This window comes from Pseudomonas sp. R3-52-08, assembly GCF_003851745.1.
In the GTDB taxonomy this organism is placed as follows: domain Bacteria; phylum Pseudomonadota; class Gammaproteobacteria; order Pseudomonadales; family Pseudomonadaceae; genus Aquipseudomonas.
In genome coordinates, this window is sequence record NZ_CP027730.1 from 3,476,483 (window position 1) to 3,590,856 (window position 114,374).

The 114,374-nt window shown below is 60.8% G+C and carries 107 protein-coding genes, 1 tRNA gene and 2 pseudogenes (2 of these 110 running past the window's edge); 50 read left to right on the plus strand and 60 right to left on the minus strand.

Features of this window, described 5'->3' with window-relative positions:
• Positions 1-555 carry the 3' portion of a cytosine permease gene (locus tag C4J91_RS15810; RefSeq protein ID WP_124363198.1) on the plus strand. Its footprint begins 861 nt before the window's first position, so only the last 555 of its 1,416 coding nucleotides appear in the window; its start codon lies beyond the left edge, outside the window; the stop codon is at positions 553-555.
• Positions 556-747: 192 nt separating this feature from the next.
• On the opposite strand, the gene C4J91_RS15815 is transcribed toward C4J91_RS15810, so the two are convergent.
• Entirely contained in the window at positions 748-1,947 is a 1,200-nt protein-coding gene (locus C4J91_RS15815) for a YgcG family protein (RefSeq protein WP_124363199.1), read from the minus strand.
• 131 nt (positions 1,948-2,078) lie between these two features.
• Here C4J91_RS15815 and C4J91_RS15820 point away from each other — a divergent pair, with 131 nt between their 5' ends.
• Positions 2,079-2,894, plus strand: a complete 816-nt coding sequence (locus C4J91_RS15820) for an alpha/beta fold hydrolase (RefSeq protein WP_124363200.1) — start codon at positions 2,079-2,081, stop codon at positions 2,892-2,894.
• Entirely contained in the window at positions 2,854-4,044 is a 1,191-nt protein-coding gene (locus C4J91_RS15825) for an ATP-binding protein (protein ID WP_372238290.1), read from the plus strand. The genes C4J91_RS15820 and C4J91_RS15825 overlap by 41 nt, the downstream gene beginning before the upstream one ends.
• On the opposite strand, the gene dapF is transcribed toward C4J91_RS15825, so the two are convergent.
• Entirely contained in the window at positions 4,004-4,819 is an 816-nt protein-coding gene (gene dapF / locus C4J91_RS15830) for a diaminopimelate epimerase (protein ID WP_124363201.1), read from the minus strand. The two genes, C4J91_RS15825 and dapF, sit on opposite strands and share 41 nt — an antisense overlap.
• 66 nt (positions 4,820-4,885) lie before the next feature.
• Here dapF and C4J91_RS15835 point away from each other — a divergent pair, with 66 nt between their 5' ends.
• The gene (locus tag C4J91_RS15835) at positions 4,886-5,494 is read left to right on the plus strand and encodes an AAA family ATPase (protein WP_124363202.1); all 609 of its coding nucleotides are present in this window, start codon (positions 4,886-4,888) and stop codon (positions 5,492-5,494) included.
• 13 nt (positions 5,495-5,507) lie between these two features.
• Here the strand turns inward: C4J91_RS15835 and C4J91_RS15840 are convergent, their stop codons facing one another.
• From C4J91_RS15840 to C4J91_RS15850, 3 genes are read right to left on the minus strand one after another with little or no spacing between them, the layout of a single operon-like run.
• Complete coding sequence (locus tag C4J91_RS15840; RefSeq protein WP_124363203.1) at positions 5,508-5,924, minus strand: SRPBCC family protein; 417 nt, start codon at positions 5,922-5,924, stop codon at positions 5,508-5,510.
• 26 nt (positions 5,925-5,950) lie between these two features.
• On the minus strand, positions 5,951-6,748 hold the full coding sequence (locus tag C4J91_RS15845; RefSeq protein WP_124363204.1) for an SDR family NAD(P)-dependent oxidoreductase: 798 nt from the start codon (positions 6,746-6,748) through the stop codon (positions 5,951-5,953).
• Positions 6,749-6,764: 16 nt separating this feature from the next.
• A complete protein-coding gene (locus tag C4J91_RS15850; RefSeq protein ID WP_124363205.1) occupies positions 6,765-7,769 on the minus strand; it encodes an aldo/keto reductase in 1,005 nt (334 codons plus the stop codon).
• A 112-nt stretch (positions 7,770-7,881) separates the two neighbouring features.
• Here C4J91_RS15850 and C4J91_RS15855 point away from each other — a divergent pair, with 112 nt between their 5' ends.
• Positions 7,882-8,775 carry a LysR substrate-binding domain-containing protein gene (locus C4J91_RS15855; protein WP_124363206.1) on the plus strand — a complete coding sequence of 298 codons (894 nt, stop codon included), beginning with the start codon at positions 7,882-7,884 and terminating at the stop codon, positions 8,773-8,775.
• Positions 8,776-8,966: 191 nt separating this feature from the next.
• Positions 8,967-11,129: a TonB-dependent siderophore receptor gene (locus C4J91_RS15860; RefSeq protein ID WP_124363207.1), complete on the plus strand. Its 2,163-nt coding sequence runs from the start codon at positions 8,967-8,969 to the stop codon at positions 11,127-11,129.
• Positions 11,130-11,132: 3 nt separating this feature from the next.
• Here C4J91_RS15860 and C4J91_RS15865 read toward each other — a convergent pair whose 3' ends face one another.
• The 4 genes from C4J91_RS15865 to C4J91_RS15880 form a co-directional block, all read right to left on the minus strand.
• Positions 11,133-11,570 (minus strand): carboxymuconolactone decarboxylase family protein, encoded by a 438-nt coding sequence (locus C4J91_RS15865; RefSeq protein WP_124363208.1) that lies wholly within the window; start codon positions 11,568-11,570, stop codon positions 11,133-11,135.
• A gap of 93 nt (positions 11,571-11,663) precedes the next feature.
• Positions 11,664-13,109 (minus strand): mechanosensitive ion channel family protein, encoded by a 1,446-nt coding sequence (locus C4J91_RS15870; protein WP_124363209.1) that lies wholly within the window; start codon positions 13,107-13,109, stop codon positions 11,664-11,666.
• Between the two features lie 104 nt (positions 13,110-13,213).
• Entirely contained in the window at positions 13,214-14,080 is an 867-nt protein-coding gene (locus C4J91_RS15875; protein ID WP_124363210.1) for a pirin family protein, read from the minus strand.
• Between the two features lie 76 nt (positions 14,081-14,156).
• Positions 14,157-15,362 (minus strand): multidrug effflux MFS transporter, encoded by a 1,206-nt coding sequence (locus C4J91_RS15880; protein WP_124363211.1) that lies wholly within the window; start codon positions 15,360-15,362, stop codon positions 14,157-14,159.
• A 100-nt stretch (positions 15,363-15,462) separates the two neighbouring features.
• Here C4J91_RS15880 and C4J91_RS15885 point away from each other — a divergent pair, with 100 nt between their 5' ends.
• The 6 genes from C4J91_RS15885 to C4J91_RS15925 all read left to right on the plus strand — a co-directional run bounded on the left by C4J91_RS15885 (position 15,463) and on the right by C4J91_RS15925 (position 27,413).
• Positions 15,463-16,569: an efflux RND transporter periplasmic adaptor subunit gene (locus C4J91_RS15885; RefSeq protein ID WP_124363212.1), complete on the plus strand. Its 1,107-nt coding sequence runs from the start codon at positions 15,463-15,465 to the stop codon at positions 16,567-16,569.
• Between the two features lie 2 nt (positions 16,570-16,571).
• Positions 16,572-19,646 (plus strand): efflux RND transporter permease subunit, encoded by a 3,075-nt coding sequence (locus C4J91_RS15890; protein WP_124363213.1) that lies wholly within the window; start codon positions 16,572-16,574, stop codon positions 19,644-19,646.
• A gap of 110 nt (positions 19,647-19,756) precedes the next feature.
• Complete coding sequence (locus C4J91_RS15895; RefSeq protein ID WP_124363214.1) at positions 19,757-24,547, plus strand: RHS repeat-associated core domain-containing protein; 4,791 nt, start codon at positions 19,757-19,759, stop codon at positions 24,545-24,547.
• A complete protein-coding gene (locus C4J91_RS15900; protein ID WP_124363215.1) occupies positions 24,544-24,951 on the plus strand; it encodes a hypothetical protein in 408 nt (135 codons plus the stop codon). Before C4J91_RS15895 ends, C4J91_RS15900 begins: the two co-directional genes overlap by 4 nt.
• A 1,350-nt stretch (positions 24,952-26,301) precedes the next feature.
• Complete coding sequence (locus tag C4J91_RS27830) at positions 26,302-26,715, plus strand: hypothetical protein (protein WP_256681592.1); 414 nt, start codon at positions 26,302-26,304, stop codon at positions 26,713-26,715.
• A 119-nt stretch (positions 26,716-26,834) separates the two neighbouring features.
• Positions 26,835-27,413, plus strand: a complete 579-nt coding sequence (locus C4J91_RS15925) for a hypothetical protein (protein ID WP_305955257.1) — start codon at positions 26,835-26,837, stop codon at positions 27,411-27,413.
• 67 nt (positions 27,414-27,480) lie between these two features.
• Here the strand turns inward: C4J91_RS15925 and C4J91_RS15930 are convergent, their stop codons facing one another.
• The 5 genes from C4J91_RS15930 to C4J91_RS15950 form a co-directional block, all read right to left on the minus strand.
• A complete protein-coding gene (locus C4J91_RS15930) occupies positions 27,481-28,710 on the minus strand; it encodes a M20/M25/M40 family metallo-hydrolase (RefSeq protein WP_124363218.1) in 1,230 nt (409 codons plus the stop codon).
• Positions 28,711-28,758: 48 nt separating this feature from the next.
• A complete protein-coding gene (locus tag C4J91_RS15935; RefSeq protein WP_124363219.1) occupies positions 28,759-29,817 on the minus strand; it encodes a diguanylate cyclase in 1,059 nt (352 codons plus the stop codon).
• 81 nt (positions 29,818-29,898) lie between these two features.
• The gene (locus tag C4J91_RS15940) at positions 29,899-30,531 is read right to left on the minus strand and encodes a LysE family translocator (RefSeq protein WP_124363220.1); all 633 of its coding nucleotides are present in this window, start codon (positions 30,529-30,531) and stop codon (positions 29,899-29,901) included.
• A gap of 53 nt (positions 30,532-30,584) precedes the next feature.
• Positions 30,585-31,454: a sugar phosphate isomerase/epimerase gene (locus C4J91_RS15945; RefSeq protein WP_124363221.1), complete on the minus strand. Its 870-nt coding sequence runs from the start codon at positions 31,452-31,454 to the stop codon at positions 30,585-30,587.
• Between the two features lie 27 nt (positions 31,455-31,481).
• Positions 31,482-31,664: a rubredoxin gene (locus C4J91_RS15950; protein WP_124363222.1), complete on the minus strand. Its 183-nt coding sequence runs from the start codon at positions 31,662-31,664 to the stop codon at positions 31,482-31,484.
• Between the two features lie 158 nt (positions 31,665-31,822).
• Here C4J91_RS15950 and C4J91_RS15955 point away from each other — a divergent pair, with 158 nt between their 5' ends.
• Positions 31,823-33,235, plus strand: a complete 1,413-nt coding sequence (locus C4J91_RS15955) for a PLP-dependent aminotransferase family protein (protein ID WP_124363223.1) — start codon at positions 31,823-31,825, stop codon at positions 33,233-33,235.
• Positions 33,236-33,247: 12 nt separating this feature from the next.
• Here the strand turns inward: C4J91_RS15955 and C4J91_RS15960 are convergent, their stop codons facing one another.
• On the minus strand, positions 33,248-33,718 hold the full coding sequence (locus C4J91_RS15960; RefSeq protein WP_124363224.1) for an Lrp/AsnC family transcriptional regulator: 471 nt from the start codon (positions 33,716-33,718) through the stop codon (positions 33,248-33,250).
• Between the two features lie 123 nt (positions 33,719-33,841).
• Here C4J91_RS15960 and C4J91_RS15965 point away from each other — a divergent pair, with 123 nt between their 5' ends.
• Positions 33,842-35,083, plus strand: coding sequence for a methionine gamma-lyase (locus C4J91_RS15965; RefSeq protein ID WP_124363225.1), 1,242 nt, complete (start codon positions 33,842-33,844; stop codon positions 35,081-35,083).
• Positions 35,084-35,672: 589 nt separating this feature from the next.
• Positions 35,673-36,617, plus strand: a complete 945-nt coding sequence (locus C4J91_RS15970) for an aliphatic sulfonate ABC transporter substrate-binding protein (protein WP_124363226.1) — start codon at positions 35,673-35,675, stop codon at positions 36,615-36,617.
• 46 nt (positions 36,618-36,663) lie between these two features.
• Here C4J91_RS15970 and aqpZ read toward each other — a convergent pair whose 3' ends face one another.
• The 3 genes from aqpZ to C4J91_RS15985 form a co-directional block, all read right to left on the minus strand.
• Positions 36,664-37,368: an aquaporin Z gene (gene aqpZ / locus C4J91_RS15975; RefSeq protein ID WP_124363227.1), complete on the minus strand. Its 705-nt coding sequence runs from the start codon at positions 37,366-37,368 to the stop codon at positions 36,664-36,666.
• Positions 37,369-37,661: 293 nt separating this feature from the next.
• The gene (locus C4J91_RS15980; protein WP_124363228.1) at positions 37,662-38,846 is read right to left on the minus strand and encodes a sugar transporter; all 1,185 of its coding nucleotides are present in this window, start codon (positions 38,844-38,846) and stop codon (positions 37,662-37,664) included.
• A 143-nt stretch (positions 38,847-38,989) separates the two neighbouring features.
• Positions 38,990-39,988, minus strand: coding sequence for a bile acid:sodium symporter family protein (locus C4J91_RS15985; RefSeq protein ID WP_124363229.1), 999 nt, complete (start codon positions 39,986-39,988; stop codon positions 38,990-38,992).
• 85 nt (positions 39,989-40,073) lie between these two features.
• Here C4J91_RS15985 and C4J91_RS15990 point away from each other — a divergent pair, with 85 nt between their 5' ends.
• Complete coding sequence (locus C4J91_RS15990) at positions 40,074-40,862, plus strand: helix-turn-helix domain-containing protein (RefSeq protein ID WP_124363230.1); 789 nt, start codon at positions 40,074-40,076, stop codon at positions 40,860-40,862.
• A gap of 109 nt (positions 40,863-40,971) precedes the next feature.
• Complete coding sequence (locus C4J91_RS15995; RefSeq protein WP_124363231.1) at positions 40,972-41,403, plus strand: hypothetical protein; 432 nt, start codon at positions 40,972-40,974, stop codon at positions 41,401-41,403.
• 120 nt (positions 41,404-41,523) lie between these two features.
• Here C4J91_RS15995 and C4J91_RS16000 read toward each other — a convergent pair whose 3' ends face one another.
• The 10 genes from C4J91_RS16000 to C4J91_RS16045 form a co-directional block, all read right to left on the minus strand.
• Positions 41,524-42,768 (minus strand): zinc-dependent alcohol dehydrogenase, encoded by a 1,245-nt coding sequence (locus tag C4J91_RS16000; protein ID WP_124363232.1) that lies wholly within the window; start codon positions 42,766-42,768, stop codon positions 41,524-41,526.
• A 60-nt stretch (positions 42,769-42,828) separates the two neighbouring features.
• A complete protein-coding gene (locus C4J91_RS16005) occupies positions 42,829-43,968 on the minus strand; it encodes a carboxylate-amine ligase (protein ID WP_124363233.1) in 1,140 nt (379 codons plus the stop codon).
• 6 nt (positions 43,969-43,974) lie between these two features.
• Entirely contained in the window at positions 43,975-44,919 is a 945-nt protein-coding gene (locus tag C4J91_RS16010) for a class I SAM-dependent methyltransferase (RefSeq protein WP_124363234.1), read from the minus strand.
• A gap of 9 nt (positions 44,920-44,928) precedes the next feature.
• Entirely contained in the window at positions 44,929-46,308 is a 1,380-nt protein-coding gene (locus C4J91_RS16015) for an iron-containing redox enzyme family protein (protein WP_124363235.1), read from the minus strand.
• Between the two features lie 302 nt (positions 46,309-46,610).
• Positions 46,611-48,353, minus strand: a complete 1,743-nt coding sequence (locus C4J91_RS16020; protein ID WP_124363236.1) for an ABC transporter substrate-binding protein — start codon at positions 48,351-48,353, stop codon at positions 46,611-46,613.
• 161 nt (positions 48,354-48,514) lie between these two features.
• Entirely contained in the window at positions 48,515-48,787 is a 273-nt protein-coding gene (locus C4J91_RS16025; protein WP_124363237.1) for a DUF2160 domain-containing protein, read from the minus strand.
• An 11-nt stretch (positions 48,788-48,798) separates the two neighbouring features.
• Positions 48,799-49,599 (minus strand): carbohydrate ABC transporter permease, encoded by an 801-nt coding sequence (locus C4J91_RS16030; protein WP_003232361.1) that lies wholly within the window; start codon positions 49,597-49,599, stop codon positions 48,799-48,801.
• Positions 49,600-49,609: 10 nt separating this feature from the next.
• The gene (locus C4J91_RS16035) at positions 49,610-50,476 is read right to left on the minus strand and encodes a carbohydrate ABC transporter permease (RefSeq protein ID WP_124363238.1); all 867 of its coding nucleotides are present in this window, start codon (positions 50,474-50,476) and stop codon (positions 49,610-49,612) included.
• Positions 50,473-51,570, minus strand: coding sequence for an ABC transporter ATP-binding protein (locus tag C4J91_RS16040; protein WP_124363239.1), 1,098 nt, complete (start codon positions 51,568-51,570; stop codon positions 50,473-50,475). The genes C4J91_RS16035 and C4J91_RS16040 overlap by 4 nt, the downstream gene beginning before the upstream one ends.
• Positions 51,570-52,664 carry an ABC transporter ATP-binding protein gene (locus tag C4J91_RS16045; RefSeq protein ID WP_124363240.1) on the minus strand — a complete coding sequence of 365 codons (1,095 nt, stop codon included), beginning with the start codon at positions 52,662-52,664 and terminating at the stop codon, positions 51,570-51,572. Before C4J91_RS16045 ends, C4J91_RS16040 begins: the two co-directional genes overlap by 1 nt.
• Positions 52,665-53,017: 353 nt before the next feature.
• On the opposite strand from C4J91_RS16045, the gene C4J91_RS16050 reads away from it, so the two are divergent.
• Positions 53,018-54,835 (plus strand): sigma-54-dependent Fis family transcriptional regulator, encoded by a 1,818-nt coding sequence (locus C4J91_RS16050; protein WP_124363241.1) that lies wholly within the window; start codon positions 53,018-53,020, stop codon positions 54,833-54,835.
• Between the two features lie 29 nt (positions 54,836-54,864).
• Here the strand turns inward: C4J91_RS16050 and C4J91_RS16055 are convergent, their stop codons facing one another.
• Entirely contained in the window at positions 54,865-56,982 is a 2,118-nt protein-coding gene (locus C4J91_RS16055; RefSeq protein WP_124363242.1) for a TonB-dependent receptor domain-containing protein, read from the minus strand.
• Between the two features lie 207 nt (positions 56,983-57,189).
• Between C4J91_RS16055 and C4J91_RS27585 the strand changes: the two genes are divergently transcribed.
• From C4J91_RS27585 to C4J91_RS28190, 3 genes are read left to right on the plus strand one after another with little or no spacing between them, the layout of a single operon-like run.
• On the plus strand, positions 57,190-57,348 hold the full coding sequence (locus tag C4J91_RS27585) for a hypothetical protein (protein WP_164484546.1): 159 nt from the start codon (positions 57,190-57,192) through the stop codon (positions 57,346-57,348).
• 5 nt (positions 57,349-57,353) lie between these two features.
• Positions 57,354-57,980, plus strand: coding sequence for a helix-turn-helix domain-containing protein (locus tag C4J91_RS16060; RefSeq protein ID WP_124363243.1), 627 nt, complete (start codon positions 57,354-57,356; stop codon positions 57,978-57,980).
• Between the two features lie 55 nt (positions 57,981-58,035).
• Positions 58,036-58,530 (plus strand): hypothetical protein, encoded by a 495-nt coding sequence (locus tag C4J91_RS28190; RefSeq protein ID WP_372238291.1) that lies wholly within the window; start codon positions 58,036-58,038, stop codon positions 58,528-58,530.
• 258 nt (positions 58,531-58,788) lie between these two features.
• On the opposite strand, the gene C4J91_RS16070 is transcribed toward C4J91_RS28190, so the two are convergent.
• Both C4J91_RS16070 and C4J91_RS16075 read right to left on the minus strand, forming a co-directional pair.
• Entirely contained in the window at positions 58,789-59,070 is a 282-nt protein-coding gene (locus C4J91_RS16070; protein ID WP_124363244.1) for a hypothetical protein, read from the minus strand.
• Positions 59,071-59,209: 139 nt separating this feature from the next.
• Entirely contained in the window at positions 59,210-59,950 is a 741-nt protein-coding gene (locus C4J91_RS16075) for a hypothetical protein (protein ID WP_124363245.1), read from the minus strand.
• A 513-nt stretch (positions 59,951-60,463) separates the two neighbouring features.
• Here C4J91_RS16075 and C4J91_RS16080 point away from each other — a divergent pair.
• Positions 60,464-61,078, plus strand: coding sequence for a LysE family translocator (locus C4J91_RS16080; RefSeq protein ID WP_124363246.1), 615 nt, complete (start codon positions 60,464-60,466; stop codon positions 61,076-61,078).
• A gap of 40 nt (positions 61,079-61,118) precedes the next feature.
• Here the strand turns inward: C4J91_RS16080 and C4J91_RS16085 are convergent, their stop codons facing one another.
• Positions 61,119-62,039: a LysR family transcriptional regulator gene (locus tag C4J91_RS16085; RefSeq protein WP_124363247.1), complete on the minus strand. Its 921-nt coding sequence runs from the start codon at positions 62,037-62,039 to the stop codon at positions 61,119-61,121.
• 83 nt (positions 62,040-62,122) lie between these two features.
• Between C4J91_RS16085 and C4J91_RS16090 the strand changes: the two genes are divergently transcribed.
• Positions 62,123-62,920, plus strand: coding sequence for an NAD(P)H-dependent oxidoreductase (locus C4J91_RS16090; RefSeq protein ID WP_124363248.1), 798 nt, complete (start codon positions 62,123-62,125; stop codon positions 62,918-62,920).
• On the opposite strand, the gene C4J91_RS16095 is transcribed toward C4J91_RS16090, so the two are convergent.
• From C4J91_RS16095 to C4J91_RS16110, 4 genes are all read right to left on the minus strand, one after another.
• Positions 62,917-63,864: a DMT family transporter gene (locus tag C4J91_RS16095; protein ID WP_124363249.1), complete on the minus strand. Its 948-nt coding sequence runs from the start codon at positions 63,862-63,864 to the stop codon at positions 62,917-62,919. The genes C4J91_RS16090 and C4J91_RS16095 overlap by 4 nt on opposite strands.
• Positions 63,865-63,943: 79 nt before the next feature.
• Positions 63,944-64,672, minus strand: a complete 729-nt coding sequence (locus C4J91_RS16100) for an AraC family transcriptional regulator (RefSeq protein WP_124363250.1) — start codon at positions 64,670-64,672, stop codon at positions 63,944-63,946.
• A gap of 123 nt (positions 64,673-64,795) precedes the next feature.
• Positions 64,796-65,314 (minus strand): DUF1993 family protein, encoded by a 519-nt coding sequence (locus C4J91_RS16105; protein WP_124363251.1) that lies wholly within the window; start codon positions 65,312-65,314, stop codon positions 64,796-64,798.
• A gap of 187 nt (positions 65,315-65,501) precedes the next feature.
• Positions 65,502-65,592, minus strand: a tRNA-Ser gene (locus C4J91_RS16110).
• A gap of 152 nt (positions 65,593-65,744) precedes the next feature.
• On the opposite strand from C4J91_RS16110, the gene C4J91_RS16115 reads away from it, so the two are divergent.
• Positions 65,745-66,416, plus strand: coding sequence for a Bax inhibitor-1/YccA family protein (locus tag C4J91_RS16115; RefSeq protein ID WP_053256786.1), 672 nt, complete (start codon positions 65,745-65,747; stop codon positions 66,414-66,416).
• 69 nt (positions 66,417-66,485) lie between these two features.
• On the opposite strand, the gene murB is transcribed toward C4J91_RS16115, so the two are convergent.
• The 8 genes from murB to C4J91_RS16155 all read right to left on the minus strand — a co-directional run bounded on the left by murB (position 66,486) and on the right by C4J91_RS16155 (position 73,341).
• On the minus strand, positions 66,486-67,505 hold the full coding sequence (murB, locus tag C4J91_RS16120; protein ID WP_124363252.1) for a UDP-N-acetylmuramate dehydrogenase: 1,020 nt from the start codon (positions 67,503-67,505) through the stop codon (positions 66,486-66,488).
• On the minus strand, positions 67,502-67,966 hold the full coding sequence (locus C4J91_RS16125) for a low molecular weight protein-tyrosine-phosphatase (protein ID WP_124363253.1): 465 nt from the start codon (positions 67,964-67,966) through the stop codon (positions 67,502-67,504). Before C4J91_RS16125 ends, murB begins: the two co-directional genes overlap by 4 nt.
• On the minus strand, positions 67,966-68,730 hold the full coding sequence (gene kdsB / locus C4J91_RS16130) for a 3-deoxy-manno-octulosonate cytidylyltransferase (RefSeq protein ID WP_124363254.1): 765 nt from the start codon (positions 68,728-68,730) through the stop codon (positions 67,966-67,968). Before kdsB ends, C4J91_RS16125 begins: the two co-directional genes overlap by 1 nt.
• Positions 68,727-68,912 (minus strand): Trm112 family protein, encoded by a 186-nt coding sequence (locus tag C4J91_RS16135; protein WP_003174668.1) that lies wholly within the window; start codon positions 68,910-68,912, stop codon positions 68,727-68,729. The genes kdsB and C4J91_RS16135 overlap by 4 nt, the downstream gene beginning before the upstream one ends.
• A 23-nt stretch (positions 68,913-68,935) precedes the next feature.
• Complete coding sequence (gene lpxK, locus C4J91_RS16140) at positions 68,936-69,946, minus strand: tetraacyldisaccharide 4'-kinase (protein WP_124363255.1); 1,011 nt, start codon at positions 69,944-69,946, stop codon at positions 68,936-68,938.
• The gene (locus tag C4J91_RS16145) at positions 69,946-70,374 is read right to left on the minus strand and encodes a biopolymer transporter ExbD (RefSeq protein ID WP_124363256.1); all 429 of its coding nucleotides are present in this window, start codon (positions 70,372-70,374) and stop codon (positions 69,946-69,948) included. The genes lpxK and C4J91_RS16145 overlap by 1 nt, the downstream gene beginning before the upstream one ends.
• Positions 70,371-71,006, minus strand: a complete 636-nt coding sequence (locus C4J91_RS16150; protein WP_122676958.1) for a MotA/TolQ/ExbB proton channel family protein — start codon at positions 71,004-71,006, stop codon at positions 70,371-70,373. Before C4J91_RS16150 ends, C4J91_RS16145 begins: the two co-directional genes overlap by 4 nt.
• 109 nt (positions 71,007-71,115) lie before the next feature.
• Positions 71,116-73,341 carry a DNA internalization-related competence protein ComEC/Rec2 gene (locus C4J91_RS16155; protein WP_124363257.1) on the minus strand — a complete coding sequence of 742 codons (2,226 nt, stop codon included), beginning with the start codon at positions 73,339-73,341 and terminating at the stop codon, positions 71,116-71,118.
• A 135-nt stretch (positions 73,342-73,476) separates the two neighbouring features.
• On the opposite strand from C4J91_RS16155, the gene C4J91_RS16160 reads away from it, so the two are divergent.
• The gene (locus tag C4J91_RS16160) at positions 73,477-73,992 is read left to right on the plus strand and encodes a DUF2062 domain-containing protein (RefSeq protein WP_124363258.1); all 516 of its coding nucleotides are present in this window, start codon (positions 73,477-73,479) and stop codon (positions 73,990-73,992) included.
• A gap of 3 nt (positions 73,993-73,995) precedes the next feature.
• Here the strand turns inward: C4J91_RS16160 and C4J91_RS16165 are convergent.
• Positions 73,996-75,210: pseudogene (locus C4J91_RS16165) on the minus strand (histidine kinase sensor domain-containing protein); the annotation flags it as partial.
• Positions 75,211-75,212: 2 nt separating this feature from the next.
• Positions 75,213-75,455: pseudogene (locus C4J91_RS16170) on the minus strand (response regulator); the annotation flags it as partial.
• A gap of 205 nt (positions 75,456-75,660) precedes the next feature.
• On the opposite strand from C4J91_RS16170, the gene C4J91_RS16175 reads away from it, so the two are divergent.
• The 4 genes from C4J91_RS16175 to C4J91_RS16190 all read left to right on the plus strand — a co-directional run bounded on the left by C4J91_RS16175 (position 75,661) and on the right by C4J91_RS16190 (position 80,478).
• On the plus strand, positions 75,661-78,414 hold the full coding sequence (locus tag C4J91_RS16175) for a response regulator (RefSeq protein ID WP_124363260.1): 2,754 nt from the start codon (positions 75,661-75,663) through the stop codon (positions 78,412-78,414).
• A gap of 161 nt (positions 78,415-78,575) precedes the next feature.
• Positions 78,576-79,565, plus strand: a complete 990-nt coding sequence (locus C4J91_RS16180; protein WP_124363261.1) for a 2-hydroxyacid dehydrogenase — start codon at positions 78,576-78,578, stop codon at positions 79,563-79,565.
• A 71-nt stretch (positions 79,566-79,636) separates the two neighbouring features.
• Entirely contained in the window at positions 79,637-80,077 is a 441-nt protein-coding gene (locus C4J91_RS16185) for a hypothetical protein (protein ID WP_124363262.1), read from the plus strand.
• Complete coding sequence (locus C4J91_RS16190; RefSeq protein WP_124363263.1) at positions 80,074-80,478, plus strand: META domain-containing protein; 405 nt, start codon at positions 80,074-80,076, stop codon at positions 80,476-80,478. Before C4J91_RS16185 ends, C4J91_RS16190 begins: the two co-directional genes overlap by 4 nt.
• 141 nt (positions 80,479-80,619) lie before the next feature.
• On the opposite strand, the gene C4J91_RS16195 is transcribed toward C4J91_RS16190, so the two are convergent.
• Positions 80,620-81,081 carry a TlpA disulfide reductase family protein gene (locus C4J91_RS16195; protein WP_124363264.1) on the minus strand — a complete coding sequence of 154 codons (462 nt, stop codon included), beginning with the start codon at positions 81,079-81,081 and terminating at the stop codon, positions 80,620-80,622.
• Between the two features lie 115 nt (positions 81,082-81,196).
• On the opposite strand from C4J91_RS16195, the gene arsC reads away from it, so the two are divergent.
• The 3 genes from arsC to C4J91_RS16210 are packed head-to-tail and all read left to right on the plus strand — an operon-like array spanning position 81,197 to position 82,552.
• Complete coding sequence (gene arsC, locus C4J91_RS16200; RefSeq protein WP_124363265.1) at positions 81,197-81,550, plus strand: arsenate reductase (glutaredoxin); 354 nt, start codon at positions 81,197-81,199, stop codon at positions 81,548-81,550.
• Positions 81,547-82,161, plus strand: a complete 615-nt coding sequence (gene wrbA, locus C4J91_RS16205; RefSeq protein WP_124363266.1) for an NAD(P)H:quinone oxidoreductase — start codon at positions 81,547-81,549, stop codon at positions 82,159-82,161. Before arsC ends, wrbA begins: the two co-directional genes overlap by 4 nt.
• Entirely contained in the window at positions 82,145-82,552 is a 408-nt protein-coding gene (locus C4J91_RS16210; RefSeq protein ID WP_124363267.1) for a DUF2069 domain-containing protein, read from the plus strand. Before wrbA ends, C4J91_RS16210 begins: the two co-directional genes overlap by 17 nt.
• A 62-nt stretch (positions 82,553-82,614) precedes the next feature.
• Here the strand turns inward: C4J91_RS16210 and C4J91_RS16215 are convergent, their stop codons facing one another.
• Positions 82,615-83,286 carry a DNA-3-methyladenine glycosylase I gene (locus C4J91_RS16215; protein ID WP_124363268.1) on the minus strand — a complete coding sequence of 224 codons (672 nt, stop codon included), beginning with the start codon at positions 83,284-83,286 and terminating at the stop codon, positions 82,615-82,617.
• A gap of 67 nt (positions 83,287-83,353) precedes the next feature.
• Positions 83,354-84,178: a tRNA 2-thiocytidine(32) synthetase TtcA gene (ttcA, locus tag C4J91_RS16220; protein WP_124363269.1), complete on the minus strand. Its 825-nt coding sequence runs from the start codon at positions 84,176-84,178 to the stop codon at positions 83,354-83,356.
• Positions 84,179-84,472: 294 nt separating this feature from the next.
• On the opposite strand from ttcA, the gene C4J91_RS16225 reads away from it, so the two are divergent.
• Positions 84,473-85,075 carry a Yip1 family protein gene (locus C4J91_RS16225; protein WP_124363270.1) on the plus strand — a complete coding sequence of 201 codons (603 nt, stop codon included), beginning with the start codon at positions 84,473-84,475 and terminating at the stop codon, positions 85,073-85,075.
• A gap of 128 nt (positions 85,076-85,203) precedes the next feature.
• Positions 85,204-85,698 carry a SprT family zinc-dependent metalloprotease gene (locus tag C4J91_RS16230; protein ID WP_124363271.1) on the plus strand — a complete coding sequence of 165 codons (495 nt, stop codon included), beginning with the start codon at positions 85,204-85,206 and terminating at the stop codon, positions 85,696-85,698.
• 93 nt (positions 85,699-85,791) lie between these two features.
• Here the strand turns inward: C4J91_RS16230 and C4J91_RS16235 are convergent, their stop codons facing one another.
• Positions 85,792-86,967 carry a CaiB/BaiF CoA-transferase family protein gene (locus C4J91_RS16235; RefSeq protein ID WP_124363272.1) on the minus strand — a complete coding sequence of 392 codons (1,176 nt, stop codon included), beginning with the start codon at positions 86,965-86,967 and terminating at the stop codon, positions 85,792-85,794.
• Between the two features lie 159 nt (positions 86,968-87,126).
• Between C4J91_RS16235 and tusD the strand changes: the two genes are divergently transcribed.
• The 6 genes from tusD to C4J91_RS16265 all read left to right on the plus strand — a co-directional run bounded on the left by tusD (position 87,127) and on the right by C4J91_RS16265 (position 90,563).
• Positions 87,127-87,519 carry a sulfurtransferase complex subunit TusD gene (gene tusD, locus C4J91_RS16240; RefSeq protein ID WP_124363273.1) on the plus strand — a complete coding sequence of 131 codons (393 nt, stop codon included), beginning with the start codon at positions 87,127-87,129 and terminating at the stop codon, positions 87,517-87,519.
• Between the two features lies 1 nt (position 87,520).
• The gene (gene tusC, locus C4J91_RS16245) at positions 87,521-87,871 is read left to right on the plus strand and encodes a sulfurtransferase complex subunit TusC (RefSeq protein WP_124363274.1); all 351 of its coding nucleotides are present in this window, start codon (positions 87,521-87,523) and stop codon (positions 87,869-87,871) included.
• Positions 87,871-88,149: a sulfurtransferase complex subunit TusB gene (gene tusB, locus C4J91_RS16250; RefSeq protein WP_124363275.1), complete on the plus strand. Its 279-nt coding sequence runs from the start codon at positions 87,871-87,873 to the stop codon at positions 88,147-88,149. Before tusC ends, tusB begins: the two co-directional genes overlap by 1 nt.
• Positions 88,146-88,481 carry a TusE/DsrC/DsvC family sulfur relay protein gene (locus C4J91_RS16255; RefSeq protein WP_124363276.1) on the plus strand — a complete coding sequence of 112 codons (336 nt, stop codon included), beginning with the start codon at positions 88,146-88,148 and terminating at the stop codon, positions 88,479-88,481. Before tusB ends, C4J91_RS16255 begins: the two co-directional genes overlap by 4 nt.
• The gene (locus C4J91_RS16260) at positions 88,478-89,479 is read left to right on the plus strand and encodes a glycosyl transferase family protein (RefSeq protein ID WP_124363277.1); all 1,002 of its coding nucleotides are present in this window, start codon (positions 88,478-88,480) and stop codon (positions 89,477-89,479) included. The genes C4J91_RS16255 and C4J91_RS16260 overlap by 4 nt, the downstream gene beginning before the upstream one ends.
• Positions 89,480-89,567: 88 nt before the next feature.
• Positions 89,568-90,563, plus strand: coding sequence for a glutathione S-transferase family protein (locus C4J91_RS16265; RefSeq protein ID WP_124363278.1), 996 nt, complete (start codon positions 89,568-89,570; stop codon positions 90,561-90,563).
• A gap of 174 nt (positions 90,564-90,737) precedes the next feature.
• On the opposite strand, the gene cysG is transcribed toward C4J91_RS16265, so the two are convergent.
• From cysG to C4J91_RS16295, 6 genes are read right to left on the minus strand one after another with little or no spacing between them, the layout of a single operon-like run.
• Positions 90,738-92,132, minus strand: coding sequence for a siroheme synthase CysG (gene cysG, locus C4J91_RS16270; protein WP_124363279.1), 1,395 nt, complete (start codon positions 92,130-92,132; stop codon positions 90,738-90,740).
• Complete coding sequence (gene serS, locus C4J91_RS16275; RefSeq protein ID WP_124363280.1) at positions 92,133-93,413, minus strand: serine--tRNA ligase; 1,281 nt, start codon at positions 93,411-93,413, stop codon at positions 92,133-92,135.
• 16 nt (positions 93,414-93,429) lie between these two features.
• Entirely contained in the window at positions 93,430-93,804 is a 375-nt protein-coding gene (crcB, locus tag C4J91_RS16280; protein ID WP_124363281.1) for a fluoride efflux transporter CrcB, read from the minus strand.
• The gene (locus C4J91_RS16285) at positions 93,801-95,126 is read right to left on the minus strand and encodes a replication-associated recombination protein A (protein WP_124363282.1); all 1,326 of its coding nucleotides are present in this window, start codon (positions 95,124-95,126) and stop codon (positions 93,801-93,803) included. Before C4J91_RS16285 ends, crcB begins: the two co-directional genes overlap by 4 nt.
• A gap of 27 nt (positions 95,127-95,153) precedes the next feature.
• Positions 95,154-95,777, minus strand: coding sequence for an outer membrane lipoprotein chaperone LolA (gene lolA, locus C4J91_RS16290; RefSeq protein ID WP_124363283.1), 624 nt, complete (start codon positions 95,775-95,777; stop codon positions 95,154-95,156).
• 54 nt (positions 95,778-95,831) lie between these two features.
• A complete protein-coding gene (locus C4J91_RS16295; protein WP_124363284.1) occupies positions 95,832-98,240 on the minus strand; it encodes a DNA translocase FtsK in 2,409 nt (802 codons plus the stop codon).
• A 500-nt stretch (positions 98,241-98,740) separates the two neighbouring features.
• Between C4J91_RS16295 and aat the strand changes: the two genes are divergently transcribed.
• The 3 genes from aat (at position 98,741) to infA (ending at position 100,504) form a co-directional block, all read left to right on the plus strand.
• Positions 98,741-99,421: a leucyl/phenylalanyl-tRNA--protein transferase gene (gene aat / locus C4J91_RS16300; protein WP_124363285.1), complete on the plus strand. Its 681-nt coding sequence runs from the start codon at positions 98,741-98,743 to the stop codon at positions 99,419-99,421.
• Positions 99,422-99,477: 56 nt separating this feature from the next.
• A complete protein-coding gene (locus C4J91_RS16305; RefSeq protein ID WP_124363286.1) occupies positions 99,478-100,185 on the plus strand; it encodes an arginyltransferase in 708 nt (235 codons plus the stop codon).
• A gap of 100 nt (positions 100,186-100,285) precedes the next feature.
• A complete protein-coding gene (gene infA / locus C4J91_RS16310) occupies positions 100,286-100,504 on the plus strand; it encodes a translation initiation factor IF-1 (protein WP_002553999.1) in 219 nt (72 codons plus the stop codon).
• Positions 100,505-100,544: 40 nt separating this feature from the next.
• Here infA and C4J91_RS16315 read toward each other — a convergent pair whose 3' ends face one another.
• From C4J91_RS16315 to clpS, 3 genes are all read right to left on the minus strand, one after another.
• Complete coding sequence (locus C4J91_RS16315; RefSeq protein ID WP_372238292.1) at positions 100,545-101,876, minus strand: IS4 family transposase; 1,332 nt, start codon at positions 101,874-101,876, stop codon at positions 100,545-100,547.
• Between the two features lie 304 nt (positions 101,877-102,180).
• Positions 102,181-104,451 carry an ATP-dependent Clp protease ATP-binding subunit ClpA gene (clpA, locus tag C4J91_RS16320; RefSeq protein ID WP_124363287.1) on the minus strand — a complete coding sequence of 757 codons (2,271 nt, stop codon included), beginning with the start codon at positions 104,449-104,451 and terminating at the stop codon, positions 102,181-102,183.
• Positions 104,452-104,480: 29 nt separating this feature from the next.
• Positions 104,481-104,849 (minus strand): ATP-dependent Clp protease adapter ClpS, encoded by a 369-nt coding sequence (gene clpS / locus C4J91_RS16325; protein ID WP_124363288.1) that lies wholly within the window; start codon positions 104,847-104,849, stop codon positions 104,481-104,483.
• Between the two features lie 224 nt (positions 104,850-105,073).
• On the opposite strand from clpS, the gene cspD reads away from it, so the two are divergent.
• Entirely contained in the window at positions 105,074-105,340 is a 267-nt protein-coding gene (cspD, locus tag C4J91_RS16330) for a cold shock domain-containing protein CspD (RefSeq protein WP_124363289.1), read from the plus strand.
• 74 nt (positions 105,341-105,414) lie between these two features.
• Here the strand turns inward: cspD and icd are convergent, their stop codons facing one another.
• Positions 105,415-106,671: an NADP-dependent isocitrate dehydrogenase gene (gene icd, locus C4J91_RS16335; protein WP_124363290.1), complete on the minus strand. Its 1,257-nt coding sequence runs from the start codon at positions 106,669-106,671 to the stop codon at positions 105,415-105,417.
• A 494-nt stretch (positions 106,672-107,165) separates the two neighbouring features.
• On the opposite strand from icd, the gene C4J91_RS16340 reads away from it, so the two are divergent.
• The 6 genes from C4J91_RS16340 to C4J91_RS16365 form a co-directional block, all read left to right on the plus strand.
• Positions 107,166-109,391, plus strand: a complete 2,226-nt coding sequence (locus C4J91_RS16340) for an NADP-dependent isocitrate dehydrogenase (protein WP_124363291.1) — start codon at positions 107,166-107,168, stop codon at positions 109,389-109,391.
• A gap of 223 nt (positions 109,392-109,614) precedes the next feature.
• Entirely contained in the window at positions 109,615-110,061 is a 447-nt protein-coding gene (locus tag C4J91_RS16345; RefSeq protein ID WP_124363292.1) for an NUDIX hydrolase, read from the plus strand.
• 59 nt (positions 110,062-110,120) lie between these two features.
• Positions 110,121-111,245 (plus strand): tRNA 2-thiouridine(34) synthase MnmA, encoded by a 1,125-nt coding sequence (mnmA, locus tag C4J91_RS16350; RefSeq protein WP_124363293.1) that lies wholly within the window; start codon positions 110,121-110,123, stop codon positions 111,243-111,245.
• Entirely contained in the window at positions 111,242-111,865 is a 624-nt protein-coding gene (gene hflD / locus C4J91_RS16355) for a high frequency lysogenization protein HflD (protein ID WP_017137510.1), read from the plus strand. Before mnmA ends, hflD begins: the two co-directional genes overlap by 4 nt.
• Before the next feature lie 125 nt (positions 111,866-111,990).
• Positions 111,991-113,361, plus strand: a complete 1,371-nt coding sequence (gene purB / locus C4J91_RS16360; protein ID WP_124363294.1) for an adenylosuccinate lyase — start codon at positions 111,991-111,993, stop codon at positions 113,359-113,361.
• 84 nt (positions 113,362-113,445) lie between these two features.
• Positions 113,446-114,374: the 5' portion of a cupin domain-containing protein gene (locus C4J91_RS16365; protein WP_124363295.1), read on the plus strand. It continues 238 nt past the right edge of the window; the window shows 929 of its 1,167 coding nt (coding positions 1-929); its start codon is at positions 113,446-113,448; its stop codon lies off the right edge, out of view.

Consider the following 114,374-nt stretch of genomic DNA (forward strand, 5'->3'; position numbering starts at 1 on the left):
CTGTTCCTGCTCAGCGTGATCAGCCACAACGCCCTCAACCTGTACGGCGCGGTGCTGTCGATCATCACCCTGGTGCAGACCTTCGCCTACCGCTGGATCCCTACGGCGAAAAGCCGCGCGGTGATCTCGGTGGTGGTGCTGGCCGCCTGCGCGATTGCGGCGGTATTCGCCTCCAAGGACTTCATCGGCCACTTCGTCGACATGGTGCTGGTGCTGCTGGTGGTACTTGTGCCGTGGACGGCGATCAACCTGATCGACTTCTACGCGATCCACAAAGGCCAATATGACATCGCCTCGATCTTTCGCGTGGATGGCGGGATCTACGGCAAGTACAACCCACAGGCGCTGCTGGCGTATGCGGTGGGGATTGCGGTGCAGATTCCGTTCATGAATACGCCGCTGTACGTCGGGCCGATTTCCGAACACATCAACGGCGCGGATCTGTCCTGGGTGGTGGGGTTGGTGGTGACGTCGCCGTTGTACTTCTGGTTGGCGAGTCGGGACAGTGCGTATAAGCGCCGGATGGAGGGGGGCAAGTTGGCGGCTGGGGTCTGATACAAACGCCTGGTTGCGCCTGGGATAAGGCCTGTATGGCGCACTCGATCAAAACTGTGGGAGGGGGCTTGCTCCCGATAGTGGCAGATCAGTCACTGATGGAGTGAATGACCTACCGCTATCGGGAGCAAGCCCCCTCCCACATTAAATCTTCATACATCAGGCAGACCTGGCAGCCACCTCAGCGGCGTACTACCAACTCCCCGACGCCCCACCGCCGCCACTGGAACCCCCACCACCGGACGAGCTGCTCCTGGAACTGGAACTTGAACCGCTGGAACTCGAACCCGACCCACCGCCAGACCCCGATCCCTCGCCGACCTTGCCGAAAATAATCAGCGCCACGAACGAAGCAATAGGAAACGCCAGCAGCCAACCGTCGCGGCCGTCATCCAGCATCCACCCGGCCACCCCATAGACGGCGACCGCTGCCAGCAGCCGCACGACAAAGCCTGTGCGGCTGGTCCTCCAGGTGTGCCTCATGATCATCAACAGCAGCAGATACAGCCCCAACACCACCAACACAGCCAGCGGCCACGCCAGCCAATGGATAAAACTGACGTTCACATACTGATCCGCCACCCCCAACGCGGCGCTGTAGACCAGCAGCCCGACCACGCCGTAAAACAGCGGCCGTAGCTGCCACAACGCGCCGAAAGTGGCTCCGCCAATCAACAGGGTCAGCGGTATTACAAACAGAAACATCGGCCATTCTCGACCACCGCCCAGCAGCGCCAGCAATAACGTGGCCGCCACGGCGACGATCAAGGCCTTGCGCCAATGCACCTTGCCGGCGGCGAGCAGCGCCCCAACGAGGCCGCCCAGGACAAACGCCGCCAGTACCGCGATGATTTGTGGATTGATCCCAGGCCCGGCCACTTTGGGCAGGTCGCCGCCGTCCACCAGCACGATCAAGGCATCCACACCCTGTTGAACGCCGCCGGCAAAGTCGCCCTGACGAAACGCCGGGGTGATGCGTTCTTCGATGATGCGATGGGCCAGCAGGTCGGTGACCGTACCTTCCAGGCCATAGCCCACTTCAATGCGCACGGTGCGGTCAGCCTTGGCCACTACCAGCAGGATGCCGTCATCGACGTCCTTGCGCCCCAGCTTCCAGGCGCGGAACAGTTGGTTGGCATAGTCTTCGATGCCGGTGTCGCCGGTGCTGGGCACCAGCAATACGGCAACCTGTGCGCCCTTGCGCTGCTCAAGGTCGGCCAGTTGCTGCTTGAGGCGCAGGACGCTGCCCGCGTCGAGGGTATTGGTCAGGTCTATGACCCGTTGATCGAGCGCAACGCCAATGGGCGATGTGTCGGCTTGGGCGGTCATCAACAAACTGACAAACATCAGGACCAGCACGCTCATGACGGATTGCCGCAGAATCAGCATCATCTATTGTTACCTGAAGTTTCTTCCTGAAGGCGCCGACTTTACCTTATCTACGCGCAAACGCGTGACCCAGGCCCTGCGACTCTCTAAACTGCCGCCACGCTGTATAGCAACAAGCCATCTACGAGAACGCCATGGATCTACGTCACCGCAACAACGTCAATGTGATGGGCCGCGGCGCTGCGACCCTGGTGTTTTCCCACGGCTTCGGCTGCAACCAGGCGATGTGGAATTACCTGGCACCGCATTTTCTAGAACGCTTTCGCGTAGTGCTGTACGACTTGGTCGGCGCCGGCCTGTCGGACCTTGGCGCCTTCGACAAAGCCAAGTACGGCACTCTGGAAGGTTACGCCCGCGACCTCGACGAGTTGATCGACGCCTACGCCGAAGGCCCGGTGATTCTGGTGGGGCACTCGGTCAGCGCCATGATCGGCACCCTCGCTGACCGTCTCGCGCCGGGGCGGGTCGCGGCGCACATGATGATTGGCCCATCGCCGCGCTATATCGACGCCGAGGGTTATGTCGGCGGTTTCAAGCGCGACGACATCGAAGACCTGCTCGACACCCTCGACAGCAACTACCTCGGCTGGTCCAGCAGCATGGCCCCGGTGATCATGGGTGCCCCTGGGCAACCCGAGCTGAGCACCACACTGACCGAGAGTTTCTGCCGCACCGAACCCGACATCGCCAAGCAATTTGCCCGGGTGACCTTTCTCTCGGACAATCGCGACGATGTGATCGGTCTGACCACGCCGGTACTGATCCTGCAGTCGAGCGACGACTTGATCGCCCCCGTGGCCGTCGGCGAATACCTGCATGCCGTGCTGCCCAACAGCACCTATCACCTGGTAGACAACATCGGCCATTGCCCGCACATGAGTGCGCCCCAGGCGTGCGCGGCGGCGATGGATGAGTTCCTGGCGCCGTGGGCCAGCGTCAGTGCCGGCTGAGTCGCTATTCGACAGCGCCGCCTGCGCCCTGGCGGTGACCCAGCAAGACGGCACGATTCTGCACGCCAACCAGCGCTTGGGTGAGTGGCTCGGGCTCAGCGCGCCCCAGCTGCTCGGCCAACGTTTCCAAGACCTGCTGACCATGGGCGGGCGGATTTTCTACCAGACCCACCTGGCGCCGATGCTGCGCATGCATGGCAGCGTCAACGAGGTGAAGCTCGACATTCGCCATCGTGACGGGCACAAAGTCACCGTGCTGCTCAATGCCAGCCAACGCCAGCAGGCCGAGGGCGTGGTGTATGACCTGGCGCTGTTCGGCACCACCGACCGCGACAAGTACGAGCGCGAGCTGCTCAACGCACGCAAGCTGGCCGAAGCGCTGCTTCAGGAAAAAACCGCCGCCGAACAGGCACTGCACCAGGCCCAGGCCGAATTGAGCGAAGCCTATGCCATTGCCCAGCAACGTGCGTTGTTTGCCGAGCAGATGGTGGCGATTGTCAGCCACGACTTGAAAAACCCCCTCGCCGCGATCCGCATGGCGTCGGACTTTCTTCGACGCGGCGAGCGCACCCCCAAGGAGCACCAGTTGCTCGGGCATATCGACCAATCGTCCGAACGCGCCCAGCGCATGATCGCCGACCTGCTGGACTTCACCCAGGCCCGGGTCGGCCAGGGCATCACTATCAGGGCCCGGCCACTGGATTTGCACCGGGTGATTCATCACGCCGTGGACGAACTGCGGGTGGCCTTCCCCAGGGCCACGCTGGTGCATCAGGCCGAGGGCCATGGCGACGCTTGCCTGGATGCCGACCGTGTGCAGCAGATGGTCGGCAACCTCGTCGCCAACAGCGTGGCCTATGGTGACCTGCAACAGCCGATCACCGTCACCTCGCGCCTGGGCGCCGGGGGCGTTGAGGTTGCGGTACACAACTACGGCGCGGCGATTCCCGAAGCGTTGCTGGCCGGGCTGTTCGAACCCATGACCCGAGGCACTCACCAGGGCAGCGATGTGCGCAGCGTGGGCTTGGGCCTGTACATCGTGCGCGAACTGGCCAGGGTGCACGGCGGCGATGTGGCGGTGAACTCCTGCGCGACGCGCGGCACCACCTTCAGCGTGACGTTCCAGGCAGGTACGCCGCACCCTGCATGATCGGCTCGACGCTGCCCGTCAACACCACCCCACCCTGCCCGTCCCATTGCACCGTCAGGGTTCCGCCATCGCATTCGACCTCCACTTTGTCATCCAGCAGCCCGCGTCGAACGCCATTAACCACCGCCGCGCAGCAACAGGACCCGGAACCCAGCGGCACGCCGCCGCCACGTTCCCAGATCCGCAGGCGGATACGGTTACGCTCGAGCACCTGCACAAAATGCACATTGGTCCTGGCCGGAAACAGCGGGTGATATTCCAGGGCCGGGCCCACCGCTTCGACATCCACTGCAGCGATGTCTTCCACGAAGAACGTACAGTGCGGATTGCCCATGCCGCAGGCGGCCGGTTCACCGTCGATGGGCAGCACGCGGGTGTCCATCGCCCGCGCCAGCGGCACCGCTTCCCACGCCAACGATGGCTCGCCCATGTCCACCGACACCCGCTGCCCGTCCACGCGTACGCAGGTGAGCAGTCCACGGTCGGTACGCAGCACCACGGCATGGGTGCCGGCCTCATGCATCAAGCGGTCGGCCACGCCTCGTGTGGCGCTGCCACAGGTTTGCAGCGGCGTGCCGTCGCAGTTCCAGAACTGAATGCGGGCGGCGGCGTCGTCACAGTCGAGCATGACCGCGAGTTGATTGAAACCAATGCCGGTGTGCCGGTCGCCCAGGCGTCGGGCGATCTGCGCCGTGATAGGGTTATCCTGGCCACGGCGGTCGATGATGATGAAGTCGTCGCCGTGGGCGTGCATCTTGACGAAGGGCAAGGTCATGAACGGTCCTGTAGTCGAACGAAACAGCCCCACTCTAACACCCCCGTAGCAGCGAGGAGATCAACCATGCTTATCGTATTCAGCGGCCTGCCCGGCACCGGCAAGACCACGATTGCCAGGGAGCTGGCCCGGCAGATGGGCGCGGTTTACCTGCGCATCGACGTGATCGAACAAGCGCTGCGCGAGTCTGGCGCGCTGGCGGGCGATGTGGGTGCCAGCGGGTATGGCGTGGCGAATGCGTTGGCACTGAGTAATGTGCGCCTGGGGCAACGAGTGATCGCTGACTGTGTGAACCCGGTGAGGGAGAGCCGCGAGGCCTGGCGAGGCGTGGCGCGGGCGGCGGGCGTTGAGCTGGTCGATATCCAGGTAATTTGTTCTGATCAGCAGGAGCATCGGCGCAGGGTCGAGAGCCGTGAAAGCGATATTCCAGGGTTGCTGCCGCCGACTTGGCAGTCGGTGTTGGCACATGAATACGAAGCCTGGGATGAGCCGCCGTACCTGCTCGATACGGCGCGGCTCACACCCGCACAGGCCATCGCGTCGGCCCACGCACTGCTTGATCGTCCCCACGCTCCGCGTGGGCATGCAGCCCGTGACGCTCTGCGTCACCTGCGCAACGGGGCGCGGAGCTTCCCAGCAGGCATTCCCACGCGGGAGCATGGGAACGAGCCCTGACAGAGGGTTGGCGTTAGCCGGGGAAGTTGGCGCGCAACGCCTCCAGGCCATCGTTGTACACGCCGGCAAACAGCTCCTCCACCGCTGCATCCGTGGTGCCCTCAGCCGGCGTGAACACACCGGACCAGGTTACTTTGGCAGACGATTCGGTCAGCGCTTCAACCTGCACGGTCGCCAAGTAGGCGCTCACCGGAAACGGCGACTGCTCAATGGTGTAGCTGTAGGTGCGCGCCACGTTGTCGAAGGTCTGCAACCGCTCGACAATCTGGCCGCCATCGGCAGTATGCAGGTGACGCACGCGGCCACCGTCGCTCGGCTCGCTTTTGGCGATGAAGGGCAGCCAGTCAGGCAGGCTGTTGAAGCCACCGATGAGTTTCCAGACCTGGTCAGCCGACGCAGGGATTTCAATCACAGAAGACGCTGTTGCCACGATAAATACTCCAGACCGTTAAAAAATCAGATCGCCATGCTGTCGACCACACCACCGTCGACCCGCAACGCGGCGCCGGTAGTGGCAGACGACAGCGGTGAAGCAATGTACGCCACCAGGTTGGCCACTTCATCCACATTCGCCGCGCGCTGAATGATCGACGTCGGCCGCGCGTTGCGCACGAACACATCGGCCTCGTCCCGCGCGGTGCGCCCGGATTGTTGCGTGGCGTCCTTGAGCATGTGCTCCAGGCCATCGGTGAACGTCGGCCCCGGCAGGATCGCGTTGACCGTCACGCCGGTACCTGCCAGGCGCTTGGCCAGGCCATGGGACACCGCCAGATTGGCGCTTTTGGTCACGCCATAATTGATCATGTCTGCCGGGGTCGCCACGCCGGATTCAGACGACACAAAGATCACCCGCCCCCAGCCCTGCTCGACCATGCCCGGTACGTAATGCCGCGCCAGTCGCACGCCGGAGATCACGTTGACTTCATAGAAGCGCGTCCATTCACTGTCCGGTGCCTCGAAGAAATCCACATCATTGAAGATGCCCAGGTTATTGACCAGGATATCGGCGCGGGGTTCGGCGGCGAACAGTGTCTCGGCGCCTTCGACCGTGCCCAGGTCGGCCACGCACCCGCGCAGATCGGCGCCTGGCACCGCCTGGCGGATGCTCGCCAGTGCAGCGTCGACTTTGCTGCTGTCACGCCCGATCACCACCACGGTGGCACCGGATTGCGCCAGGGCCTGGCTGATGCCCAGGCCGATCCCGGCCGTGCTGCCGCTGACGATGGCTACTTTGCCGCTCACATCGATTTTCATGGTTGAACTCCTGAAGTTAAAGCGGCAGAGGCGCGCGAGGCGAGATCAACTGCGCATCGCGCAACGCCTGCCAGAAGGCTGCTGGAATCTGCTCTGACAACGCCGCCACGTCTTCGGCAATGCGCCCCGGACGACTGGCACCGGGAATCACCGCGGCCACGGCCGGGTGGGCCAGGGAAAACTGTAGCGCAGCGGCCTTGACGCTGACGCCAAACGCTTGGGCAATCGCCTTGATCTGCTCGACTTTGCCGATGATCGCCGGGCTGGCCTGCTGGTATTCAAAGTGCGCGCCGCCGGCAAGGATGCCGGAGCTGTAGGGGCCACCGACCACGATCTCAACGTGCTGTGCGAGGGCCGCGTCCATCAGGCGCTGCAAGGCTCGGTCGTGGTCGAGCAGGGTGTAGCGACCAGCCAGCAGAAAGCCGTCGGGTTGGGCTTCGGCCAGGTCCAGCGTCAGCTCGCACGGTTCGACGCGGTTCACACCCAGGCCCCAGGCCTTGATTACGCCTTCTTCGCGCAAGCGCGTCAGCACCTTGAACGCGCCGGTACGCGCCTGGTTGAAGTACTCCAGCCACTGGTCGCCGTAGAAATCCTGGGCAATGTCGTGAATCCACACGATGTCCAGGCGGTCGGTGCGCAGGCGCTCAAGGCTGTCTTCGATCGAGCGCAAGGTGGCGTCGGCGCTGTAGTCATTGAGCATTTTGTTCGGACGGCCGTGCTCGAACACGCCGCTTTTCTCGCCCAGGTCACGGGCGCTGTCTTCGACTTCGTCGAGAATCACCCGGCCGACCTTGGTGCTGAGCACGTAGTCGTCGCGGTTGTAATGGGACAAGGCCTGGCCCAGGCGGATTTCCGACAACCCCGAACCGTAGAACGGCGCGGTATCGAAATAACGCACGCCGTGATTCCAGGCGGCCTCGACGGTGGCCTGGGCTTCGTCTTCAGGAATGGCGCGGAACATATTGCCCAGCGGTGCGGTGCCAAAGCCCAGGACGCCGGGCAGTTTGTCTTTCAAGCTCATGGTGGTTCCTCAATCGGTTCAGGGTCGCAATGACCGTTGAGCAGATCCTAGATTGCCTGTATCGGACCGTCCAAGACATACTACGACCAACTTGAGTCCCGATAGGTCTTACATGATTGATCTACGCCAACTGCGCTACTTCGAAGTGGTCGCCGAAGAACAACACGTCGGCCGCGCCGCCGAGCGCCTGCACATCTCCCAGTCACCGTTGAGCCGGCAGATCGCCCAGCTTGAAGAGCGCCTGGGCCTGACGCTGTTCGAGCGCAGCCAGCAACGTATCCGCCTGACCCGCGACGGCCAGACCTTCCTCGCCGAAACCAGAGCGCTGCTGACCCACGCCAACCGCCTGGAGTCCCTGGGCAAGCGCCTGGGCCGGGGTGAAGAAGGCGGTTTGTGCATCGGCTATATCGAGAACGCCATGCACGCCGGGGTATTGCCCACTGCCTTGCGCGTGCTGCGCGATGACCGGCCTAACGTGCATATCAAGCTGTATAACCTGCCCTCCCTTGAACAGTTGGAAGGCCTGCGCCAGCGCAGCCTGGACATTGCCCTGGTGGGCGAACCACCAGCAGCCGACGACCCGGACCTGACTGCCCGCCAGGTGCTCGATGAACCCATGCTGCTGGCCTTGCCCGAACATCACCCGCTGACGCAGCAACACGAGCTGTTGCCCGAGCACCTGGCCGACCAACAATGGATCGGCGTACAGCGCAAACCCGGCGCCAGCCCGGCTGATGACTTCGTCGCCGCGTGCATCCGTGCCGGTTTCACCCCACAGATTCCCATGGAAGCCAGCGAGCCCTTCACCGCCTTGGGCCTGGTGGCCTCCGGACTGGGCGTGGCCATGGTCCAAAAAGGCCTGAGCCGCAACGCACCGCCCGGCGTGGTGTTGCGCGAGCTGCCCTGGCTGAGCTACACCACCCCGCTGTGGGCGGCCTGGCATCGGATCAACCTGCGGCCGTTGGTGGAGACGTTTCGCAAGGTGCTGACCGACCCCCAAGGCTGACGCGATCCAAACTGTGGGAGGGGGCTTGCTCCCGATAGCGGTGGGTCAGTCAGCTCATCTATGGCTGATATACCGCAATCGGGAGCAAGCCCCCTCCCACAGTTTGACCGAGTCCATACTGGCATCTTGTAAAGTCCCGCACTTCACCCTAGCTTATGCGCCCCCCGCCCAGCGCTTTAAGGCCTTGCCCCATGGTTTTGCGTTTTCGTCCCGTCGTCACTTCACGTTTCGCCCTTGGCCTGTTGTTCAGTGGAGGCATCGGTCACAGCCTGGCGGCGCAGGTTGAACTGCCGGCGGTGCAGATCCAGGGCCAGGATGAGGCCGGCTATCGCTCGCAAACCGCCGCGGTCGGTGGCTTCGATGAGGCGCCCCTGCTCGATACGCCCGCCTCGATCAGCGTAATCAACGCCACGCTGATCAAGGACCAGCAAGCCCGCCTGCTCAGTGAGGTGCTGCGCAACGACGCGTCGGTGGGCGACAGCTACGCGCCGATCGGCTATTACGAAAACTTCGTGGTGCGCGGCTTCTCGCTGAATGCAGCGAGCAGCTACAAGATCAATGGACGCACCATCACCGGCGAGCAGAACGTCGCCCTGGAAAACAAGCAACAGGTGGAAGTGCTCAAGGGCCTGGCCGGGTTGCAAAGCGGGATTTCCGAGCCCAGCGGGGTGATCAATTACGTGACCAAGCGCCCAGAGGACGTGCGTTCGGTGACGGTTTCCAGCGATGATCGCGGCAGCGGTTATGTGGCCACCGATGTCGGCGGCTGGTTCGGCAGTGAGCAGCAGTTCGGCCTGCGCGCCAACGTCGCCCACGAGGATCTGAATTCGTACGTGGAGCATGCCAACGGCCAGCGTGATTTTGTGTCCCTGGCCTTCGACTGGAATATCAGCCCCGATGCCGTGCTGCAACTGGATGCCGAATACCAGAACAAACAGCAGCGCTCGGTGCCGGGTTATCAATTGTTGGGCGGTACCGAGGTACCCCACGACGCCTCGCCGAAAAAGCTGCTTGGCCACCAGACCGGCTCCAGACAAGTGGGCATCGACTCGCTGAACCTCAACGGCAAATTCGAATACCGTTTCAGCGATCAGTGGAAAGGCAACATCAGCGCGGCGCGCAGCAAGGTGGTGATTGACGATTACAGCTCCTTTGCGTGGGGCTGCTACGGCTCGGCCAGCTGCAGCTCGGCAAGCGTGCCGAACTACTTCAGCCCCGAAGGCAACTACGACGTCTACGACTACCGCAGCCCTGACGACACTCGGCGTGACGACGAAGTCCAGGCCGCCATGACCGGCCTGTTCGACACCGCAGGCATAGGCCATGAGCTGACCTTCGGCACCAGCGCGTTTCGCCGGGTGATCGACAAGCGCAAGTCGGTCAATGAGCTCATTGGCACCGCCAATATCGACGCAGATGCGCCGAGCTTCCCGCCGACTGACAAACCGTTGAACGACAGCCACCGCAACCTCGACAGCCGCCAATACGGCCTGTTCGTCACCGACCGCATCCGCTTCAACGAGCAATGGCAAACCATCCTCGGCGGCCGCGAAGTACGCCTGGACGAAACAGCCTTCGACGGCGTCACCGGCAACCAGGCCCGCCACACCCAACAGTATGTGTTCCTGCCGCAGGCTTCGTTGATCTACAAACCGATTGAAAACATCTCGCTGTACACCAGCTATAGCAAAGGGCTGTCCCTGGGCGGCACCGCGCCGTGGTTTGCGAACAACGCCGATGAAACCCTGGCGCCTACCACCTCGCGGCAGATCGAAGCCGGGGTGAAATACGACTGGCGCCGCATCAGCTTCGCCGCCGCTGTGTTCCAGACACGCCAGGCCTATCAGTACGCGAAGCCCGAAGACGGTGGGTTCACCTACGTGCAACAAGGCGAGCAGAAAAACACCGGGATCGAAGTGTCGGCCAACGGCTGGGCCACCGAGCGCCTGCAGGTTTCCACCAGCGTCGCGGCGATCCGGGCGCGGGTGAACGGCAGCGGTACGCCGGAATACGAAGAGCACCAGGCGATCAACGTGCCCAAACTGCGCGCCAGTGTATATGCCGACTATGCGCTGCCGTGGGTCAATGGCCTGGCGGTGCTTGGTGGTGTGCAATACAGCGCCAAGAAGTACGCCAACCGCACCGGCAATGTGGAGGTGGGGGATTACGCGGTGGTCAATATCGGCAGCCGCTATACCACCAGGGTCGATGGCTATGAAACGGTGTTGCGCCTGAGCGTCGACAACCTGTTCGACAAGCGCTACTGGCGCGACGCGGGCGAATACATGGGCGATGACTACCTGTTCCAGGGCGCGCCGTTGACGGCGCGCCTGAGTGCTTCGGTGAATTTCTAAGGGTTACTTGGGCATCTTGCGAAAGCCAACGGCCAGGCGATTCCAGCTGTTGATGGTGGCGATCGCCACGCTCAGGTCAACCTGTTCCTGCGGGCTGAACTCAGCGGCCAGTGCGTTGAAGTCTGCGTCCGGGGCGTGGGTCTGGCTGAGCAGGGTCAGGCTTTCGGCCCAGGCCAGGGCGGCGCGTTCACGCGGGGTAAAGAACGGGGTTTCACGCCAGGCCGACAGGGTGTACAGGCGGCGCTCGGTTTCGCCGCCCTTGCGTGCATCGGCAGTGTGCATGTCGAGGCAGAATGCGCAGCCGTTGATCTGCGAGACGCGCAGGCGCACCAGTTCCAGCAGCGGCAGTTCGATGGACAGTTTGCCGACCGCCGCCTCGAGGGCAAGCATGGCTTTCATGGCGTCGGGGGAAGCGGTGTAGAAATCGGTACGGGTTTGCATGGTGGAACTCCAGAACGGTGGGATTGGTGAGCAGGTTAGTCACCTGGGCGTTCTGGAGAAATAGCCAATCCGGGCGAAGAACAGGTGACCAATCTACAGCCCACGGTTCTTCAACCACTGCAGGAAACCCTTCTTCACCGGCACCACCGGCGCGTCCTCGGTCAGCGCCTGGGCGGCATGCACGCGGAAATCCAACAGCGCCTTCATGGCTTCGCCGATGTCATGCCGTGCATCCAGGCAGGGCTTGAGGTATTCGTTTTCGATGCGGTACAGGGTGCAATAAGTCTTGGCGGTGAAGTCCGCCAGCGCGGCCTGGTCGGACAGGATGCCGGACTCGCCAATCACCTCCCCCGGCCCCATGCGCCCGGCTTCGAACTTATGGCCACCCTTGAGCAACATCACCGAAACCACGCCGGATTCAATGATGAACAAATGGTCGCTGACCTCCCCCGCCGGCAGGATCATATCGCCGGCGCGGTAGGTGTGCAGGGTCATGTTCTGGCTGAAGGTGTCCTTTTCTTCCTGGCGCAACGTGGAAAAGATCGACGAACGCTCAAGCAAGGCCCGCGCGCCGGAGACCGTGGCGGGCGTGCTACCTTCGGTGGCAGACAACAGGCCCACGCCCGCCGCCTGCAGGTGCCGGAATGCCAGGTCGTAAAGCTGGTTGCGCACTTCGCGCTTGAGGCCCATGGCCGGCACGAAGCCACTGATTTCATACTCCACGCCGCCACTGCTCGACACCTTGAACGCCACGCTGGGTGCCGGCTTGGCCAACAACGCCCGGCAGCCCTGCATCGCCCGCTCGAGGGCCTCGATCACCGTTTGTGGGCGCGCATGGGGGCTCACTTGCAGGCTGACTGCCAGGCCGAACATATCCGCCGGGCGCGAGAAGTTGATGATCTTGGCCTTGGCCGCCAGCGAATTGGGGATGACCGCCAGGCTGCCCTGGGACGTCTGCAACCGCGTGGCACGCCAATCGATGTCGGTGACGCGGCCTTCGGTGCCGTCGATGGAGATCCAGTCGTCGATCTGGTAAGGCTTGGTGGTGTTGAGGACGATCCCGGAAAACACGTCGCTCAGGGTGCTTTGCAGCGCCAGGCCGACGATGATCGCCACGGCGCCCGAGGTGGCGAGCACGCCCTTGACCGGCAGGTCGAGCACGTAAGCCATGGCGGCGATGATCGCGATCAGGAAAATCACGGCGCCCATCAGGTCCTGCAACAACCGTCCGGTATGGCCGACCCGCTGCATCATCACCGCGCCGAGCAATACCGTGAGGGTGCGCGCGGCGAACAGCCACCAGCCGATCTGCAACGCGGTGGCCGCCAGGTGCAGGGTGGTGTCATCGGCGTAGGGCGCCGCTTGCATGGGGTTCATGCCGTCGTTGAACAACACCGCGCTGAACACCGCAAAGATGACCAGCCGCGCCGCAAGTTTCCAGTTGGCGAGCGTGGGCGAGATAAGGCGCCACACGGCAATGTCGATAAGGATCAGCGCCACGGCGCACAACATCGGGTGATCAGCGATAAATGAGGGCATCCAGGCGACTCCAGGGCGAATGCCGAGAAGATCGCATGAAATGGCGGTGCCGGGTATAGCGCAGAAAAAAATGTGGGAGGGGGCAAGCCCCCTTCCACGGGCTGTCAGGCCTGCATGCGCCCGAATTTTCCGGACTGGAAGTCGGCAAAGGCCTGGTGGATTTCCTGCTCGGTGTTCATCACGAACGGACCGTGGCCGACGATGGGCTCGTCGATCGGCTCGCCGCTGAGCAACAGCACCTTGGCGTCGTCATTGGACTCCAGGGTGAGCCGGTCACCGTCACGCTCGAACAGTGCCAGTTGCCCTTGGCGCGCGACTTCCTCGCCATTGATCAACACCGTTCCGCTCAGGATCACAAGCGCGGTGTTACGCCCGGCGTGCAGGTCCAGCGTAACGGCCTTACCGGCCTTCAAGCGCAAGTCCCACAGGTCAATCGGCGTGAAAGTACGCGCAGGCCCTTGAGTGCCGGCGAATTCACCGGCGATCAAGCGCAGTTGCCCCGCGTCGCCCGGCAGCGGCAACACTGGAATGTCGCCATCGACGATGGTCTGGTAACCGGCGTCGGCCATTTTGTCCTTGGCGGGCAGGTTGACCCACAGCTGCACCATCTCCAGCGGCCCGCCTTTGCGCGCGAAAGCTTCAGAATGAAATTCTTCATGGAGAATGCCTTTGGCGGCTGTCATCCATTGCACGTCACCCGGGCCGATTTTGCCGCCGGCACCGGTGGAGTCGCGGTGCTCGACTTCGCCATCGTAGACGATGGTCACCGTTTCAAAGCCGCGATGGGGGTGCTGGCCGACGCCGCGACGGGTTTCGGTAGGCGTGAAATCGGCCGGGCCGGCGTGGTCCAGCAGCAGAAATGGGCTGATGTGTTTGCCCAAGGTGTCGTAGGAAAACAGGGTGCGCACCGGAAAGCCGTCGCCGACCCAATGGGTGCGAGGGCTGGTGTAGATACCGATCAGTTTTTTCATGGTGTACCTCCAAAGTGCCTACACCATAAGTCTCCCAACCGTTGAGCACTAGCCGGCGAACGCGGCTTTGAGCGTTCTATGTATAGGACAATGCCTTGGACGTACGCTGACGCAACAGGTGGAACGCGACGAAGGCCGCGACGGCAAAAACGGCTTGAATAACGATCATCGGCGTCGCGCTGCCATCACGTAAATGGCTCAACAGCACGCCGCTGCAGGTGGCGCCGAGCATCTGCGCAAACCCCATCAACCCGGCCGCCAGCCCGGCGCGACGGGCGTTGGGCATCACCCCGCCCGTGACCGCACCGGGTAGCACCAGCCCGCCCCCGAGCGTGGCCAGGGCAATGGGCAGGTCCAGGCCGACCACCGAGAGCCCGAACAGCGCATAAATCACCAGTGCCAACACCCCGCCGGCGGCCACCAGCGTCACGCCCATCGTCACAATCCGCTGCGGTCCCAGGCGCAAAATGTTGCGCCGGGTATAGGTGGAACCGACGATCAGCATCGACACGATCAGGCCAAAATTGATGCCGTACTCCAGGCTACTCAACCCCAGCAGGTTAATGAACACCGCCGACGAACCGGCAATTACCGCAAACATCGCGCCGTAGGTACAGGCCAGGGCCACGGCATAGGCGCGGTACTGGCGGCCCTTAAGCAAATCCAGGTATTGCCCGCCGAGGGTGCGCCAATGCGCGGCCTTGGGATCGAGGTGAGGGTTGCTCTCGCGAAAGAACGCCACCGCCAGCAGCCACACCACGCTGCCGATGACCACAGCGAGCACGATGGGCGCGTGCCAACCGAACAGTTTGATCAGCAAGCCGCCCGCCATCGGCGCCACGACAATGGCATAGAGCATGCCGATCATGGTCAGCGCCAGGGCCGGGCCCGCCTCGGTTTTCCACACATCGCGTACCACCGTGCGTGCCAGCACCAACGCGGCGCATGCCCCCAGACCCTGCAGCACGCGGGCGGCGATAAATTGCTGAATGTCCGTCACCAGCAGCATCGACAGCGTCGCCAGCACGTATAGCGTCAGGCCGGCGATCAATACCGGGCGGCGACCGATACGGTCCGACAACGGCCCGAACAGCAACTGCCCCAGGCCGAACGCGGCCACAAATGCCGACAATGCCATCAACGCCGAGCCTGGCGGCGCCGCCAACGCCTGCTCGATGGCGCCCAGGCCCGGGATGATCAATTGCGTCGAGACTTCACCCAGCGCTGTCAGCGCAACCAGTAAGAACAACAAGCGGCGCGAAGGTGCCGGGGCGTTTGCCATGGGGAATGTCCGGGGGCTGGATTAATTTATATTTCGACCATAATATGAGCGAAAAATTATGTCCATAATTTTTTGTCCTATGGTCACCCTGGAGTCCGCCATGCCGCCCCTTTCTCTTCGCCTCTTAACGCCCCTGGCTCTGTTGATGGTCCTCAGTGGCTGCAACAGCAAGGCCGACAGCGACGCTCAAATCTCTCCGCCGCGTCCGGTACTCGCCGTCAAGGTCGAGGCTGGCGGCACCCAGCAAAGCGCGTACACCGGTGTGGTTGCCGCCCGTACCGAAAGTAACCTGGGCTTTCGAGTCAGCGGCAAGGTGATCGAACGCAAGGTCGATCCCGGCCAGCACGTCTCTCGGGGCGACACCCTGCTGGTGCTGGATATCGGTGATTTCGAACTGGCGTTGCGCTCGGCAAAAAACCGCGTCAACGCCGCCCAGGCGCAACTGCGCCAGCGCCGCGACGACGAAAACCGCTACCAGCGCCTGGCCAGTACCGGCGCGGTGTCGCGGCAGATTTTCGACCAGTCGGCGACCAACCTGCGCGTCGCCGAAGCGGAACTGGCGGCGGCGCAATCGGATGCCAGCCAGATCGAAAACCGGCGTACTTATTCGGTGCTCAAGGCCGATGGCGACGGCATCATCACCGACGTCCTGGCGGATCGCGGCCAGGTGGTGGCCGAAGGGCAGATCGTCGCGCGCCTGGCCCATGACGGTGCCCGCGAAGCCATCGTCAACCTGCCCGAACAGCAGCGCGCCCAGGCCGCGCAAAACGCCCTGGCCTTCCCCTTCGGCGCCGCGGACCAGGCCGTCACCGCCACCCTGCGCGAGCTGTCCGCCAGCGCCGACCCCACCACCCGCACCTACCGCGCGCGCTATGTGCTGCATGGCCCGCTCGAGCGTTTCGCCCTCGGCTCCACCATCACCGTGCGCCTGCAAGGCAACGGCCAGGCCCAACAAACCCGCGTGCCCATCGGTGCGTTGCAGGATGCGGGGCAAGGCACCGGCGTATGGCTGATCGGTGAAGACAACCGGATCAGCTTCGCCCCCGTGAAAGTCGCCAGCCTCGGCCAGGAAGAGGCCCTGCTCGACAGCGGCGTCACGCCCGGCCAAACCATCGTCGCCCTCGGCGCGCACCTGTTGCACAGCGGTGACAAAGTACGCCTGCTGCCCGCCCAGGCGCTGGCACTCAACCGCAAACAGGACCAATGAGCATGCGTGGAATCAACCTTTCGGAACTGGCGGTCAAGCACCGCGCCGTCACGCTGTTCCTGATCATTGCAATTATCGCTGCCGGGATCTTCTCGTTCGGCAAACTGGGGCGCGCCGAAGACCCCTCATTTACCGTCAAGGTCATGACCATCACCGCCGCCTGGCCCGGCGCCACTGCTGAAGAAATGCAGGAGCAAGTGGCCGACCGCCTGGAAAAGCGCCTGCAGGAACTGGACTACTACGACCGCGTCGAGACCATCGCCCAACCGGGTTTCGTCTCGATGCGCATGACCTTCCTTGAATCCACGCGCCCGAGCGAAATACAGGAGCTGTTCTACCAGACCCGTAAAAAACTCAGCGACGAAGCCGCGAAACTGCCCAAGGGCGTGATCGGGCCGTTTTTCAACGATGAGTATTCGGATGTCTACTTTGCGCTGTATGCCCTGGAGGCCGAACACCTGCCCCATCGCCAGCAGGTGCAAATGGCCGAAGCGCTGCGCCAGGGCCTGCTCAACCTGCCGGGAGTGAAGAAGGTCAATATCCTCGGCGAACAGGCCCAGCGCGTGTTTGTCGAGTTCTCCTATGAGCGCCTGGCGACCCTGGGTATCAAGCCCGAACAGATCTTCGCCGCCCTCGCCGCGCAAAACGCCGTGGCGCCCTCGGGCTTCGTCGAAACCGCCGGCGCCCGCGCCTACATCCGTATCGATGGCGCCTTCGACAGCCTGGCGCTGATCGAGAACGTGCCGGTGCAAGCCAATGGCCGCGTGCTGCGCATCGCCGATGTGGCCACCGTCAGGCGTGGCTATGAAGACCCGCCCAGCTACCGCATCCGCCATCAGGGCGACCCGGCGCTGATGCTCGGGGTCATCATGCAGAAGCATTGGAACGGCCTGGAACTGGACAAAAGCCTGCAGGCCCAGGAAGCCCGAATCCAGGCCGACCTGCCCTTGGGCGTAAATTTTGCCAAGGTGTCCGACCAGGCGAAAAACATCAGCCTGGCGGTAAACGAGTTCATGCTCAAGTTCTTCGTCGCCCTGGCGGTTGTGATGCTGATCAGCCTGTTGGCCCTGGGCTTTCGCGTGGGGTTGGTGGTGGCGGCGGCCGTGCCGCTGACGCTGTCGATCGTGTTCGTGATCATGCTCGTCACCGGCCGTGAATTCGACCGCGTCACCCTCGGCGCCCTGATCATTTCCCTGGGCCTGTTGGTGGACGACGCCATCATCGCCATCGAGATGATGGTGGTGAAACTCGAAGAAGGCTTTGACCGCATCCATGCGGCCACCTATGCCTGGAGCTCCACGGCAGCACCTATGCTGACCGGCACGCTGGTGACGATCATCGGCTTTTTACCCGTGGGGTTCGCGCGATCCGGTGCGGGCGAGTACGCCGGGAATATCTTCTGGATCGTAGGCTTTGCCTTGATTTCATCCTGGTTGGTGGCGGTGGTGTTCACGCCGTATCTGGGCGTGAAGCTGTTGCCGCAAATCAAGCCGGTGCCCGGCGGGCATGATGCGATTTACGCCGGGCGCTATTACCAGAAACTGCGCAGCCTGGTGGAGGCCTGTGTGCGTGGGCGCTGGCTGGTGACCGGGCTGGTGGTGACGGCGTTTGTGCTGTGCGGCCTGGGGATGGCGGTGGTGAAGAAACAATTTTTCCCTGATTCCGACCGTTCCGAGCTGATTCTGGAGGTGTACATGCCGCCCGGCAGCGCGTTCAAAAGCACCGAAGCAGTGGCGGCGCAGGTGGAAAAAGCCCTGCTGCAGGAACCGCAGACGAGCCTGGTCGACACCTATGTAGGCGGCGGCGCGCCGCGCTTTTTCCTGTCATTGAACCCTGAGCTGCCGGACCCGGCATTCGCCAAGTTGATCGTGCAAACCCCGGATTCCCACGCCCGCGATGCCTTGAAAGTGCGCATGCGCGAGCGCATCGCTGCCGGCGAGTTTCCCGCGGCGCGGGTGCGCGTCACGCAACTGGTGTTCGGCCCGCCGGTACCGTTCCCCGTGGTGTTTCGTGTGTCCGGGCCGGACCTGGACACGCTGCGCGGGCTGTCCGAACAGGTGCGCCAAGTGGTGGCCGGCAACCAACTGACCCGCGACGCCTTCCTCGAGTGGGGCGAGCGTGCCAGCGGTTACCGCCTGGTGCTGGACCAGGATCGCCTGCGCCTGCTGGGTTTCACCCCCGACGAGGTCAAGTCCCAGCTCAACGCCCTGCTCAGCGGCAACCCGATCACCGAAGTGCGGGAAGGCAACCGCACCGTGTCCGTGGTGGCCCGCGCCCAGGGCAGCCAACGCGAAGACCTCGGCAACCTCAACAACATGACCCTGACCAACAGCGCCGGCACGTCGGTGCCGCTGGCTCAGGTCGGGCATTTCCAGGCGGTGATGGAAGAACCGATCCTCAAGCGCCGCAACCGCGCCACCACCGTGGAAGTGCGCGCCGACATCATCGACGGCGTACAACCGCCCGATGTGGAAATGGCCGTGTACAAAGACCTGCAGCCGCTGATCGCCCAACTGCCCACCGGCTACCGGATCGACATCGGCGGCCCGGTGGAAGAAAGCGCCAAGGCCAACGTCGCCCTGGCGGCGCTGTTCCCGATCATGATCCTGCTGACCCTCACGGTGATCATGTTCCAGGTGCGCTCCTTCGGCGTGATGCTGATGGTCTTCGCCACCGCGCCGCTGGGCCTGATTGGCGCGGTGCCGACCTTGTTGCTGTTCAACCAGCCGTTCGGGTTCAACGCGATCCTCGGGCTGATCGGCATCGGCGGGATTCTGATGCGCAACACGCTGATCTTCACCGACCAGATTCGCCAGAACCAGGACCACGGCATGCCGATCCGCGAGGCCATCGTCGAAGCCACCGTGCGCCGAGCGCGGCCAGTGATCCTCACCGCACTGGCGGCGGCGCTGGCGTTCATTCCGCTGACGCTGTCGGTGTTCTGGTCATCCCTGGCCTACGTGCTGATCGGCGGGGTGCTGGTGGGCACGGTGTTGACGCTACTGTTCCTGCCGGCGCTGTGCAGCCTGGTGCTGCGCGACAGGGTTGCTGAAACTTCCCACGCAACCGCCGGATAAGCTCTACTCCCCTGCCCTGAAAACCTCTGCAAAGTCCCTCGCCTGATTAAACAGTGCGAGGGAGTGCAGATGGTTTTTCCAGTGAGAGCCCTGATCGATGGGGCTCACCCATGATCGAAGCAACCGGCCGAGCCATTGGCTTTCTGGTGCTGGCCGCGATGGATTCAAAGACGCGGGACGTCGAATCCGTGCTCAGCGATTTTCGCGGCTGCCTCAACCACTACGATACCTGGGCACAGGGCTTTTTCAGCGCGTCGGCACTGGATGTGGAGCAGGTGTTCAAGGTTGGGAACGAGGTGGCGCTGGTCGCCCCGATCAACCGTTCGATCTTCCCCAGCAGCACCGTCGCTACATGCCAGGCCAACGGCACGTTGACCCTAGTGCATATGTTCCAGAGCTCGCGCTTCGTGCCGATCGGCAACACGCCGGTGACGTTGCAGCGCATCGATCCAGACGGTGGCCCGCTGGGCGAGCCCATTCATAAAACCATCGGCCCGAGCGGCATCCTCGAAGTCACCGAGTGCGACCGCAACCAGCGGTACCGGGTGAGTTTCTACCCCGACGTTTCCTCGGCGCATTTCAAGGCGCTGTATGCCTCTTATCAGTCGGTCATCACGCCACTGGAGGGCTGGCTGCGCAGCGAGTGGGACGCCACCTTCGAACCGCTGTGGAAGAACTATTGCGAAGCGAATTTTCTCCAGCGCTACCTCTCGCTGCACCGCGCTTATGCCCAAGGCTTTGGCGAAGTCCTTTACTCGGTTTGGGACAACATCACGCAGTTGCTCCAGTGGTTGTCCGACCCGCTGGCCAACGCTGAAAAGCTGCTGCATTACCTTTCCCAGGACGAGCTTGAAAAGTTACTCGCGTTAAGTGCCGAGACCCTCGCCAAGGGTTTGCTGGTGCTCAGCGATGAGCCTTTGCTGTTCGTTCACCTGGCGGCCCTGGTCAGCTGGATGCGCATGCTGCCACCGCCATATATGAACGAAATGCTCGGGGCGATTGGCGCCGAGGTCGTCATTACCCTGTTATTGGGGCTGGCGACGGCCGGCATGGGTGTTGTGGTGCGCATCAGCACCAAAGTGCTGGCCGGCATCAAGTCACGTCGGGTGCGCAGGTGGCTGGAGCAGATAGCCGCGCAGTTCGGGACAACTCGCTTGGAGGGGCACACCGAAGCGCTTAAGCCGGTGCTGCTGGGCAGTGCCCCAATTCCGATCAGGGCGGTGCCGGTGGCGCCGTTGAAGGCCGGCGACACGCTGGTTTCGAACCCGGTGCCGGCGGTGCGCAGCAAGACCCAGCGTACGGCGTTGGTGCGGCAGGAGGCGGTGGATGATGTGCCTGCCGTGGCTTCGAATCCGAAGGGCGATGCGGCGGCCTCTGCGGATAAAACCGTTACGAACGGTTGCCCGGTGTCGATGGTCACTGGCGAGGAACTGCTGACACTTACCGATGGCGCGCTGGATGGGGTCTTGCCATTCGAGTGGACGCGCTTGTATCGCAGCAGTGCGGTGGAAGTGGATTGTGGGTTGGGGTTTGGCTGGAGTCATGCGCTGGCGCAGCGGCTTGTGGTAGCGGGCGACTCGGTGGTGTGGACCGACCACGAAAATCGCGCGACCACCCTGCCCTTGCCGACGGTTTCTCGACCGGCGATTACCAACAGCTTGGCCGAAGTGGCGATCTATTTGGGCTCGGTTCCTGACGAGTTGGTGCTGGCCCAGGGGTCGCGGTTCTACCATTTTCGCGACGGAGTGCTGACGGCGATCAGCGATGTGTATGACAACCGGTTGTTGGTTGTTCGGGATCGGTTGGGCCGCATTGAGCGGTTGGATAACGGCGTGGGCCGTTCGCTTTTGTTGCGTTATGAATTCGACCGCATCGTGGCGGTGGACTACCAGATTCATCGCGCCACGGGGCATGAACCCTTCGTCTGGGTGACCGAGCAGAACGTCGTTTCCTACGCCTATGACGGCGCCGGACGACTGGTTTCAGCGACCAATGCCGTCGGTGAATGTGAGCGTTATCGGTACGACGAGCAGCACGTCATTCTTGAACGGCAACTGGCCGGTGGGGCGAGTTTCTTTTGGGAGTGGGAAGGTTCCGGCAAGGCGGCGCGCTGTGTCCGCCATTGGGCCAGCTTTTCGCAGATGGACACGCGGTATGCCTGGGGCGATGACGGTCGCGTCACCGTGCACAACGCCGACGGCAGCCAGGAAGTTTACGTACATGACCAGCGGGCGCGGCTGGTACAGCGCATCGACCCAGACGGCGCCCAGCATTTCAAATCCTACGATGACAAGGGCCGCCTGACGGTCGAGCAAGACCCGCTGGGCGCGGTGACGGCCTATCAATACGACGACGCCGGACGCTTGATCGCGCTGTTTCCGGGGGATGATGAGCCGACGTCCTACGAGCATGACAACGGTTTCGTACGAGTTGTAAGGCGCGGTGAGGCGGTCTGGAAATACGAGCGCAATGAACAAGGCGATGTCATTCGCCAGATCGATCCGGATGGCAACGCGACCGACTACAGCTACGACAAACAGGGGCAACTGACCGGGGTCTGGTATCCGGATCACAGTTGTCATCGGTTGGTGTGGAACGAGCGTGGGCAGCTCGTTGAAGAGCAATTACCGAATGGCGGGATCAAGCGCTACCGCTATGACGAGCTGGGCCGGCAGATTGCGCGTGAGGATGAACAGGGCGCGCTGACCCAGTATCAGTGGGACGCCGTAGGCCGCCTGCTGAAACTGACCCAATCCGACGGTACTTACCGGGAATTCAGCTACAACCCCTACGGAAAAATCATCGCCGAGCGCGACGAGCTGGGCCACGTCACCCGCTACGAATACGCCGACGGCCTGCACCTGATCAGCCGCCGCATCAATGCCGACGGCACCCAGGTCAACTACCGCTACAACAACGCCCGCTTACTGCTGACCACCATCGAAAACGAAGTCGGCGAAACCTACCGGCTCGACTACCACCCCAACGGCCTGATCCAACAGGAAACCGGTTTTGACGGCCAACGCACCGCGTACATCTACGACCTCAACGGCAACCTGCTGGAGAAAACCGAATACGGCGACGATGGCAGTCAGCTCGTCACTCAATACCAGCGCGACCACGCCGGCCGCCTCGTAAGAAAAACCCTGCCCGACGGAAGCGTTGTCGATTATGCCTACGACCGCCAAGGCAACCTCCTCAGCGTCGACGACGGCCACTGGTTCCTGGCCTACGAATACGACCGCCAAAACCGCCTCACTGCCGAACACCAAGGCTGGGGCACGCTGCGCTATGGCTACGACGCCTGCGGCCAGTTAAAAAACCTGCGCCTGCCCGACAACAACCGCCTCACCTTCAACCACGACAAAGGCGGCCATCTTGCCACCGTCGAGCTGAACGGTTCGCTGCTGACCTCCCACCTGTTCAAAGCCGGCCGCGAACACCAACGCCAACAAGGCCAACTGCTCAGCCACTACCACTACGACGAGCAAAACCGGCTACATACCCACGCCGTCACCCAACAGGAAAACCACCTCTACCAACGCCGCTACGATTACGACAAAACCGGCAACCTCACCCGCCTGCACGACACCCGCAAAGGCGAACACCTTTACCGCTACGACCCACTCCACCGCCTGACCCGCGCCGATCATTCGCAAGACGTCCAGGAGCGCTTCGGCCACAACCCGGCCGGCAACCTGCTCATGCAAGATCGTCCTGGCCCGGACATCGTTGCGGGCAATCGGCTGGTGATCCAAGGCGATCACCACTACGACTATGACGCCTTCGGCAACCTGATCCACGAGCGGCGTGGCAAGGGTCATCAGCTCGTTACCGAATACCGCTACGACTGTCAGCACCGGCTAATCGGCATCACAAAGCCCAATGGCCAAACCGTCAGTTATCTCTACGATCCGTTTGGGCGGCGCATCAGCAAAACCGCGGATGGGAAAACCACGGAGTTCTTCTGGCAAGGCGACAAAGTCATTGCTGAGCATCACGCGGATCGTCATCGCAGCTACCTCTACGAACCCGACAGCTTCCGCCCATTAGCACTGCTGGAAGGCTTCGGCCCAGCAGATACACAGCCCTACCACTACCAACTCGACCACCTCGGCACACCGCAAGAACTCACCACGCCCGACGGCGAAATCGTCTGGTCCGCCCATTACCGCGCCTACGGCGAAATCAGCCGTCTCGACGTAGGCAAAATCGACAATCCGCTGCGCTTTCAAGGCCAATACTTCGATCAGGAAAGCGGCCTGCACTACAACCGCCATCGCTACTACAATCCGGATATTGGTCGTTACCTGACGCCTGATCCGGTGAAACTGGCGGGTGGGATCAATGCATACCAGTACGTGCCCAATCCGACAGGTTGGGTGGATCCGCTAGGATTAAATAATTGCCCAGGAGGGGATGGCTGCCGATCGAGGTCTGAGGTAAAGGACCCTGCAACAGTTACGCCTCCAGTTAAAGGGGATCCTAAGCAGCCAATCAATAGCGCCGGAAAATACCTTTATCGGGGTGATGACAAGACGCCAGACCATGTATTTAAAAATGGTTTCAAAAGCAAAGGTGAAAGCAATGACTTGTATTTGCACGCTTTGGATAGTAACAATCCACCAAGTAACTTTATCAGTACTTCTCCATCGACGCTCATAGGAATCGATTTTGCGACTAGATACGGAACTCGAAAAGGATTTCTCTACGCTTTGCGGAAAATCCCCGGACGCGACGTCAACAAAGAGCTTGGGAAATTGGCTCCTTTTGACAGCGAGGCAGAAATCGCTATACAAAGTAAAATCAATACAGCAGACATTTTAGGGGTAACTCCAGTTAAGCGTGATGGTAGCTACGTAGGCTATTCAATTCCGAATCCAAACAGGGAGATCAAATGAAAACAAAAAAAATCAAAGCCATAATAGACAATGTAGAAAAGTACGTTACTTTTAAGTACGACTCAGCCCATACAAAATTAATGTTCTCCGAAGCAGATAACTTTGAAAAAGTGTATACGGCGGAGGATATGTATATATGTTTAGGAAAAGTCATAGCTGACTTCCCACACATACAGTTTCTTTGTAAAGGCGCGAAAATAAATGTCCGGCCCTCAAGCATGTCTTCACAAATGAGTGGCGGGATGGTCGCCTATGAATTGACCCTCGGAAAACGTACGACACGAGAAGACTTAGTTCACATATTTGATTTTGAAGACCAAAATCTGACGAATGACCCACATGAACAGCATCGCTTCTACAAAAGATGGATAGCATCTATAGGTGCCGAACGAAGCGAGCCCTAGGCCAAGTAAGAGCTGACCCGAATAGGCCAGCGCCTGCTGGCTGGGCTCCCGGGCACCAAAGGCTGAGCCGGACAGCTTCCGCCCACCCGCAAGAAACAAGTCATTTTTTTCAAAAAATGGTTGGCATCATTAGAGGCACAGGACTATGAAAAATTCAACTAGCGTCGATAGCACACAATCGCTCTCGACTACCTTTCACCCAATCGTTTAAATACGAGCAATACTGGATAAAAATGGAAGACCTAAAACAGCTTATACAAAATTATGATTCTGAAAAAAAGAGCATCCAAGATATCAATAATTCGCGGCCTGCTATTTACTTATGACATCGAAAACACAGATGGCCTGAAAAAAAGCTCATAGCGTCAAAAAACGCAAACAACGAAAAATAACGTATTAAACTTTTTAACGAACTGACCAAACCAGAATTTCTGACATATACCAAACCTGAGCAAGAGGCCATATACTTCTAAAGCTGGTCCCCGTTACCCGATTTAAGATTGGTACCCTGTAATGAACTACTTGAAACAAGAAATAGACGAAGCCTGCATAACGTTGGCTATAAACGCCAAAAAGCTTGGGCAGGACGAACTCATAACGTTGGTAAATGGTCTCACGAAACATTTTTTCAGATTTCAAAGCAACGTTCTCGACCCAGTCGAAATGAACGAGAAAGGCACCGAACACAACCCCAAATTCTGGAAGGAAATACAGCATCGCATTGACAAAAAAAATCTGATTCTTTTAGTACTTGACTCAGAATATAGAGGCTGGGAAATCGACTGTGCGAAAAATATTACATCTATTTTAGGTGAGACCTCGGGATACCCTTTCTGGATAACGAATAGAAAGCTTACGTTCCTAGTACACATGGATGATCATGACTGTGTCATTTGGGTTTGAATGGCGCTCACCAGAATCACTTTTATCGCTTACACGACTTTAAAAAATGAAAACACGACCACAGCTATCAATAATTCAAGGATTGCTATTCACCTATTGCATCGAAAACTCTAGAAATTTAGAAAGAGAGGGGATCATAGCTTCAAAAAACGTCAATGACTCAAAGGAGCTAACAGAGCTTTTCGATGCTTTAACCAAACCAGAATTTTATACATACACCTTGGAAGAACAGGACTGGTATATCGAAACCATCAGATATTACCTATCAACCGAAGAAACTTTCGACTCAGTCTTTTATCTTTTTGACACATATTTTAAAGATGACATTAACGACAATAGAGCATTTGTGAAGACCTTACTCGAATGTCTGACTCGTTATCGAACTGAGGCGACGACCTAGTAGGGCCACCACCACACCCTCTCCACAATTCCCTGTGGCGAGCGAGCGTGCTCGCGCTGGGCCGCCATCAGGCGATGCGGTGTTTCAGTCGAATTATCATCGTTGGGTTCAACGCTGCTACGCAGCCCCGCGCGACCAAGCTTTCCCCCATTCCCTGTCGAGCAAAGACGACGTTGAAAGACCCATTCTTAAATGAGCCGTTTGACCCAAGTCCAATGTGGCTTATCGGGGTATTTGATATATACGACCGCGAGCAAGAGGTCGGTATAGAGATTAGTAAATATGACCCAAATAAAAAGTCAGACAGAGAAGAACCAATAAAACGTTACGCATTGAATTTAAGCTACCTATCGTATAGGCACAAATACGCGTTAACCGAAAGCTCAAAAAACAAGCTGAATGACGAGATCTACAACTTCCATAACTTATTTGAGATAAGCGAAGACAACACTGGATCGTGACCAAGAGCATAATGGTATAAACTTGATAATCCAAAGGATTTTCTAAGAGAGATTTATCTTTTAGCTAAAGATGCGTGGAAAGACGACCTTCAAAAAGCAAGCCGCGAAGACCAGTCAACTTGGTAGAAACACCGCTACTTTTTCGGAAGAATCAACTCCCTCGGGCGAGCGAGGTCGCTCGCCCGCTGCAAAAATCTCATCAGCAAAAGACCTCTGCTTGTAGTAATAAGCGTGCATTAAATAAATCCGCAAACTTTTTTTCAACTAGGAAATTAAAAATGTTATTTCACCCACACTCCGACACTATCCCCTTCGATGCCAGCCTTTACTATTTTGTGGGAATTTTTGATATCTATGACAGGGAGGAAACCAAAGGGGAAGAGCTCGCTTGCTTCAACCCTAATGACCGTAAAGATAGAGAAACCCTCATAGCAAAGTACTGCCTAGATCCATACAAAAAACTATCCTATCGACACAGGTATAAATTAATAGAAAACTTATCTATCGCATTAAACACCCAAAATTTCAACTTCCACTCTTATTTTGAGGATGACCCAGATAAGTGCTCTACTATGGCTTGGGACGAAACGGAAATAGCCGATCCACGTGATTTCTTCGCCGACATATATCGCCTAGCCAACGAGGCCTGGAAAGACGACCTCGAAAAAGCCAGCCGCGAAGACCAATCAACCTGGTAGCCCCCCTGAAATAACATCCCCCTTGTGGCGAGCAAGCAGGCTCCCTCGCCACAAGTACACGACCCGCTCAGCGCTTGGAAAGCTCCATAATCATCCGACTCAACAAATACACCCGAGGCACCACACTGTCCACCTCGGCATATTCCTCCGGCGTGTGAATATTCCCGCCCACTATCCCAAACCCGTCCAGCGTCGGTGTGCCGACCCCGGCCGACAAGCTTGCGTCCGCCGCGCCGCCGCTGCCTTCGATGGTCAGGGTTTTGCCCAGTTCGCCGTAGATGCCTTGGGCAATCGCGACCAGTTTGTCTGACTCCGCCGTTTGCGGCATCGGTGGCAAGCCGCGTTGCAGGCTGGTCTTCACTTCGGTGTCCGGGATCAGTTTGTTCGCGGAGACCCGTGCCAGGTCCTTCTCGATGCGGTCGAACTCTTCCGGCAGCGCGGCGCGCACGTCGGCCTTGGCGGTGGCTTGGTCGGGGATGACGTTGGTGCGGTCGCCGGCCTTGAGTACGGTGAAGTTGATGGTGGTTTTTTTCTCGGCGTCGCCCAGTTTGCCCAGTTGCAGGATCTGGTGTGCGGCTTCCATGGCGGCGTTGCGCCCCAGTTCAGGCGCGACGCCGGCGTGGGCGGCTTTGCCTTTGACTTCAACCACCGCGGTGGCGCTGCCTTTGCGCCAGACCACCAGGCCGTCGGCTGGGCGGCCGGGTTCCAGGTTGAGGGTTACGTCGTGGCCCTTGGCGGTGGTGCGGATCAGTACGGAGGCGGCGTCGGAGCCGGTTTCTTCGCTGGCGTCGAGCAGGAAGGTGATTTGTGCATAGTCCTTGAAGCCTTGGTTTTTCAGGACTTTCAATGCGTAGATGCCGGCGACGATGCCACCCTTGTCGTCCATTACGCCGGGGCCATAGGCGCGGCCGTCCTTGATGTGGAATGGGCGTTCGGCGGCCGAGCCTTCCTTGAACACGGTGTCCATGTGCGCCATCAGCAGAATTTTGGCCTTGCCGGTGCCCTTGAGGGTGGCGATCACATGGCTGTTGTTGGCGGCTTTGTCCGGCACCAGCTCGATGCTGAAACCCAGCTGTTTCAATTCATCCACGGCGATGTCGCGCACTTGGGTCAGGCCGGGCTCGTAGCCGGAGCCGGAGTCGATATTCACCAGGCGCTCCAGCAGTTTCAGGGCCTCGGCCTTGTACTGTTCAGCGTCCGCCTGGATCGGCTTGTGGGGTTCGGCGCTGTAAGCCGGTACGGCGAAGGACAAGGCCAGGGTGGCGGCCAGCAGGGTGCGGGGGAAGGTGAAGAGCATGGACCGATCCTTGTTTTTTGTTGAGGGGTGCCGCCACACCCTACCCCACTAAACGGACCGCAACCAAGCCCCCTGCAGCGAGCTGACCCGGTTGCGCCCGCTGCTTTTGGCTTCGTACAAAGCCTGGTCGGCATCGTTGAGCCAACTGGTGGCGTCGGCGTGGCTCGGCTGGTACGGCGCCAGGCCGATACTCAGGCTCGCGCGCAAGGTCGGGTCCTGGGCGTAGGCCAGGGCGTTGAAACGATCACGCAACGCGTCCATCACTTCAGTGGCACGGTTGAGCGGCATGTCCGGAAGGATCACGCAGAACTCATCGCCGCCGTAGCGTCCGGCAAGGTCGGTGGCGCGCAGGTTCTGGCGCAATACCCGGCTTAACTGGCGCAGGACGATATCCCCGGTGACATGGCCATAGGTGTCGTTGATGATTTTAAAGTGGTCGATATCGATCAGCGCGATGGCCGCCCCGGAAGGGCCACGGCGGCAACGTTGGAACTCGATTTCCAATTGATCCTTCCAGGCGCCGTGGTTGAGCAGGCCCGACAGGCTGTCGGTGCGGCTCAGGGCCAGCAGTTCGCGCTTGTGCCGCGCCAGGGTCACGGCCTGGCGGTAGCAGATCCAGCCCAGGGCCAGGGGATACAACGTCAGGATCGGCAGGCAGGCATACAGCTGGGCCTGGGTGGTGACGCCGATGAATGCGGGCGCGACTATCAGCAGCGCCGTGGCGATGCCCAGCGCCTGGGCCACCCACCCCGCCAGCAAGAAGCGCGGCCCACCGATGGCGACGTTGTTCATGCTCATCATCGACAAGGTGGTGACGCTGGGCAGCGGGTTGAAGTGCATCGCGCCGACCCAAAAGCCGCCGCAGAAGGAATCGAACAGCAGGTTGCGGCGCTCACTGCGCAGGGTATGAGCGGCACGCAAAGACGCTTGGAACGCCAGGTGCGGCCAGACAAATGCGTTGATCAGCATCCAGGCCCACACCCATGGAGACGGGTTCAGCGGATACATGCCGAACGCCACGCAAACAAAGCCGAGCGCCAGCCCCAGGAGGCGGGATTTGTACAAGCGCGAAGCGAGCGGAAGTCCATTTCCTCCGACGGCTGCCATGATGGGGGGGTAATCCTGGGTGAGTCCCTGGAGTCTATCAGGGCGACGGCAAATCGCCACTACTGCTTACAGGCTGATACTTCAGTGCGAAAACCCGCGCGCCAGCATCAATGCCACGCCGAGCAACATTATTGCCGTGATCCGCTGCAACATCACGCGCCGCTTGGGGTTTTCCAGCAGGTGTTTGATGCGCTGGCCGAAATAGCAGTACAGGCATCCACTGGCAAATTGCAGCAACAGGAAGGTCAAGCCGAGGATCGCGATATCCGCCGCCGAGCTGTGCTCCCCGGCCCCGGCGAACTGCGGGAAGACGGCGCTGAACATGATGATGGTCTTGGGGTTGGAAAAGCCGGTCAATAAGCCCTTGCCGAACAGGCTGCGCGAGCCCTCCACGGCGCCGGCCTTGTCGATCGACACGCCGCTGCTGGTCCACTGCTTGTACGCCAGGTAAAGAATGTAGGCAACGCCGACAAACTGGATGGCCTGGGTAATCGCAAGGTTGCCCTTGATCAGCTCGGAAAAGCCCACGGCGAAGATCAGGATCGAAATCAGGTACGACACACTGGCGCCGAGCTGCGCCGGGATCGAACTGCGCAGGCCGTCCTTCAGGCCCAGGCTCAATAACAACAGGGTCATGGGGCCGGGACTGAAGGTCATGGTCGCGCAAAACAACAGGAAGTAGAGAAACGAAGACAGCGTTAACGCACTTGTCATGGTCAGGGACCTTGAATGGGGCGCACGCCGCACGCGTGCGCCCATGGTTTACATCAGGCGACCGCGATTTCGGTCGTCAGGGATTCGCGGTACATCAAGGCGAGGTCAGCCAAGGCGGCCCTGGCGGTCTGGTTGCGGGTCTCGAATGCCACCAGGCCCTTCCAGTTGGTTTCGACGATGGCCTGCATCACGTCGGCGTAGTCGCAGTTGCCGTCGTGAATGCCGAAGTGCTGGTCTTGCACGCCGTTGTTGTTGCTGAAGGAGATGCCCTTGATCACGTGGTGATACTTGCGCACCACCGCCGCCGGCAGGCCGTTCTCGATATTGGCGTGGCCGGCATCGAGGAAGAAATACACGTTGTCATGGGCTTGAAGGCGCTCGAACACAAAAGCGTATTCCGCCTCATGGGTGAAGATGTAGTGGAACGGGCGATAGTTGACGTAGTTGGACAGGTTTTCCAGGTAGATGTCCGTGCCCTGGGTCGCGGCGTAAGCGGCCAGTTCCTGAACTGACTTGAGGTAATGTTCCAGGGCAACTTTCTTGGCCTTGAGCACCATCTTCGGTTCGACGATGCAGCCACCGTGAATGATCAGCGGCGCGCCCAGGCGACTGGCGATATCGATTTCTTGCTTGACGTAGGCCACCGCCGCCACGCGGAACGCCTCGACGTCACTGGCCAGCGGCGCCTTGAAGTTGCCGTGGAAGACCGGCTTGACGCCGCTGGCGGCGATTTGCGCGCGCAGGCTTTCGATGCGCGCCTCGGTCCAGTCATCGACCATTTCGCCGAACAGGCTGCCGTCGACATACCAGTGGGTGCACTGCCCTTCGATGGCGGCTTGCAGGCCCTGTTCAGCGTCCAGGTACTTCTGGTGCGCCACACCGGTACAGAACGGCACGGCAGAGTTGATCAGTTTGCTTTCCATGGAGCGATTCCTTTCGTTGATGGAGGGTCAGGCGTGTGAAGGGTCAGCGAGTTCGATGGCCATGAAATCGGCCTTGGTCACGCCACAATCCGGACATGTCCAATCTTCAGGCACCTCTTCCCAAGGGGTGCCGGCGGGTATTCCATCCTCCGGAATGCCCAATTCTTCTACGTACATAAAACCGCAGGGTGCACACATATAAGTCTTCATGAGAATGCAGAATCCATTGCTCGGGAGTAGGAAATTCCGCCAATTCCTGGCGAGATGGCGCGCAGTCTAGGGGAATGGCATTGCGCCAGGCAGGTAAAGTGATGCCTAATCCGGCCTGACTTCACCGGTAAAAGTACCGGCAAACAAAAGGACGCTTCATGTTGGTATCCGCCATCGCTTTCGTGGAAGGCACACCCAAGGTCCAGCAGATCGTGGAGGCCTTCAGCCAGGCCATCGAGGCCGGTGAATGGGCGCCCGGCAGCAAGTTGCCGTCGGTGCGGGCGTTGACCGAAATCCTCGGTGTCAGCAAATTCACCCTCAATGAGGCCCTGGACCGCCTGCGCGGGCGCAACCTGCTCACCTCCAGCCAGGGCCGTGGCTATTTCGTGGCGATGGACACTGCGCGCCCGGCGTCGGTGACCTGGGTCGACCTGCTGCCCCAGGACCTGCTCAGCGTGTTGCGCCGCCCCTTGGCCACCGCCAGTGGCGAGCTACGCCCCGGCGGCGGGCACTTGCCGGAAGCATGGTTGAATGGCGAAGCAATCCGCCAGGCCATGCGCAGCGTGGTGCGCGCGCCGTCGCTGCGCATCGCCGGGCTCGGCACTCCGGCCGGGCTGTTGCCGTTGCGCCAGGCGCTGCAACAGAAACTGCACGGCGAGGGCCTGTCGGTGCCGGTGGAACAGATCATCACCACGCCCAACACCGTGCAAGGCCTGGACATGCTCATGCGCCTGCTGGTGCGTCCCGGCGACACGGTGCTGTTGGACGCGCCGTGCTACTTCAACTTCCACGCCAACCTGGCCCTGCATGGGGTCAAGGTGGTGACCCTGGAACGACGCCCCGACGGCTTCGACTTCACCGCCTTGGAACACCTGCTGGCCGAACACCGGCCCAGCCTGTACCTGACCACCAGCGTCTTGCATAACCCCACCGGCCATTCCTTCAGCCCCAGTCAGGCGTTTCGCCTGCTGCAACTGACCCAGCACTACCACTGCCATATCGTCGAGGATGATCTCTACGGCGACCTGCACCCCAACCCGCCGCCACGCCTGGCCGCCGTCGCCGGGCTGGATCAGGTCACCTACCTGTCGGGGTTCTCCAAGATCCTCAGCGCCAACGCCCGCGTCAGTTACGTGGTGGCCGCGCCGCAGCTGGCCGCCAACCTGACCAATATGAAATTGATGAGCGGCGGCGTGACCTCGGAGCTGTTCGAGCAGATCGTGTACCGCATGCTCAGTGAGGGTAGCTATGCCAAGCACCGCAAGCGCATGGTCCAGAGTCTGATGGAAGCCGGTGGGCGCGTCGAGCAGTGGCTCAAGCGCTGCGGTTGCGAACTGCCGATGGCGTTTGAAGGCGGCATGTTTATCTGGGCGCGCCTGCCGACCGGCGTCAACGGCGAGCTGCTGGCCCAGGAAGCCTTGAAGCGCAGCATGGTGCTGGCGCCCGGCACACTGTTCGGCTACGACCCGGCGCATCGCGACCTGATGCGGTTCAATGTGGCCCACAGTGATGAGCCGCGGGTGCAGCGGGTATTCGAGGCGTTGTTGGTGCAGGCGGTACGGGCAGCTTGAGTGGCGGTGCCGTCACCCCGGCAACGGCATTACCCGCAACGGCCGCACCGACTTGTAGGAAAAGCTCGAATAAATTTCTTTCACACAGGGCAGGGTCTGCAGAACTTCCCTGGCGAATTCGCCAAATGACTCCAGGTCCTTGGCCACCACTTCCAGCAGGAAGTCATAGCGCCCCGACACGTTATGGCAGGCCACAATCTCTGGAATCGCCAACAGCCGCTGCTCGAACGCCCGGGCGATTTCCTGGGTGTGGCTTTCCATCATGATGCTGACGAAGGCGGTCACCCCATAGCCCAGGGCCTTGGGGGACAGGATCGCCTGGTAACCGCTGATCACCCCACTCTCTTCCAGGTTGCGCACCCGTCGCCAGCACGGCGACGTGGTCAGGGCAACGCGCTCGGCCAGTTCGGCCACGGTCAGGCGGGCATTGCTCTGCAAGGCGTTTAACAGGGCTTTATCGGTGCGGTCCAGACTGATAGGCATAACGTGCCTCTATTCATTGTTTTTATCGGGTTTTCATCCATGAACGACGGCGTTTCGAGGCATTTTTGCAACGTTCAACTGTGGTTATGAGCATAGCATTGTAGGAAATAAGGAGCGCCTGACATGAACAATAAACACCCTGCGTTCGGTTTTTCTACCCGCGCGATTCACCACGGTTACGACCCCAAGGACCATCACGGCGCCCTGGTACCGCCGATCTACCTGTCGGCCACCTTCGCTTTTCCGACAGCCGAGTACGGCGCGGCCTGCTTTGCCGGGGAGGCCTCCGGTCACTTCTATACGCGTATTTCGAATCCGACCCTGGCCCTGCTGGAGTCGCGTATGGCCGCCCTGGAAAACGGCGAGGCGGCGGTGGCGTTCAGTTCCGGGATGGGCGCGATTGCTGCAACGTTCTGGACCCTGCTGCGCCCAGGCGACGAGGTAATCGTCAGTCAGACGCTGTACGGCTGCACCTTCGCCCTGCTGCACGGCATCGGCGAATTCGGCATCAAGGTGCGCCATGTCGACCTCACCGACCTGGCCGCCCTGCAAGCGGCACTCTGCCCCGCAACCCGCATGATCTACTGCGAGACCCCGGCCAATCCCACCCTGCGCCTGGTGGACATCGCCGCGGTGGCCCGGCTCGCCCACCAACAACCGAATGTCACCGTGGTAGTCGATAACACCTATTGCACGCCCTACCTGCAACGGCCCCTGGAGCTGGGCGCCGATGTGGTGGTGCACTCGGCCACCAAGTACCTCAGCGGGCATGGCGACATCACCGCAGGCATTGCGGTGAGCAGTCATGCGATAGCGAAACGCATCCGCCTGCAAGGGCTCAAGGACTTGACCGGCGCGGTGATGTCGCCGCAGGACGCCGCCTTGCTGATGCGCGGTCTCAAGACCCTCGCCCTGCGCATGGACCGCCATTGCAGCAACGCCCAGGCCGTGGCCGAAGCCTTGCAGGCGCATCCCGCCGTGCAGTGGGTGACCTACCCAGGGCTGGCGTCCTTCCCACAATACGAACTGGCTGCGCGGCAAATGAAGCAATCCGGCGGCATGATTGCCTTTGAGCTCAAAGGCGGAATCGACACCGGGCGGCGCTTCATGAACGCGCTCAAGCTGTTTACCCGCGCGGTCAGCTTGGGCGACGCCGAATCACTGGCCCAGCACCCGGCCAGCATGACCCACTCCACCTACACCCCCGAGGAACGCGCGCAACACGGCATCAGCGAAGGCCTGGTGCGCTTGTCGGTGGGGCTTGAGGACGTCGCCGACCTGTTGGCGGATGTGCAACAGGCATTGGGCAAGTGTGCCCGTGCGGTTGCGCGTCCAACGTTGCTGGCCGCGCACGCGGGGAAATAACCGTCGGGCTGTTAGCATACTTACGACTTAATACGACTACCGTTGCTCGCTACATCGGCTTAACAAGTACAAGTTATAGGATTTCCAAACTTTGGATGGGAAAGTTACTTAGAGTAAAGTCGGACGTTTGCGAGAGCTTTGCCGTATCAGTCTGAATGACCTTCGGCGCCCGGTGCAGCACGCCTGCAAAGCTACGCGGCCTCAAGAGCCAGGCTGTGTAGCCAGAAGCACATCATTTGGTTGCTAAACGCGAGCTTGAAATCAAAGCAGATCAAAGGGACAGCAATAACTACTTGATGTATAGGAATTAAATACGCGCGAGAACTTTCGATAGCCGTGTGCCATTCACCACATCAGTGGTTGGAACATTGCCATCGGGGGCAAGCCCCTCCCACATTTGGCCTGTGTCGCCTGTTCGAATGCATCGATTACTGCTCAACAGGTGATCGCTCACGGCCCGATTTGACTGTTACGCCTTCAGTCAACGGACAAAGCGTCAAGTGCCCTTAAGCTCAGATCGAAAGAGTATTTATCAAGCGGTTTTCAGAACCTTATGCTTCGGTTCATTCCGTTGAAAATCGAGCCGCTCATGACCCTTCGCCGCCCCATCGCTGCTGTATTAGGATTGCTGGCTTTGTCCGTTGCCGTGAGCGCCGACGCCCAGGAAACCCTGCGCATCGGCTATCAAAAATCCTCGACCCTGATCACCCTGCTGAAAACCCAGGGCACCCTGGAAAAAGCCCTCAAGGCCGATAACGTCGACGTCAGCTGGCATGAGTTCCCCAGCGGCCTTCCCTTGCTGGAAGCGCTGAATGTCGGCAACGTCGACATCAGCGCCGATGTGGCCGACACCGTGCCGATCTTCGCCCAGGCGGCCCAGGCCAAGCTCACCTACTTCGCCCAGGAAGCACCCTCGCCTGCCGCCCAGGCCATCGTGGTGCGCAAGGACTCGCCGATCCAACAACTGGCAGACCTCAAAGGCAAAAAAGTCGCCGTGACCAAGGCTGCCGGCAGTCACTATTTGCTGATCGCCGCCTTGAACAAGGCCGGCCTGGCCTTCTCGGATATCGAGCCGGCGTATCTCTCGCCCGCAGACGGCCGCGCCGCGTTCGAAAACAACAAGGTGGATGCCTGGGTTACCTGGGAACCGTTCCTGACCAGCGTGCAACGCCAATTGCCGACGCGCACGCTGGCGGACGGTACCGGGCTGGCCAGTTACAAGCGTTATTACCTGACGGGCACGCCCTACGCCCAGGCCCACCCCCAGGTGCTGAAGGTGGTGTATGCGCAGCTGGAGCAGGCCGGCCAATGGGTAAAAACCCATCCGCAGGACGCGGCGAAAGTGCTCGGCCCGTTGTGGGGCAATCTGGATGGGGCAACGGTGGAAGCTGCGAATGCGCACCGCAGTTATCAGGTGCAACCGGTGACGCCGGAGCAGTTGGGTGAACAGCAGAACATTGCCGATGCGTTCTTCAAGGCAGGCTTGTTGCCCAGGGCCGTGGACGCCAAGGCCGTGCAGACTTGGCAGCCGTAACCATGTGTGAGGGAGCAAGCCCCTCTTGCATGTGGCCCCAGGCACATCAATCCGGATCGCGTTCATCCAACGCACGCGCCGCCAACGCACCCATCACCCCGCCTGCGATTGGCGCCAGCCAGAACAACCAGAGCTGTGACAGGTATTGCGCCCCGGCAAACAACGCCGGGCCCGTGCTTCGCGCGGGGTTGACCGACGTGTTGGTCACCGGGATCAGCGCCAGGTGAATCAGGGTCAGCGCCAGGCCGATGGCGATGGGTGCAAAGCCGGCAACCGCGCCCGGCGCCGTGACGCGCATGATGATCAACACAAAAAAGAACGTGGCGATCAGCTCGGCCAATGCAGCGGACTTCATGTCGAAGTGGCCGGGACTCAGCGGGCCATAACCGTTGGCGGCAAAACCGCCGAGTTCGAAACCGGGCTGGCCGTTGGCGATCAAGTACAGTGCTGCGGCCGCCAGAATTGCGCCAATCACCTGCGCCGCGATGTAAGGCAACACATCAGCACCACACACTCGACGCCCCGCCCATAAGCCAATGGTCACCGCCGGGTTGAAATGCCCGCCGGAAATACCGCCCACTGCATAGGCCATGGTCAATACCGTAAGACCAAACGCCAGCGACACCCCTGCAAAACCAATACCCAACTCTGGAAACGCCGCCGCCAGGATGGCACTGCCACATCCGCCGAAGGTCAGCCAGAAAGTACCCAGAAGCTCTGCGATCAAACGCTTTTGCACACTCGACTCCATTGCCGTTCATGCCGTCACACGGGGGGTGGGCGGTCCCGCGCGACGGTAGCAATGGACATTGATGAGCCCTATAGGACTTGTCCGGTTTTGTGTGGGAGGGGGCTTGCCCTAATGCCAGTCAGTTAAGCGTACACCACCGTCTGTAGGAGCGAGCTTGCTCGCGAAAAACTCACAGGCACCGCGTTTATTCAGGAAGCACGCGTTATCGTTGACGTTTTTCGCGAGCAAGCTCGCTCCTACAAAAAGCCTTGACTGACTGGCATTAGCCCAAGGCCGCTCTCTATTTTTCCCGTTCAGCTCTGCACCACACCCGTCCCAAACCGCCGAATCGCCAGGCAATACCCTATCAACCCCAGCGCCGCCAGCAACCCGCCCGCCGCGCCGATCCAGGCGAAGCCGAAGTGGCTGCCGACCCAACTGCCCATCAGCGCGCCGCCGCCGATGCCGATGTTGTAGATGCCGGAAAACATCGCCATCGCCACGTCCGTGGCGTCCGGCGCGAGCACCAGTACCTTGGACTGCATCGCCAGGCCGAAGCCCATGATCGCCATGCCCCAGAACACGCTCAGCACCACCAGGTAGGATTGGGCGCCGCTCAACGGCAGCATCAGCGCCAGGCAGGCCGCGAGCAGGAATACGCAGCTGATCACGAACACGTGCGGATTGAACCGATGCACCAGGCTGAACAGCAGCGAGCCGATGATGCCGGCGCCGCCGAACACCAGCAGGATCAGGGTGACCGCACTGCCGCCCAGGCCGGCGACACCTTCGACGAAGGGTTCGATGTAGCTGTAGGCGGTGAATTGTGCGGTGACGGTCATCGCGGTCAGCACGTAGAGCGCCACCAATGCCGGGCGTTTGAACAGCAACGGCAGGCTGCGCAGCGAGCCGGAGTTCTGGCTCGGCAGCGGCGGCAAGGTGCGCGCCAGCCAGAACACCAGCGCGGCCGCAAACGCGGCGATCACCAGGAAGGTGGTGCGCCAGCCCATGGCTTCGCCGAGCAGGCGGCCAAGGGGAATGCCCAGCACCATCGCCAGGGAGGTGCCGGTGGCGAGCAGGCCAAGGGCTTGCACCTGCTTGCCCACCGGTGCCAGGCGTACCGCCAGGGAGGCGGTGATCGACCAGAACAACGCATGGGCCAGGGCGATACCGATGCGGCTGACCATCAGCAGGCCGAAGCTGGTCGCCACGCTGGACAGGATATGACTGGCGATAAACAAGCCAAACAACACGATCAGCAACTTGCGCCGTTCGACGTTACGCGTGAGCAGCATCACCGGCAACGATGTCAGCGACACGATCCACGCGTAAATAGTGAGCATCAGGCCGACGCTGGCCACGGGCATATCGAAGCTGGCGCCGATAGCGCTGAGCAGGCCGACCGGCACGAATTCGGTGGTATTGAACACAAACGCGGCCAGCGCCAGGGCGATGACCGGTTGCCAATTGGCTTGAGGGGTTGCGGCTGAAAGGCTCATTGACGGGCGAGGTACTCTGACAGTGATCAAACGGCCGCGCAGGGCATGCGGGCCGTTGAACATTCTATAGGTTTCTCGTGCAGCTGTTGGCGCCGATCCTGCGACAATCGCGCGCAGTCTCAGGGCAACGTATCAAGCCTGACTTACGGATCCACCTGCGTCATCAACTCAGGAATGCTTTCCGGTCGATTCGCATAGCGCTGGGCCAACGCCGCGCACACCATCAGCTGGATCTGGTGAAACAGCATCAGCGGCAGGATCAGCACGCCCATGGTCGCCCCGGCGAATAGCACCTGGGCCATGGGCACGCCGGTGGCCAGGCTTTTCTTCGAACCGCAGAACAGGATGGTGATGCGGTCTTCCTGGTTAAAGCCGAACGCCTTGCCCAGCAGCGCGGAGGCCACCAGCACCAGGGCCAGCAACACGCAGCACGCCACCACCAGCCCGCCCAGTTCCCACAGCGGAATCTGGTGCCAGATGCCTTCGTTGACCGCTTCGCTGAAGGCACCGTACACCACCAGCAAGATCGAGCCCTGGTCGACAAATTTGAGCCAGTTTTTATTGCGGCCCACCCAGTCGCCGATCCAGCGCCGGGCGATTTGGCCGGCGACGAACGGCAGCAACAACTGCACGCTGATCTTCAGGATCGCGTCGACGGTGGAGCCGCCATCGCCGTGCACATCAAGCAGCAGGGTCACCAGCAACGGCGTCAAGAAGATCCCGAACAGGCTCGAGGCCGCCGCGCTGCAGATCGCCGCCGGGATGTTGCCGCGCGCCAGGGAGGTGAAGGCAATCGCCGATTGCACCGTGGCCGGCAGCGCGCAGAGATAAAGCATGCCCATGTACAGCTCGTTGCCGATCAGCCGTGACAGCAGTGGCTTGAGCGCCAGGCCGAGCAGCGGAAACAGCACGAAGGTCAGGCTGAACACCAGCAGGTGCAGACGCCAGTGCCCGGCCCCGGCGACGATGGCCTGGCGTGACAGCTTGGCGCCGTGCAGGAAAAACAGCAGTGCGATGGCGAAGTTGGTGACCCAGCCGAAGGCCACGGCGGTCTGGCCGCTGGCCGGCAGCAAGGAGGCGAGGATCACCGTGGCGATCAGCGTCAGGGTGAAGTTGTCGGGTAGGAAACGTGGACGGGTCATAAGCAAATCTTCCAGGGGTTGCCAAGAGCATCTTGGCGACTCTAACGTAACGACCTGTTACCGACTAACGCCAATGAGCCAGTAAATGCCGCCTAAAGGACACGAAAAAACCGTCCGCCGCAGCGTACCCGGGCTGTCCAGCCTGCCACGACCGGTGTATGGGCGCACCGAATCCTTGCCCAACCGCGCGCTGACGCGGCGGCACAGCCATCCATGGGTGCAGTTGTCGTATGCGATTTCCGGGGTGCTGGAGATCCAGACCAGCGCCGGCCGCTTCGTTGCGCCACCGCAGCGTGCGGTGTGGATTCCGGCGGGCATGCCCCATCGCGTTTATAGCTCGCCCCATACGGAAATGCGCAGCCTTTACCTCGATTGCCGCGTGACCGCCTGGGCAGCAGAGCGCTGCCAGGTGCTGGCGGTGAGCAATTTGTTGCGCGAATTGATCCGCAGCTTCAGCGAACTGCCCGTGGAATATGCCGAGGATGGCCCCGACGGCCGCCTGGCCCAAGTGGTGTTGGACCAACTCGCTGCAGCGCCCCACGTGGATTTGATGCTGCCCTTGCCCCACGACCCGCGCCTGCGCCAGATTTACCGCAGCCTGAACCTGCATCCAGAGCAGCAGACCACCCTGGGTGAGTGGAGCCGCAAACTGGGGGTGAGCGAAAAGACCCTCAGCCGTTTGTTTTTGCGCGACACAGGGCTGACGTTTCGCGCGTGGCGCCAACGCCTGCGACTGTTGAGCGCCCTGCCCGGCCTGGAGCAAGGTGAACGGGTGACGGATGTGGCGTTGGGCTGTGGTTATGAATCGACTTCGGCGTTTATCAACGCGTTTCGCCAGCAGTTCGAGGCCACGCCCGGTGAATTTTTTCGCTGAGCGTTGCCCAGTTGACCAAGCGCCACGTTCAAATAATCCCCAAACACGCGCTCGGCTGGTATTGTGCCGCGCTTTGAAAGACCGCTACCGACTTGCGAGGAAATGGACGTTGAACACTGACGAAAAAATGACCGGGGACCTGTTCGAGGTTGATAAGCGCCTGTCACTCAAGCCCGTGGTGGACTTCAACGCCTACCTGCGCAGCGCTTTCGGCGACGGCCCGTGCACCTGCATCCGCTGCGGCGCCAGCGGCGGCGATGAGAGCGGTTATGCGTTCCAGCACACCTTCAATTTCGACGGCAAGCCCACGCACCGCCGCTTCGCCTCCACGGCGGGCAGTGATGTGGTGATGGTGCTGAAGAAAGCCTGGTTGTCCTACACCAAGGCGGAGTTGCCGCTCAGCGGCGTGCTGGTGCTCGATACCGTCAAGGAATTCGTCGAGCCACAGCTGCACAAGCGCGTGGCGCCACTGCTATTGGCCAGCGGGTTGGTAAAGGATGTCGATGACCAATTGCACATTCAGCCACAAGCATTGACTTGAACGCACTTCAAATGTGGGAGGGGGCTTGCCCCCGATGGCGGTGAGCCAGCTAAGCATTGGTTGGCTGACACACCGCTATCGGGAGCAAGCCCCCTCCCACATTGGTTTTGTATTAGCAAATTAAAAACCGGGAACGCCTTGCACCCGAATCTCAGGCGTCAGTTCTTCCAGCGGCTCGGTCAGCGGCCGGTCGCTGCTCCCCGGCACCAGAATCACCTTGCGGCACTCCTCCTCGCACTTATCGAACAGCTCATAGCCGCGCGCCGCCTGTTCCAACGACAGCCGGTGGGTGATGATCGCTTCCGGGTTCAGGTGGCCCAGTTCGATATGCTCCAGCAGCTCCGGCAGGAAGCGCTGCACGTGAGTCTGGCCCATCTTGAAGGTCAGGCCCTTGTCGAACGCGTCGCCAAACATGAAGCCGTGGATAAAGCCGGCATACACCCCGGCCACGCTGACCACGCCACCACGGCGCACGGCGGCGATGCATTGGCGCAGGGCCTTGCCGCTGCTGCCTTCGATCTTCAAGGTGGTGAGGATCGTTTCGGTGGTGCTGCCCTTGGCTTCGAAACCCACCGCATCCACCACGCCATCGACACCGCGCATGCCGGCGGTCTGGCGGATGATGGTGTCGGCGGGGTCGTCGTCCTCTTCGAAGTTGATCGGGATCACGCCGTACATTTTTTGCGCGTAGGCCAATCGATAGGGATGGTCGTCGACCATGAAAATCTGTTCGGCGCCGAGCATCTGCGCGCACGCTGCGCTGAGCAAGCCCACCGGGCCAGCACCATAGATCGCCACGCTCGAGCCTTTGCCGATACCGGCGTTGGTCACCGCCTGCCAGGCGGTGGGCAGGATGTCGGACAGGAACAACACCTTTTCATCCGCCAGCACACCGGGCACCTTGAACGGCCCGGCGTTGGCCTTGGGCACGCGCACCAGCTCGGCCTGGCCTCCGGGAATGCCGCCATACAGGCGGCTATAGCCGAACAGCGCGGCCCCCGGCGGGATCGCCTTTTTATTCAGGATCGCACCGCGCCCGTCGTTGGTGGTTTCGCAGGCAGCGTACTGCTGCAGCTGGCAGAAAAAACAGTCGCCACAGGCAATCACGAAGGGGATCACCACGCGGTCACCGCGTTGCACCGCCGTCACGGCCGGGCCGGTTTCCTCGACGATGCCCATGAACTCGTGCCCGAAGATATCGCCATGCTCCACGGTCGGGATCTTGCCCCGGTACAGGTGCAAATCCGAACCGCAGATCGCCGTGGCGGTGACGCGCAAAATGATGTCGTCGGGCTGTTCAATGATCGGGTCAGGTACCGTATCGACCTGGACTTTGTGGGCGCCTTGGTAGGTCATCGCGCGCATGCTCTGCACTCCTGTGGTTGGGCTTATTAGTTAAGGGCGCATGCAGTGCCCAGCGTTCCCTCAACCTGCTGCGGCAACCGATAAATGGTCGCCGCGGCTCTGGGCCAGGAGCCCATCCACCACGCGGCACAGGCCGCCCGACGCATTGGCACCCGCGCTGCGCGCCTGCGCGTACCAATGCAACTGCTCGGTTGCACTGTTACCGCGCCGCAGCAACCTGTGCAGGCTGTCAAACAGCTGGCCTTCACCCAGGGCGTCGGCCGTGTCGGCGAACCTCTGGCAAGCGCGTTGCAACCACTGGTGCGCGCTGCAAAGGGCGCCTGAGGCGTCCAGCGCAAAGGTACCGGCTGCGCCAAAGCGCTTGGCTTGCCAGCGGTTTTCCTTGAGCAGCCAACGCATCTCGGGGGTGAAGCCCGCACCGGGCTGCTGCATCGAGCAGGCATGGCTGACCATCACCCGAAATAACGTCGCCAGGGCCAGGCCATCTTCCAGCCGCGGGCATGCATCGGTCATGCGCAGTTCAAGGGTGGGATAGCGCGCCGCCGGGCGAATGCCCCACCAGCCGTTGCCATCGGCTTCGATCGCGCCCATGCGCTGCAACATTGCCAAGTAGCGCTGGTACTCGTCCCAGTCGGCAAAATGCTCCGGCACACCCATGCGCGGCCACTCATCGCAAGCGGCCTGGCGGTAGCTCATGAAGCCCGTGGGCGCACCGTTCCAGAAGGGTGAGGAGCAGCTCAACAACAGCAGTAACGGCAACCAGGGCAACACCTCGTTCATCACCGCGATGCGATCGACCCGTGCCGGTACCTCGACATGCACGTGCAAGCCACACAACACACTGCGCCGCGCCACGTACTGCACATCCTCGAATAATTGCCGGAAGTGCCCGTGCTCAGTGGGCCGTTGCTCACGCCAGTCGGCCAAGGGATGGCTGCCGGCGCACACCACGCCCAGGCCGAAGTCAGCCAAGGCCCGCGCCAGGTTGCGGCGCACCGTTGCCAGGTAGTGGGCCGCCTCCTCACCGGAGTGGAACACCGGTGAGGCGGCCTCTATCTGGCCCTGGAACATTTCATGGGTAAAACCCTCACCGATGGCTTCTCGGCAGGCCGCGATTACGGTTGCCGAGGGTGCGGCGAGCATCTGGCGCGTGTGCAGGTCAGTGATGAAATACTCCTCTTCGACACCGAAGGTGAGCATGAGCGTTCAGCGCAGGCGTGTAACGGTAAGTGCAACCACAGCGATCCGCTCGACGCGTTCATACCCCGGTTTATCGAGTTCTTCGCCGAAGACGTCTGGGTCCAGTTCACGGTAGGTCCAGCCATAGGCGTCGCTGGTCAGCAGCGGCTTGACCGCCTCCAGAAACGCATCGCCGCCCGCCACCATGGCCACGCCGGTATACAACACCAGGCTGCCGCCAATGGCGAGGCGTGGGAGCGATTCGCTGACGATGCGCACCGACAGCTGTTCGCCCAACGCGCCACCGCCGTGGCGATAGGCGCGCTGGCGGTCGTCATTCATATACGGCGGGTTGGCGACGATCAGGTCGAATTCGCCGTCGACGCTGGTCAGCACATCACTCTGGTACACACTGACATTCGCCAGGCCGGCCAGCTCGGCATTCACCGCAGTCAAGCGCAGCGCACGGGGATTGATATCCACCGCCAGCACCTCGGCGTCGTGCCGCGCATGGGCGATGACCAGCGCGCCGACACCCGCCCCGCAACCGACGTCCACCGCACGCTTGAGCGGTTCGAAACGCTGCTGCAGATGGGCTTGGATAACCTGGGCGAATCGATAGCTGTCGGGGCCGAAAAACACCGCGTCCGCCTCGACGGTGGGAAAAGGCGAATGGGCAAACAGCAGGTCATCCAGGCTCGACCAGCGCACCGTGCTGCGCCATAGGGCGTCGTGTTTTTCGATCACCTCGGCCTGCTGCAACTCGTCACGAAACGCCTCGGGCAACAGCTCGTTGTCAAACGGCATCGACCAGCCGAATACGTCACGCATATTCATCGCCAGCGGCGTGCCCAGGCGCCGGTACACGCGCTCGTGGGTCAGCGGCGTCGGCGTGATAAAACGGTAACCGCTTTCCTTCAAGCCTCGGCCGAGGTTGAGCAGGGCGCGGTCAGCCAGTTGTTGTGCAGACATGGAGTTTCCTTAGCGCAGGCGTGCGCGCAGTTGGATAAAGCGGCGGGTGGCGTACAACCCTGCGGGGCTGCAGTGACGCCGCGCCGACATCCACGAGATCAGCGCGGTGAGCTGCTGGTCATCGGGCAAGTTCCATAACGAATCCACCAGGGCCTGGGTGTCAGGATCCGCAGGACGATGCTGCTCGCGGGAGAAACGGCTGCCACGGCCCGGACGAACCGGCGGCACGCGCTGGGTGCTGATCCAGTCCCCGGCGATCCAGTCATGCAGCACCTGTTTTTCATAACCGCTGAACACGCCGAACATTGCCGCTCCCGCCCCCTCGATCAACTGCCAGAAGCGGCTCTCGGCGGGATCCTGGTTGCGCTTGATCCAGCCCTTGTCTTCCATTGCCCTGAGGAAATCCCCGATCTGGCCGGGCTTGGCCAGCCACTGGTTGACGGTCTTGCCTTCGAAGCGGCAGTAGTCCGAATGCATGTGCTGACCAAAGGTGCGCTTGCGTTCGAGCATGGCCACCACTTCGTCCTGCAGATCGAAATCTGCGATGACCGCCGTGGTGCCTGGGCCGAGATCGTTGAGGCGATACCCGGCCGCAACACGACGGTAGAACGCCTCCCTGCCCTCCCCCAGCGGCAGCAAGCTCAACACCGATTGCGCGGCTTTGCTGGCGTGGCCGCTGCTGGCGTTGTCGATGGTCACGTGGAGGGTGAAGTAATAGGGGTCGATGCCCAATTCACTGAGTTCGTATGAAGTGATCAACAGGTGCAGTGGCAACTGCTCGTAACCCAGGTTGTAACCGATGACTTCCGGCAGGAACTCGTCGGCGCACAGGCCCAGGGCCAGCTGCAGGGCGCCTTGCAGGTAGTGGCCATCTTCAAGCCCGGCCTCGCTGTCAGCATCGTGCTCACTGAGCAGCTTGCGATAGATCACCACATGGTTCTGCGCGGCTTCGCCGTCGCCCAACTCTTCGAGGTAGGTGGTCAGCAGGCCGTCGAAACGCTGGTCCTGCCAATAGCGCAACAGGCCGTAGAGCCAGGCGCCGTCGACCTGTTTGGTCGGGGCCACGCGCTGCAGCACATACAACGCGTGCGCCTTGTTCTGGAAATAGCGACGCGGCCGGCCCTGCTGGCGTTGCTCCAAGTACTCGGCATAAGCCTGGGCCACGACGGCGCAACGCTGTTCGACCCAGGCCAGCAACTGCTCGGGCACGTCGGGCAGGTCGCAAGCGGTGTCTTCTACGTGCGCCAACTGATCCTGCAGGTAGTCACGCGCCAATGCTGCCGCGCCTGGGGCTTCACCATACAGCTGTTGATACACCCGTTGATGCCGGCCAGGGGCCGAGTCGGTGAGAGAGGCCGGTTGGCCCGACAGCGCAGTGAGGAGTGTCATGGTGGCAGTTTCCGCAAAGTCCGTTACAACGGGCCACCCGGCAAGGCGGCCCCGCAAAAGCGCTTCAAACCACACGCTTATGGAATGCAGAGCCTCGGGATGTGCGAAAAATTCAAATGAGGTTGTAAAAGGGGGGATAAGCGGTCGCTCGGCAAGTTGCAAATGCCTTACGGGCTCATGAAGCAGATTCAAATGTGGGAGGGGGCTTGCTCCCGATAGCGGTGGATCAGTGAGTGCATTGGTCACTGACAAACCGCTATCGGGAGCAAGCCCCCTCCCACTTTTGATACTCAGTGTCCCTATTACTTACGCGCCGCCTCCCACTGCTTGAGCAGGTCGTTGTAGTTCACGGTCTCGCCTTTAGGCTTCTCGTTCGCCAGTTTCGGCTTCGGCGCGCCAGGCTGGTCGAACCAGTATTGCGCGTCACGCTCGGGGTTCATTTTCGGGCCGCACACCGGTTGCACCTTGGAGCGCTCCAGGCGCGTCATGATCGCGTCCTGTTCCTTGGCTAGGTTGTCCAGGGCCTGTTGCGGGGTTTTCTCGCCGCTGGCGGCGGCCGCGATGTTGCTCCACCACAGTTGCGCCAGGCGTGGGTAGTCCGGCACGTTGGTACCGGTCGGCGACCACTCGGTGCGGGCCGGGCTGCGGTAGAACTCCACCAGGCCGCCGAGTTTGGGGGCCATGTCGGTCATGGCCTGGGAGTTGATATCGGACTCACGAATCGGCGTCAGGCCGACGATGGTCTTCTTCAGCGACACGGTTTTCGAGGTCACGAACTGCGCGTAGAGCCAGGCCGCGAGTTTCTGCTTCTCCGGCGTGGACTTGAGGAAGGTCCAGGATCCTACGTCCTGATAGCCCTTTTTCATGCCCTTTTCCCAGTACGGTCCGACCGGTGACGGCGCCATGCGCCATTTCGGCGTACCGTCGGCATTCACCACCGGCAGGCCCGGCTTGACCATGTCGGCGGTAAAGGCGGTGTACCAGAAGATTTGTTGGGCGATGTTGCCCTGGGACGGCACCGGGCCGGATTCGGAGAAGGTCATGCCTGCCGCTTCCGGTGGCGCGTAGGCTTTCATCCAGTCCACGTATTTCTGCGTGGCAAAAACAGCGGCCGGGCCGTTGGTGTCACCGCCGCGAGTGACGCTGGAGCCCACCGGGTGGCAGTCCTCCACGCGAATGCCCCACTCGTCCACCGGCAAGCCGTTGGGCAAGCCCTTGTCGCCGCCACCGGCCATGGAGAACCAGGCATCGGTGAAGCGCCAGCCCAGGGATGGGTCTTTCTTGCCGTAGTCCATGTGCCCGTAAATGCGCTTGCCGTCGATTTCCTTGACGTCTTCGCTGAAGAATTTGGCGATGTCTTCATAGGCCGACCAGTTCACCGGCACGCCGAGGTCATAGCCGTACTTTTCCTTGAACTTGGCTTTCAGCTCCGGGCGCTCGAACCAGTCGGCGCGGAACCAGTAAAGGTTGGCGAACTGCTGGTCGGGCAGCTGGTAAATCTTGCCGTCCGGGGCGGTGGTGAAAGACAGGCCGATAAAGTCCTTGAGGTCCAGGGTCGGCGAGGTGAAGTCCTTGCCTTCGTTGGCCATCAGGTCGGTGATGGACTCGGTCTTGCCGTAGCGAAAGTGCGTACCGATCAGGTCCGAGTCGTTGACCCAACCGTCGTAGATATTCTTGTCGGACTGCATCTGGGTTTGCAGCTTTTCCACCACGTCGCCTTCCTGCAGCAGGTCGTGGGTCAGCTTGATCCCGGTGATTTCGCTGAAGGCCTTGGCCAGCACCTTGGATTCATACTCGTGGGTGGTGAGGGTTTCCGACACCACGTTGATCTTCATCCCACGGAACGGCTCCGAGGCCTTGATAAACCACTTCAATTCCTCCAATTGCTGTTCGGCCGTGAGGGTGGACGGCTTGAACTCGCTGCCGATCCATTTTTTCGCGGCATCTTCATACGCATCGGCCCAGGCCGTAGCGCTCAAACCACTGAGGGCCAGTACGGCGGCCAATGAAATGCTATGTCGCAGCTTATTGTTTTTATTCAACATAGAGACCTCCTGGTTAATTTCAAGACGGGACTCGCAGACACCCCTCTCTTGTAGGAGCGAGCTTGCTCGCGAAAAACTCAAAGACTCCGCGGGCTACCGGGAACACCGCGTTATCGTTGACGATTTTCGCGAGCAAGCTCGCTCCTACAGGGTGTGCACACCTAGCCCCAGCGCATCACACTCAACAGCCACACCAGGGACAGCGCAGTCGCCACCCAGATGCTCCAGCCGGTGGCGCCGATTACCAGCAAATGCAGGTAGGCGCTGCCGAGAAGACCGATAAACAAGCGATCACCACGGGTGGTGCTGATCGGCAGAAAACCACGCCGAGGGATACTCGGCGCGCGCAACTCCCAGGTGGTCATGCCCGCCAGAATCAGCGCGATGCCGCCAAAGAACAGTGCAGTCGGGGTGGTCCAGGCCATCCATTCCATCATCGATTCCTCTAGACCCGGCCCAGGGCAAAGCCCTTGGCCACGTGGTTACGAACAAACCAGATCACCAGCATGCCCGGCAGGATGGTCAACACCCCCGCCGCCGCCAGTACGCCCCAGTCGATACCCGAGGCCGACACCGTGCGGGTCATCACCGCTGCGATGGGCTTGGCATTGACCGAGGTCAAGGTGCGCGCCAGCAACAGTTCGACCCAGGAAAACATGAAGCAGAAAAACGCCGTAACGCCGATACCGGAGCCGATCAACGGGATAAAAATCTTCACGAAAAACTTGGGGAAAGAGTAGCCGTCGATGTAGGCGGTTTCGTCGATTTCCTTGGGCACTCCGGACATGAAACCTTCCAGGATCCACACCGCCAGCGGCACGTTGAACAAACAATGCGCAAGCGCCACCGCGATATGCGTGTCAAACAGTCCGATGGACGAATACAGCTGGAAAAACGGCAGCAGAAACACCGCCGGCGGCGCCATGCGGTTGGTCAGCAGCCAGAAGAACAGGTGCTTGTCGCCCAGGAAACGGTAGCGCGAAAACGCGTAGGCCGCCGGCAATGCCACGCTCAGGGAAATCACCGTGTTCAAGCTCACGTAGTACAGCGAGTTGAGGTAGCCGGTGTACCAGCTGGGGTCGGTGAAGATCACCTTGTAGTTGGCCAGGGTGAAATCCTGCGGAAACAGGGTCAACCCGCCGAGGATTTCGGTGTTGCTCTTGAACGACATGTTCAGCAGCCAGTAGATCGGCACCAACAGGAACAGGATGTAGATCAATAAGGGAATTAGCTTGCGCTTGCTCATGTTGGCGGCCTCAGCGGTTGGCGTCGGAGTGGGTCATGGCGGTGTAGAACAGCCAGGACACCAACAGGATGATCAGGAAGTACACCAGCGAAAACGCCGCCGCCGGGCCGAGATCGAATTGGCCTACGGCCATCTGGGTCAAGGTCTGACTCAGAAAGGTGGTGGCATTGCCCGGCCCGCCACCGGTGAGTACGAACGGCTCGGTGTAGATCATGAAACTGTCCATGAAGCGCAGCATCACCGCGATCAACAGCACGCTTTTCATCTTGGGCAACTGGATATGTCGGAAAACCGCCCAGGCCGACGCCCGATCAATGCGCGCAGCCTGGTAGTACACGTCCGGGATCGCCCGCAGCCCCGAATAGCACAGCAACGCCACCAATGAAGTCCAGTGCCACACGTCCATCACCAGCACGGTGACCCAGGCGTCCATGGTGTTCGCCGCATAGTTATAGCTGATACCCATGGCGTTGAGGCTGTAACCGAGCAGGCCGATATCGGCGCGACCGAAAATCTGCCAGATGGTGCCGACCACGTTCCACGGAATCAACAAGGGGATCGCCAGCACGATCAACACCAGCGACGACCAGCGGCCCTTGGTCGGCATGGTCAGGGCGATGGCGATGCCCAGCGGGATTTCGATCAGCAGCACACAGGCCGAATAGATGAACTGGCGCAGCAGCGAGTCATGCAGGCGCGGGTCGAGCAGCACCTGTTTGTACCAGTCGGCGCCGACGAAATAGCGGCTGGACTGGTCGAAAATGTCCTGCACCGAGTAGTTGACCACGGTCATCATCGGGATCACGGCACTGAACGCCACCAGCAGGAACACCGGCAACACCAGCCACCAGGCCTTGTTGTTCTGCACCTTGTTCATGGCAGTTCCTCCAGCAGGTAATCGTCGGCGTAGAGCATCAGCCATTGCGCGGGGAAGCTGATGCAGGCGCGGCCTTCGGGCACCGGTTTGTCTTCGGCCAGGCGCACTTTGAGCGTGGCGCCGTCGAGGTTGAGGGTCATGATTTTGTAGGTGCCGAGGTCTTCCACATGTGTGACGTCGGCCTGCAAGGCGTCAGGGTTATGCTCGTCCCACACATGGATGAATTCCGGGCGAATACCCACCTGAAGCTTCTTGTAATCGGTGGCAGCGAGGCGTTGCTGCAATGCCTCGGACAACGGCAACGACGTGTTGGCAAACCGCACCCCACCCGCCTCGGCCTGCACCTCGATCAGATTCATCCCAGGGCTGCCGATGAAATAACCGACAAAGGTGTGGCTCGGCCGCTCGAACAATTCGCGTGGCGTGCCGAACTGCACGATCTGCCCGCCGTACATCACGGCGATTTTATCGGCGAAGGTGGATGCCTCGAGCTGGTCGTGGGTGACGTAGACCATGGTGATGTTGAACTGCTCGTGAATCTGCTTGAGCTTGCGCCGCAGTTTCCACTTCAGGTGCGGGTCGATCACTGTCAGCGGCTCATCGAACAGGATCGCCGACACGTCGTCGCGCACCAGGCCACGGCCCATGGAGACTTTCTGTTTTTCGTCGGCGGTGAGGTTGCGGGCTTTTTTGCTCAACAGGTTTTGCAGGTCGAGAACCTCGGCAATTTCCTGCACCTTGCTGTGAATTTTCGCCTCGGCCATGCCTTGGTTGCGCAGGGGAAACGCCAGGTTATCGAACACCGTCATGGTGTCGTACACAACGGGGAACTGAAACACCTGGGCGATATTGCGCTTTTCCGGGGTGAGGTCGTTGACCACTTGGGTATCGAACAACACCTGGCCCTCGGACGGGCTGAGCAGGCCGGAAATGATGTTAAGCAAGGTCGACTTGCCGCAGCCCGACGGCCCGAGCAAGGCGTAGGCTCCGCCCTGCTCCCACACATGGTTCATTGCCCGGATGGCGTAATCCTCAGGGCCGCTCGGGGTCGCGCTGTAGCTGTGCGCCAGGTTCTGCAAATGGATCTCGGCCATCAGGCAACCCTCGCGACACGGCGCCCAGGGGCCTGGACCAAACGGCCCTGGCCATCGAACACAAACAGTTTATGGGTAGGGATGTACACGCGGATCGGCGCATCGACGTCGTACTCGTGCACCCCCGGCAGGTGCAATACGAGCAGGAAGTGTTCGCTGCGCACATGCAGGAAGGTTTCCGAGCCGCTGATCTCGGCGACTTCCACGGTCACCGCCAGCTCCAGGTCATCGTCGTTGCTCGGCACCAGGCTGATATGGCTGGGGCGCACGCCAAAGCGGAACTCACCTTCGCCGATGGGGCGCAGGTCGACATTGAGCGGGAAATGCACGAAGTTGGCGAAACTCACTTCGTTGCCACTGATGCGCCCCGGCATCAGGTTGATCGGCGGCTCGGAAAACAACTCGGCAGCCAATACGCTTTGTGGCTGGTGATAGACCTCGGCGGCCTTGCCGCTCTGGATCACCCGGCCTTCATGCAGGATGGTGGTGGTACCGCCCAGCGCCAGCGCTTCGTTCGGCTCGGTGGTGGCGTAGATGGCGATGGTGTGGCGCGCCTTGAACAGTTCGCGCATTTCCTGGCGCAGCTCTTCGCGCAACTTGTAATCCAGGTTGACCAACGGCTCATCGAACAGGATCAGCTCGGCGTCCTTCACCAACGCCCGGGCCATGGCCGTACGCTGCTGCTGGCCACCGGACAGTTCCAGCGGGTGACGCTGCAGGAATTTCTCGATGCGCAGCATCCGCGCCGTTTCCAGCACCTTGCTCTGGATCAGCTCGTTGGACACACCGGCCTGGCGCAAAGGCGAGGCGATGTTCTCGAACACGGTCATGGTCGGGTAGTTGATGAACTGCTGATACACCATCGACACGTTGCGCAGGCGCACCGGTTTTTGCGTGACATCCACACCGTTCATCAGGATGCGACCGCTGTCGGGCTTGTCCAGACCGGCCATCAGGCGCATCAAACTGGTCTTGCCGGACAGGGTGCGACCGAGCAACACGTTGAAGGAGCCCGCCTCGAAGCGCAGGTTGGCGTCGTCGATCCAGGTTTGACCTTCGACAACGCGGGAGACATGTTCCAGGGTCAATGACATGACACGACCTTTTTATTATTGGAATGAATCTGGCCAGTTATCAGAGCGAGTTTCGTGCCAGAAATGGCAGGTGGTTGATTCGTAAGAGAATGGGTCAATGTGCTGTTCGGGAGTGAACAATTTGACTGCGCAACTGAACAGCCAGGGGGTTGACAATGAACAGTTTTGAACAACACTCTTCAGATCCCAACAAAGGCCAAATGTGGGAGGGGGCTTGCCCCCGATGGCGGTACATCAGTGAAAAACGTGCTGACTGACCCACCGCTATCGGGGGCAAGCCCCCTCCCACATTGACCTGGTTACATCCATTGGATTGTGCAAGACCCCAAAACAATAAAAATGAAGGTCAATACATGGCCGAACCACTGACTCACGACACCATCATCCAGGACTCCTGGCGCCGTTGCCGAGCATTCGGCCTGGATCACCAAAGCGTCCCCAGCTTCGACCAACTGCCCGCCGAGGGCATTCGGCAGTTGTTGGAGAGCCAGCATTCACTGGTGCAGACCACCCATCAGGAGGTGCTGCCCTACTACGAGAACATCCTGAGCAATTCCAACTGCCTGATCATGCTGGCCGACAACCAGGGCCAGGTCCTGACGTCGTGGGGCACCCAGCGCTTTATCGAGCCTGGGCTGGCCCGTGGTTTCAGCGCGGGCGCGAGCTGGATGGAACACGCCAGCGGCACCAACGCCATCGGCACCGCGTTGGCCTGTGCCCAGGCCGTGCATATCGAGCACGACGAACATTTCCTCAAGGCCAACCGCTTCATGACCGGTTCGGCGGCGCCGATTTTCGACGCGCAACGCGAGATCATCGCGGTGCTGGACGTTTCCAGCGACAGCTACCTGCCGCCCTCCCACACCCTGGGCATGGTCAAGATGATGAGCCAGACCGTGGAAAACCGGCTGATCCTCAACCTGTTTCGCGGCGAGCATTTCCAGCTGACGTTCAACACCGGCCTGAGCAACCTCGACAGCCAGTGGGCAGGCCTGCTGATTTTTGATGAAAGCGGCCAGGTGCTGTCGGCCAACCGGCGCGCGGATAACCTGCTGGGGATCAGCTTGTCGAGGGTGATGATCGACAGCTTGTTCAAGGTGTCGCTGCTGGAGTTGTTGAATCAGCCGGAGGGGCTGGCGTTTTCCCTGCAAGCAGCGGGACGCAATCGCTTCCAATGCCTGCTCAAGCGCCCCAGGCAGACGCCGGTACAAGCGCGGGTGTTCAATGAGCCGGCGCCTGCGAAGCCGAGCGCCGTCAGCCTCACCACCCTGCATTTTGGCGATATGCGTGTGGAGAAAGCCGTGCGCCAGGCCGAGCGCCTGCTGGAGAAGGACATTCCGTTGTTGATCCACGGCGAAACCGGCGTGGGCAAAGAGGTATTCGTCAAAGCCTTGCACCAGGCCAGTTCCCGTAGCCGCCAGGCATTGATCGCGGTGAACTGTGCGGCGATTCCGGCTGAGCTGGTGGAATCGGAACTGTTCGGCTATGAAAAAGGCGCGTTCACCGGCGCCAATCAAAAGGGCAGCATCGGCCTGATCCGCAAGGCCGACAAGGGCACGCTGTTTCTCGATGAGATCGGCGATATGCCTCTTCCCACCCAGGCGCGACTGTTGCGGGTACTGCAGGAACGCTGCGTGCAGCCGGTGGGCAGCAGTGAGGTGTTCCCGGTGGACTTGCGCATCATCTCTGCGACCAACCGCGTGCTACGGGAGCTGGTGCAAGCCGGGCGTTTTCGGGAGGATTTGTATTACCGCATTGGTGGCCTGACCCTGGAACTGCCGCCGTTGCGCGAGCGCAGCGACAAGCAGGCGTTGTTCCAGCAACTGTGGCAGCGACACCGCGACCCCACGCAGTGGGCCGGCCTGAGCGCCGAGGTGCTGAAGCTGTTCGAACAGCATCCATGGCCGGGCAATCTGCGCCAGGTCAGCAGTGTGTTGCAGGTGGCATTGGCGATGGCTGAGGAACAGCCGATCCGTCCGGAGCATCTGCCCGATGACTTTTTTGTGGATTTGCAGGGGCCGATACCGCAGCCCGCCAGCGAGCGCCTGGATGACAGCATCGACCTGACGCAACGCTTGAAGGCGGCAGGCGGCAACATATCGCACCTCGCCCGCGAACTCGGGGTGAGCCGCAATACCCTGTATAAGCGCCTGCGCCAGAACGAAGGCTGAACCGGCACGTCAGGCAGCCAGATGCCCCTTCAGCGCCAACGCCACGACACGCCGGTATAGAGGCCCCGGCCATCGGCCGGTGTGGAGCGCGCGACATCCAGGCCTTTGTCGTCATAGCCCGGGGTAACGGTGTTGGCATAACGCCGGTTGGTCAGATTGCGCAGATCGACCCAGGCCTGCCAATCCTGCTTGGGCGCGTCAAAGCCAAACGTGGCGCCTAGGGTGGTGTAGGCCGCGGCGTAGTAAGAGTTGGCGTAGTCCACCGCCACCCGCGAGGCATGCTCGGTGTTGAGGCTGGTGTAGAAACCGCTCGGATGGCTGTAGCGCAACTGCGCCTGATAATAATGCTTGGGAATGCCCGGCAAGGTGTTGTCACCGAAACGCTCGTCATCGCGGTAATGGAAATCACTGAAGGTGTAGGCTTGGCGCAGCGCAAGCTGGCCGTTGCGACCGCCCTCCCATAGCGGGCTGAGCAGGCTCAGTTCCACGCCCTGATGCACGGTGGGGCTGGCGTTGGCTTCGGCGACGATGGCATTGCTGGTCGCGGTCTGGGCCTGGGTTTCCACGGTCAACAGCTCGTGGCGAACTTCAGAGCGGTAGAGCGCCAGGTCCCACTGGCCTAGCCAGGCCTCACCGCGGCCACCGACTTCCAGCGTCGTCGCCGTCTGGTTGCGCAACTTCACGCCTTCGCGCTGCAAGCCGGTGGCCGCGCCACTGCCGGTACCGAAGTATTTGTTGGAACCCCAGATCATCGACCAGGCGTGCGGCGGCTCTACCGAGCGGCTCAGGTTGGTGTACACCTGCAATTGCGGGGTGAAGTCATAGCGCAGGCCAATGCGTGGCGCGTAGTCCCAATCGTGCTGGCTGGTCGGTGCCTGGCCGTCTGGATAGGTGACCTGGGTTTCGCGGCGGGTATAGATCGCGGCCAGGCCGGTGGTCAGCCATAGGTCAGGCACCAGCTCCAGTTCGTTGCCGAAATGCAGCACGGTGTCGGAACCCAGGTAGGTGTAGTCACGGGTCTTGGTGCCCGGAGCGTAGCCGGCCGTATTGCCCGCCGGGATGCGCACGTACTCCGAGGCGCCGTTGTTCGGCATCGCCTGGGAGGTGCGCAGGCCGAGCGTGGTTTTGCTGTCGTGGCCGAACAGACTGTCCTGGCGAATGTAATTGAGGGTGCCGCTGATGTCGGTGTAGGCGACTTTCAGGCGGTTGGTGCCTTCGCGCAGGTCCATCGGGTAGTCGTGATAGGCCAGCCCGACTTCGACGCGCGAAGCGTCATCCAATTGCAGGGTGGTCTTGTTGGCGATCCAGGTGGAACCCGGTTGCAAGCGCTTGGAATCGCGGGCGGCGTTGAGGCTGTTGGCGGCACGCGGGTCATGGCTGATTTGGTAACGGGTGAGCTTGCCCGGGGTGTCGTTGGTGGTTTCGCGGTAGCGAAAATAGAAGCGCGTTTCCAGGTCCGGGTTGAAGCGATAGCCAAAGTTGGCCGCGACGCCCTTGCCGGTGCCAGCGCTCTGGTGCTGATAACCGTCGGACGCAGAATCGGTGAGGCTGATGTAGTAATCGGCATCCCCGAGCACCTGGCCGGAACTGATCTCGCGCTGGGCGTAACCACGGCTGCCCGCTTCATAGCGCAGTTGCAGTTTGGGCGCATCAAGACCGGTGCGGCTGACATAGTTGACCGCGCCGCCCAGGGCCAACGCGCCCCGGTCGAAGCCATTGGCGCCGCGCAGCACTTCTACCCGGCTTTGCCAAAGCGGGTCCTTGAGCTCATAGGGCGTACCGCCGGGGCCGGTGAGCGGCAGACCGTCGAACATTTCGTACAGCCCGGAGGCATGAGCACCGGGGCTGCGGTTCAGGCCCGAACCGCGAATGGACAGCTTGACCCCTTCATTGTTCGCCGCCTTGGCGTATACCCCGGCCTGGTATTTGAAGACGTCCTCATTGGTGCTGATTCGCCCTTGCTGCACGCTGTTCATGTCAATGAAATTGGTGCCGCCGGGCACGCTTTTGAGCTGCGCCTGGGCGATTTCGCCGGCGCTGGCTTGGCCCGTGGTGACTTCGACCGGCGCCAATTGCAGGCTGTCGGCCTGTACCAGCGAACTGAGGGCCAGGGTGGCGAATAGCAGCGGAGGTTGTCGCAACAGCATGGGCGGGTCCTTGGAAGACAGGGCGTGGACGGCAGCGCCGGCACGCGAACAGTCATGGGAAGGCGCCCACACCCGCCAAGTCACGCGCGCACCGGGATTCGCTGGTAAGTCCAAAATCGAATTAACAAATGAAAACTCAGTATTTATAGAAATAACCGCTACGCTTTACTGTGGGTCATCGAACCCCCCACCGCCGAGATCCCACCCATGCAAACATCCGCCACCCTCATCGACTTCACCCTTCATCGTAAGCGTCGCCAGGCACGTGCGGCGGCCGAGTTGATGTGGGCGATGTACGCCGCGCGTGCAGGGCTGGCCGTGTTTACCGCGCGGGCCTTGGCAAACAGCGATACCCGCCAGGCGTAACGCCGATGAACTTCCTTCACGCCATTCCCGAACCGCCTGAGCCGCCGCCCACACCCAGCACCGACGATGACGTGATCAGCCTGTGCGTGGCGCATAACCTGCAACGCCTGCGCAGCAAGCGCCACCTGTCATTGGACGGGCTGGCGCGTGCCTGCGGCGTAAGCCGTGCAATGCTGGCGCAAATCGAGTCCGGGCGCAGCGTGCCGTCGATCAAGGTGCTGTGCAAGATTGCCAAGGGCTTGAAGGTGTCGGTGGCGGCCTTTCTGGAAGACCGCGCGTTCGAGGGTGTCGAAGTGCTGCCGGCGCGACAGAGCAAACGCCTGGTGAGCGCTGATGGAGCGTTCGTCAGCCGCGCGTTGTTCCCTTTCGATAGGGCGCGTCAGTCCGAATTTTATGAAATCCGTCTGCGAGGCCTGGGTGAAGAAGTCTCCGAGGGCCACGGACCCGGCATCCAGGAAAACCTGGTGGTCGCCCAGGGGGTGCTGGAGGTCAGCGTCAACGATGAGCGCTACCTGCTCTCTACCGGCGATTCGATTCTGTTTTTCGCCGACCAGCCGCACCGCTATCGCAACCCGGCTGACAGCGAGGCGGTGGCGTTCCTGGTGATCATTTACCCCGAACGCCTGGACTGAATGCAAAAAGCCCCGAAAATTCGGGGCTTTTGTCTGCCAGGCGAGCTGTCAGCAGGTGCAGCACATCATCGGCATGCCGTTGCAGCTCATCATCATCGGCATGGCGCAGTCGTTAATCATTTTGTTCATCAGCATGCAGCAGTTTTCCATCATGCCCATGCTCATGCCCGACATCGGCATCATTTTGCACAGCATGCTGTCACCCTGCAGGGTGCACTCCATCACGCATTTCATCATGCCCATGGGCATCGGCATGTTCATGCTCGACAGCATGTTCATCGCGTCCGCCGACATGCACATCATGTTCATATTGGCGCACTGCATCATCATCGGCATGCCGCAGTTCATCATCATCGCCATCATCTCGGCGCTGGTCTTGAACTGGGCCATGTCCATGCCTGCGGCAGGTTTCATGGTGCACATCATGGCGTCACCGGCCATTTCGCACTGCATGGTCGCCATCATCATGGGCATACCCATCATCGGCATCATTGGCATGGAGGTGTTCATCGGCATCTGCATTGCGTTCATCATGTTCGAAACTCCGTAATCGACAGGAAAGGCCAGGTTCTGGCGCCGATTCTAGAACCGACAGGCAACGGCGCAAGACGTTGGCAGAGCAGCAGGATTGGATGTTCGAAGGGCGACTTGGCCGGTTTTAACACGCGCAAAAACCGGCATCACGTCGATACCGACGCTGCAACGGCAAAACACGCCATGTAAGTTGCGAAATGGACGCGATGGATATGCGAACCAGGAACTTAAATATTCCAGATGGAAATAAACGATCTAACCCACTGCAAATAGATCACTTGCGCGCCCCGCTGCCTGGCAATTCCAGGGTTTGCGTCAGATCGTCAGCGTCCGACCCAGCAGGAAATCTGAACCCATACATCTCATCGGTGGCCAGGATGTCGGCAAGCGCATCGCATAGCTGCGCCTCGGTCGGTGAGTCGCGCAGCAGTTTGTGCGCGGATAGCAAAACCTCCGAGGCCACTCCTTGAGCACTCGCGGCGTCGATGACAGCAAAAAGGATAAATCGCAGGCGGATTTCGCGATCAGTAGGCCAAACCGTTTTTCGCTTACCCAAGGTAGGCACTCGTGTTTAAGAAAAGTCCGAGGCTAGGGCCGACCGGGGGCGTGTTTCAAGCTGTCCAGGGCATCATAGGCATCTTCCTACAGAGGAAAAAGAAACATCGCACCCACAGGCCTGTTCGTGCCCCCGCGTGTCACTGCACAGGCAGGAAATTCATCAGCAGCAGACTTTGCGCATAGTTGAGGCCGATACGTCGGTAGCGCTCATCGAGTATCTGGGTCAGCAGATCCAAGCGTGCGACGATCTTGCCGAACTCGACGGCGAAACTGAGGTTACTGCCCTCCTCCGATATTTCATTGGAAAACAGCAGCAACACGCCATTGGCGTCCTGACGCTGGCCGAGCAGCCAAGTGGCTTTCTCGATATTGCGTGCGGCGTTGCTGACAAACTGGGGGTTGATCGAGTCGGTCACATAGAACTGCGTACGCCCTCCGTGTGCGGTCACCAGCATGCTGCCGATCGCGTAGATGAACGCCCCCACCCGATCACCTCGAAACTCCGGGCTCAGGGAGTAGCTCAAGGCCACCAGATCACGGCGCTCTCCCAGCGCAGGCAATGGCTGACGGTTTTCGATGGCCTGGCGAATAGCGCGCGCAGCGCTCACCGCATCCGGATAACCAGACTGGCGCCACTGGTTGGGATTGCGCAGGTAAAGCTTGCTCATCAGCAGATACAGGCTTTGCAGGTTGTCGCGCATGCCCAGGGTGGCCATGCGGTCCACGCTGGTTTGAAAAAACTCATCGGGCTTGCCATCGCTGAACTGCCTGGCGATGTCGCGCCCCTGTTGCTGGCTGCAACCGACGGCACACAGCGCCAGTATCGCAACCAGCCACCGCGGCCAACGGGTGATAAAAACTGTGAACGTTCGATGCATCGGTACCGGGTCTACGCCTGTTGGCCAACCGCAGGAATCGGATGGCTGGGACAGAGGTAGATCAGGAAAACGGGAAAAAGTGCAGCACCACGGGTTCAGATAAGCATCGGACTACAGGCCCGGCCTTTAACTATTAAACGTGTAGAAAATTTGAATTAGCGAGTTGCCCCCTCGGTCAAGAATTATGGATACGATAAATCTGACGAGGTAACAGCAATGACTATCCAGGCAGAGACACTCGTACAACTGACCGAAGCGCTGAAAGAGCGCGGCCTGAATCTGGTTTCAGATGTCCACTTCACCCGCGCACCCTATCGGCATAATCACCGCTGGATTTGCACGGTAGAGTAACGGTCCACACTGCTGACGGCTTGGCGGCGTAGCCGGCCGTTGGCACCTTCCAGCACTGCGCAAGGGACGCCTACATAAAACAGGCCCCGATCTGCTGGGACTGTGTAAAACTCATGCTTTGGTGACAGTCACCGCCTCCCTGCAGACCTTGCGAGTAATCACATGATCGACGGTTCCGCTGTGTTAACAGTGTTCTTTGTCTACTTGGCGGGTGTCGTTATTCCTGGCCCGAATTTCGTTGCCGTCGTCCATAAGGCGGTGGCCGCTACGCGCGCTGAAGCCCTGGCTTTGGTCGCGGGAATCGTGGTGGTCAATCTGTTCTGGTCAACCTGTGCGATTGGAGGGCTGGGGATCGTATTCGCTGCTCTCCCCTGGGCCGCCTTTGTTGTGAAGATGCTCGGGGCCGCCTATCTGATGTGGTTCGGGTTCCGATTGCTACTCAATGCCGGCAGGAATGCTATCGGTCCCTCAAATGATACCGTAGCCGGCAGTTGCCGACAGTCCTTCACTCAAGGGGTGATTACCAACCTGGGCAACCCGAAGTCCATGGCCTTCTATGCCGCAGTATTCTCAGCCGCAGCCCCCGCCCACGTTTCGCCAGGCACGTTCTTGTCGATGCTGGCCGTTGTCGTGGTAGTTTCGATGGTTTGGTATGGAATGGTCGCAATCGCTCTTTCCCAGCCCAGGATTGCCAGCGCTTATCAAGGACGCAAAAAAGCGATTGATCGGCTGTGTGGAGGGTTGATTTTGTCGTTGGGGATTCGTCAGTTGATTTAGCAGTCCTGTAACCGAGAACTGAGCTGGCTATTCACTCCAATCAAACCTCAGGATTAGAGGCTGCCTGCAACGTCGAGGCGATAAGGTCACGCAGCCATCTATGGGCCGGGTCTCGGTGCAGTCGTTCGGGCCATAACATCAGCATTTCAAAACCGGGAATGGCCAGTGGAGGCGCTTGGACGTGAAGTGCCGGCTCATCTCGCACCAGCCTTTCTGGCACCACCGCCACAAGGTCGCTGTGCGCCAATGCTGAGACAAGCGAGTTGAAATTGGACACTGACAATACGACGCGTCGTTCAAGCCCTTTCACTGCCAGTGCCTGATCAGTAGTCCCCACGAACCCAGCGCCATCAGGTGACATAACAGCATGTTCAAGGGCGCAGAACGCTTTGAGCGATAGCTTGGCTGCCAACGCCGGATGGCCGCGCCGCCCTGCCAGCACGTAGCGTTCGTGCACCAAAGACCGATGGCGCAGTTTGGCTGGAGCGTCATCGCGGGTGTGCAGCGCCAGGTCGAGCTGGCCGTTCTCCAGTTCATTGGCAAGGCTGACGGGATGCTTGTTCAACAGTGCCAGGCGGGTATTCGGGGCCAGGCGCCTGAGCAGCGCCAGCGAGGGCCAGACCAAAGCGGTGGCTGCATAATCACTGGCTGCCACCTTCCACGTCTGATGGGACATCGCGGGCTCAAAAGCGCCGCCAGGACTGAGTGCGCCTTCCAGCGCTACCAGCGCTTCACGCAGCGGCCCACGCAGTTCACGGGCCCGCTCGGTAGGCGACATGCCTCGCGGGCCGGGCAGCAACAGGGGATCGTCGAGCAGTTCTCGCAGTCGGCCCAGTTGCAGGCTGACGGTAGGTTGGGCGAGGTTGAGCAATCGAGCGGCCCGCGTAACGTTCTGCTCGGACAACAGCGCATCCAGGGTGACCAGCAGATTGAGATCGAGACGGCTCAAGGTATTGTGCATGTAAATACCATATGTTTCAGAAATTCATTTCTATCATACCTGGTTCGTCGTTACGGTGAGGGCATAACCACTCGGAGCCCCTCATGAAGCTACTGCTGATTTACGCCCACCCTGAACCTCGTTCGCTCAACGGCTCGCTGAGGGATTTCGCGATTGCTCACCTGGAAACCGCAGGCCACCAGGTCAAGGTTTCAGATTTGTACGCTATGCATTGGAAAGCGCCCATCGATACGAACGACGCGCCAGGCTATGACGACAGCAAACCGTTCAACCCGGCAATCGAATCCCAGCGAGTATTCGCCGCCGGCACCCAACCGGCAGACATCGAGGCGGAACAGGCCAAGCTTCTGTGGGCCGATGCCGTGATCATCCAATTCCCACTGTGGTGGTTCTCGATGCCTGCGATCCTCAAGGGCTGGGTCGAACGCGTCTATGCCTACGGATTTGCCTACGGTGTCGGCGAACACAGCGAACGCCACTGGGGTGACCGCTATGGCGAAGGCCGCCTGGCAGGAAAGCGGGCGATGCTGGTGGTCACCATGGGCGGCTGGGAGTCGCACTACAGTGCCCGAGGGGTCAACGGTGCGCTGGATGACCTGCTGTTTCCTATCCAGCACGGGGTGCTGTTCTATCCCGGGTTCACTGTGATGCCGCCCTTCCCAATCTATAAAACCAGCAAAATGGACGCCGCTCGTTTCGACGAGCTAGCCAAGGCCTATGCTGCGCGGCTGGATAGCCTGTTCGATGATGAACCTTTGCCGTTTCGTCGTCAGAATGCCGGGGACTATGACATCCCGGCATTGACGCTCAAGCCGCATATCGCGCCGGGCCGTCAGGATCTGGGCATCCATATAGGCGATGCCATACAGTCTCAGGGCTAAGCATTCGCCGGCGTGCGCTGGGGCGCGCGATGACTGTTCAGGCACCAGACGACACCGGTGACCAGCAGCAGGATCGCGGCGAATTCGTATGAATCGGGGAATCGATGTTCCCATAGAAAACCAAAAACCAGCGCCGCCAGCGTCTCGATCACCAGCACTTGCCCGCTGAGCGCCAATGGCAGAAGCCTGCTGGCCTGATTCCAGCACGCGCCACCGATAACCGAGGATAAAAACGCCACGCCGCCAGCCACCAGGAAAAAGTGCAGCCATTCGGCGCTGCCATGGCTGGCGGCGTGCAAACCCAGGACCGGCGCCGCCAACAGCAGCGACTGCGCGCCGGTTATCACACCCATCAGCAGTGCCCAGTCATGGGAGGACACGCTGGCGACCTGAACCAGCCGCCGAGCGTTGCTCACCGCGAACCAACTCCAGGTGGCTAATGCGCCCAGCGCGCATGAAATCCCTGCGAGGCTGGTCAATGTGTCGGGCCTGTCGCCATTGACCAACGCATGCCAGCTGATCAGTACCACGCCGCCTACGGCACAGCACAACGAGGGAACGAGCTTGCGCAATGGCACGGCGTTGACGTCATGACGCCCCGCCAACGTGACGAACACCGGGATGAGCCCGACGATAAGCGAGGTTGTGGCAATGCCCACCAGCTGCACACCGGTGCCCACCAGCGCATAGTAGATAAGGTTGCCTACCAGGCTGAGCCAGAAGAGTGATTTCCAATCGGCAATCGTCAGGTTGGCGCAGACCCGCCGCCAGCGCGGCATCAGCAAAGCGAACGAGATCGCGCCATAACAGAGAAACCGCAGGACGGCGAACTGCAGCCCGCTCAGCCCCGGAGTCAGCTGGGGCCCGAGGAAGATCACGCCCCAACATAGCCCCGCGCATACTCCGTAGACGATGCCCTTGAGCAGTGATCGATCAGCAAACATTTCATCCGCGCTCCAAAGACTGGTGGTGGAAGTCTGCGGCAGCGGGCTCAGGGAATATTGGCGCTAATTGCGGGATTTTTTACCCAGGCTGTTTTTGCGCTTTACGATAAACCGCCGGGCTCGTAGCGCTTACCCGTTGCATGGCTCGGGTCAGCGAGGCCTGGTCGGAAAAACCGGCGCGCAGGGCAATCTCGGAGATGGGTAATGACGTAGCGCGCAGCCATCGTTGAGCTTGCTGGATGCGCACGTCGGTCAACCAGGCTTGCGGACTCATCTCGAACGCCTGCCGGAAGCGCTGGTGCAGTTGACTCATGCTCATGCTGGCGACTTCAGCCATGGCTTGGTTAGTCCAGTTCGCCCCCGGATTTGACCGCAGACGGGCAATCAACTGCTCGAACGGGTCGCAAAAACGCGGGGCATCCGGGCTAAGGGATGACAAAAGCAACGGCCCCAGCTGTGAGGCCGTGAGGGACAGTTGGGCATTGCCTACCAACTCGGCGAACTCGATCAGCCGGCGTGTCGCCGGGGGAATAGGGACATATATCTGCTGGGCAAGACGCTCGATCTGCAGCGTTTCCAAGGTGGTCGGCGCGCAGTCCAATACCAGAAAGCAACTATCGGCGTTCGTGTGCTGCGAATGCACCGCGCCAGGCGTCACCAGGGCTGCCACTGACGGATCGATGCACCCTCCGCGACCGCCTACGTCGATTTCCATGCGGCCATGGATCGGCAATACCAATTGAGTGTGGTCATGGTGATGGTTGTGGTTTTCGCGCTCGTAACTGCGCACTTCAAGGCTTAGAAACATTCATGCACCCTTTGCCCCGTCTGGTTGATGCCCCACAACGCCGGCTCGCAAGACCAGATCATGGTCGCGACTCGCACAGCACCCTCGCAGGGCCTGGGTCTTTAACGAGTTCAGGCGGCAAGGTTACTTTCGTAGGTAGGCAAACATGTGCCGTACGTAATCGGCTTTCCCGAGAGGTACGCCGTTATGACGCAAAATGTTGTAAGCCGTGATCAGATGAAAGTAAAACTGAGGTGTAGCCCAGTTCACTGCGTATTCGCTGCCGGACATATCGAAGGCCATGCCATTGGGTAACTCAATAGAAATCTGGCGCTCAGCGCCTTCCTCGATTTGAGCCTGATCGACTGAGTCGAGAAACGCCAACGTGCTCTCGATGAGCGCTTGCGCTGCCGCCAGATTTCCCGGAGGAGTTAGCGAGCGCACCGGCTGTTGCGTCAGTCGCAGCACCGCCTCCTGGGCTTGAGTGCATGCATACTGAATTTGCCGGGCGAGATCGTGCATATCCGGCGCCAGTCGAGATTCAAGCAGAATTTGCGGGTCGTAACCGTGCTCTTGGGCAGATGCCTGACCCTTTGACAAAAGAAACGATAACGCTCGCAGCATTTGCGCGAAACACGGAATGGTAACGGTGTAGACCGACATATCTTCTCCCTGAGTAGTCATTCATGGCGAGCAGAAAGGATCAGCCTTTCTCCCGGATAGCGGTTTGAATCCTAGCAGACTGTTGACCTTCCGCTGCCAACACTCCCGCAGCCGCTTATAGCCCGCCAGCTATACCGAAACTCAGAAACGCAAAAGCCCCGCTTTCGCGAGGCTTTCGTGTAAATCTTGGCGGGAAACCAGGGATTCGAACCCTGGGAACGCTATTAACGTTCGCCGGTTTTCAAGACCGGTGCATTCAACCACTCTGCCAATTTCCCTTGTGCGTTACAGGATCATAGTAGCTCATCCTGCCTCAGCGGGCGCAATAATACCCGAATGAAACACACTGTCAAACTCTCTGCATAGCTTGTTACAGAGCGTCTGTTATGATCTTTGCGACTGAACGTTTCAAAACTGAAGGAGAGTCGCCATGCGCGAACAGAATTACGCAGTGAATGGCAACGCGCAGGCTGAGCAGCTTGAAGTCAGCCGCGTCTTGCGCAATACGTACGGCCTGCTCGCCCTTACCCTCGCATTCAGCGGCGTGATGGCTTATGTGGCCCAGCAGATGCGCGTCGGTTATCCCAATATCTTTGTCGTGTTGATCGGCTTCTATGGTTTGTTCTTCCTGACCAACAAGCTGCGTGACTCGGCCTGGGGCCTGGTATCGGCCTTTGCCTTGACCGGTTTCATGGGCTTTATCCTGGGCCCGATCCTTAACCGTTACCTCGGCATGGCCGGCGGCGCGGAAGTGGTCAGTTCGGCATTTGCCATGACCGCACTGGTGTTTGGTGGCCTGTCGGCATACGTGCTGATCAGCCGTAAGGACATGAGTTTCCTGGGCGGCTTCATCACCGCGGGCTTCTTCGTGTTGCTGGCGGCAGTGGTAGCCGGCATGTTCTTCCAGATCAGCGGCCTGCAACTGGCGATCAGCGCAGGTTTCGTGCTGTTTTCCTCGGTGTGCATCCTGTTCCAGACCAGCGCCATCATCCATGGTGGCGAGCGTAACTACATCATGGCGACCATCAGCCTGTATGTGTCGATCTACAACCTGTTTATCAGCCTGTTGCAGATCTTCGGCATCATGAGCCGTGACGACTGATTGTTAACGCTATAAAAAATGCCCCGTATCGCGAGATACGGGGCATTTTCATTTCCGGCCCAAGGACGATCAGTACTGGTTAGGTTCCATCTCCAGTTCCACCCCGAAGCGCTGGACAATATCCTGCTGGATACGCAGCGCCAGGTTGGCAATCTCACGCCCGGTGGCAGAGCCATAATTCACCAGTACCAGCGCTTGCAATGCATGCACGCCAGCGTCGCCATCACGAAAGCCCTTCCAGCCCGCCTTGTCGATCAGCCAACCGGCGGCGAGCTTCGTTTGCCCGTCTGCCTGAGGGTAGGCCACCAGGTCCGGATACTGGCTTTTCAGCTCAGCAGCCAAGGCCTGGGGCACCAGCGGGTTCTTGAAGAAGCTGCCGGCGTTGCCAAGCTGCGCCGGGTCGGGCAACTTTTCGCGGCGAATGCTGCAAATCGCACGGCTTACATCCGCTGGCGTGGCGTTGGTAATCCCCTGCCCGGCCAGACGCTGCTGCACCGGGCCGTAGTCGAGTTTCAGGTGACTGGCGCGGCTCAGGGCAAAGCGTACCCGCAGGATCAACCAACGGCCGACTTCATGCTTGAACAGGCTGTCGCGATAGGCAAACCGGCACTCCTGCAGGCTGAAATCCCGCAGTTCACCGGTCTGACGATCCAGCGCAGTGAGTCCGGCAAACACATCCTTGACCTCCACGCCGTACGCACCGATGTTTTGCATTGGCGCCGCACCGACCGTGCCGGGGATCAGGCTGAGGTTTTCCAGGCCGCAGAAGCCCTGCTCCAGGGTCCATAACACAAAGGGGTGCCAGGCTTCGCCCGCTTCGGCTTCGACCACCACCTGCACGCCATCATCGTGCAGCACGCGAATGCCTTGGGTGGCCATACGCAACACCAGGGCAGGCACGTCCTGGGTCAGCAGCAGGTTGCTGCCGCCCCCGATCACCAGCAGCGGCACACTGTGCGCCTCGGCGTAGGCCAAGGCTTCGCGCACGTCGGCATCACTGCGGGCCTCGGCAAATAGCTGGGCGCGCACGTCGATGCCAAAGCTGTTGAATGGCTTGAGGGAGACCTGCGCCAGTACTTGCAAGGTCATAACCGCCCCTTCAATTCAATCACCAATAAATCACAGGCGCGCTCGATCAGGTCCAGGACCCGCTCAAAACCTTGTTCGCCTTCATAATAAGGGTCTGGCACCTCGTCCACTTCACCGCCGAAGCGGCGCAGGAATATATCCAACTGAGCCTTACCCTGTGCAGGCTGCATGGCTTTGAGGTGGCGCAGGTTGCTGTGGTCCATGGCCAGGATCAGGTCATAGCGCGCAAAGTCGGCGCGGGAGACCTGCTGGGCACGCTGGGATGACAAGTCATAGCCCCGCGCCAGCGCCGCACGTTGGCTGCGCTGGTCCGGTGGGTTGCCGATATGCCATTGCCCAGTCCCCGCTGACGCCACCTCAACCTGGCCGGACAAACCTGCTTCGCGCAACTTATGGCGCAAAACGCCTTCGGCGGTGGGCGAGCGGCAGATATTGCCCAGGCAGACAAACAGAACCTCCATCAAGCCCCCAGCAGGCGACGGACGCGCTCGAGGTCTTCCTGGGTGTCGACGCCTGCAGGCGGCGCCTCCAGCGCATCGCCCACATGGATGCGCACGCCGTGCCACAGGGCCCGCAGCTGCTCCAGGGACTCGGTGTTCTCCAACCAGCACGGGCCCCAGCTGACGAAGTCATGCAGGAAGCCGGCGCGATAGGCATAAATGCCGATATGGCGGCGGTACGGCACACCTTGCGGCAGTGCATCGGGGTTGCTGGCGAAGGCATCCCGCGCCCAGGGCAGGATCGAGCGGCTGAATGTCAGGGCCAGGCCGTTGATATCGCTGACGACCTTCACCACGTTGGGATTGAACAAGGTTTCGCTGTCTTCGATCGGTTCGGCCAGGGTGGCCATGCGCGCTTCGCCATGGGCCGCCAGATTGGCGGCGACCTGGTCGATGACGCTTGGCGGGATCAACGGCTCGTCGCCTTGCACGTTCACCACGATGGCGTCGGGCGCCAGGCCCAGTTGCGTGGCCACTTCGGCAAGGCGGTCGGTGCCGGAATTATGGTCTTCACGGGTCAGCACCGCCTCGGCGCCGAAACCTTTGCAGGCTTCGATGATGCGCGGATCGTCGGTCGCCACCACCACCCGTTCAGCGCTGCTTTTACAGGCCTGTTCCCATACCAGCTGGATCATCGGCTTGGCACCGATCATTTGCAGCGGCTTGCCCGGCAGGCGGGTCGACGCATAGCGCGAGGGAATCACCACGGTAAAGGCGGTAGTCATTTATCCAGGCGCTCATCGGTCGTCAGGGTGCGGGCTTCGCTTTCCAGCATCACCGGAATGCCGTCGCGAATAGGGTAAGCCAGGCCGGCGCCTTTGCTGATCAGCTCGGTTTTGTCGGCGCTGAGCTTGAGCGGGCCTTTGCAGATCGGGCAAGCAAGGATGTCGAGCAGTTTGGTGTCCATGAGTAGTTCCTGGAAATAAGCGGTTAAGGCAAAAGACGGTTGGGCAGCAAGCGCATCAACTGCGTGTCGAACCAGGCGACAAATGCTGGCGACGGCAGCGCATCCACCGCAAGGTACCACCAGTCGGGCCGGGCGAAGGCGCGGCACTTCACCGCGTCTTTTTCGGTCATGACCAGCGGCAATGGCGGCGTGAAATCCAGCACCTCGGCGCTGTAGGGCGCGTGGTCGGCAAACGCATGGGGGATCGGCTGCCAGTGTAGCGTTTCAAGGGTATTGAAGAAACGTTGCGGATTGCCGATACCGGCAACCGCGTGTACCGGTTGGCCTACTGGAAAGTAGCTGACCGGCTGCCGCTCGCCGCTGTGCAGGTTGACCAGCGCCGAGGGTTGCAGGCGGAAGGCGAAGCCGTCTTCGCGGTCCGAGGCGGCGCCGTTATAGAGCAGCGCATCAACGCTCTGCAGGCGCTCAACCGGCTCACGCAACGGCCCGGCCGGCAGGCAATGGCGATTGCCCAGGCCTCGGGCGGCATCGATCAATACCAGCTCCAGATCACGGGCCAGACGATAGTGCTGCAGGCCGTCGTCGGAAAGGATCAGATCCAGGGTTTCGCTGGCCAACAGCGCTTGCACCGCACGACTGCGATCCGGATCGATCATCAACGGTACACCGCAGCGCTGCACGATCAGCAACGGTTCGTCGCCGGCCACTTCGGCACTGTGGTTGGCCTCGACCCGCCACGGCAATTGTGGCGGCTTGGCGCCATACCCACGACTGACCACGCCTACGCGCAACCCACTGCGCCGACAGTGCTCGATCATCCACAGGATCAGCGGCGTCTTGCCAGTCCCGCCTACGGTGATATTACCCACGACCACAACGGGCACCGGTGACTGGTAGACAGCGCCCTCACCCGCCAGGAAGCGCGCGCGCTTGCGCTGCACCACGCGGCGATACAGGCACTCCAGCGGCTTTAACAGCACAAGGGCCGGATGCCCGTCGTACCAGGCCTTGAGCAAACGATCGGACATAGCCATCAGGGTGGGCTCGCCGCCTCGACGGTGGTCATGCGCAGATGACTGAAACCGAGCTTGCCGGCAGCGTCCATCGCGGTAATCACTGCCTGGTGCTGGGTTTTGCCGTCAGCGCTGATCGACAGTGGCATGTTGGTGTCGCCCCCGGACTCCTTCTGCAAGGCCTCCATCAAGCTGGCCAGGTCGTTTCTCTCCAGCAACTGGTTATTTACCGAAAACACGCCATCGGCGCTGATGGCGATATCGAGTTGCTTGACCTGCTGGTCTTCGGCTGGAGAGCCGCTCACGGCTTCGGGCAAATCGACGCGCAGCTGGGTTTCTCGGGTGAACGTGGTGGTAACGACGAAGAACAGCAGCAGGATAAACACCACGTCAATCAGAGACGCGAGGTTGATGTCGACATTTTCCCGTTGCTTGCGGCGAAATTTCACGCTTTGCCCTCGACCAGGTCCACATCACGGTCGCCCTGCACCACCTCCACCAGCTTGATGGCTTCCTGTTCCATGCCGACCACCAGTTCATCGATGCGCCGTTGCAGGAAGCGGTGGAAGAACACCGACGGGATACCCACCATCAGGCCCGCAGCCGTGGTGATCAGCGCTTTGGAAATACCGCCGGCCAGCACCGCGGCGTTGGTGGTCATGCCCGAGCCCATGAACGAGCTGAAAATGTCGATCATGCCCAGCACCGTGCCCAGCAAACCGAGCAGCGGCGCCATGGCGGCGATGGTGCCGAGGGCGTTGATGTAGCGCTCCAGCTCATGGATCACCCGCGCTGCGGCCTCCTCGATGCACTCTTTCATGATCTCGCGACCATGCTTGGAGTTGGCCAGGCCGGCGGCGAGGATTTCACCCAGTGGCGAATTGGCGCGCAGTTCCTTGAGCTTCTGCTTGTCGAGCTGCTTGTTCTTGATCCAGCCCCAGACTTGCCCCAGCAGATGCTCGGGGGTAACGCGACTGGCACGCAGGGTCCACAGGCGTTCGGCGACGATGCCGAGTGCGGCAATGGAACTCATGATGATCGGCAACATCATCCAGCCGCCGGATTTGACCAATTCCCACACAGTGAATGCCCCCTCGAAAAAGTGCGCCACTTTATCATATAGGTTCGGCAGCGGGGTTCGTTGGCCGCAGACCGGACTGTCGCAGCCCGCGGTGTTTGGTAACGCCGGATTACGGTAACGGTTCGCGCCAGAACCGGCGTTGACTGCGCGCAACAACGGCGGGTTGGAACGCGCCCAACTGAAGACGCACGGCACCTTGCTCGGCGCTGTCGTATAGCCGGCTGCCCAGGGCCCGATAGCGTTCTACCACTTGCGAATGAGGATGACCAAAGGCATTGCCCCGGCCTCTGGAGATCAGCACTGATCCAGGCGCAAGCCGTTGCACAAAGGACTTGGATGACGAGCTGCGGCTACCATGATGGGGCGCTTGCAACCAGTCAGTGGGCACCGCCAACGGTGTGTCAAGCAATGCGCGCTCCGCCGCACGGTCGATATCCCCGGTGAGCAGCAGCCGTTCACCCTTGGCCTGCACCTGCAACACACAGGATTTGGCGTTGCCACTGATGGCGCCGGACCACTGCCATAACACGAACGACACACCATCCCAGTCCCATCGTTCGCCACTGACACAAGGCTCGGTCCCCAGAAACGCGGGCAACCCTTCGGTTTCACCGCCGACCACACGCCGGATGGGCAGCCCACGGGCGATAGCTGCAGCGCCACCGGCATGATCGGCGTCGGCATGGCTCAGTAGCAACATGTCCAACCGCTCTACTCCGAACTTTTTCAACGACGGCAGAACCACGCGCGCACCCAGGTCGACCGCCCCCGAACGCGGCCCCGCATCGTAAAGCAAGGCATGGTTGCGGGTGCGCAAGATCACAGCCTGCCCCTGGCCGACATCCAGTTGCACCACCGTCACCTGCCCATGGGGTACCGATTCCTTGGGTGGAAACACGGCCAACAGCAGCATCGGCCAGCCCAGCAACCGAAATGGCACGCCCTTGGGCAGCAGCAATAACACCGCGCCCGCCAGGCTGACCAGCCAATAAACCAGCGGCACCTCGGCCGGCGTCCAGGCCGGCAACTGCCCGGCCAGCAGGATCAGCCCCTTGAACCATCCCTCCAGCGCTCCGCCGGCCAACCAGAGCAAACCGTCACCGGCCAACGGCAGCCACAGCAGCGCCGTGCCCAGCAACGCCAATGGCAACACCACCAGACTGATCCACGGCACGGCGAATAAATTGGCCACAGGCGCGGTGAGGCTGATGGGTAAACTCAGCACCAACAGGACCGGAAACAAACCGATAGCAATCAACCACTGTGGACGCGTCCAGGCCTGCCAGACACTCCAGGGCCCCAGCCGCCCGCCGAACGTCAGCACCAGGATCGCAACCGCCGCAAAGGACAACCAGAAACCCGGTTGCAAACTGGCCAGAGGCTCAAGCAGCAGCACAGCGTTGAAGGCCAGCAGCAACGGCCACCACACGCCCAAATGCCGAAAGCGCAGCCGCCATAGCAATACCAGGCCCACCATCACGCAGGCCCGCTGCACCGGCACGCCGAAACCTGCCAGCAGGCCATAACCTAGCGCTGCCATAAAGGCCAGGCCGCAGGCCCACGGCAGCCATGGCAGGTTGCGTGGCCAGCAACCGTAACGCGCCATCCCGGCCACCAGTGCGTAGATCAGCCCGGCCAGCAAGCCAATGTGGTGGCCGGAAATGACCAACAGGTGCACGGTGCCGGTGTCTTGCAACACCTGCCATTGATCCGCGCGCAGCCCGGAACCGTCACCCAGCACCAACGCCGCCACGGCGGCTTCATGGGTTTGCGCATCCGCAGCCATCAGGCGCTGGCGCAGGCTGTCGCGCAGAGCGTTGCGGGCTGGCGCGAGGCGCTGACCGTCTTTCACCGAGCCCGTGGCGCCGATGCGTTGCGCCAGCAGCCAGGCCTCGTGGTCGAAACCGTGAAAATTGAGCAGGCCAGACGGCCGCTTGAGGGTGACAGCCAGGCGCCAGCGTTCTCCACTGCGCACCGGCGGCCCGCCGTGCCAGGACACCCGAATGCGCTTGGGTAGCCGGGCTTTGCGCGACCGGCTGTCGGCCAGGTCAAAACGCACGCTGGTTTCGGTCTGCTGAGGCAAGCCGACCACGCGCCCTTCCACCCATCGTGTTTCGCCGTCCAGTGCTGGTCGCAATCGATCATCCAGTGCCCACTGCGCGCTGATGCACGCCCAGCTCAAGCCCAGCAGGAAAAACGCCAGCGGATAGGTACGAAACGGCAATAACATCAATGCCAGCACCAGCATGGCCAACAGCCATCCGATGGGCGGCAACACCGGTAGAAAACGCAGGGTCAGCAGCCCCAGCGCAAGCGCGAACATCCCTGTCCTCATGAGTCATTCCTTTAAATGATTCACTCAGTCTTAGCCGGGGTTCCCGATGGTGCCTTTGATGTTTTGTCACAAAGTCTGAATTTTCTGTTTATAGAATACGCGCATACTTGCCCCTCGAACTGACCTGGACCCCTTATGCCCCGGCGCTTATTCAAACGGTACATGCCCGACCCCAGCAGTATCAGGGAACACAAGTCATTACAGTTTCTTGGCACCCTGCTGCATGACCCGAACCTCTGGCACCTCAACCGGCACTCGGTGGCCCGTGCGATGGCCGTGGGTCTGTTTGCCGCGTTTATCCCCATTCCCTTGCAGATGCTGCTGGCCGCGATCCTGGCGATCGTGGTGCGCGGTAACATGCCGATTGCCGTCAGCCTGGTGTGGCTGACCAACCCGATCACGATGCCGGTGGTGTTTGTCTGCACCTATATGACCGGTGCCTGGTTGATGAATGTGCCGCCACGCAGCCTCCCCGATAACCTCACCTGGGAATGGATCAGCGGCGAATTGAGCACAATGTGGCAACCATTCCTGCTGGGCTCGGTGGTATCCGGGTTGGTGTTGGGCGCATTGGCCTATTGCCTGACCATGGGCTATTGGCGCTGGTGGGTCGCGCACCAGTGGAAGAAACGCAAACTGCGCCGCCGCTGATGACTAACGGGCAGGCAGGCGCAGGTGTACACGCAGGCCCCGCCCGGTATTTTGCGCCCAGATACGCCCGCCCTGGCGCTGCACCGCGTTGCGCGCAATGCTCAGGCCCAGGCCGAAGCCGCCGTCACCGGGCCGGGAACCGTCCAACCGGATAAAGGGCGCGAAGATACGCTCCAGGTCGGCCTCATCGATGCCGCCCCCCTGATCCTCCAGCCAGACATGCCAGTACTCGCCTTCACGCGCGCCGTCCAATGTCACCCGGCCCTGGCTTGGGGAGTGGCGTATTGCGTTACGCAGGATGTTTTCCAGGGCCTGGGCCAGTGCATTGAGATTGCCTCGCACCCAGCACTCAGCTGGCAACAGGCAGGGTAAACGCGATGCCGGCCAATGGCTTTCGAAACAAGCGTTTTCCCGCAGCATGTCCCACAGCGCGGGCAATTGAATGTCCTCCTGGGGCAAAGGCGCCCGGTCGCTGTCGAGCCAGGCCAGTTGCAGGCTGTCTTCCACCAGGCGCTGCATGGCGTCGATCTCCCGGCTCAGGCGTTCACGCAACCGCGCCAGGTCCTGCTCACTGTCGCAGGCCACGCGCAAGCGGCTCAGGGGCGTGCGCAACTCATGGGACATGTCCCGCAGCAGCTGTTGCTGCAACTGCACCGTGCCCTGCAAGCGTTCGGACATCTGGTCGAAGGCGCGTCCCAATTCACCCAACTCGTCCTGGCGGCTGGTCGCGTCACCGGACATCCGCGCATTCAATTGGTCCGCACGCCAGGCATTGGCCTGCGCACGCAATTGATTGAGGGGCATGATCAGCAATCGATACAGGCCGATACATAGCAATAAGGTAAACAACCCGGGAATCAGGCCGTTGGTGATGACCCGCCAGAACAGTTGATAACGCCCCGGCATAAAACGCTTGGGCAACTCGATCACCAGTGACCCCGCATCGGGGTCGACCGGAAAGGCGATTTTCAACCAGGGCAAGCCTTTGGCATGGCGGCTCACCGGCCAGTCCAATCCGCGCAAGAAGGTCAGGCGCTGGCTTTGCTTGTCGCTCAACGGTGCGCTGCCAAGTGATTGCAAGTCATTGCCGATGATGCCCAGCCAAGTGGTTTCACGCTCGCCCATATGCTGCAACCACGCATCCACACCGGCACTGCCCTGGGTACTCCAGGCCAACTCGGCGCCGGCTGCATAGCCGCGGAGCGTGTCGCGGGCTTCGCCGGTATGGCATGACTCTGGCGCAGATGCGTAAGGACTGACAGCCCGTCCAGCCCTGGCAGCAGAACGTCCATCAGCACCAGGTCGAACGCCTGGTCGCGGGCCAGTTGCAGGCCTTGCTGGCCATTGCGGCACCAGGTTACCTCGAAGCCACAGCGGCCCAGATGTTCATGGACGTAGGCGCCCAGCACGGGGTCATCCTCGATGGTCAGGATACTGGGTAGGCCAACGGCTGCGGGATTCATTAGCGTCTGCAAGTCATTCTCAATGACTGATTATTCAAGATTAAAGTGTTACAGGCAATCACAGGCCGCTACCGAATGGCCCGAAGATTGCGTTGTGTCATTAATTTACGAGATTCCTGGCGGCGCAAATGGCTACACTGCGCAGGTAGCGCGGGCCGGACGCCCGCGCGGAAGATTGATATCAATGTGGTAGCAGGAGAGTGGCGTGCTTAGAAGAATGGGGATAAAAGGCCGCGTACTGTTGCTGACGTTATTGCCGACCAGCCTGATGGCGCTGCTGTTGGGGGGCTATTTCACCTGGATGCAGCTCTCCGAGCTGCAAACTCAATTGCTGCAACGCGGTGAGATGATCGCCGAGCAGTTGGCGCCGCTGGTCGCGCCCGCCCTGAGCAGCAAGAACACCGACCTGCTGGAGCGCATCGCGACCCAATCCCTGGAACAACCGGACGTGCGCGCGGTGTCGTTCCTGGCGCCGGACCGCTCCTCCCTGGCCCATGCCGGCCCGACCATGCTCAATCAACCGCCCACTGGCAACAGTTCGCACCTGCTGCAGCGTACCGGCAACGATGCCACCCGTTACCTGATGCCAGTGTTTGGCCGCCATCGCAACCTCGCAGGCGAGCTGATTCCGGATGAGTCCGACCGCCTGTTGGGCTGGGTCGAGGTGGAACTGTCCCACAACGGCATGTTGCTGCGCGGCTATCGCAGCCTGTTCGCCAGCCTGCTGCTGATCGCCATCGGCTTGATCTGCACCGCGGCACTGGCCCTGCGCATCAGCCGCACCATCAATTCGCCGATCGGCCTGATCAAGCAAGCGGTGGCCCAGCTTAAAGACGGCAACCTGGAAACCCGCCTGCCGCCCCTGGGCAGCCAGGAGCTGGATCAGTTGGCGTCGGGCATCAACCGCATGGCCGAAACCCTGCAAAACGCCCAGGAAGAACTGCAACACAGCATCGACCAGGCCACCGAAGACGTGCGCCAGAACCTGGAAACCATCGAGATCCAGAACATCGAGCTGGACCTGGCCCGCAAGGAAGCCCTGGAAGCCAGCCGGATCAAATCGGAGTTCCTGGCCAATATGAGCCATGAAATCCGCACGCCGCTCAACGGCATCCTCGGGTTCACCCACCTGCTGCAAAAAAGCGAGCTGTCGCCACGTCAGCTGGATTACCTGGGCACTATCGAAAAATCCGCCGACAACCTGTTGGGCATCATCAACGAGATCCTCGACTTCTCCAAGATCGAGGCCGGCAAGCTGGTGCTCGACAGCGTGCCTTTCAACCTGCGCGACCTGCTGCAGGACACCCTGACCATTCTCGCCCCGGCCGCCCACGCCAAGCAGCTCGAACTGGTCAGCCTGGTCTACCGCGACACGCCGCTGGCGCTGGTGGGCGACCCGCTGCGCCTCAAGCAGATCCTGACCAACCTGATCAGCAACGCGATCAAGTTCACCCGCGAAGGCACCATCGTGGCCCGGGCGATGATCGAGGATGAGCAGGAAGACAGCGTACAACTGCGCATCAGCGTGCAGGACACCGGCATCGGCCTGTCCAACCAGGATGTGCGCGCACTGTTCCAGGCGTTCAGTCAGGCGGACAATTCGCTGTCGCGCCAGCCAGGTGGCACCGGCTTGGGCCTGGTGATTTCCAAGCGCCTGATCGAACAGATGGGCGGCGAAATCGGCGTCGACAGCACACCTGGCGAAGGCTCGGAGTTCTGGATCAGCCTGAACTTGCCCAAGACCCGCGACGACATCGAAGACCTGCCCAGCGCGCCGCTGCTCGGTCGCCGCGTCGCCGTGCTGGAGAACCACGAGCTGGCGCGCCAGGCCTTGCAACACCAGTTGGAAGACTGCGGCCTGGAAGTCACGCTGTTCAATACCCTGGAAAGCCTGACCAACGGCATTACCAGCGCCCATCAGACCGAACAGGCGATCAACTTGGCGGTGCTCGGCGTCACCGCCAATGACATCCCGCCCGAGCGCCTCAACCAGCACTTGTGGGACCTCGAACACCTGGGCTGCAAGGTGCTGGTGCTGTGCCCGACCACCGAACAAATGTTGTTCAACCAGTCGGTGCCCAACCCCAACAGCCAGTTGCAGGCCAAACCAGCCTGTACGCGCAAGCTGCGCCGCTCCCTGGCCGACCTGATCAGCCCGCGCCCCTCGCGCAGCGAGCCGGGTGAGCCGTTGTCCAGCCGTGCGCCGCGAGTGCTGTGCGTGGACGATAACCCGGCGAACCTGTTACTGGTGCAAACCCTGCTCGAAGACATGGGCGCCAAGGTCCATGCCGTGGAAAGCGGCTTCGCGGCCATTGACGCCGTGAAGCAGGAAACGTTCGACCTGGTGCTGATGGATGTGCAGATGCCCGGCATGGACGGGCGCCAGAGTACCGAAGCGATTCGCCAATGGGAAAGCGAACGCCATGGCACGCCGCTGCCGGTGGTCGCCCTCACCGCCCATGCCATGGCCAACGAAAAACGTGCCCTTCTGCAAAGCGGCATGGACGATTACCTGACCAAACCCATCAGCGAGCGGCAGCTGGCCCAGGTGGTGCTGAAATGGACCGGCCTGGCCCTGCGCAACCAGGGGCCCGAGCGCCTCCCCGAAGGCCTTGGCCCAGGCGTGCAACTGCTGGTGCTGGACCATGAGGAAGGCCTGCGCCTGGCGGCTAACAAGGCGGACCTGGCGGCCGACATGCTCGCCATGCTCCTGGCCTCCCTGGAAGCTGATCGCCTGGCGATCACGGTCGCCCGCGAAGCCAATGACAACCACGCCCTGATCGAGCGCGTCCACCGCCTGCATGGCGCCACCCGCTACTGCGGCGTGCCGCAATTGCGCGCGGCCTGCCAACGCGCTGAAACCCTGCTCAAGCAGGACGACGCCAAGGCCATGGCCGCGTTGGATGAACTGGACATGGCGATTGCGCGGCTGGCCAGTGAAGCGCGGGTCAGCGCCTGACCCGATTTCATGGACGAAGCCAATCAAAATGTGGGAGGGGGCTTGCCCCCGATGGCGATGTGTCAGTCGAAATATCTGTCACTGATACACCGCTATCGGGGGCAAGCCCCCTCCCACATTGGGTCAGTATTTCCAAGGTATAAATTGCAGGGAGCCTTTTAATGCGCGTGATTCTTTTCAGCAGCCAGGCCTACGATCGCGAGAGTTTTCTCGGTGAGCCGCGCCCTCAGGGGATCGAGCTGCAATTCCAACCCGCCCGCCTCAATCTCGACACCGTCGCCCTGGCCGAACGGCACGAGGTGGTCTGCGCGTTTATCAACGATGACCTCAGCGCCCCGGTGCTCGAGCAACTGGCCAGTGGCGGTACGCGCCTGATTGCGTTGCGCTCGGCCGGCTACAACCATGTTGACCTGCACGCCGCCAAGCGCCTGGGCCTGAGCGTGGTGCGCGTACCGGCCTACTCGCCCCACGCCGTGGCCGAACACGCCGTGGCCCTGATCCTCGCCCTGAACCGGCGCCTGCACCGCGCCTACAACCGTACCCGCGATGGCGACTTCAGCCTGCACGGGCTCACCGGTTTTGATCTGGTCGGCAAAACCGTCGGCGTGGTCGGCACCGGGCAGATCGGCGCCACCTTCGCCAGGATCATGGCCGGTTTTGGCTGCCAGTTGCTGGCCTGCGACCCCTTCCCCAACCCTCAGGTGCAAGCCATGGGCGCGCGCTACGTGAGCCTGCCCGAATTGCTCGCCGAGGCGCAGATCATCAGCCTGCATTGTCCGCTGACCGCCGAGAGTAAACACCTGATCGACACCCGCGCCCTGGCACACATGCAACCGGGTGCGATGCTGATCAATACCGGTCGCGGCGGCCTGGTCGACACGCCGGCACTGGTCGAAGCGCTCAAGAACGGGCAACTCGGTTATTTGGGGCTGGATGTTTATGAGGAAGAGGCGCAGCTGTTTTTCGAGGACCGCTCGGACCTGCCCCTGCAAGACGACGTGCTCGCCCGCCTGTTGACCTTTCCCAATGTGATCATCACCGCCCACCAGGCCTTCCTGACCCGCGAGGCGCTGGCGGCGATTGCCGGCACGACGCTGGCCAATATTGCGGCGTGGGTCGATGGCCGCGCGCAGAACCTCGTCGAGGGATGATCAGCGGTCACATACCGGGCTCATGATGAGCCGGCACCCGTGATAGGATGCCGCGCCTATTTGGAGGATCCATGGCCGAACACGATTTCCGCTTCAGCTTGCTGAGCCCGCAACACACCCTGATCGAATGCCGCGCCCTGGTGCCGGGCCGTTATCAAGTCACCGGCAACGGTGGTTCGATCAAGCATGGCGACGTGCTGATCGTCACCCTGCGCGGCAGCAAAACCCTGTCGATGCGCCTGACCGTGGAAGGTGACGCGCGCTACTCCATCCGCCCGGCGGGCCAATGGGTCGCCATGGCCCTGGGGCCGAAATTCGGCGAGCTGGAGATTCACACCTGGAAGGTCAATTGCGACAGCTGCGACAGCGTGCTGGAGTTTGAATTCGCGGTGGAAACCAAGCTGACCAAAGAACCGCTGCAGCCGGCCGCCAACGCACGTATCAAAGAACTCGGCTGGGCCAGCGAAGGCGACAAGCACCGCTGCCCGAAATGCCAGCGGGCCGCACAATGAAGGGCCTGCTGCTGCTTGCCGCCGTGGGCGCGGCCCTGAGTGGCTGCGCCGGCGATGCGGCCAAGCTCAAGCAGGATCACAGCTATGTGGTGGAGTGGATAGGCGAGCGGCCCTTGATGGACTACGCGCACCTGACCGTCACCCTCGGTGCCGATGGGCGCGCCTATGGCAATGGCGGCTGCAACCACTGGTTTGCGCCGTACACCCTCGAAGGCGACAAGCTCAGCTTCGGCCCGATCGGCAGCACCCGCAAAATGTGCGCCGAGGCGTTGATGGAACAGGAGCACCGCTTCTTCCAGGCCCTGCAAGGCGTGCAGCGCTGGGACATCTCGCCGATCGAACAGACCCGCTTCTGGCCGGCCCAAGGCAAGCCGATTCGCCTGTGGCTGGAAGAAGGCTGATATTCCCAGTCGCTGAACCAATGGGGATCCAAATGTGGGAGGGGGCTTGCCCCCGATAGCGGTGTATCAGCCAGCAGTTATTCAACTGACCCACCGCAATCGGGAGCAAGCCCCCTCCCACATTGGCTCTGAGTTGATGCTTTAACCGCGCAGGGCCTTGAGCTTGGCCAACACCCCTTGCGCCGTCTGCTCACCCATCAGTTGTTCGCGCACCTTGCCTTTGTCATCGATGATATAGGTCACCGGCAGCGCCTCGCTGCGTGGAATATCGAAGATCCCCTCCGGGTTCTGCGCCAGCACGGTAAACTTGATGCCCAGCTTGTCGCTGGCGGCTTTGAGCTCCTCACCCTGCACATTGTCGAAATTGACCCCGAACACGCCCACGTTCTGCGCTTTGAGTTGCTCGGCCAAGGCGTTGAGCTCGGGGATTTCCGTGCGACACGGGCCACACCATTCAGCCCAGTAATTGACCACCAGCCACTGCTTGTCCAGGCGTTCGGCCGGTATTTTCTGGCCATACTGGTCAACGCCGTAATCGTTACCGCAGCCACTGAGCAGCAGGGTTGTGATGATCGCCAATGCACCGATCAGTCGCCTTGTCATGGGGTAATCCTTCGTAAAAATGAACGTTGGCTGCGGCCTATCGCCTCTTACGGTTTAAGGACGGCCCGCAGCGCAGGTAGAATACCCGCCACCTTACGCAAGATGCGACCCGCACATGACCGATCTGACGCTTTATCACAACCCGCGCTGCTCGAAATCCCGCGGTGCGCTTGAACTGCTGGAAGCCCGCGGCCTCACGCCTACCGTGGTGCGCTACCTGGAAACCCCGCTGAATGCGGCGCAAATACAGGCCCTGCTGGCCAAGCTTGGCCTGGGCGCCCGCCAATTGTTGCGCAGCGGCGAAGAGGAATACAAAAGCCTCAACCTGGCCGATGCCAGTCTCAGCGAAGCGCAGTTGATCGCCGCCATCGCCGAACACCCCAAGCTGATGGAACGTCCCATCCTGGAAACCGCCGATAAAGCCATCATTGGCCGTCCGCCGGAAAACGTACTGGAGCTGCTGCCGTGACTACCCCCTATGTGCTGGTGTTGTATTACAGCCGCAATGGCTCGGTCAGCGAAATGGCCCGGCAGATTGCCCGGGGTATCGAGCAAGGCGGCCTGGAAGCCCGGCTGCGCACCGTGCCGGCGATCTCCACCGAGTGCGAAGCCGTGGCGCCGAGTATCCCGGACGAGGGCGCGCTGTATGCCAGCCTGGATGACCTGAAAAACTGCTCGGGCCTGGCCCTCGGCAGCCCGACGCGTTTTGGCAACATGGCCGCACCGCTCAAGTACTTCCTCGATGGCACCAGCAACCTGTGGCTCACCGGCGCCCTGGTCGGCAAACCTGCTGGCGTGTTCACCTCCACCGCCAGCCTGCACGGCGGCCAGGAGACCACGCTGATGTCGATGCTGCTGCCGCTGTTGCACCACGGCATGCTGATCACCGGCCTGCCCTACAGCGAGCAGGCGCTGCTCGACACCCAGGGCGGCGGTACGCCGTATGGCGCCAGCCACCATGCCGGGCCTGATGGCAAGCGCATGCTCGACCCCCATGAAATCACCCTGTGCCGCGCCCTGGGCCTGCGCCTGGCAAAAACCGCCACGCTGCTGGAGAACGGCCGTGGCCAGGCAGCCTAAGGTCCTGCCGCCCCAGGCGTGGCTGGAGCCGCGGGTCAAGCTCGCGCGCGCACTCAGCCTTCTAGCGTTTTTTGGCCTGGTGGGCTTGTTGTGCGTGTACTACCTGTTCGTCGCCGACCTGCACGGGGCGCGTCCGTGGGTGATCCTGCTGATCGAACTGGTGCCGCTGCTGGTGCTGGCGCCAGGCATGATCCTGGGCAGCGCACGCGGGCATTCGTGGATGTGCTTTGTGGTGAATCTGTATTTCATCAAGGGCGCGCTGGCGGCGTATGACCCGAACCGGCAAGGGTTCGGGGTGCTTGAGATGGTGGCGAGCCTGGCGCTGTTTTGTACGGCGTTGCTGTATGTGCGCTGGCGCCACCAGTTGAATCGGCGGTTGGCGGCAGTCTGATACAGCAAGGTCTGGGACGCAGAGCGTCCTGGGCAGCATTCCCACGCAGAGCGTGGGAACGATCAATGGTTGACGGTGTAAGCCAGCATCATCGACAACTGGCACATCGGCCGCCCACTTTCGGCATGCCACTGGTTGAAGGCGCCCTGCACCGTCGCCAGGTCGCGCAGGCTGGTGGGCACCTTGTCGACGATCTTCTGCGCATTCAACGCCGCCACCACGTCATAGCTCGGCACGAACGTGTCCTTGCCCACCATGCGCAAAAAGCGCGGTGCCGACAGGCCGCCCAACTGGTGGCCGTGCTTGCTCAGGTACTTCCATAGCCCAACGATATCGGTGACCGGCCACTCGGCGATAAACGCGCCGAAGCTGCCCTTCTCCTGGGTGATATCCAGGATCATCTGCGCATTGCGCGGCACGCTCTTGAGCTTGCCCAGGTGACGGATAATGCGAGCGTCCTGCATCAGGCGTTCCAAATGCTCGGCGCCCATCAGCACGACTTTTTCCGGGTCGAAGCCAAAGAACACCTGTTCGAACGCCGGCCACTTGGCGTCCACCACGCTGTGCTTCAAGCCTGCACGGAACACGCGCAGCGCCAGGGTCGACAGGTAGCGGTCAGCGCTGATCCTGCGCAATTGCGCCGGGGTCTTGGGCACCGGCAGATGGGCTTCCAACTGGGCCGCTGAACCAAAACGGTTCAGACAATATTCGTGCAGCCACTTGTAATCGCGCATGCCCTCTCCTGGCAGGTGAAATGAAAACGGCGCCCGTGAGCGCCGTCTTTCAGAGCGTTGTAGAGCGTCAGAGGTTCACTACATTGACGAAACGCGACGCGGCGGTTTCATCGATTTTCAGGCTGGTGAAGTCGAACAGATTGCGGTCGGCCAATTGCGACGGGATCACATTCTGCAGGCTGCGGAAGATGCTCTCGGTGCGGCCCGGCGTCTTGCGTTCCCACTCCAGCAGCATGTCCTTGACCACTTGGCGCTGCAGGTTTTCCTGGGAGCCGCACAGGTTGCACGGAATGATCGGAAATTGCTTGAAGTCGGCATACGCCTGGATGTCCTTCTCGTTGCAATACGCCAGCGGGCGGATCACCACGTTGCGCCCGTCATCGGCACGCAGCTTGGGCGGCATGGCCTTGAGCGAGCCGTTGAAGAACATATTGAGGAAGAAGGTTTCGACGATATCGTCGCGATGATGCCCCAGGGCCATCTTGGTCGCGCCGATCTCATCGGCAAAGGTATAGAGCGTGCCACGCCGCAGGCGCGAGCACAGCGAGCAGGTGGTCTTGCCTTCGGGGATCAACTGCTTGACCACCGAATAAGTGTCTTTCTCGACGATGTGATACTCGACGCCCAGTTCCTTTAGATAGGCCGGCAGCACGTGCTCGGGAAAGCCTGGCTGCTTCTGGTCCATGTTGACGGCGACGATCTCGAACTTGATCGGCGCGACCTTTTGCAGGTGCAGCAGCACATCGAGCAGGGTATAGCTGTCTTTGCCGCCGGAAAGGCAGACCATGACCTTGTCGCCCTCCTCGATCATGTTGAAGTCGGCGACCGCTTCACCGGCCAGGCGACGCAGGCGTTTTTGCAGTTTGTTCTGGTTGACCGTAAGAGTGCCCATGGCGCTTGGATCCGCTGCAAGTGTGTGACGAAAAGCGGGGTATTTTAGCGACCTGAGCGCACTGGATTCAATGTGGGAGGGGGCTTGCTCCCTTTGAATGCATTGCCAGCTACAGACCGTGCCGCGATTAGCGCCTGTGTTTACAGCGCGATTTACTCTAAAGGCCCTACAGTTTTCCAGGACATCACTTCCTATACTGCGACTAGAGGTCGCACAACTATCCGGACCTTGCAGGCCATTTGGCCGGCAGCGCTCCGCTGGGGGGCGATGGTAATAACGACAGGAGTGACTGGCATGATCCATCACGTCGTGGGGCTGTTTACCCATCCCGATCAGGAATGGCGGGAAATTCGTGGCGATAAAGAAGAAAGCATCAGCCACATGTACCTCACCCATACCCTGGTTCTCGCGGCGATTCCCGCCGTCTCTGCATTTATCGGCACCACCCAGGTCGGCTGGGTCATCGGCAGCCGCGCACCGGTCATGCTGACCCAGGAAAGCGCGCTGTGGATGACCCTGATGTCCTACGCTGCAATGCTCGGCGGCGTGGCGGTGATGGGCGCGTTCATTCACTGGATGGCCCGCACCTACGACGCCAACCCCAGCATGGCGCGTTGCATTGCCTTCGCCACCTACACAGCGACGCCTCTGTTTATTGGCGGGCTGGCGGCGCTTTATCCGCACATGTGGCTGGGCATGGTCGTGGGCACGGCGGCGATCTGCTACACGGTATACCTGCTGTATGTGGGGCTGCCGACCTTCATGAGTATCGACCCGGATGAAGGCTTCCTGTTTTCCAGCTCGGTACTGGCTGTAGGACTGGTGGTACTGGTGGCGATCATGGCGTTTACCGTGATCGTCTGGGGCCTGGGCGTTGGGCCGATCTACACCAGTTAAGCCTTTTTTACCGCAGGCAAAGCCACCACAAGGTGGCTTTGTGCGTTATGCATGACCATTCGGCGCCTGACAGATTCGGAAACATCCTGCTTTGCGGCATACTGGACGTCTCTGGAGATATGTACAGCATGCCCGAGCAACTCAATACCCGCGTCGAAGATTGTTTCCTGCAAGCCGAATCCTTTTTCAAACGAAGCTTCAAACGCCCCAAGGTCAGCCTCAAGCTGCGGGGCCAGAAAGCCGGTGTCGCGCATTTGCACGAAAACCTGCTGCGCTTCAACCCTCAGCTTTACCGTGAAAACAGCCAACATTTCCTCAAACAAACCGTGGCCCACGAAGTGGCGCACCTGATCGCCCACCAACTGTTTGGCGAGCGTATCCAGCCCCATGGTGAGGAATGGCAGTTGATCATGCGTGGGGTTTACGAACTGCCGCCGGACCGTTGTCACACCTATGAAGTCAAGCGGCGTCAGGTGACGCGCTATATCTACCGGTGCCCATGTGCCAACAGCGACTTCCCGTTTTCGCCGCAGCGCCATGGGCTGGTAGGCCAGGGGCGGCGGTATTTGTGTCGGCGCTGTCGGCAGACCCTGGTGTTCACTGGGGAAACGCGGGTGGAATGAGGGCCTCATCGGGGGCACGCCCCCTCCCACACTTTGATTTGTGAATACATTCAAAATGTGGGAGGGGGCTTGCCCCCGATGGCATCAGAACAGTCACCCAACAACCTTGGCCTGGCGCAACTCCTCTATCCGCTCAGCACTGAACCCCAATTCCCCCAGCACTTCATCACTGTGCGCACCAACAGCCGCGCCAATATGCCGTGGCGCCGGCAAACCCTCGGAAAACTTCAGCGGGCAGGCGATCTGCGCCTGGGTCGAGCCATCGCCCCTCGGCACCTGGCTGATCAGCGCGCGCGCCTGCAGCTGCGGATGCGCTACCGCTTCACTCAAGTTCAACACCGGTTCCACGCACGCATCCACTCCAGCAAACAACGCGCACACTTCATCAAAGCTGCGTTTTTCGAATTCCACCTGCAGCGCCTGCTTGAGGGCCGGCTGCTGCTCAGGCTTGAGGCTGTGCAGCGCCAACTCCGGCCGCCCCAGCGCTTCGCACAATGGCTGCATGAAGGCCGGTTCCAGGCTGCCCACCGACATCCAACGCCCATCACGGGTGCGGTAATAATCGTAAAAACTGCCGCCATTGAGCACATGGTTTTCCCACGCCGGTTCCACCCCGCAGGCCAGGTAACCCGCGCCGGCCATGGCGTTCAGGCTGAACGCGCAGTCGGTCATGCTCACATCCAGGTACTGGCCGACGCCGCTCTGCTGCCGCGAGATGACCGCCGCGAGCAAGCCCACCACCGCATGCAACGACCCGCCGCCGATATCCGCCAGTTGCACGCCCAACGGCAACGGCCCACTGTCGCGCCGCCCGCTGTGGCTGGCCACGCCGGCCACGGCCAGGTAGTTGATATCGTGGCCGGCGCGATCCCTGTAAGGGCCGGTCTGGCCGTAGCCGGTGATCGACACATAGATCAGCCTCGGGTTGATCGCGTTCAAGGCCGCATACCCCAGGCCCAGGCGCTCCATCACGCCGGGGCGGAATTGTTCGATGAGGATATCGGTGCCCTTGACCAGCTCGAACACGATCTGCAGCGCCTCGGCCCGCTTGAGGTCCAGCGCCAGGCTGCGCTTGTTGCGATTGAGGTAGGCATGGCTCGCCGAGGTGCCGTGATCATGGGGCGGCAACACGCGCAACAGATCCATGCGCGTCGGCGATTCGATGCGCAGCACCTCGGCGCCCATGTCCGCCAGCATCAGTGAGGCGAATGGGCCGGGCAACAGGGTGGAAAAATCCAGCACTTTGAGGGACGCCAAGGGGCCTGTCATACAAACTCCGTTTCCGATTCGACGGTTCACAGCGTAGTCAGCCTTGAGCGTCGACGGCAATCGTCAGAACGATCAACCCCCCTGACCGTTTTGATCACGGCGGGCTTTTTCGTCGCCACGGCTTTATCATTGGCCCACGTTTTATTGGCAGAGTGTTCCATGAAGTTCGCGATTGCAGTGTTCAGCGCCGCCCACGCGCCCTCCTCGCGCCGCGCCCTGTTGTTCGCCCAGGCGGCCCTGGCCGGCGGGCATGAGATTGTGCGGCTGTTTTTTTACCAGGATGGCGTGTACAGCGCGTCCAATAACATCGTCGCGCCCCAGGATGAGCAAGACATCTCGCGCCAATGGCGCGAGTTCGTCAGCGCCCACCAGCTCGACGGCGTCGTGTGCATCGCTGCAGCCCTGCGCCGTGGCGTGCTCAACGCCGAGGAAGCCATGCGCTATCAACGCAGCGCGGTGAACCTGGAGGCGCCCTGGGCGCTGTCGGGCCTGGGGCAACTGCATGACGCGATCCAGGACGCCGACCGCCTGATCTGTTTTGGAGGTTCATGACATGGCCAAGTCATTGCTGGTGATCAGCCGCCAGGCACCGTGGTCCGGCCCCAGTGCGCGAGAAGCGCTGGATATCGTGCTGGCCGGTGGCGCGTTCGATCTGCCGATCGGCCTGCTGTTTCTGGACGACGGCGTGTTCCAGCTCGCACCGCACCAGGACGCCAAGGCCGTGCAACAAAAGGACTTGAGCGCCAACCTGCAAGCCTTGGGCCTGTTCGGCATCGATGACGTGTTCGCCTGCAGCCACAGCCTGGCCGAACGCGGGCTGGGTGTGCCGGCCAGCGCGCAGCCGTTGGCCCATGACGCCATTTCCCAACTGATTGACCGTTACGACCAGGTGATTACCCTCTGATGTCGACTCTACATGTGGTGTCCCACTCCCCCTTTACCGACAGCCGTCTCGACAGCTGCCTGCGCGTCTGTGCCAGCGCAGATGCGATCCTGCTGTGCGGCGACGGCGCCTACGGCCTGCGCCACCCGGCGCTGCATACCAAAGGCGTGAAGGTGTTCGTGCTGGCTGAAGACATGCAGGCGCGCAACCTGCCTTTGCCGGACTGGGCCGACAGCGTGGATTATCCGGGCTTCGTGCAGCTGTCGATCGACTATGACAAGGTCAATACCTGGTTATGAATACACTGACCGTAGGCACGCGCACCCTCGAACTGGACAAGGACGGCTACCTGGTCGACCTCGACGCGTGGTCTGCCGAAATTGCCGGCGCCCTGGCCGCTGCAGAATCGCTGGAACTGACCCCGGACCACTGGGAAATCCTCGAACTGCTGCGCGGCTTTTACGCGCAATATCAGCTGTCGCCGGCCACGCGCCCGCTGATCAAGTACGTCGCCTTGAACCTCGGCCCGGAAAAGGGCAACAGCCTGCACCTCAATAAACTGTTCAACGGCACTCCCGCCAAACTTGCCGCCAAGCTGGCGGGCCTGCCCAGGCCGACGAATTGCTTATGACCGACTTTGCCCCACTGACCCTCTCAACGCCTGAAGAGCACCCTTTTGCGCAGTTCGTGCGCATCCTCGGCAAAGGCAAGCGCGGCGCGCGCAACCTCACCCGTGAGGAAGCGCGGGAAGCCATGGGCATGCTGCTCGACGAAAAAGTCGAAGACACCCAACTGGGCGCCTTCCTCATGCTGTTGCGTCACAAGGAAGAAAGCCCAGAGGAGCTCGCCGGTTTCACCGAAGCGGTGCGCGAGCGCTTGAATCCGCCCGCCTTGAAGGTGGATATCGACTGGCCGACCTACGCCGGCAAAAAGCGCCATTTGCCGTGGTTCCTGCCGGCGGCCAAATGCCTGGCGCAAAATGGCGTGCGCATCCTCATGCACGGCGGCGGCGCGCATACGGCGGGCCGCCTGTACACCGAGCAATTGCTGGAGCGTTTGCAGATACCGTTGTGCCGCAATTGGCAGCAGGTCGAGGCGGCGTATGAACAAGGCAACCTGGCGTTTATCCCGCTGGGCGATTGGGCGCCTCAGTTGCAGCGCATGATCGACCTGCGCAACACCCTGGGCCTGCGCTCGCCGATCCACTCCCTGGCCCGCTTGCTCAACCCGCTGAATGCCCGTTGCGGCCTGCAAAGCATCTTCCATCCGGGTTACCAGGGCGTGCACCGCGATGCCAGTGGCTTGCTGGGCGACAACGTGATTGTGGTCAAGGGCGATGGCGGCGAAGTGGAAATCAACCCCGACACCCTCAGCCACCTGTACGGCACCACCGGTGGCCTGAGCTGGGACGAAGAATGGCCCGCCCTCTCCGCCCAGCGCCACGTCAAACCGGCGAGCCTGGAGCCTGAGCACCTGACCGCCCTGTGGCGTGGCGAGGTCGAGGACAGCTACCCGCAACTGGCGCTGATCGCGACCATGGCCCTGGCCCTGCGCGGCCTCGGACACACCCGGGAGCAGGCGTTCGAACTGGCCCGGCAGTACTGGGATGCGCGAGACAAATCGATTTAATCGATCATTCACCTCGGGTCTTTGCGCTTTTAGTTCGAACTCATCCCTTTAGACTGAGCTCCAACGCTTATTAGCCAAGGAGCCAGTCATGGGTTTGCTGATCGAAGGACACTGGAAAGACCAATGGTACGAAAGTAGCGCAGACGGCGCGTTCCAGCGTGAACAGGCGCAACGCCTCCACTGGGTGACCGCCGACGGCCAGCCCGGCCCGAGTGGCGAAGGCGGCTTCAAGGCCGAGGCAGGTCGCTATCACCTATACGTCTCTCTGGCCTGCCCCTGGGCCCACCGCACCTTGATCCTGCGCAAGCTCAAGGGCCTGGAAAGCCTGATCGACGTCTCGGTGGTCAGTTGGCTGATGCTGGAAAACGGCTGGACCTTCGACAAGGCCCACGGCTCCAGCGGCGACGCGCTCGACGGCTTCGACTTCATGCATCAGCGTTACACCGCTGATACCGCTGACTACACCGGGCGTGTCACGGTGCCGGTGTTATGGGACAAGCAGCTCAAACGCATCGTCAGCAATGAGTCGGCGGAGATCATCCGCATGTTCAATAGCGCATTTGATGAGCTGACCGGTAATACCCTGGATTTCTATCCCGACGCACTGCGCACGACCATCGATGCGCTGAACGAACGCATCTACCCGGCCGTGAACAACGGCGTGTACCGCGCGGGGTTCGCCACCTCGCAGCAGGCCTATGAAGGTGCGTTCGATGACGTGTTTGCCGAGCTGGACCATTTGGAACAGCACCTGGGCGAGCATCGCTACCTGGCCGGCGAATACCTGACCGAGGCGGATGTGCGGCTGTTCACCACGCTGATTCGTTTTGATGCGGTGTATTACAGCCACTTCAAATGCAACCTGCGGCGGATTGCCGATTATTCAAACCTGTCGAATTGGTTGCGGGAAATGTATCAGTGGCCGGGGGTGGCCGAGACGGTGGATTTTGAACACATCAAGGGGCATTACTATGCCAGCCACCGCACCATCAACCCGACGGGGATTGTGCCGAAGGGGCCGCTGCAGCGGTTTGACGTTGAGCATGATCGGAAGCGGTTGAATGGCAAAGGTGTGTGGAGCTGATCCGGATGATGGGCTGAAGCTGATGGCCTCATCGGGGGCAAGCCCCCTCCCACACTGATCGTTCCCACGCTCTGCGTGGGAATGCACCCCGTGACGCTAGCTGTACCGCGTGACGGGGAGCGTCCAAGGTGGCATTCCCACGCAGAGCGTGGGAACGATCAATGCTTTTAAGACTCAGACCTGGGCCTGGGCGCCTTCAAACCACTTCAGCTTCTCGCGCAACACCACCACCTCACCCACGATCACCAGCGTCGGCGCATGCACTTCATGCTCCGCCACCATGCGCGGCAAGTCGGCCAGGGTGCCGGTGAACACGCGCTGGTTGGCGGTGGTGCCTTGCTGAATCAAGGCTGCTGGCGTATCCGGCGCGCGCCCGTGCTTGATCAATTGCTCGCAGATGATCGGCAAGCCAATCAAGCCCATGTAGAACACCAGAGTCTGTGACGGCCCGACCAGGTCCTGCCAGGGCAGGTCCGAGGTGCCATTCTTCAGGTGCCCGGTGATAAAGCGCACCGACTGCGCGTAGTCACGGTGCGTCAACGGAATGCCCGCATACGCCGCGCAACCGCTGGCCGCCGTGATCCCCGGAACCACCTGGAACGGGATGCCATGGGCCGCCAATTCCTCGATCTCTTCGCCGCCCCGCCCGAAAATGAACGGATCGCCGCCCTTGAGGCGCAGCACGCGCTTGCCTTGCTTGGCCAGGTCCACCAGTTGTTGGTTGATCTGATCCTGCGGCACGGCATGATCGGCGCGACGCTTGCCGACGTACACGCGCTCGGCATCCCGGCGGCACAGTTCCAGGATCGCTGGAGCCACCAACCGGTCATACAACACCACGTCGGCTTGCTGCATCAGGCGCAAGGCGCGGAAGGTCAGCAGGTCCGGGTCGCCCGGGCCTGCACCCACCAGGTATACCTCACCCGGTGCGTAAGGCGGCGCGCCATTGACCTTTTCGATCAACAGACGCTCAGCCTCATCGCCCTGCCCGGCCAGTTGCCGATCGGCAATCGGGCCCTGGAACACTTCTTCCCAGAACGCCCGGCGCTGCTGCACATCCGGGTACAAACTTTTGACCTGGGCACGAAAACGCGCCGCCAACCCGGCCAACTGGCCATAGGTGGACGGAATCCAGGTTTCCAGCTTGGCGCGGATCAAGCGCGCCAGTACCGGCGCATCGCCGCCGCTGGACACCGCGATCACCAATGGCGAACGGTCGACGATCGCCGGGAAGATCACGCTGCACAGGGCCGGCGCATCCACCACATTGACCGGTACACAGCGCCGCTTGGCATCACTGGACACTTGCGCGTTCAGTGGCTCGTCGTCGGTGGCCGCGATGATCAGCACGCAACCGTCGAGGTCCGTCTCCTGATAACCGCGCACCATCAGGTCCCCGCCACTGCCCAGCACCAGTTCACGCAACTGGTCTTCGATCTGGGGAGCAACCACCCGCAGCAACGCCCCGGCATCGGCCAGCAGCCGGGATTTGCGCAAGGCAATCTCCCCGCCGCCGACGACCAGCACACGACTGCCGCGCAGGTTATGAAACAGCGGCAGAAATTCCATTTAGCCGATGACCTCGACGCCCGCCATGTACGGCTTGAGCACCTCAGGCACACGAATCGAACCGTCGGCCTGCTGGTAGTTTTCCAGCACTGCCACCAGCGTACGGCCTACCGCCAGGCCCGAACCGTTGAGGGTGTGCACCAGTTCCGGCTTGCCGGTTTCCGGGTTGCGGAAACGCGCCTGCATGCGTCGGGCCTGGAAATCACCGCAGTTGGAGCACGACGAAATCTCGCGGTACTTGTCCTGGCTCGGCACCCACACTTCGAGGTCGTAGGTCTTCACGGCGCTGAAACCCATGTCGCCGGTGCACAACGCCAGCACGCGATACGGCAGTTCCAGCAACTGCAGGACGCGCTCGGCGTTGGCCGTCAGGCCTTCCAACGCTTCCATGGATTTGGACGGCTCGACCACCTGGACCATCTCGACCTTGTCGAATTGGTGCTGGCGGATCATGCCACGGGTGTCGCGCCCCGACGCGCCGGCTTCACTGCGAAAGCACGGGCTGTGGGCGACGAATTTCAACGGCAGTTGTTTGGCATCGAGGATTTCGCCAGCGACGATATTGGTCAGCGACACTTCGGCGGTCGGGATCAGGTACAGGTCGGCTTCGCCGTCGCGGCTGATCTTGAACAGGTCTTCCTCGAATTTCGGCAACTGGCTGGTGCCCATCAACGCCGGCGCTTGCACCAGGTACGGGGTGTAGGCCTCTTCGTAACCGTGCTCGGCGGTGTGCAGGTTGATCATGAACTGCGCCAGGGCACGATGCATGCGCGCAATCGGGCCACGCAACAGGGCGAAACGCGCGCCGGACATTTTCGCGGCGGTTTCGAAATCCAGGCCGCCGGTCAATTCGCCCAGGGCAACGTGGTCCTTGATGTCGAAATCGAAGGCTTTGGGCGTGCCCCAGCGGCGCACTTCAACGTTGCCGTCTTCGTCCGCGCCAATCGGTACGGATTCGTGGGGCAGGTTGGGGATGCCCAGCAGGATCGAATCCAGCTCGGACTGGATCTTGTCCAGCTCGGCTTTGCCGTCGGACAGCTCGGTGCCCATGCGCTCGACGTCCGCCATCAACGGCGCGATGTCTTCGCCGCGCTGCTTGGCCTGACCGATGGACTTGGAACGCGCATTCCGCTCAGCCTGCAGTGCTTCGGTGCGGGTCTGGACGGTCTTGCGCTGTTCTTCCAGCGCTTCGATGCGCGCAACATCCAAGGCAAAGCCACGGGATGCCAGGCGGTCCGCTACGTCCTGAAGGTTGCTACGTAACAGTTTGGAATCGAGCATGTCGGTCTCTCGTTTATCAAAGTTTGGTCAAGGACAGGCCGGCCCAAGTGGCGAGCAGCCCGCCGAATACGCTGATAGCTGCATAGCCAATCGCCAGCAGCACTTGCCCGCTTTCCAGCAGGCGTACGGTATCCAGTGAAAATGATGAAAAGGTCGTCAGGCCGCCAAGGAAGCCAACCATCAGTCCGGCGCGCACCTCAATCGGTACTTCGGGACGCACCAGGAACAGGCCGTATAAAACACCGATCAACAGGCAGCCCACGATATTAACGGCCAGCGTCGCGGTATAGAAGTGCTTGGGCCAATTCGCGTTGATCCAGTTACCCGTCGCAAAGCGCAGCAGTGTACCCGCGATACCGCCCGCCGAGACGGCGACCACTAGAGGAATCATGATTTTCTCCGCTGCCTGGGACTTAAACGATCGAGTGCGGCCAGATGATTGAGCTTCTCACCGATCTTCAGCTCCAGGCCACGGGGCACCGGCTGATAGAGCGGCAACGGTTCCAGCTCATCGGGAAAGTAGTCTTCACCGGCCGCGTAAGCGTCCGGCTCATCATGGGCATAGCGGTACTCGTCACCGTAACCCAGCTGCTTCATCAACTTGGTCGGTGCGTTGCGCAAGTGCATCGGCACTTCGAGGGAACCGTGTTCGGCCGCTGCGCGCAGCGCCGACTTGAAGCCCATGTACACCGCGTTGCTTTTGGGCGCGCATGCCAGGTAGGTAATGGCCTGGGCCACCGCCAGCTCGCCTTCCGGGCTGCCGAGGCGCTCTTGCACGTCCCAGGCGGCCAGGCACAGGCTCAGGGCGCGCGGGTCGGCATTGCCGATGTCTTCGCTGGCCATGCGCACCACGCGGCGCGCCAGGTATAACGGGTCGCAACCGCCGTCGATCATGCGCGCAAACCAGTACAGCGCGCCGTCCGGGTTGGAGCCACGGACGGATTTGTGCAGCGCCGATATCTGGTCGTAGAACGCTTCGCCGCCCTTATCGAAACGCCGGCGTGTGTCGCCCAGCAGGCTTTGCAGCAGGTCGACGCCAATCTCGCCGCCATCTTCGGCAAGGTCCGAGGCGTTCTCCAGCAGGTTGAGAAACCGCCGGCCATCGCCATCGGCGGCGGTGAGCAGGATCTTGAAGCCCTCTTCACTGACGCTCAGCTGGCGCTTGCCAAGCCCCTTGTCTTCGGTCAAGGCGCGCTGCAACAGCTTCTGCATCGCCGCCTCGTCCAGGCTCTTGAGCACGTAGACGCGCGCCCGCGAGAGCAGCGCGTTATTCAATTCGAACGAAGGGTTTTCGGTGGTGGCGCCGATAAAGATCAGCGTGCCGTCTTCGACGTACGGCAGGAACGCATCCTGCTGGGACTTGTTGAAGCGATGCACTTCGTCGACGAACAGGATGGTGCGCTTGCCGTATTGCCCGGCCTGCTGCTTGGCGATTTCAACCGCCTGGCGGATTTCCTTGACCCCGGCCAGCACGGCGGAGACCGTTTCGAAGTGCGCATCCGAGACCTTGGCCAGCAGCCGCGCCAGGGTGGTTTTACCCACCCCCGGCGGCCCCCAGAAAATCATCGAGTGCAGCGCACCCTGCTCCAGAGCTTCGCGCAGGGGCTTGCCGCGAGCGAGCAGGTGTTCCTGACCGACGTACTCGTCCAGGTTGGTCGAGCGCAGGCGCGCGGCCAGAGGCTGGGCAATCGGGTCACTTCGAAACAGATCCATGGGCAGCGTTTGAAACCTCTGGGGAGTTTATTCCTGGATCACGTCGGCACCCTTGGGGATGTCGAACTTGAACTTGGAGGCGGGCACCGGCTGGTTGGCCTTGACCCCGGAGAACAGGATATCGGTGCGCTGGCCGACGCTGTCGATCAGGCGCATGTTATTGATCACACCGTTGCCGAACGACAGTTGCAGGCTGTCAAACAGCGTGTCCTTGGATTTTGGCTTGAGGGTGAATTCGATCACGTTGCTGGTTTGCTTGGAGGTGATATCGAAACTGTCGTTGATCTTCGATACATCGCCCGACAGCAGCAGCGCTGGCGTCTGGTTCAGCCGTGGGTCGAGCTTCTTGATGGTCGCCTGCTCCAGGTCCGGGTCCCACAGCGTGACTTTCTGGCCGTCGGAAACGATGGTCTGTTCGGCCTTGCCTTCGGTATGCCAGTAGAACAGGCCAGGACGCTGCACGGCCATTTCGCCCGCGGTTTCCTGCAACTGGGTGCCACCCGCGTCCAGGGTCAGCTGGGAAAAGCGCGCGGTCAGGGTCTGGGATTTGTCCAGCAGGTTCTTCAGGCTGGCCACCGAAGCCGGGTCAGCGTGAGCCGAAGCGGCGGTCAGGGCCAGTACCGGCAACAACAGCATGCGGATAATGCGCATGGGAATCCTCATTGAGTAATCAGGGCGCGCCGCGTGCTGCCACGCGGCGCGGGATCAGTCGCGCATCTGCCCGGGGGCGATGATTTCACGCGAGCCGTTGGTGTTCATTGCGGTGACGACGCCAGCGTTTTCCATGGCCTCGATCATGCGGGCTGCGCGGTTGTAGCCAATCTTCAGCTTGCGTTGCACCGCAGAAATCGAGGCGCGACGGCTTTCCAGCACGAACGCCACGGCCTCGTCGTACAGCGCGTCGGTTTCGGCGTCATCGTCGCCACCGCCGCTGCCGCCGTCGAAGCCGCTACCGGCCTCTTCAACGCCGGCGAGGATCTCGTCGTTATATTCAGGTGCGCCACGCAGTTTCCAGGCTTCCACCACGCGATGCACTTCATCGTCGGACACGAAGGCACCGTGCACACGGATCGGCAGGCTGGTGCCGGGCGGCATGTAGAGCATGTCACCGTGGCCCAGCAGTTGCTCGGCGCCGCCCTGGTCGATGATGGTCCGCGAGTCGATCTTGCTCGACACCTGGAACGCCATGCGCGTGGGGATGTTGGCCTTGATCAGGCCGGTGATCACATCCACCGACGGCCGCTGGGTCGCGAGGATCAAGTGGATCCCGGCCGCACGGGCCTTCTGGGCAATACGCGCGATCAGTTCTTCGACCTTCTTGCCGACGATCATCATCATGTCGGCGAATTCGTCGACCACCACCACGATGGTCGGCAACTTGGTCAGCAGCGGCGCTTCGTCGTGAATGTTCTCGCGCTTGTACAGCGGGTCGGTCAGCGGTGTGCCGGCGTCCTGGGCTTCCTTGACCTTGGCATTGAAGCCAGACAGGTTACGCACGCCCATCTTCGCCATCAGCTTGTAGCGACGTTCCATCTCGGCGACGCTCCAGCGCAGGGCGTTGGCGGCGTCCTTCATGTCGGTGACCACCGGGCACAGCAGGTGCGGAATGCCTTCGTAGATCGACAATTCCAACATTTTCGGGTCGATCATGATCAGCTTGGCGTCGTCCGGGCCGGATTTGAACAGGATCGACAGGATCATTGCGTTCACGCCCACCGACTTACCGGAACCGGTGGTACCGGCCACCAGCAGGTGCGGCATTTTCGCAAGGTCGGTGATCACCGGCTTGCCGCCGATGTCATGGCCGAGGGCCAAGGTGACCGGCGATTTGAAATTGTCGTATTCCGGGGTCGACAGCACCTCGGAGAACCGCACGATCTGGCGGTCTTCGTTGGGAATCTCGATGCCCACGGTGGTTTTGCCGGGAATCACTTCCACCACGCGCACGCTGGTCACAGCCAGGGAACGGGCCAGGTCTTTGGCCAGGTTGGAAATACGGCTGACCTTGACGCCCGCAGCCGGCTGGATTTCGTAACGGGTAATCACCGGGCCTGGGTGAATCGAGTCCACCGACACTTCGACCCCGAATTCCTTGAGCTTGATTTCCAGCAGGTGGCCAACGGCCGCCAGGGATTCGGGCGAGTAGTTGAGTTGTTTCTTTTCCGCCGGGTCGAGAATCGAGATCGGCGGCAGGGTGCCTTCGACGGCGCTGTCGATGAACAGCGGGGCCTGCTTTTCTTTCTGCACGCGATGGCTTGGCTCGGGCGCCTTGGGCGGCGCGGGAGCGATCACCGGCGGTACCTGCTTTTCGCGGTCCGACATGTGCTTGCTCAGGGCCTGTTCGCGCTCGATCAGGCGCTCCTTGACCTTGGCCTGCTCGCGGCGGTCAGGCGTGCTGGGGGCCACCACCTCGTTGACGCGGGTGTCCACTTCGCGCAGCTGCGCAACCATTTGCTTGCGCTCGACACGCGCCGCCCACCAGCGGTTGGCGGCCCCCTGGAACAACTCGAACAGATCGAGGGTGATCTTGCCGGTCACGTCCATCACTTTGAACCAAGACAGGTCGGTGAACACCGTAAGGCCGAACAGAAACAGCGCGATGAACATCAGGGTGCTGCCCTGGATATTCAGGGTGCGGCGCGCCAGGTCGCCCAGGCTTTCGCCCAGCGCCCCGCCCGCACCTGCTGGCAAACCGGTGGGCGCGTGGAAATGGATATGCGCCAGGGCGGCGCCGGACAACACCAGGAACACCAGCCCGATCAGGCGCCAGGAAAACAGCCAGCCGCTCCACTGCCACGGCTCATGCCGCTGGCGGAAGATCTGCCAGGTCTTGATCGCCAGCAGCAGCGGGAAGATGTACGCGAAATAACCGAGAATCATGAACAGGATATCGGCGCTGTAGGAACCCACCGGGCCACCGAAATTCTGCACGTCGTCGATTTTGCTGTTATGGCTCCAGCCAGGATCGTCCTTGCCATAGGTGAGCAAGGCCATCATCAGGAACAGGCACAGCGCGCCGATAGCGATCAGCGCACCTTCCTTGAGTCGGTAATGCAGGTGCTGACGCCAGGCCGGCACGACTGCTGCTTTGGGTGTTGCGGCGGATTTCTTCAAAACGGGTCTTTTCCTGCGCCTTTTAGCGCGTCCATCTGTTGAATGACTGCACACGACTGCTCTGTCCCGAGCAGCTGAAAAATGACGAATGTTGCTGAATCTACTTTTAACACTGCGTAACGCATAGGCGAAATGGCGATAACGCCACGATCGCCGCATTGTACGGGTTTGCGTGCGCGATGCCACGCACTTGCCCGTCACCCGGCAGCGTGAACCCTCCAGGTGTTGCAGCCTGTTCAATTTGAGCATGCATTGTCTTTGCTGACAAAGGCTTATGCGCTGTATTTAGCAAACCAGGCAAGCTTGGCAAATGGCCTGCACTGGCCAGACCCGATTACGACCGCGCCTTATGCACAGAGTTGCAGAAACACCCTTACACGCTAATCCGCGCCGAAAACCTATTCGGGCTGGCCCCGTGGCGCTGTGTCGACAATAATCACCGCTTGGGGCAGGCGCCCAATAACCTGCCACTCCCCTCCCCTTCCGTAAGCCTGGATGCCATGCTGACCTGGTTACAACGCGACACCCTCACATTCCCGCCACTGGCCAAGGCCATGCGCGAACCCAACGGCCTGCTTGCCGCCGGCGGCGACCTCTCAGCCGAACGGTTGATTCAGGCCTATCGTCACGGCTGCTTCCCCTGGTTCTCCGAAGGCCAACCGATTCTCTGGTGGTCGCCGGACCCACGCACAGTGATATTCCCCGACGAGCTGCATGTCTCGCGCAGCCTCGGCAAATTATTGCGCCAACAGCGCTATCGCGTGACCTTCGACCAGGACTTCGCTGCGGTTATTCAAGGCTGTGCGGCGCCACGCGCCTATGCCGATGGCACCTGGATCACAGAAGGCATCCAGAGCGCCTACCTGGAGCTGCATCAGCGTGGTTACGCCCACTCGGTGGAGGTGTGGGACCAGGGGGAACTGGTCGGAGGCCTTTACGGCCTGGCGATGGGCCAATTGTTTTTTGGTGAATCGATGTTCAGCCGCGCCGACAACGCCTCCAAATTCGGCTTCGCCACGCTGACCCGGCAATTGCAGGCCTGGGGCTTTGTGCTGATTGACTGCCAGATGCCCAACGACCACCTGCACAGCCTGGGCGCACGCGCCATACCGCGCAGTGAATTCGCGCAGTGGCTGCGCAATCATCTGGACGCACCCAGCTCGGGGCCGTGGGTTTCTTAAGCGGCATCCGCGTACCTGGCTTACACTTATTTCAAAGCTTATCCCGAGGGTTGATCATGACCGAGTTGGCGCGCTTGAAGTTCTATGCCACTCAAGCCCACTCTTGCAGCTATCTGCCCGACGAGCAGGCCACCACGCTGTTCCTCGATCCCAGCCAACCGATGGACGTGCATGTGTACGCCGACCTGTCGGAGATGGGCTTTCGGCGCAGCGGCGATCACCTGTACCGGCCTCACTGCCAAAATTGCAACGCTTGCGTGCCGGCGCGGATTCCGGTGGCGCAATTTGTGCCGGATCGCAACCAGAAGCGCATTCTCAAGCGCAACGCCGACCTGACGGTAAATGCGGTCAAACCGCAGTACAGCGAAGAATACTTCGATCTTTATCAACGCTACATCGAACAGCGCCACGCCGACGGCGATATGTTCCCGCCCAGCCGCGATCAATTCTCCACCTTCCTGGTGCGTGACCTGCCTTTTTCGCGCTTCTACGAATTCCGCCTCGACGGACGGCTACTGGCGGTCGCGGTCACCGACCTGCTGCCCAACGGCCTGTCGGCGGTGTACACCTTCTATGAACCCGCCGAAGAGCGCCGTAGCCTGGGACGCTTTGCCATTCTCTGGCAGATAGGGGAAGCACTGCGCCTGGAACTGGAGGCGGTGTACCTTGGATACTGGATCAAGAACTGCAAAAAGATGAACTACAAGACCCAATATCGGCCCATTGAACTGCTGATTAATCAAAGATGGGTAACGCTTAACTAGAACCCCTTGGCTTGAACACCCTTTTTCGGGCACAATGCACGCCGCTTTTGCCTGGCGCAGTTGCACCGGGCCATTCACTGGATACCGAGGGCTTTACTGCATGTCGAAAGAAGACAGCTTCGAAATGGAAGGCACTGTCGTCGACACCCTGCCCAACACCATGTTTCGTGTGGAGTTGGAAAATGGGCACGTCGTAACCGCGCATATCTCCGGCAAGATGCGCAAGAACTACATTCGTATTCTTACCGGTGACAAAGTGCGCGTCGAGCTGACGCCCTATGACTTGAGCAAAGGGCGCATCACTTACCGCGCTCGCTAAGCAAGTCAATACAAAACGCCCGGTTCTGCCGTAATGCTGTTCACTTAAGCGGAGCAGCCTTACGGTCCACTGGGTACCGGGTTTTGGAAATCTTCACCGTCCTTGGCCTTCCCGGCCTTGGGCGGTGATCCAGAAACATTCCTCCTACTCCTCCCCTCAGCTCGCTTAGCCTCCTTCCTGTTGCCGATACCGGATTAGCGGCTGCCATCACTATCAACTGCACCGCTATGTACTGGCAGGCAGGCTTGAACCGTATATCCGAAGGTGCGCGGCCGAACGCTACAGCGGCTTGGCTGGCCTCTCGACGAATAATGTTATAAGCCAGCAAAAGCCCCCAGACCTCCTGATAAATCAGCTCGACTTTCTTACTGCGCAGCGTTACCGCGTTCTGTTGCATCGAGCTTTTGATATCCCTGAAGCCCAGCTCAATCTCCCATCGCTCCAGGTACAGCTCAGCCACAGCTGCGGTGTCGTAGTCCTCGACAGGCAAAGAGGTAAGCAGCGATCTGACTTTTCCATGGCTTTCATAGCTAACTTCACGCACTTCCCAACTCAGGGGCAACTCAGGATTTCGTTTACGTGCCTGAGGGGAAACCTTCATCCGGACGAGACGGTCGCGCTCGCCGTAGCGCTCTACTTCCTCCATGACCAAATTCTTGCGAGCAGGTGTCAGCCAGTGTCGGTTCGCGCCGCCACCCACCACGCTTAGCAGTAGATCCGCGCCCCAGAAGCCTTTGTCGAACAAGGTGATCGAATTGTCCGGAATTTGCCCCAGAAACGTTTCGGCCAACCGCATTTCACTGCCCCGATAAGGGCTGAGCTGCGCATCGAGGATGACATGCGAACGGACATTCATCAGCGCAACGAGCCGCAGAATCGGAAACGGGGTTTGACGGTCGGTGCCGGTATTACCGGAGCCAAAATGTTCTCTGATCTCAGGTGAGTCAGCAGTTCGCAGTAGTGCACCGTCCACCGCGAAGACCTGTAGACCGTTCCAGTCATCTCCCTCGTAACGCTCGTTGCCCCAATGTTTACCGGTCTGACGGAACAGCGATTCAACGGGGTCAGCGCCGAGCCTTTTGCGAGCTTCAGTTACCCCGCTTCGGGCCAGCAACTGATCAGAAGCCAAGCCTTGCGCGCAGATATTCAAACGCCTGGCGACCTCATGAACAGGCTCATCGCGGAACAGAGCCATGCCCAAAACTAGCCAAAGAACTTGATCGCTCGGCAAACGGCGCCGTCGTATCGTAGCTTGCGCCGAGAGGTTCAGCGCACTCGCTACCCACTCGATAGGGATGTTCTGAGTGAAGGTGCTCAGGTCAGAAAAATTGAAGAGATCGCCGAGGTCGAGCAACTGCTGCTGAATGGGCATAAAAAAATCCGATGCCAGGGGTCTGACATCGGATTCTCTAGAAAGCCCGGCTTGGACTCAAATGCTTAAGTGAACAGCATTACGGTTCTGCCGGGCGTTTTTGTGTGCGTGGGGTTTACCTGCCACCTGAAAACTAATGTGGGAGGGGGCTTGCTCCCGATAGCAGTGGGTCAGCCAGTACATGGGTGGCTGACCCACTGCTATCGGGAGCAAGCCCCCTCCCACATTGGAATTTCATCGTTTTGGTAATGGCATTCCAGCAAAAAGGCGCCTTTCGGCGCCTTTGTGTTATTGCAGTGAACGATCAGGCCATTTCAGCGGTGGTTTCGAAGTCGAAGGTCAGTTCGCCGTCCTTCAGATCGATATGCACCACGCCACCATGGTCGGAGAGCTCGCCGAACAGGATCTCTTCGGCCAACGGCCGCTTGATCTTGTCCTGGATCAGACGCGCCATCGGGCGAGCGCCCATTGCCGCATCGTAGCCGCCTTCCGCAATCCAGCTGCGCGCCGCTTCCGACACCTCCAGCTGCACGCGCTTGTCTTCCAACTGCGCCTGAAGCTCGGTGAGGAACTTGTCCACCACGCTTTTGATGACCTCATGGCTGAGGCGACCAAATTGGATAATGGTATCCAGGCGGTTGCGGAACTCCGGTGTGAAGCTCTTCTTGATCACTTCCATCGCATCGGAGGAGTGATCCTGATGCGTGAAGCCGATCGACGCCCGCGCAGCGGTTTCAGCGCCGGCGTTGGTGGTCATGATCACGATCACGTTGCGGAAATCCGCCTTGCGCCCGTTGTTGTCGGTCAGGGTGCCGTGGTCCATCACCTGCAACAGCAGGTTGAAGACTTCCGGATGCGCCTTCTCGATTTCATCGAGCAGCAATACGCAATGCGGCTGCTTGGTAATCGCCTCGGTCAACAGGCCGCCCTGGTCGAAGCCGACATAGCCCGGAGGCGCACCGATCAGGCGCGACACAGTGTGACGCTCCATGTATTCGGACATATCGAAGCGCACCAGCTCGATCCCCATGGCTTTGGCCAATTGGCGCGCCGCCTCGGTTTTGCCGACACCGGTCGGGCCGGCGAACAGGAACGAGCCCACGGGCTTGTCCGGCGACTTGAGGCCCGCACGCGACAGCTTGATCGCGGTGGACAACGCATCGATGGCCGCGTCCTGGCCAAACACGGTCAGCTTGAGGTCACGTTCCAGGTTACGCAGCAGCTCTTTATCGGAGCTGTTGACGTGTTTAGGCGGAATACGCGCGATCTTCGCCACGATGTCCTCGACCTGAGGCACGTCGATGCGCTTCACACGTTTCTCGACCGGCTGCAGGCGCTGGTAGGCCCCCGCCTCGTCGATCACATCGATCGCCTTGTCCGGCATGTGCCGGTCATTGATGTAGCGCGACGCCAGCTCAGCCGCCGCACGCAAGGCCTCATCGGTGTACTCGATGCCATGATGCGCTTCAAACCGGCCCTTGAGCCCGCGCAGGATGCCGATGGTGTCTTCAACCGAAGGCTCGGACACGTCGACTTTCTGGAAACGACGCGCCAGGGCACGGTCTTTTTCGAAGATCCCGCGGAACTCCTGGAACGTGGTCGAGCCAATGCAGCGGATATCACCCGACGACAGCAGCGGCTTGAGCAGGTTGGACGCGTCCATCACCCCGCCCGACGCGGCGCCGGCACCAATGATGGTGTGGATTTCGTCGATGAACAGAATCGCCTGCGGGCGTTTTTTCAGCTCGCCGAGCAGCGCCTTGAAGCGCTTCTCGAAATCGCCACGGTACTTGGTCCCGGCGAGCAATGCGCCCAGGTCCAGGGAGTAGACGACGCTGTTGGCCAGCAGGTCCGGCACCTGATTGTCGACGATACGCTTGGCCAGGCCCTCGGCGATCGCGGTTTTCCCCACGCCCGCTTCACCCACCAGCAACGGGTTGTTCTTGCGACGGCGTGCGAGGATCTGCGCTACACGTTCAACCTCGAGCTCACGCCCCACCAGCGGATCGATCCGCCCCTGGCGCGCCAACTCGTTGAGATTGCTGGCATAGGCATCCAGCGGGTTGCTTGAAGAAGAAGACTCACCGCCCTCGTCGTCCTGCATATCCTGCTCACCCTCGGAATGATCGCCGTGCCCAGGCACCTTGGAGATACCGTGGGCGATGTAGTTAACGACATCAATACGGGCAACGCTCTGCTGCTTGAGCAGAAATACGGCCTGGCTTTCCTGTTCGCTGAAAATCGCCACCAGCACATTGGCGCCCGTGACTTCACGCTTACCGGAGCTCTGTACGTGGAATACAGCACGCTGCAATACCCGTTGGAAGCCCAGGGTCGGCTGGGTCTCACGGTCCTCGTCATGCACGGGGATCAGTGGCGTGGTGGAGTCGATAAACTCCTGCAGGTCATGCTTGAGTTTGTCGAGGTTGGCGCCGCACGCACGTAGAACGGTGGCGGCAGCTTCGTTATCCAAAAGTGCCAGCAGCAGGTGCTCGACGGTCATGAATTCATGACGCTTCGAACGAGCCTCCTTGAAGGCAAGATTGAGGGTGACTTCGAGCTCGCGGTTTAACATAGCTTCACCTCATACCCAAGTGGTCGGCGTTAACCGTCCTTCTCGATTTCACAGAGTAGCGGATGCTGGCTGTCCCTGGCGTACTGGTTGACCTGCATGGCCTTTGTCTCGGCGATGTCGCGGGTAAACACTCCACATACTGCCCGTCCTTCTGTGTGAACGGCCAGCATTACCTTGGTCGCCAACTCGCGGTTCAGGTTAAAAAACACCTCGAGCACTTCGACCACGAAATCCATCGGTGTGTAGTCATCATTGAACAAAACCACCTTGTACATCGGCGGCGCCTGTAAAGCAGGCTTGGCCTCCTGAACAGCAATGCCTGCAGAACCGTCGTCGTCATGTTCCTGATCCGGGCGATCCTGATTGAATGTTAGTCGAATCTGGCTATTTGCATGCATGGAAAGAAAGGTTCGTCAGTGGTTCAAATACAGTGGTGGGGGCGAGCTGTCAGATTTTCAACTCTGACCCTTCGGTCGCCTTGACTATCAGCAAATCGGTGTTACAACCAATAGAGCCCACAGTGGGTAAAAAAGGTCCGCGCAGTCAACCTTATTTATTCGGGTTAGGACGGATAGACGGGATGATACTCCAGTGATGGAGTCTGGTGCAGAGGGATAAGGGAATGGCTAGTGGTAAGGTCAAGTGGTTCAACAATGCCAAGGGTTACGGCTTCATTAACGAAGACGGCAAGGCTGAAGACCTTTTTGCGCATTACTCAGCAATCAAGATGGATGGCTACAAGACATTGAAAGCGGGTCAGACTGTCTGCTTTGAGATCATTCAAGGTCCCAAGGGCAAGCATGCCGTAGAAATTAAAGCACCAGAAGCTACTAAAGACGCGCCGAAAGCAGAAGCGCCTGCTCTGCTATCGACAACGCAACGGGCCTGACCAGCCACTTGGCAAAGTCTTGAGAGCTAAACCGGCCATTCTGAGTTATCAGCACGGCCGGTTTTTCTGCCTGTTTACATATGCTTGATCAGCGCATCACCAAAGCCCGACGACGACACCAGCGTAGCGCCCTCCATCAGGCGCTCGAAATCATACGTCACGGTCTTCGCCGAAATCGCGCCGTTGGTGCCCTTGATGATCAAATCGGCCGCCTCTACCCAGCCCATGTGCCGCAGCATCATTTCCGCCGAGAGAATCAATGAGCCCGGGTTGACCTGGTCCTTGCCCGCATACTTGGGCGCCGTACCATGGGTGGCTTCGAACATGGCCACGGTGTCGGACAGGTTGGCACCCGGCGCAATACCGATGCCGCCCACTTCCGCCGCCAGGGCGTCAGACAGGTAGTCGCCGTTCAGGTTGAGCGTCGCAATCACGTCATATTCAGCCGGGCGCAGCAGGATCTGCTGAAGCATGGCATCGGCAATCGCATCCTTGACCACCACGTTCTTGCCAGTCTTCGGGTTCTTAAACTGCATCCACGGCCCGCCATCGAGCAGGGTCGCGCCGAACTCCTCGGCCGCCACTTCGTAGGCCCATTCCTTGAAGGCACCTTCGGTGAACTTCATGATGTTGCCTTTGTGCACGATGGTCAGCGAGTCGCGGTCGTTATCCACTACATATTGCAGGGCCTTGCGCGCCAGGCGCTTGGTGCCTTCCAGCGATACCGGCTTGATACCAATGCCGCAATCCTGGTCGAAGCGGATCTTGGTAACGCCCATCTCCTCCTTGAGGAACTTGATCACCTTGATCGCCTCAGGCGAACCGGCCTTCCACTCGATGCCGGCGTAAATGTCCTCGGAGTTCTCACGGAAGATGGTCATGTCCACGTCCCCCGGCTTCTTGACCGGGCTGGGCACGCCTTCAAACCAGCGCACAGGGCGCAGGCATACATAGAGGTCGAGTTGCTGGCGCAGGGCTACGTTCAGCGAACGGATGCCGCCGCCGACCGGGGTGGTCAGCGGGCCCTTGATGGACACCACGTAATCCTTGACCGCATCCAGAGTTTCCTGAGGCAACCAGGTGTCCTGGTCGTAGACTTGGGTGGCCTTCTCACCGGCGTACACCTCCATCCACGAGATTTTGCGCTTGCCGCCGTAGGCCTTTTCAACAGCTGCGTCGACCACCTTGATCATTACCGGGCTGATGTCGACGCCAATACCGTCACCTTCGATATAGGGGATGATCGGTTGGTCAGGAACATTGAGAGAATGGTCTGCATTGACGGTGATTTTGTCGCCGACTGCCGGAACCTGAATCTTCTTGTATCCCATGCTGAACTCCATCTATGGATTGAACATCTGGCTGCGTTCGAGCCTACTCCAGATAAATGGCGACTGAAACCTTGCGCCATGCTCATTTGCATCGAAAACAGCATAAATTGTCGCCTACTAGCCTGAAAGCAAAGGCAAAATCGCCAATCTTGAGCACAGCGTGCGACTTTAGCCGCACACGCACCCCCTGCGACCTTTAGACCAATGGACGACCCACCTTTTGTATGAAGGCTCAGCGTAAGCATAGCGACCTATGTATAATGCCGCCGCTGACCAAAGAGTCACGACGGTTGACCGCTCTAGACAGTAGCCTTCAGCCAGAAAGCAGGACTATTACAATAGTCCAAACGCTTGACGCTCGACTGATGCAACCCAACATCACCGCGAAGAAACCTCGACATTTCGCTCATGGATGACTTTGAACGAACGCGCTCCACCCGGCGCATCTCGAGTTTCTGCGCACGCTTTCAGCAAAGAAGAGAGTTAATCCGAATATGCCCACCCGCTCGAAGATCATCTACACCTTCACCGACGAAGCCCCAGCCCTCGCCACCTATTCACTGCTGCCTATCGTAGAGGCCTTCACCGCTTCCGCTGATATTGCCGTGGAAACCCGCGATATTTCCCTCGCCGGGCGCATCCTCGCAAGCTTCCCCGAGCAACTGGGCGACAAGGCTATCCCGGACCACCTCGCCGAACTGGGCGACCTGGCCGTTACGCCTGAAGCCAACATCATCAAGCTGCCTAACATCAGCGCCTCGACCCCGCAGCTGCAAGCCGCGATCAAGGAACTGCAGGCCCAGGGCTACGCCCTGCCGGACTACCCGGAAACCGTAACCACCGACGCGGAAAAAGAAACCCGTGCCCGTTACGACAAGGTCAAGGGCAGCGCCGTGAACCCGGTCCTGCGCGAAGGCAACTCCGACCGCCGCGCACCGCTGTCGGTCAAGAACTACGCACGCAAGCACCCCCACAAGATGGGCGCCTGGGCTGCCGACTCCAAGTCGCACATTGCCCACATGAGCAATGGCGACTTCTACGGCAGCGAAAAAGCCGTACAGATCGAAACCGCTGACGCTGTCAAAATCGAGCTGATCGCTCAAGACGGCACCGCCACCGTCCTGAAAGAAAAGACCTCGGTACAGGCTGGCGAGATCATCGACACCGCCGTACTGAGCAAGAAAGCCCTGCGCGCGTTCATCGCCGCCGAGATCGAAGACGCCAAGAAACAAGGCGTGCTGCTGTCGGTTCACTTGAAAGCGACCATGATGAAGGTCTCCGACCCGATCATGTTCGGCCAGATCGTTGCCGAATTCTATAAAGACGCCCTGGCCAAGCACGCGACCGTGCTGGAACAGATCGGCTTCAACCTGAACAACGGCATCGGCGACCTGTACGCCCGCATCAAGGCCCTGCCTGCCGAGCAACAAGCGCAGATCGAAGCAGACATCCAGGCGGTCTATGCCGCTCGCCCTTCGCTGGCGATGGTCAACTCCGACAAAGGCATCACCAACCTGCACGTACCGAGCGATGTGATCGTCGACGCCTCGATGCCAGCCATGATCCGTGACTCCGGCAAGATGTGGGGCACCGACGGCCAACTGCACGACACCAAGGCCGTGATCCCGGATCGCTGCTACGCCACCATCTACCAGGCGGTCATCGAAGACTGCAAGGCCAATGGCGCCTTCGACCCCACCACCATGGGCAGCGTGCCAAACGTTGGCCTGATGGCGAAGAAAGCCGAAGAGTACGGCTCCCACGACAAGACCTTCCAGATCAAGGCTGACGGCGTAGTCCGCGTCACCGACAGCAAGGGCAACCTGCTGATGGAACAGAACGTCGAAGCGGGCGATATCTTCCGCATGTGCCAGACCAAAGACGCACCGATCCAGGACTGGGTCAAGCTCGCCGTCAACCGCGCACGCGCCAGCAACACCCCGGCCATCTTCTGGCTGGACCCGCAGCGCGCTCACGATGGCGTGGTGGTCGAGAAAGTTCAGGCCTACCTGAAAGACCACAATACCGAAGGCCTGGACATCCGCATCATGGCCCCGGTCGACGCGATGAAGTTCACCCTGGAGCGTACCCGTAAAGGCCTGGACACCATCTCGGTGACCGGTAACGTACTGCGCGACTACCTGACCGACCTGTTCCCGATCATGGAGCTGGGCACCAGCGCCAAGATGCTGTCGATCGTGCCGCTGATGAACGGCGGCGGCCTGTTCGAAACCGGCGCCGGCGGCTCGGCGCCGAAACACGTGCAGCAGCTGCTGGAAGAAAACTTCCTGCGCTGGGATTCCCTGGGCGAGTTCCTGGCCCTGGCCGCGTCCCTCGAGCACCTGGGCGTGACGTACAACAACCCGAAAGCCCTGGTCCTGTCCAAGACCCTGGACCAGGCCACTGGCCAGTTCCTCGATAACAACAAATCGCCCTCGCGCAAAGTCGGCAACATCGACAACCGCGGCAGCCACTTCTACCTGGCGCTGTACTGGGCCCAGGCCCTGGCCGCCCAGACCGAAGACACGGCACTGCAAGCGCAGTTCGGCGAACTGGCCAAGACCCTGGCCGCGAACGAAGCAACCATCGTTGCCGAGCTCAACGCCGTACAGGGCAAGCCAGTGGACATCGGCGGCTACTACGCACCGAACCCGGAGCTGACCAGCAAGGCCATGCGCCCAAGCCACACGCTGAATGCGGCGATTGCCAAGTTGAAGTAAGGTTGTAAGGATGCAAAGAAGCCCCGGCCCTGCGCCGGGGTTTCTGTTTCCAGCATTCACCTGACGAAACCGAATCCAAATGTGGGAGGGGGCTTGCCCCCGATGGAGGAGTGTCAGGCTCAAATGTACTGGCTGACACACTGCTATCGGGGGCAAGCCCCCTCCCACACTGACCGCAATTCTGCTTGAAGAGCGCGTTGTATCCTGAATCGAGAGGCTTTCCATGACTTGGCTCCCCCACATCACCGTCGCCACGATCGTTGAAGACAATGGCCGTTTCCTGATGGTCGAAGAACTCAAGGGCGGTCGCGCTGTGCTCAATCAGCCGGCCGGCCATCTCGACCCGAACGAAACCCTGACCGAAGCCGCTGTGCGCGAAACCCTCGAGGAAACCGGCTGGGACGTCGAAGCCACCGGCATCGTCGGCATCTACCTGTACACAGCCCCGAGCAATGGCGTGACCTATCAACGGGTCTGCTTCATCGCCAAGGCCCTGAAACACCACCCGGAGTACCAACTCGACGAAGGCATCCTGCGCGCCCGCTGGCTGACCCGTGACGAACTGATGGAACTGCGCGACGACTGGCGCAGCGAGCTGATCATCCGGTGTATCGATGATTATCTGGCCGGCCAGCGTCACAGCCTGGAATTGATCCGTCCTTCTCTTTAGCCTTGCGGGCCCAGGCCTGCTAGAATCGCGTCCTTTTTCAAGACACCCGTTGAAACCCTATGCGTGATCCAGCCCCTTCTGACACACAAAAGAAGCGCGTCATCGTCGGTATGTCCGGCGGCGTGGATTCTTCCGTTTCCGCCGTTCTGCTCATGGAGCAGGGTTATGAGGTGGAAGGCCTGTTCATGAAGAACTGGGAAGAAGACGATGGAACGGAATACTGCACCGCAATGGACGACCTTGCGGACGCCCAGGCCGTGTGCGACAAGATCGGTATCAAGCTGCACACCGCCAACTTCGCCGCCGAGTACTGGGACAATGTGTTCGAGCACTTCCTGGCCGAATACAAGGCCGGGCGCACGCCGAACCCGGACATCCTGTGTAACCGCGAGATCAAGTTCAAGGCGTTCCTCGACTACGCCATGATGCTCGGCGCCGATCTGATTGCCACCGGCCACTATGTGCGCCGCCGCGATATCGATGGCCGCACCGAACTGCTCAAGGGCCTGGACCCGAACAAGGACCAGAGCTACTTCCTGCATGCCGTCGGCGGTGAACAGATCGCCAAGACCCTGTTCCCGGTGGGCGAGCTGGAAAAACCCGAAGTGCGCAGGATCGCCGAGCAACACGGCCTGGCCACTGCCAAGAAGAAGGATTCCACCGGGATCTGCTTTATCGGCGAGCGCCGCTTCAGCGATTTCCTCAAGCAATACCTGCCGGCACAACCGGGCGAGATCAAGACCACCGAAGGTGAAGTGATCGGCCGCCACCACGGCCTGATGTACCACACCATTGGTCAGCGCCAGGGCCTGGGCATCGGCGGCTTGAAAGATGCCGGCGAAGAACCGTGGTACGTGCTGGTCAAGGACCTGGAAAACAATGTGCTGGTCGTCGGCCAAGGCAATGAGCACCCCTTGCTGTTCTCCGGCGCCCTGCTCGCTTCAGAAATCTATTGGGTCAACCCCATCGACCTGAGCACACCGCGCCGCCTGACCGCCAAAGTGCGCTATCGCCAGAGCGACCAGCCCTGCACCCTGGAAAAAACCGCTACCGGCTACCGTGCCACCTTCGATGACCCGCAGCGCGCAGTCACCCCTGGTCAATCCGTGGTGTTCTATGACGGCGAAGTCTGCTTGGGCGGCGGCGTGATTGAAGTTGCGCAAGCCTGGAGCAACCCGGCATGAGCCCGACCCAGGAGCAATTGACCGCGCTGGGCGGGGTTTTCCTTGCAGCGGTGCTGGTGGACAAGATCGCCAAGACCGGCCAGGTCACCGAGGCGGGCCTGACCTGCATGCTCGGCAGCCTGCTGATCCGCGACCCCAAGGACACCCTGGAAGTCTACGGTGGCGACGACCTGGCGCTGCGTGAAGGTTACCGCGCCCTGATCGGCGCCCTGGAACGCGACCCCAGCACCCTGCAGCGCGAACCCTTGCGCTACGCCCTGTCGATGCTCGGCCTGGAGCGTCAATTGGCCAAGCGCGACGACCTGCTGGAAACCATTGGCAAGCGCCTGCCGCAGATCCAGTCTCAGGTGGAGCACTTCGGCCCGGCCCACGAGAACGTGATCGCCGCCTGTGGCGCGTTGTACCAGGACACCCTGAGCACCCTGCGCCAGCGCATCCAGGTGCACGGCGACATGCGCAACCTGCAACAACCGAACAACGCCTCGAAAATCCGCGCCCTGCTGCTGGCGGGTATCCGTTCGGCGCGGTTATGGCGCCAGTTGGGCGGCCATCGCTGGCAACTGGTGATCAGCCGGCGCAAATTGCTCAAAGAGCTTTACCCGTTGATGCGCAACGAATAAGTCGCACCAGCAGACCTTTTTCAAGCCATTACGCGTAATACGCCGGTCAGTTGGCGACGGACCGGCGAATGTTTTCATGTATGATACGCGCCCCATTTCGTTGCCCGACTGTCCGAGAACACCCCATGCAGCTTTCTTCGCTCACTGCGGTTTCCCCTGTTGACGGCCGCTACGCCGGCAAAACCCAGGCCCTGCGCCCTATTTTCAGCGAGTACGGCCTGATCCGTGCCCGCGTCCTGGTTGAAGTGCGCTGGCTCCAGCGCCTGGCCGCTCACCCTGCCATCAGCGAAGTGCCGGCGTTTTCCGCCGAAGCCAACGCTGTCTTGAACACCCTGGCGGAAAACTTCTCCCTGGAGCACGCCGAGCGTGTGAAAGAGATCGAGCGCACCACCAACCACGACGTCAAAGCCATCGAGTACCTGCTCAAAGAGCAGGCGGCCAAGCTGCCGGAACTGGCCCAGGTCAGCGAGTTCATCCACTTTGCCTGCACCAGCGAGGACATCAACAACCTGTCCCACGCCCTGATGCTGCGCGAAGGCCGTGATGAGGTGATGCTGCCGCTGATGCGCCAGACCGCCGAGGCCATCCGCGAGCTGGCGATCCGTTTCGCCGCCGTGCCGATGCTCTCGCGCACCCACGGCCAGCCGGCCTCGCCGACCACCCTGGGCAAAGAACTGGCCAACGTGGTGTACCGCCTGGAGCGCCAGATCGCTCAAGTCGCCGCCGTGCCATTGCTGGGCAAGATCAACGGCGCGGTGGGCAACTACAACGCCCACCTGTCGGCCTACCCTGAGATCGACTGGGAAGCCAACGCCCGCGCCTTCATCGAAGACGAGCTGGGCCTGGGCTTCAACCCCTACACCACGCAGATCGAACCCCACGACTACATTGCCGAGCTGTTCGACGCAATCGCGCGCTTCAACACCATCCTGATCGACTTCGATCGCGATATCTGGGGCTACATCTCCCTGGGCTACTTCAAGCAGCGCACCATTGCCGGTGAAATCGGTTCGTCGACCATGCCGCACAAGGTCAACCCGATCGACTTCGAAAACTCCGAAGGCAACCTGGGCATCGCCAACGCCTTGTTCCAGCACCTGGCCAGCAAGCTGCCGATCTCGCGCTGGCAGCGCGACCTGACCGACTCCACCGTACTGCGCAACCTCGGCGTGGGCTTTGCTCACAGCGTGATCGCGTACGAAGCCAGCCTCAAAGGCATCAGCAAGCTGGAACTCAACGAGCAGAAAATCGCCGCTGACCTGGACGCCTGCTGGGAAGTGCTGGCCGAGCCGATCCAGACCGTGATGCGCCGCTATAACATCGAAAACCCCTACGAGAAGCTCAAAGAGTTGACGCGCGGCAAGGGGATCACCTCCGACGCGCTGCAAACTTTCATCGATGGCCTGGATATGCCAGCCGCTGCCAAGGCCGAGCTGAAACTGCTCACCCCGGCCAACTACATCGGTAACGCTGTAGAGCAAGCCAAGCGCATCTGACCGTCGCACGACCCTTTGAGACGCCCGGCCGCGCCGGGCGTTTTTATTCCTGTCTTAAAAGTGCTTTTTTTCAATAGGTTACACATGAATCCTGATATCCCTCTTCAACTTCTGGGCGGCATCACGGCACGGGAATTTCTGCGCGACTACTGGCAGAAAAAACCGCTGTTGATCCGCCAGGCCATCCCTGATTTCGAAAGCCCGATCGACGCCGACGAACTGGCCGGCCTGGCGCTGGAAGAGGAAGTCGAATCGCGCCTGGTGATCGAACACGGCGAGCGTCCGTGGGAACTGCGTCGCGGCCCGTTCGCCGAAGACGCCTTCAGCACCCTGCCCGAGCGTGAGTGGACCCTGCTGGTGCAGGCGGTCGACCAGTTCGTGCCGGAAGTTGCCGAATTGCTCGAGCATTTCCGCTTCCTGCCAAGCTGGCGCATCGACGATGTGATGATCAGCTTCGCCGCGCCGGGTGGCAGCGTCGGTCCGCACTTCGACAACTACGATGTGTTCCTGCTGCAAGCCCAGGGCAAGCGCAATTGGAAGATCGGCCAGATGTGCAGCTCTGAAAGCGCGCTGCTGCAGCACGCCGACCTGCGCATCCTCGCCGAATTCGAAGAGAGTGCCGAATGGGTGCTCGAGCCAGGCGACATGCTGTACCTGCCGCCGCGCCTGGCGCACTTCGGCGTCGCCGAAGACGACTGCATGACTTACTCGGTGGGCTTTCGCGCCCCAAGCGCCGCCGAAGTGCTGACCCACTTCACCGACTTCCTCAGCCAGTACCTGACCGACGAAGAGCGCTACACCGACGCAGACGCCCAGCCGGTCAGCGACCCGCACCAGATCCAGAGCGACGCCCTGGACCGCCTCAAGAGCCTGTTGGCCGAGCACATGAGCGACGAGCGCATGCTGCTGACCTGGTTCGGCCAGTTCATGACTGAACCGCGCTACCCGGAGCTGGTGGCGGGCGAAGAGTTGGGCGAGGACGATTTCATCAGCAGCCTGCAAGACGGCGCGAT

Bases quoted from the DNA above. Each gene is read 5' to 3' on its own strand.
- C4J91_RS15845 (WP_124363204.1), bottom strand. From the start codon at position 6,748: ATGAAAATCGATGTGAGCGGCAAAGTAGCCATCGTCAGCGGCAGCACG.
- ttcA (WP_124363269.1), bottom strand. From the start codon at position 84,178: ATGGGCACTCTTACGGTCAACCAGAACAAACTGCAAAAACGCCTGCGT.
- C4J91_RS16045 (WP_124363240.1), bottom strand. From the start codon at position 52,664: ATGTCATTGACCCTGGAACATGTCTCCCGCGTTGTCGAAGGTCAAACC.
- C4J91_RS15895 (WP_124363214.1), top strand. From the start codon at position 19,757: ATGATCGAAGCAACCGGCCGAGCCATTGGCTTTCTGGTGCTGGCCGCG.
- C4J91_RS16080 (WP_124363246.1), top strand. From the start codon at position 60,464: ATGATCGACGGTTCCGCTGTGTTAACAGTGTTCTTTGTCTACTTGGCG.
- C4J91_RS15885 (WP_124363212.1), top strand. From the start codon at position 15,463: ATGCCGCCCCTTTCTCTTCGCCTCTTAACGCCCCTGGCTCTGTTGATG.
- C4J91_RS16025 (WP_124363237.1), bottom strand. From the start codon at position 48,787: ATGGAATGGATGGCCTGGACCACCCCGACTGCACTGTTCTTTGGCGGC.
- cspD (WP_124363289.1), top strand. From the start codon at position 105,074: ATGGCTAGTGGTAAGGTCAAGTGGTTCAACAATGCCAAGGGTTACGGC.
- C4J91_RS27585 (WP_164484546.1), top strand. From the start codon at position 57,190: ATGCAAACATCCGCCACCCTCATCGACTTCACCCTTCATCGTAAGCGT.
- C4J91_RS16265 (WP_124363278.1), top strand. From the start codon at position 89,568: ATGGGTTTGCTGATCGAAGGACACTGGAAAGACCAATGGTACGAAAGT.
- aat (WP_124363285.1), top strand. From the start codon at position 98,741: ATGCTGACCTGGTTACAACGCGACACCCTCACATTCCCGCCACTGGCC.
- C4J91_RS15900 (WP_124363215.1), top strand. From the start codon at position 24,544: ATGAAAACAAAAAAAATCAAAGCCATAATAGACAATGTAGAAAAGTAC.
- murB (WP_124363252.1), bottom strand. From the start codon at position 67,505: ATGACCTTGCAAGTACTGGCGCAGGTCTCCCTCAAGCCATTCAACAGC.
- infA (WP_002553999.1), top strand. From the start codon at position 100,286: ATGTCGAAAGAAGACAGCTTCGAAATGGAAGGCACTGTCGTCGACACC.
- C4J91_RS16230 (WP_124363271.1), top strand. From the start codon at position 85,204: ATGCCCGAGCAACTCAATACCCGCGTCGAAGATTGTTTCCTGCAAGCC.
- clpS (WP_124363288.1), bottom strand. From the start codon at position 104,849: ATGCATGCAAATAGCCAGATTCGACTAACATTCAATCAGGATCGCCCG.
- C4J91_RS16345 (WP_124363292.1), top strand. From the start codon at position 109,615: ATGACTTGGCTCCCCCACATCACCGTCGCCACGATCGTTGAAGACAAT.
- C4J91_RS16135 (WP_003174668.1), bottom strand. From the start codon at position 68,912: ATGGACACCAAACTGCTCGACATCCTTGCTTGCCCGATCTGCAAAGGC.
- C4J91_RS16005 (WP_124363233.1), bottom strand. From the start codon at position 43,968: ATGCTCACCTTCGGTGTCGAAGAGGAGTATTTCATCACTGACCTGCAC.
- C4J91_RS16340 (WP_124363291.1), top strand. From the start codon at position 107,166: ATGCCCACCCGCTCGAAGATCATCTACACCTTCACCGACGAAGCCCCA.
- hflD (WP_017137510.1), top strand. From the start codon at position 111,242: ATGAGCCCGACCCAGGAGCAATTGACCGCGCTGGGCGGGGTTTTCCTT.
- C4J91_RS15960 (WP_124363224.1), bottom strand. From the start codon at position 33,718: ATGCCTATCAGTCTGGACCGCACCGATAAAGCCCTGTTAAACGCCTTG.
- lolA (WP_124363283.1), bottom strand. From the start codon at position 95,777: ATGCGCATTATCCGCATGCTGTTGTTGCCGGTACTGGCCCTGACCGCC.
- C4J91_RS16050 (WP_124363241.1), top strand. From the start codon at position 53,018: ATGGCCGAACCACTGACTCACGACACCATCATCCAGGACTCCTGGCGC.
- C4J91_RS16315 (WP_372238292.1), bottom strand. From the start codon at position 101,876: ATGCCCATTCAGCAGCAGTTGCTCGACCTCGGCGATCTCTTCAATTTT.
- crcB (WP_124363281.1), bottom strand. From the start codon at position 93,804: ATGATTCCTCTAGTGGTCGCCGTCTCGGCGGGCGGTATCGCGGGTACA.
- C4J91_RS16180 (WP_124363261.1), top strand. From the start codon at position 78,576: ATGCGCGTGATTCTTTTCAGCAGCCAGGCCTACGATCGCGAGAGTTTT.
- serS (WP_124363280.1), bottom strand. From the start codon at position 93,413: ATGCTCGATTCCAAACTGTTACGTAGCAACCTTCAGGACGTAGCGGAC.
- C4J91_RS15950 (WP_124363222.1), bottom strand. From the start codon at position 31,664: ATGAAGACTTATATGTGTGCACCCTGCGGTTTTATGTACGTAGAAGAA.
- lpxK (WP_124363255.1), bottom strand. From the start codon at position 69,946: ATGGCTATGTCCGATCGTTTGCTCAAGGCCTGGTACGACGGGCATCCG.
- C4J91_RS16195 (WP_124363264.1), bottom strand. From the start codon at position 81,081: ATGACAAGGCGACTGATCGGTGCATTGGCGATCATCACAACCCTGCTG.
- C4J91_RS16090 (WP_124363248.1), top strand. From the start codon at position 62,123: ATGAAGCTACTGCTGATTTACGCCCACCCTGAACCTCGTTCGCTCAAC.
- C4J91_RS16020 (WP_124363236.1), bottom strand. From the start codon at position 48,353: ATGTTGAATAAAAACAATAAGCTGCGACATAGCATTTCATTGGCCGCC.
- C4J91_RS15850 (WP_124363205.1), bottom strand. From the start codon at position 7,769: ATGAGCTTGAAAGACAAACTGCCCGGCGTCCTGGGCTTTGGCACCGCA.
- tusD (WP_124363273.1), top strand. From the start codon at position 87,127: ATGAAGTTCGCGATTGCAGTGTTCAGCGCCGCCCACGCGCCCTCCTCG.
- tusB (WP_124363275.1), top strand. From the start codon at position 87,871: ATGTCGACTCTACATGTGGTGTCCCACTCCCCCTTTACCGACAGCCGT.
- C4J91_RS16040 (WP_124363239.1), bottom strand. From the start codon at position 51,570: ATGGCCGAGATCCATTTGCAGAACCTGGCGCACAGCTACAGCGCGACC.
- C4J91_RS15890 (WP_124363213.1), top strand. From the start codon at position 16,572: ATGCGTGGAATCAACCTTTCGGAACTGGCGGTCAAGCACCGCGCCGTC.
- clpA (WP_124363287.1), bottom strand. From the start codon at position 104,451: ATGTTAAACCGCGAGCTCGAAGTCACCCTCAATCTTGCCTTCAAGGAG.
- C4J91_RS15825 (WP_372238290.1), top strand. From the start codon at position 2,854: ATGAGTTCCTGGCGCCGTGGGCCAGCGTCAGTGCCGGCTGAGTCGCTA.
- purB (WP_124363294.1), top strand. From the start codon at position 111,991: ATGCAGCTTTCTTCGCTCACTGCGGTTTCCCCTGTTGACGGCCGCTAC.
- C4J91_RS15965 (WP_124363225.1), top strand. From the start codon at position 33,842: ATGAACAATAAACACCCTGCGTTCGGTTTTTCTACCCGCGCGATTCAC.
- C4J91_RS15935 (WP_124363219.1), bottom strand. From the start codon at position 29,817: ATGGCAGCCGTCGGAGGAAATGGACTTCCGCTCGCTTCGCGCTTGTAC.
- C4J91_RS15860 (WP_124363207.1), top strand. From the start codon at position 8,967: ATGGTTTTGCGTTTTCGTCCCGTCGTCACTTCACGTTTCGCCCTTGGC.
- C4J91_RS15980 (WP_124363228.1), bottom strand. From the start codon at position 38,846: ATGAGCCTTTCAGCCGCAACCCCTCAAGCCAATTGGCAACCGGTCATC.
- C4J91_RS15945 (WP_124363221.1), bottom strand. From the start codon at position 31,454: ATGGAAAGCAAACTGATCAACTCTGCCGTGCCGTTCTGTACCGGTGTG.
- C4J91_RS15820 (WP_124363200.1), top strand. From the start codon at position 2,079: ATGGATCTACGTCACCGCAACAACGTCAATGTGATGGGCCGCGGCGCT.
- C4J91_RS15985 (WP_124363229.1), bottom strand. From the start codon at position 39,988: ATGACCCGTCCACGTTTCCTACCCGACAACTTCACCCTGACGCTGATC.
- C4J91_RS15855 (WP_124363206.1), top strand. From the start codon at position 7,882: ATGATTGATCTACGCCAACTGCGCTACTTCGAAGTGGTCGCCGAAGAA.
- C4J91_RS15875 (WP_124363210.1), bottom strand. From the start codon at position 14,080: ATGAAAAAACTGATCGGTATCTACACCAGCCCTCGCACCCATTGGGTC.
- mnmA (WP_124363293.1), top strand. From the start codon at position 110,121: ATGCGTGATCCAGCCCCTTCTGACACACAAAAGAAGCGCGTCATCGTC.
- C4J91_RS15815 (WP_124363199.1), bottom strand. From the start codon at position 1,947: ATGATGCTGATTCTGCGGCAATCCGTCATGAGCGTGCTGGTCCTGATG.
- C4J91_RS16055 (WP_124363242.1), bottom strand. From the start codon at position 56,982: ATGCTGTTGCGACAACCTCCGCTGCTATTCGCCACCCTGGCCCTCAGT.
- C4J91_RS16100 (WP_124363250.1), bottom strand. From the start codon at position 64,672: ATGTTTCTAAGCCTTGAAGTGCGCAGTTACGAGCGCGAAAACCACAAC.
- C4J91_RS16155 (WP_124363257.1), bottom strand. From the start codon at position 73,341: ATGAGGACAGGGATGTTCGCGCTTGCGCTGGGGCTGCTGACCCTGCGT.
- C4J91_RS16075 (WP_124363245.1), bottom strand. From the start codon at position 59,950: ATGCATCGAACGTTCACAGTTTTTATCACCCGTTGGCCGCGGTGGCTG.
- C4J91_RS15880 (WP_124363211.1), bottom strand. From the start codon at position 15,362: ATGGCAAACGCCCCGGCACCTTCGCGCCGCTTGTTGTTCTTACTGGTT.
- C4J91_RS15865 (WP_124363208.1), bottom strand. From the start codon at position 11,570: ATGCAAACCCGTACCGATTTCTACACCGCTTCCCCCGACGCCATGAAA.
- C4J91_RS15930 (WP_124363218.1), bottom strand. From the start codon at position 28,710: ATGCTCTTCACCTTCCCCCGCACCCTGCTGGCCGCCACCCTGGCCTTG.
- tusC (WP_124363274.1), top strand. From the start codon at position 87,521: ATGGCCAAGTCATTGCTGGTGATCAGCCGCCAGGCACCGTGGTCCGGC.
- C4J91_RS16030 (WP_003232361.1), bottom strand. From the start codon at position 49,599: ATGAGCAAGCGCAAGCTAATTCCCTTATTGATCTACATCCTGTTCCTG.
- C4J91_RS16115 (WP_053256786.1), top strand. From the start codon at position 65,745: ATGCGCGAACAGAATTACGCAGTGAATGGCAACGCGCAGGCTGAGCAG.
- cysG (WP_124363279.1), bottom strand. From the start codon at position 92,132: ATGGAATTTCTGCCGCTGTTTCATAACCTGCGCGGCAGTCGTGTGCTG.
- C4J91_RS16010 (WP_124363234.1), bottom strand. From the start codon at position 44,919: ATGTCTGCACAACAACTGGCTGACCGCGCCCTGCTCAACCTCGGCCGA.
- C4J91_RS16285 (WP_124363282.1), bottom strand. From the start codon at position 95,126: ATGGATCTGTTTCGAAGTGACCCGATTGCCCAGCCTCTGGCCGCGCGC.
- icd (WP_124363290.1), bottom strand. From the start codon at position 106,671: ATGGGATACAAGAAGATTCAGGTTCCGGCAGTCGGCGACAAAATCACC.
- aqpZ (WP_124363227.1), bottom strand. From the start codon at position 37,368: ATGGAGTCGAGTGTGCAAAAGCGTTTGATCGCAGAGCTTCTGGGTACT.
- C4J91_RS15870 (WP_124363209.1), bottom strand. From the start codon at position 13,109: ATGCCCTCATTTATCGCTGATCACCCGATGTTGTGCGCCGTGGCGCTG.
- C4J91_RS16215 (WP_124363268.1), bottom strand. From the start codon at position 83,286: ATGCGCGATTACAAGTGGCTGCACGAATATTGTCTGAACCGTTTTGGT.
- C4J91_RS16105 (WP_124363251.1), bottom strand. From the start codon at position 65,314: ATGTCGGTCTACACCGTTACCATTCCGTGTTTCGCGCAAATGCTGCGA.
- C4J91_RS16000 (WP_124363232.1), bottom strand. From the start codon at position 42,768: ATGCGCGCGATGACCTACCAAGGCGCCCACAAAGTCCAGGTCGATACG.
- C4J91_RS15970 (WP_124363226.1), top strand. From the start codon at position 35,673: ATGACCCTTCGCCGCCCCATCGCTGCTGTATTAGGATTGCTGGCTTTG.
- C4J91_RS16255 (WP_124363276.1), top strand. From the start codon at position 88,146: ATGAATACACTGACCGTAGGCACGCGCACCCTCGAACTGGACAAGGAC.
- C4J91_RS16125 (WP_124363253.1), bottom strand. From the start codon at position 67,966: ATGGAGGTTCTGTTTGTCTGCCTGGGCAATATCTGCCGCTCGCCCACC.
- C4J91_RS16015 (WP_124363235.1), bottom strand. From the start codon at position 46,308: ATGACACTCCTCACTGCGCTGTCGGGCCAACCGGCCTCTCTCACCGAC.
- arsC (WP_124363265.1), top strand. From the start codon at position 81,197: ATGACCGATCTGACGCTTTATCACAACCCGCGCTGCTCGAAATCCCGC.
- dapF (WP_124363201.1), bottom strand. From the start codon at position 4,819: ATGACCTTGCCCTTCGTCAAGATGCACGCCCACGGCGACGACTTCATC.
- C4J91_RS16185 (WP_124363262.1), top strand. From the start codon at position 79,637: ATGGCCGAACACGATTTCCGCTTCAGCTTGCTGAGCCCGCAACACACC.
- C4J91_RS16160 (WP_124363258.1), top strand. From the start codon at position 73,477: ATGCCCCGGCGCTTATTCAAACGGTACATGCCCGACCCCAGCAGTATC.
- C4J91_RS16225 (WP_124363270.1), top strand. From the start codon at position 84,473: ATGATCCATCACGTCGTGGGGCTGTTTACCCATCCCGATCAGGAATGG.
- C4J91_RS16260 (WP_124363277.1), top strand. From the start codon at position 88,478: ATGACCGACTTTGCCCCACTGACCCTCTCAACGCCTGAAGAGCACCCT.
- kdsB (WP_124363254.1), bottom strand. From the start codon at position 68,730: ATGACTACCGCCTTTACCGTGGTGATTCCCTCGCGCTATGCGTCGACC.
- C4J91_RS16305 (WP_124363286.1), top strand. From the start codon at position 99,478: ATGACCGAGTTGGCGCGCTTGAAGTTCTATGCCACTCAAGCCCACTCT.
- C4J91_RS15990 (WP_124363230.1), top strand. From the start codon at position 40,074: ATGCCGCCTAAAGGACACGAAAAAACCGTCCGCCGCAGCGTACCCGGG.
- C4J91_RS16060 (WP_124363243.1), top strand. From the start codon at position 57,354: ATGAACTTCCTTCACGCCATTCCCGAACCGCCTGAGCCGCCGCCCACA.
- C4J91_RS16190 (WP_124363263.1), top strand. From the start codon at position 80,074: ATGAAGGGCCTGCTGCTGCTTGCCGCCGTGGGCGCGGCCCTGAGTGGC.
- C4J91_RS15955 (WP_124363223.1), top strand. From the start codon at position 31,823: ATGTTGGTATCCGCCATCGCTTTCGTGGAAGGCACACCCAAGGTCCAG.
- C4J91_RS16095 (WP_124363249.1), bottom strand. From the start codon at position 63,864: ATGTTTGCTGATCGATCACTGCTCAAGGGCATCGTCTACGGAGTATGC.
- C4J91_RS16235 (WP_124363272.1), bottom strand. From the start codon at position 86,967: ATGACAGGCCCCTTGGCGTCCCTCAAAGTGCTGGATTTTTCCACCCTG.
- C4J91_RS16035 (WP_124363238.1), bottom strand. From the start codon at position 50,476: ATGAACAAGGTGCAGAACAACAAGGCCTGGTGGCTGGTGTTGCCGGTG.
- C4J91_RS16085 (WP_124363247.1), bottom strand. From the start codon at position 62,039: ATGCACAATACCTTGAGCCGTCTCGATCTCAATCTGCTGGTCACCCTG.
- C4J91_RS15940 (WP_124363220.1), bottom strand. From the start codon at position 30,531: ATGACAAGTGCGTTAACGCTGTCTTCGTTTCTCTACTTCCTGTTGTTT.
- C4J91_RS15835 (WP_124363202.1), top strand. From the start codon at position 4,886: ATGCTTATCGTATTCAGCGGCCTGCCCGGCACCGGCAAGACCACGATT.